Genomic DNA, 115343 nt, shown 5'->3' with positions numbered 1-115343 from the left:
TTCTTGTTCATTGATCAGCATTTTTATTCCAGAACGGATGTGGTTATAAGAAATAACGATTAAGCTAAGGGGCTGGCTTTAGCCAGTCCCAGCGAACGAAGTGAGCTATTTGAGCGCATTGTTATACGCGCCCACTCGATATCTTGTTGCCTATGTGTATGGCGGACTCAAGAATTTTTACCAACTCCTCAAATGTTTCTATGTCTCCGCCTTCTTCTTGAACTGGGCTGCCCGGCACTACGTCTTGAACTACTGCGTCGATTAGTTGATGGAACTCAATTATCTCTGCTGCTAGTTCTGGCTTTACAAGCCCGATACGGTCGATATGCGATTGATAAACCCTAGAGTAGTGCTCGGGCACTTTGATCATTAGAATGTATTTGTCTTCTGGATTTTCTTTTAAGTAATTTACTGCTTCTATGAGGCCGCCAAGATAATCTCGGTGCTCCATCATTTTTAAGAGGGCGGATATTTCAGATGTTAGCGCAGTAGTTATTGCCTGCCGCTCTAATCGATGTTTCTTCGACTCAAGAAAATACGACGGTAAAAAGGTGGATATGCCGCCGATAAATGCACCGCCAATGGCTGCTATTACAGGCAGCCATTCATTTTTTTCGTCATGAAGCAACGATTGGATTACTTGAATTGTTTGCGCTGCTTCTAGTAGTTGCTGAGTTTCCATATGGCGCTCATTTTCTGGTGTGTATAACATTTTTAATACTGCGCATGCGCGTTTTTACTCATGACACATTTAGAAAGCTTCACCATAAACTACTGATTATAAATAACTTTAACTTGCTATGGCATCCTTGCTTAATCATCAAAACACGCATGCTCGATTTGTCCGCGTTTAATGCCTAGTATCAACGCTGCCGATTTTCAATGCATTGATTTATCTAATATTATTTTTAAAATTCCGATTGTAAACGCCCATGTTCACTGTACTTTTTGAGCACAGTTAGTCCTTTTAGTCAGCCTAAGGGCGGCCAAGCAGGCTACTGCTGACGCCTTTTATTAAGTTTTTAACACTGAGAACAGAAACTAAAACTGAATTCAAATGAAGCTGGAGCATTATAAGCTGTGAGTGGATAAATGGAAGGTGATAAACGGTATCCACAGCGATGCTTACAGGTGACTCGATCTTAGGGGAAGGCAGCGCAGAAGACCTACCACGACCATGAAATGACAGGGATGTCATTTCTGAGCTTCCATGGATGGATTTACAGCGTGTCGTGGGAGGCGGCTGCGCTGCCTATATATAGAGTTAATTTCAGGAAAATAAGGGCTGTCTTTATTTTTAGTCTTTGGAGTTATGTGTGGGGCAGCTAGCCCACATTACAAAACCGTAATCTGTTGGCAATCGGTTTGACGGGGTAGGGCAGGCAAGATAGGGGCACTTAGCATTTTGCTTCTTTTCTTCACTTTCATCCCCACGGAGAACTCGATTATGATGATGACCGCACGCCGATCCCTGATTGCCTTGGCCTTATGTGCCGCTCCGGCCTTTGCCGCCACTGCTGCCGATACGGCAGCTCAAGTGACAGCGGGCGTTGCACAAAGAGCCGATGTAACACTGGAATTAGCAAATAAACTGCTGAACGCCACTATGGCCGCATGCCATGCCCAAGGCTTAACTGGCGTGGCCGCCGTGGTTGACCGTGGTGGTAACTTAGTTGCCTTGCAGCGCGACGATAATGTAGGCCCGCATAATACCTTGGCCGCGCAACGTAAGGCGTTTACTTCTCTTTCTACCAAAACTCCTAGCCGTGAGTTGTCTGAGCGCGCGCGTAATAATCCAGAAGCCGAAAATCTAAATACCGTCGGCGAGCTATTACTGCTCGGCGGTGGCGTCCCCCTAAAAGTTGACGGACAAGTGATTGGTGCCATTGGTGTGGCGGGCGCGGGTGGTGCAGCGATTGATGAAGGTTGTGCACTAGAAGCCATCGCAAAAGTGTTGCCTAACGCCAGCTAATTACCGACCTTGGTTGTTAGTGATATAAACGAGCCAGCATTATGCTGGCTCGTTTTTTATATGCGGTTGTCCGATTTCTTGATAACACAACCCATAGCTAGCACCCGATCTTGGTAGTGTTTTATGCTGCTAATAATGAGATCATATTCAAAAAAGTAGGCTTGCGTTGGGCTATGCTAGCGTTTTCGGCTGCTAGTTAACTGTTTATGCATTAAGTTGTTTGTAATACGACCAGATAAGCCCGTGTATGTATTTTTTTGCATAGATAGTTTTTTAATTTAATTAAAAATTCACTTTCATTAAATAGGTAAGGTTATGATATAAATAGAGTATCTAACCAAGGGTATACAACACTCGGTATCTAAAACCCCTATCGGAATATCTACTATTGGAAAATCTTGAACATTTCTTCTTACTGACTGGGATCTTGCTGTGCGTGAGTGTGCTGGCCACCTTATTGTCGGCGCGTTCCGGTATTCCTATCCTGCTTATCTTCCTGTTTGTGGGCATGCTGGCCGGCGAAAGTGGCCCAGGTGGCATTGAATTTGGAAGCTATACCTTGGCCTACAGCATAGGTAACTTGGCGCTGGCCATTATCTTGCTGGATGGCGGTATGCGTACCCGTATGGAAACCTTTAGGGTCGGCTTAAAACCGGCGCTGAGCATGGCTACCTTAGGGGTAGTGGTGACCAGTGGCGTTACCGGCGTGATTGCGGTTTATATTTTGGATCTTAGCTGGTTACACGGCCTGTTGTTGGGTGCCATTGTGGGCTCAACCGATGCGGCGGCGGTGTTTTCTTTGCTTAGCGGCAAAGGCATGCACCTAAACCAAAGGGTTGGCGCATCACTGGAAATTGAGTCCGGCACCAACGATCCCATGGCGATATTTTTAACGCTCACCTTAATTGGCCTGATCACCGGCGAAATGAGTGGCGTCGGCGAAACCTTATTATTTTTACTGACGCAATTTGGCATTGGTAGCGTGGCCGGTATTTTGGGTGGCATGCTGTTAGTGCAAATGATCAAACGTTTTGAGCTCGCACCCGGCTTATATCCGATTTTAGTGATGGGTTTTGGCTTAACGCTATTTGCCTTTACCGCACTCTTAGAGGGCAGTGGTTTCTTGGCGGTGTATCTGGCGGGCTTAGTATTAGGCAACTCACGCTTGCGCGATATGGAGTCCATTTTACCGGTACTGGATGGCTTGGCGTGGTTGAGCCAAATTGGCTTGTTTTTGGTGTTAGGTTTGCTGATTTCGCCGGCAGATATGTGGGCCATGGCGCTACCCGCTATTTTGATCTCTTTGGCGTTAATTTTTATTGCGCGGCCGTTGGCGGTGTTGGTGTCTTTGGTGCCGTTTTTTCGCTTTAACCGCCGCGAGATAGGGTTTATCTCTTGGGTGGGGCTGCGCGGTGCCGTGCCCATAGTGCTGGCCATATTCCCGCTGATGGCCGGTTTGCCTGAGGGCATGATGCTATTTAACGTCGCGTTTTTCGTGGTGTTAGTGTCTTTGCTGGTACAAGGCTCCACCATTCCGCAAATGGCACGGCTATTAAGAGTGGAAGTGCCGCCCGAGTCGGCACCCCATCGCCGCTCTATGTTGGGCATTTTTCAAGAAGATGACTTTGAAATGTTTCTCTATACGGTGAGCAGTGAGTCGATAGACGGCGTTGTGGTACGTAACTTAACCTTCCCGCCCCATTGCCGGGTAGCGGCCGTCTTTAGAGGCGATAATTTATTGCCTGCTTCTGGCAGCACCCGCTTAGCCATGGGCGACATGCTGTGCGTGATTGGTCGCAGCAATCATCTTAAAACCCTAAACAATATGTTTGGTGGCGACTTAGATGCGGCCCGCAGCAAGGCGCGCGCCTTCTTTGGTGACTTTATTCTTGATGCTGATGCCCAAATGCGCGATATCGGGCTTATGTACGGGGTCGACGTGGACGAGAGCGAAGCGAGCCTGAACTTAGGTGACTTTATGCTTATCCACAGCAACGGCCATCCGGTGGTGGGCGATAACTTTTCCCGTTATGACATGATTTGGACCGTGGCCGATGTGGATGGCGATAAGGTGTTAAAGGTGGGCTTGCGCGACGATGAAACGGAAAAACTCTAGCCTTAGCTAACTCGGCCTCTCAGGCGCTGGGCGCCGCTGATCTATTACCGGCATTTTTAATTCGCTGGGCGAGCGCACAGATACGCATAAGGCATAAACTCGCATCAGCGGATTATTTATAGCGTTTGGTTATTCAGCTGTGTGCATGTGAGCCAAGGTTTGTGGCAAAGGGGCAACCACGGCGGAGACCGGCTCTGTGGCGAGCCGTTGTGGCAAAGGCTCAGCATTTACTGATGCAGGCTGAGAGGATGAGGCAAGATCTAAAGCCTTATTTACGCTTATATCACTCCCTGCATGGGAGGGCATAGTAGAAGGAATAGTTGAGGGAATGGTTGAATACATAGTTGAAGACATAGTGGTAGGCATAGTTAACGTCTGATCTGATTGCTCGGCGAGCGCTAACTGCACTGCTTGTTCTGTGGCTAAGCCTTGTGCCTTAAGATCTGCTAACGCTCCATTATTGCTTGCCTTGGCGTAACCCAAGGTCTGCAACGCCTCTTGGGCGAGCCGTGCATTTCGCTGGTTTCGGTCGTAGAGCTTAAGCTGGGTGTTTTTATCCGGAAAATGCCTACTCACCTCACGGGCGATATGAGTGTAGGGAATATGCACCGCATCCACTAAGTGCTCTGCGGCATAGTCTTGCGGGCTGCTCACATCAATCCAGACGGTATTATTAGCCCATGCCGAAGCACCAGTGCCCCATATCCCAGCTAACAATAATGCTAACGTCCCAGCTTTCATGGCGCCTACCTTTACTACATAAGTGAATGCTTATTGTAAAACAGTAGGGCGCTGAGGGATGCACCAAACGGCAGCCAGCCGACAGAAGTCGGCACAACAAAAAAAATCCTCCACTAAGTGAAGGATTTTATGAACAATTTTTCTAAGCTAAATAGGCTGTTTTTTACGACTACCCACTTATGACGGCTTATTTACGAAAGCTTATTTATGACAACAAGTAAGACAAGATCTCAACTACTTGCTCAGGCTGACGGCAGGTCGCTTTAGCGGCTTCATCCACTTCTTTGAGTGGGTGATCCAGCTCGGCATCATGCAAGGTCACCATGGGCTTGCCTAAGGCAACAGCAAAACCGGCATCGAAGGCGGCATTCCACTGTTTGTACTGAGGTCCAAAACGTACCACTACCAAGTCTGCAGCTTTAATTTGGGTAGAGGTGCGAATGCTGTTAATGCCGGATGCCTTGCGGTCACGCCAGAAGTTATCTTCTTCGCTGCCTAAGATATTTACGCCTATCATGTCACTGGCATCGTGATCGGTTACCGCTGAGGTAAAGGTCACGGCCAAGCCTTTGGCTTTTGAACCTTCGATAATACGCTCACGCCAGTCACTGTGAATTTCACCAGACAGATACACGTTCCAGATTTTTTGCGTCATTATGTATTCCTCATTGTTCACAAAAGTAATTAACATTAAATACAGTTGTTAAATGTTAACGCATTATGCACAGAAAATCAGCCCAGAGCTCAGGCTTTGACCTAATCCTTATCAAGCGTCATTCATGGGGCCTGATTATGGGCGGCGGGCACTAACTTAAGCAGCTGGCCATTCGCGGCATCGGTTAACAGGTAAATACCGCCATCTTGCGCTTCGACTAAGGTGCGGATGCGCACCTTTAGATCGCTAAGCAACGGCTGCTCTTCCACAATTTTTTGGCCGTGGAGTGTGAGTCGCACCAGCTTTTGCCCGGCCAATGCGCCCACCAGTAATGAGCCCTGCCATTGGGGAAACAAGTCTGCGCGATAAAAAATCATGCCAGAAGGCGCAATAGAAGGCACCCACACCCAAATTGGGTCTGCCATGCCTTTGAGATGCGTGTGTTTGCTAATAACGCCGCCGCTGTACTCTCGGCCATGAGTGACTAAGGGCCAGCCATAATTGGCACCCGCTTTAATGATGTTCACTTCGTCACCGCCGCGCGGGCCGTGCTCGTGCGTCCACAGCACGCCACTGGCTGGATGAATAGCAGCCCCTTGAATATTACGATGGCCATAGCTCCAAATTTCAGGCTTGGCGCTGGGGGTATTGATAAAGGGGTTATCAGCAGGCACTGTGCCATCATCATGCAGGCGCAAGATTTTGCCCAGATGATTATCCAGCTGTTGTGCTTTATCTCGGGCGTGATAACGCTCGCCGGTGGTAATAAACAAATAACCCTGAGGGTCGAATACTAGACGTGAGCCAAAGTGGGCGCTGCCCGTGGTTTTGGGCTGTTGGACAAAGATGACTTCTAGGTTGCTTAAGTGAGTATCATGCAGCTTGGCCCGTGCGACGGCTGTGCCAGCACCGCCTTTTCCGGGCTGGCTGTAACTGAGATACAGCCAGCGGTTTTCTACAAAATTGGGATGCAGGGCTAAATCCAGTAAGCCGCCTTGGCCGGCGCTCACCATCTTGGGCAGGCCTTCAATCAGGGTACGGCTGCCATCGTTATGTAAGCGTAATAAGCGCCCGCGCCGTTCGCTCACTAATAGCTCGCCACTGGGCAGTTCAATCAGCCCCCAAGGGTGGTGCAGCTGATCCGCCACCCTTCGAATACGATATTCCACAGCCTGCGGTGCGGCAAGTGGGGCGGCCAGCAAGACTAACAACAGCAATAGGTTCGGCATGACAGGCTCTCTTACAGTTAAGTGGGCTTTGCTAACTATAGCTGTGGCATCAGGCTGGCCTAGTTGAGTGACTGAGTGACTGAGTGGCTTAGTCGAAGTAAGAGCAGCAGTAATCCACCAGCGTGGTCACTTTTAAGTTAAAGCTAGCGTTAGCTGGCACTTCAAATGACTCGCCGCCTTTAATGGCCTGCCACTGCTCAGAGCCTGGCAATTGCACACTTAACTCGCCGGCTAAGATTTCCATTAACTCGGCGGCAGCGGTATTGAAGCTATATTCGCCCGGCAGCATAATGCCTAAGGTCTTGCGACTGCCATCAGCAAACAGGATCGCGCGGCTGGTTACTTTGCCGCCGTCGTACACATTGGCCTGCTTAATAACGGTAACATTGCTAAATTGTGTCATGATACTTCCTACTAAAAGATGAAAAGAACAGCGTTATAGCACAAGGTACTGGACTGTAAACCGATTTTTAGCCTCAGCCATCAAAGTACCTTGATAACGAAAGCATTTACCCGAGTCACGGGTCTGATGGGCGGCACGTTTTTATTTAGTACCTTTATTGTGAAACATTTAACAGGCATCAAGGATGAACATGGAAAAACTAACTGAGGTGGTGAGCAAAACGCCGTTATTAACCGGCAGCTCGGTCGCCGCAAAACGTGCTGAAATTCGCAACTATTTTCACCACACCTTTAGCCAATACGAAAGTTTGTTTGACTGCATTAATAACGAACAAGCTTACTATTTACGCGCCGAGCCACTGCGCCATCCCTTGATCTTCTATTTTGGCCACACGGCCGTATTCTTTATCAACAAATTAATGCTCGGTAAATACCATCACCACAGAGTGAATGAGCGCTTAGAGTCCATGTTTGCCATTGGCGTGGATGAAATGTCGTGGGACGATCTTAATAGCGCCCATTACGACTGGCCAAGCCTAGCCGACACCCGCCACTATCGTGATCAAGTGCGTGATATTGTGGATACGCTTATTACCGATATGCCCCTTAGCTTGCCCATCACTCCTGACTCAGCCGCTTGGCTGGTGATTATGGGCATAGAGCATGAGCGTATTCACCTCGAAACCTCGTCGGTTATCATGCGCATGTTGCCGCTCGAATATTTGGATGCTCATCCACAGTGGGCCGCCTGTAGCGAAACGGGCGCCGCACCCCACAATAGCCTAGTAGCCATTGCCGGCGAAACGGTCACTTTGGGTAAGCCAAGTGAGGCCGACACCTATGGCTGGGATAACGAATACGGTCATAAAACCGTAGCCGTGGAGCCGTTTAAGGTGGCCAAGTTTCTGGTGTCTAACGGTGAGTTTTTACAGTTTGTGAGTGCCGGCGGTTATCAAAAACCTAAATGGTGGACGATTGAGGGCCAAGCTTGGCTGGCGTTTAGTGAAGCGCGCATGCCGCGTTTTTGGTCTTATCGCCACGGCGAATATATACAGCGTAACCTGTTACAAGAAATGCCGCTGCCGCTGGATTGGCCAGTAGAGGTGAATTACCTCGAGGCCAAGGCCTTTTGTAACTGGAAAGCCGCCCAAACTGGCACGCATATTCGCCTGCCCACCGAAGCCGAGTGGACGGTACTACGCAATCAGCTCGATACCGATCAACCGCACTGGGCGCAAGCGCCCGGTAATCTTAATCTTGAGCATTATGCTTCCTCTTGCCCAGTCAACCGCTTCGAGCATCAAGGCCTGTGTGATGTGGTGGGCAATGTGTGGCAATGGACCGAATCTGCCATCGATGGCTTTCCCGGCTTTGAGGTGCATCCTTTATACGATGACTTCTCCACGCCTACCTTTGATGGCCAACACAACTTATTTAAAGGCGGCTCTTGGGCATCGACCGGTAACGAAGCGACTCGTTACGCGCGGTATGCCTTTCGCCGTCATTTTTTTCAACATGCAGGCTTTAGATACCTAGAGTCCGACAGCGCCGAGGTGCCAGTGGAACCGGTTAATACTTACGAAACAGACGAACTCGTCGCCCAATACTTAGAATTTCACTACGGTGATACTTATTTTAATGTGCCCAATTACCCCCAAGCGTGTGTGCAAGCCTTGCTTAAACATACCCCTGAATTAAAACAGGCCAGGGCGCTGGATTTAGGTTGCTCAGTAGGTCGCGCCAGTTTTGAGCTGGCACGCCACTTTGATCACGTAGATGGCATCGACTTTTCGGCACGCTTTATTCAACACGGCTTTCAGTTAAAAGAAACCGGCCATACCCGCTTTGCTATTCCGACCGAAGGCGAGTTAGTGGAGTTTAAAGAGGTCAGCTTAACTGATTTAGGCTATAGCGCACTGGCTGATAAAATTGATTTTGTACAGGGCGATGCCTGTAACTTAAAGGCCCGTTTTAGCGATTATGACCTGATATTTTGCGGTAATTTGATCGATCGTTTATACGATCCGAGTTTGTTCTTAAACCATATTCACGAGCGCTTAACCGCCGGCGGCTACTTGGTATTAACCTCACCTTACACTTGGCTTGAGCAGTACACGCCGAAAGAAAAATGGTTGGGCGGTATTAAGGTGAATGGCGAAAATGTGACCACTCTAGACGGCTTAAGCCGTGTATTAAGTGAGCGCTTTACCCTAGTGGCGCAACAAGATGTGCCCTTTGTGATCCGCGAAACCCGCCGCAAATACCAGCACACCTTAGCCGACATGACGGTGTGGCAGTTGAAGTAACGGCAGCAGCAATAGCCGTTAGCGGTCAGCTTTCAGTCGTCAGATAAAATCGCGCCGCAGGTAAAGACTAAGCCGTCTTTACCTGCGGCGCTGTTATTTATGATCTTGTGGTCATTAAACCAACACTGCCTCCAGTTCGGCCAGCCAGTCATCCACCGAAATGGTGAGCTGGCCGGTGATCTCCAGCTGCCGATTTTCAAAGATGTCCTGCTCTGGATATTGCGCCTGCCACTGGTCGATCACTGCATCGCGATGCACCAGCAGCGCTTCTATATGGGGTCGGAATAACACCAGCATGTTGCTCAACCAAATATTTACCGGCCAAGATGGATGGGCATGATCGATAAGAAAGCTGTCCAGCATAGAAATTACCGCCTCTGCCGGATACCAGCTTTCATCGGTTACCCAACGATTACAGGCGAATAAGCTTGAGGGATACCCCCAAGCATCCATAGCAATAGCAACTAAATGCGCAATCGCTTGTTCTTCTTGGGGCCAAGGCTCACTGGCCTGCGGATAATCCAGCATACAGAAATCGGCTGGAATACCGGGCGCACGCAAAAATGTGTGGAAGTGGCCATGCTCCTGCTCACCACCGCGATGAGCATGGTAGTAATATTGGCTGTGGCTGTCTTTATCCAGTACATCGTCTAGGGGATAGTGGGTCATCTCAAAAAAAGTTCCTTGGCCTTTGAGTACTTCCCCGACGATATTAACCCCACCTTTGCTCATCACTCGATAGCATTCCCGAATTCGGTCACCGGCTGCACGCAAGCGAGGTATATCTGCGGTTGGCAGGCTTGCCGCCACCGGTACTAGCGGTTTGGGCAAGGCTTGAAGTGTGCTGCTTGTCATAGGCATCCTTACTGTGACTTAGGTGCGCAAGGGCTCTTTGTCGCGCAGGGATTTTTTACGGCACAGGGATTAGCCTTACACGGGCTTTTTATTGCACAGGGATTTTTTATTGAACAAGGGCTTTTCACCGCACAAGGGTTCTTCATCGCGCAGGGGTTAGTCTTGCAGGGGCTTTTCATCGCACAAGGGTGCTTCATCGCACAGGGATTTTTTGCCGCGCAAGGATTGGCGCCACTGGGTGAATAGCTTGTCTGTTCGGTTTGGACATAGGCAACCAAGGCCGCTAGCTCTTTTGAATCCCACGCTAAGGGCTGCGTCGCCATGGGATAGACCATACAAATTTGGATCATTTCATCCAAATGCACCTGACTCAGACCAAACTGATCCTGCGCCATGGCCACCGGGTGGGGGTAGGGCAGGGCAAAACTGGCCTGATACATCATCTGACCTTGGTGGCAACTGCTACAAGCAAGGCCATTGCTGCTTAGGCTGGTATCGTTAAACAGCGCCTTACCTAGCGTGACTAACTCGGCGTTATCGCCTTGGTAAGGCTGATATTTAGCAGGGCGCTGCACGGCCTTGGCGGCACAAGGGTTTACTGTCGCTGGTTTAGCAGCGCAGGGGTTGGCCGAGCAGGGGCTTTTTATGGCGCAGGGGTTTTTGGTCGCCCAGGGATTTTTATTGGCGCTAGGGTTAGCTGAGCAAGGACTCTTAACGGCGCACGGGTTTTTGGCCGCACCGTTTTTATTAGCCGCACTGCAGGGATTAGCCGCACAAGCGTTTTTGCTCATGGCTAACGGCCGCACGGCATTCTCTGTAGCTATATGCCCACCCGACTCAACGGCGTGCGCTGGGCCTGATAACGTAAGCGCTAACAAGGATGCAGACACCAAGGCGGCAACGGGGGTAATACGAAAGTGAGACGCTAAGTGCAAATGACATACGCGCATATCCATACTCCTTAAGATAAGGTCTTCCATGAAAGGCACCACATAATAAGTGCCTTGCTTACTAATAAGACGCGGTTAACAGCCTAGTTCTTACAAAAGTTCTTACAAAAGCTCTTACAAAAAGGATTACAAAAGTTATTACAACCGCCACTTATTGTTATTGGGCATCTTATGCCCGCGGCCAATCTCGCTGTAAGAAACGTGCGCTCGGTTGCGACTTTGTTCTTAAGCTTAACGCTAATGATAGTCGCCACTCGTTGGCTTCAATGCCATATAGGCCAGCCTCATCGCCATAAAAAGGATTTTCTTATGCGCAAACCCCTACTGCTTATCCTGCTAGTGCTGCTTATGGCGCTGTTTTTTATCTTCGATCTCGGTGACTGGTTTACTCTCAACGCCCTCAAACAACAACAGACGCACATTGCCACGATGCGCACCGAGTCACCTTGGCTGATGGCGGGCGGTTTTTTTGTGCTGTATGTGCTGCTGGCGGCGTTGTCACTGCCGGGGGCGGCCATTATGACCTTGGCCGCGGGCGCCTTTTTTGGTCTCTGGCAAGGCTTGGTGTTGGTGTCATTTGCCTCGAGTATCGGCGCCACATTGGCGTTTTTGGTATCGCGTTTTCTGCTGCGAGGTCAGGTACAACACCGCTTCGGTGATCGACTTAAGGCCATCGATAAGGGCATTAACCGAGACGGCGCCTTTTATCTGTTTACCCTACGCTTGGTGCCGGTGTTTCCGTTTTTCATCATTAATTTGCTGATGGGGCTGACCACGCTGCCCATTCGCACCTTTTACTGGGTAAGCCAGCTCGGTATGTTGCCCGGTACCTTGGTCTACGTGAACGCCGGCACTCAGCTGGCGGCCATTAATAGCGTAAGCGGCATACTGTCGCCGACTTTGTTGGCCTCGTTTGCCTTGCTTGGTGTTTTTCCGCTGCTGGCGCGTGCCGTGCTGCGCTTGGTGCAACGCCGAAAAGTGTATCGAGGTTTTAATAAACCCGCCCATTTTGACTGCAATCTGATAGTGATCGGTGCTGGTGCCGCAGGCTTAGTCAGCGCCTATATAGCCGTTGCGGTGAAGGCCAAAGTCACGCTTATCGAGAGCGGCAACATGGGCGGCGATTGTCTTAATACCGGTTGTGTACCCAGCAAGGCCTTGCTGCGTAGCGCCAAACTGGCCCACCAGATGCGCCATGCCGCGCATTACGGCCTCACTAGCACCACGCCTGAATTTAGCTTCAAATACGTGATGCAACGGGTGCAACAGGTGATCAACAAAATAGCCCCTCACGATAGCGTGGAGCGCTATACCAAACTGGGTGTCAATGTATTGCAAGGCCACGGCAAACTGGTCGACCCTTGGACGGTAGAAGTGACCTTGAGCAACGGTGATGTGCAGCGGCTGACGGCGCGCAGTATTATTATTGCCACGGGGGCCAGTGCCGCAGTACCGCCATTGCCAGGGTTAGATAAAGTGGATTACCTGACCAGTGACACCTTATGGCAGGCCATGGCCGAGCGAGCAGCGCCACCGGCGCGATTATTAATATTGGGAGGGGGCCCGATTGGCTGCGAGCTGGCTCAAGCCTTTGCGCGCTTAGGCTCGAGCGTCACCTTAGTGCAACGCAATGCCCGTCTTATGCCTAAAGAAGATCTCGAGGTGAGTGAATGGGTTAAACAGGCGCTGGTCGCCGATGGAGTACGAGTGCTTACCGATTGTGACACTACGCAATTAGCGCCTACCTCTCAAGGTATACGGCTAGAAGTAAACCAAGTACAGGCAAACCAAGTACAGATAAACCAAGTACAGGTAAATCAAGGCGACACATCGCTTACTATTGAAGCCGACACTCTCTTGCTGGCGCTGGGTCGGCGTGCGCGATTGCAGGGATTTGGGTTAACTGAGCTGGGCATCACCATTGATCGCACCGTGACCACCAATGAGTATCTAGAAACCTTGTACCCTAATATTTATGCCGCCGGTGACGTGGCCGGACCTTATCAATTCACCCACACCGCCGCTCATATGGCGTGGTATGCGAGCGTGAATGCGCTATTTGGTCAGTTTAAACGCTTTAAGGTCGATTACTCCATAGTGCCTTGGTGTACTTTTGTTGATCCCGAGGTAGCGCGAGTGGGCTTAAACGAGCAAGAAGCCGCCGCGCAACATATCGACTATGAAGTCACGCGCTTTAATCTGAGCGAGCTCGACCGAGCCATTACCGACGGCTCAGATCAGGGCTTTATTAAGGTATTAACCCCACCGGGTAAAGACCGCATACTGGGGGTGACCATAGTGGGCGAGCACGCGGGTGATTTGCTGGCAGAATATGTGCTGGCCATCAAGCATGGGCTGGGCTTAAATAAAATATTGGGCACCATGCATGTGTATCCCACGCTGGCAGAAGCCAATAAATACGCAGCCGGAGAGTGGAAACGCGCCCATGCGCCCCTGCGCACCTTGGCATGGTTAAGCCGTTATCATCGCTGGCGACGAGGCTAATTTATAAAGCCAAATACCGAAACCCTCGGGCTAGTGTTGAGTTTTTAGTTATAGGCGTTGAGTTAAGTACTTCACTCAACATTCACAACTCAACACTGTGGTCGGCAGGCTAACGCTATCTTCTCCAGCTGCGCGTCATTGAGTTGGTCGGCGTGCATGATCAGAGTGCGGCCCAGTGCTAATGCGTGCCGTTGGCTGACGATTTTTTGGTCTGCGTCGGCAATATTATCGATATCTGCCACGTGGGCCACGCCTAGGGTGCGGCGTATCATTTCACAACCGGCATAGCCTAAGGCGTCTTGCCACACTTGGCGTAAAAAGGCGGCTATATAGCTAGGCTCGGCTAAGGCAGGATCGGCGGTTTGGCTGGCTAACAGTAAGAACTGGCGGTTAAAGCTCTGCCAAAAAGCTTGTACGTCTTTAATGCGTTGCCGCTGTGCAGATGAAGACGGTTGGCTGCATAAATTAAGCAACAAGTTGGCGATCAGTACGCCCACATCAAAGCCCATAGGCCCATAACCACCAAACTCCGCATCAATCACTTTCAGCTTGCCGGCGGCCACCATCACAGATCCAGTATGTAAGTCGCCATGCAATAATGCTTGGCCCTTGCAGCGAAAGTCATGCTTGAGCTTGGCCACCCGTATTTTTAATGGCTGATCGGCCCAGAGCCGTTCGGCATCGTTACGAATGCCTGGCGCCACATTATTACGTTCATGATCACAAAAGGGATCGACAAAATAAACGGCTTCGCTGATCGACATTAACTTAGGATTGGCAAACTGCGTTTGTGCCGCCCGCTGTGCTTGATAATCTAAGCAAAAGTCACTGCTATGAAAGTGCACCTGTGCTAAATATTTTCCTAGCTGCACAGGGGCATCGGCAAAATGCTGGCCGTTAAGCAAGGCTTGGCGCCACACTTGCAGCTCCGATAAATCTTCTAACAGCATGGCCGACAAAGACGCATCCTGATGTAATACCGCCACCGTAAACTCGGGGCAACTCTGCCCATGTTGCAGCAATATTTCGGCTTCGATACGCGCACGGTCCCGGGTTAGGGGCCAAGACTCACCAATGCAGCGAATATAGGGCAGTGCCTGTTTTACAATCCATCCTGTTGCCTCTCCAAGCTGACACACCCTAAATACCTGATTGAGATTACCATCTCCTATTTCTGCGCCTTGCAAGATCATATCTGGCCCAAGCTGGGCCGCCTCACGGGCATAGGCAATGGCATCTTCAGAATTAAATATTCGATATTGGCTCATAGAAAATCCCTGTAATTAGCCTATATGAGTAGAAAAAAGGAATAAAAACCGCACGCACTGTAATAAAGCCGAGCCTGCTCACGACTTAAATTAAGGCTCAAGTTACGGCTTAAGCATAACAACACAAACAAGACAACCAGCACAACATCGGTAACATTGGAGTCCTAGGTGAGTGCGCAGCCGCTAAGCTGCATATACTGAGTTATGAGCAATCAGTCATTCACTCCTACCTATGCGGGTTACCGAGATTAGGAATCGCGCAGGCGCTCTAATAAGGAAACAAGATGCGAGATACGTTACCTCTCCTCGACTTAACGGGTTTTCCGGCCCTCACGCGTAATGCGCTAGACACCCTGCAGGTGAATTTGGGCTATATGTGCAATATGAAATGTGTGCATTGTCATGTGGCCGCCGGCCCTCATCGTACCGAAATGATGGATGACGAAAACCTCGCCTTAATTCCCCGTGTGTTACAGGCACGCAAGCTGACCACCCTCGATTTAACCGGCGGCGCCCCCGAGATGCACCCGCGCTTTCGCGAGGTAGTGATTGCGGCGCGCAAGCTTGGCGTGCAGGTAATAGACAGGTGTAATCTGACTATTTTATATGAACCAGGCCACGAAACCTTGGCCGATTTTTTAGCCGAGCACCAAGTAGAAGTGGTGGCGTCATTGCCGTGCTACGAGTTGGAGAATGTGGATAAACAGCGGGGTAAAGGCACTTTCAATAAAAGCATTGCCGCATTACAACAACTTAATGGGCTGGGTTATGGTCAGCCCGATTCTGGCTTGATATTAAACTTGGTTTATAACCCACAAGGGCCGACCCTGCCGCCAGAGCAACAAGGCTTGGAGGCGGCGTATCGCCGTGAATTGCTGGCGCATTTTGATATTCGCTTTAATCATCTGTTTGCCTTGGCCAATATGCCCATTAAGCGCTTTGGCGATTATCTGCTCACCAAGGGGCAGTTTCATGATTATCTGCGGTTACTAAAAGACAATTTTTCTGCCGGTAATTTAGCAAATTTGATGTGTCGCAATTTAGTGAGTGTGGATTGGCAAGGCTACTTATATGACTGCGATTTTAACCAGCAATTAGGCTTGCGACTGCCCGATGTGGGCGATAAAGAACACCGACCTCATCTGCGTGATCTGCTGCATCGTGAGCTAAACGGCCAGCCGATACGGGTCGCCGAGCATTGCTATGGCTGCACCGCCGGCCAAGGCAGCAGCTGTGGTGGTGCTTTAAATGGTGCTTTAGATAGTAGCGCGCTGCATGATGATCCTAAGGCGTCATAATGTTGTCCATTATTATGCCCATGCTTAATGAGGCCAAGGCGCTGCCTAGCACCTTGGCAGCTTTAGAGAGCCAGACATCTAATATCGAGTTGATTTTGGTGGATGGTGGCAGTAGTGACCAGTCGGTGGCCATTGCACTGCAAGAGGGCGTGAAAGTGTTAAGTAGCACTGCGGGGCGGGCGCGGCAAATGAACCTAGGCGCCGAGCATACCAAAGGCGAGTACCTGTTGTTTTTGCATGCGGACACGCGGTTACCTGCCCATTTTGAGTCATTTATTAGGGCGGCTTTAACTCAGCATCAGTGGGGGAGATTTGATGTGGCCATTAGCGGCCAGCATCCCATGCTAAAAGTCATCAGTTTTATGATGAACTGGCGGTCTCGTTGGTCGGGTATTGCCACCGGCGATCAAGCGCTGTTTATGCGCCGCACCGCTTTTGCTGCGGTGGGCGGCTTTCCCGAGCAAGACTTAATGGAAGACATTGAGATAAGCCAACGTCTTAAGCGTTTGGGCAAGCCGGCCTGCTTACGGCAAAAAGTGCTGACTTCGGGGCGGCGTTGGCAGCAAAACGGCGTATGGCGCACCATTTGGCTGATGTGGCGCTTGCGCTTTGCCTATTGGCGTGGCGTGAGTCCTACCCACTTGGCAAGGAGGTACCGTTGAGCACCCGCATTATTGTGTTTGCCAAGGCACCCATTGCGGGCTTAGCTAAAACCCGACTCGCGGGTGCGCTGGGTTTTGAGGGCGCGGCGCGGCTGGCCCGTCACATGCTGGTCAGTACGCTAGATACGTGTCTAACCGCAGATATAGGGCCCGTTGAGCTGTGCATGAGCCCAGATCCTAACGCTCCCGAGTGGGCCGGCGTGTTGCTGCCACCGCAACTGATACTCAGCAGCCAAGGCGAGGGGGATTTAGGTCAGCGCATGGCCCGCGCCGCTCGCTGCGCCTTATCTGGCCATGCCTCATCTAATAAAGTACAGCAGGTATTGCTAGTGGGCACCGACTGCCCGCAACTGTCACCCGCGCTATTACGTCGTGCCGCCCAGCGTCTGAACACGCAAGATGCCTTGCTGCATCCTACTTGGGATGGCGGCTATGCGCTGCTGGGTTTGCGCCAGTTTAACGGCTGTTTATTTACTGATATGCCTTGGAGCACTCCTGAAGTGGCGGCCCTCACTCAAGCTCGGCTTACGCAACTGGGCTGGCGCTATACATTGGCCGAGCGGCTGCAAGACATTGACGAACCGCAAGACTTGTTCTGGCTGACTGCCAGCTGGGCAAGTGTGCTGCACATTCCCGTTATGGAGGCTAGCCACCATGCTTGAACATGAACCTTGGATCCGCCTTGGCTGCTTTGCCTGCGTATTACTCGTGATGATGCTGTGGGAATGCTGGGCACCCCGTCGGCCTCAGCAAATTGGTCGCCTGGGGCGCTGGCCCCATAACTTGCTGCTCGTCGTTATTAATACGCTGTTGCTGCGGCTGTTTTTTCCGCTGGCGGCGGTGGGTGCCGCCATACTGGCCAGCGAGCACGGCTGGGGGCTGTTTAATCTGCTCTCTATCCCTTTCTGGTTAACACTGGTGTTGTCGCTGCTGGTGCTGGATTTACTTATTTATCTGCAACATCGGCTGTTTCACGCCCAGCCTTGGCTGTGGCGTTTACACCGTGTACACCATGCCGATCTGGAATTTGATGTGACTACTGGCCTGCGTTTTCATCCCTTCGAGATTGTGCTGTCCATGATGATCAAGCTGGCCGCCGTCTCCTTGTTGGGCGTACCGGCACTGGCTGTTTTAGTGTTTGAAGTCCTGCTCAATGCTTCCTCTATGTTCAATCACGGTAATGTGAAGCTGCCAAAGCGGCTGGACGCCGTGCTGCGATTGATACTGGTTACGCCGGATATGCACCGGGTACATCATTCGGTGATCCCTCATGAGACCGACAGCAATTTTGGCTTTAATCTCCCTTGGTGGGATCGATTATTCGGCACCTATCAGAGTCAGCCTAAAGCGGGCCAGCTGGGTATGACCATTGGCTTAACCCAGTTTCGCACCCCCGCAGAGCAGCGTCTACTGCAACTGTTACTACAGCCTTTTCGGCGTAAATAAAGTGGATAATGGATAACTGCTGAAAGGGAGCCATCTTCTAATACCAATCGGTAAAATTAACGGGTCATATTATCCTGCTCCGCAGGACTGCCGAAGTCCTCTTTACCAAAGAGACGGGCAGCTACCAGAGGCAAACAAGACCGGGGTTAGTTTGACCTGTTTAAGTGAATTACAAAGATAAGTGCCGCCCTTGTAGTCCCACGCTTCAGCTGTGGGTCTTGTAAAGCCAAAGCAAGACCTGATTACGTATGAACTTCAGCCATGATGCGCGTTGTTTTGGTTTGTTCTTTATAGCAGCCAATTTATTCGGCTGGCCAGCTTTGCTGGCTGTTACTGAGGTTTAGATTTAGACCAAAACACCAAACCGGGCCGAATAAATTGGCCCCTACAAGGTCAAAACACCAAACTGAGCCTCATATTCTTTACCGAAGAGGCGGCACATCCCTGTAACCTATTGAATTTATTGATACTGAACTCACTGATATATGGCTGAGCTTTGTGGATAATCAGGAAGCAAGAAGGCTTTAAACATTCCCGCTGAGACGGGACTAGCAGCTGAAGCGCTAGGCTACAAAACACCGTCCAGCCTGACTTTAAATGTTGTATTTACTAAGAGTGATAATACTGATCAGCTAGTTTTACAGATTGGTATTAGATAGGTATAAGCACTAAAGATTTTCCACCAGACATAAACCATGGCGGCCGCTGTATTCGCTTTGGAGCAATTTTAGGCATAAAAAAAGCCGGTCAGATGACCGGCTTTTTTAGTACTGAGTATTAAAGTAAGGCGTTAACCTTAGTTAGCAGCGTCAGTTACTATTTTTTTTTGAACCGGTGCGCTATCCGCTTTGCCGTTCATTTCTTTTTCAATTGCAGCACGCTCGTTCGCTTCGTCTTGCAGTGATTTCTTAGGCAGAATCATGTTCAAGATGAAAGAAGTAAGGGCGGCGATGATCACAGGGTTGGTCAGTGACTTCATCATTTCAGGCAACTGAGCTACTGCGTTAGGAGCAGCGGCTACACCCATGGCCAACGCAACTGAGAGCGCTGCGATAGTCACGTTACGTGAAGATAACTCGTCTTTAACCAGCAACTGGATACCTGTCATGGTGATCATACCGAATACGATGATGGTCGCACCACCGATTACAGGAGCAGGTATGGTCAACATGATGGCTGAGAACTTAGGCAGCAAACCGGCCAATACCATGAACACGGCAGCAACACCCAGCACGTAGCGGCTGATTACTTTGGTCATGGCTACGATACCCACGTTCTGGCTGAACGAAGAAGTAGGCAGTGAACCAAAGAAAGAACCAATCAGTGTAGTTAAGCCGTTACCGACTAAACCACCCGACATTTCTTTGTCTGCTAGCTCACGGTTCATACCGCCAACTGCAGTTGCAGACAAGTCACCAATGGTTTGTACCGAGTTAACGATACAGATAATCACCATAGGGATGATGGCACCGATTGGGAAGCTAATACCAAATGCTAACGGCATTGGGATTGCAGCCCACGGAGCATTAGCTACGCGCTCTAAGCTTACCATGCCAAAGAAAGCACCCAGAGCATAACCGGCAAGAATACCCATTATGATAGCGGCAAGGCGGAAATAACCTTTACCAAACTGAGAGCAAAGCAATACGACTAGCAGCGTTACGCCGGCAACCATCCAGTTTGAACCACTACCGTAGTTGGGTGTGCCGAAGCCACCGGCCATATAGTTAATGGCTACGTGGTACAAAGACAGACCAATAACCAATACCACGGTACCGGCTACTACTGGTGGGAACAAATGACGAATGTGCTTAATGAACAGACCCACGATTATCATGGCAACACCACCAATAATCTGTGCACCCATGATGGCGTCGATTCCATACAGCTTATTACCATCTGCATCTACTGCGTTAGCGATAGCCAACAGGGTAGGCATATAGGCGAAGCCCACACCGAAGATTACCGGCATACGCGCGCCGATACTACCGATTGGGTAAAGCTGTAACAGAGTAGACAGACCAGAGAAGAACAAGGCTACTTGGATCAGTAGTGCTGCATCTGGTGCGCTTAAGCCGACTGCTTTAGCAACGATAATAGGCGGCGTAACGGCACCCATGATCATGGCTAAAATATGTTGCAGTGACAATGGCAGTGCTTTGCCAAAACCTGGCTTGCCGTAAAAATCAAATATTGACTTGCTTTGACTATGTTTCATTGCGTTAAGTCCCTGAGTTTTGCTCAAGAGGAGCTGAAGCTTGTTGTGCATTATTGCGACAACGTAACGACAACCACCAGTAATGACATTGTTCGCCGGAATCCCTAGTGAATCAGTTAACTTTGTATACACAATTTCGGATAAGAAACTGTTTATACAAGGAAAACACACCAAATCCGGCAGAAATTCAGACGCACAACATGTGATGCGACTTGCGTCGTGTTCGACTGCTTGGTTAAACACTAGGTGCAATGTATACATTTCTGTAAACATAAAAGCAACATTTTGTTTGTTTTTGTATGCAATGTTTGGAGGTGGATCGCAAAGTTTGTGAGTTGATCTTCCGCACCTTTTAATAGATGCGGCGGCGGATACCGGTGCGTTCTAAAATTTTTACCGAAATTTCTTCTACCGAATGGTAAGTGGTGTCGATAAAAGGGATGGCTTCCATGCGGAACAGACGCTCTACTTGGTTAAGTTCATAGCGGCATTGGTCGGCGGCTGAATATTGGCTGTCGGCCATGCGGCGCTGGCGAATTTCTTGCAGTCGATGTGGGTCTATAGTGAGGCCGAACAGCTTGTGTCTATTGGCTTTGAGCGAATTGGGTAGCGACATCTGCTCCATATCTTGATCAATAAACGGGTAGTTAGCGACGCGAATTCCAAACTGCAATGCAAGATACAAACTGGTTGGCGTTTTGCCACAGCGTGACACGCCGACCAAAATAATGTCCGCTTCATCGTAGGCTTTGGTGGTGACGCCATCGTCGTTTTCCAGCGCATAGTTCACCGCATCAATACGGGTATCGTAGTGCTTTTTGTTGTCGATACCGTGAGATCTGTGCACCCGCGGATCGGCTTTTACGCCCAGTTGTTGCTCGATCGGAGCGACAAAAGTGTTAAGAAAGTCGTAACATTTGGCCTCGCTGCTGGTGATAATGTTACGTAATTGTGCATCGACTATGGTGTGAAACACCAACGGCTGTTTACCGCTTTGTGCAAAGCAGGTATCAATTCTGGCTTTTACTGCCAGTGCCTTATCCACATCGCCGACAAAAGGCATGGTGATTTGCTCAAAAGGCAGCGGAAACTGACTGAGTACCGCATGACCAAAAACTTCGGCTGTGATCGCCGTCCCATCAGAAACATAAAAAACTGTGTGCATCAGGCCTCCAGATCTCACTTTTGCAGTTTGCCAAGGATTGGGCGTTTACCTGTATTTCGTAGACATTGTAGAATCATTCCAGAGTTAGGCCTACCTTAGTTGTCTTGATAGTAAGTGATACAAACAGTAAACCTGCTTAACGCACATTTAAACATTCATAACCCAAGCACCCCTTTAGTTGGAGACGTAGCCGTGGTGGAATATGTAATTTGGTACGAACAGCTCGGAATGCACGACGTAGACCGAGTGGGAGGCAAGAATGCCTCATTAGGCGAGATGATCAGTCAACTAGCCGGTGCCGGTGTTTCTGTTCCGGGTGGTTTTGCGACCACCGCCTACGCCTTTAACGAGTTCTTAGAGCAAAGTGGCCTTAATGCCCGAATTCATGACCTGCTCGATACCCTAGACGTAGACAACATAGTCGCGCTGGGCCAAGCAGGGCAAAGCATTCGCCAATGGGTGATAGACACGCCGTTTCAGCCAGCGCTTGAGCAAGCCATTGCAAAAGCCTACGCTGAGCTGACCGGTAAGGCGGGCGATGAGGCGTCATTTGCGGTGCGCTCTTCGGCCACCGCCGAAGATATGCCGGATGCCTCCTTTGCTGGCCAACAAGAAACCTTCTTAAACGTACGTGGCTTAGATGCGGTGATGGTGGCCATTAAGCATGTGTTTGCCTCACTGTTTAATGACAGAGCCATCTCGTATCGAGTGCATCAAGGCTATAGCCATCGTGGTGTCGCGCTGTCGGCCGGTATTCAGCGCATGGTGCGCTCAGACATTGCCGCCTCCGGCGTAATGTTCACCATAGACACAGAGTCGGGTTTCGATCAGGTGGTGTTTATTACTTCATCTACCGGTTTGGGCGAAATGGTGGTGCAAGGCGCGGTTAACCCCGATGAATTTTACGTGCATAAGCCGACGCTGAAAGCCGGTCGACCCGCAGTGGTACGCAAGACGTTGGGCTCTAAGTTGCAAAAAATGGTTTATGCCGAGGGGCAAGCCTTGGGCCAGCAGGTGGACATTAAAGAAACCAGCAAAGCCGAGCGCAATCAGTTCTCGTTAACCGATCTTGAGGTGATGGAGCTGGCCAAGCAGGCGGTGATCATCGAGCTGCATTATGGCCGTCCGATGGACATTGAGTGGGCCAAAGACGGGTTAGATGGTCAGCTGTACATAGTACAAGCGCGGCCCGAAACCGTGCGCAGTCGCCAAGACAGCAATGTGCTAGAACGTTTTGCACTGAATGAACAGAGTGAAGTCATCGTCGAAGGGCGCGCCATTGGTCATAAAATTGGTGCGGGTCCTGCTAAGGTAATTTCTTCACTGGCACAGATGGATGAAGTGCAGCCCGGTGACGTGCTGGTCACCGACATGACGGATCCCGACTGGGAGCCCATTATGAAGCGCGCTTCGGCCATCGTTACCAACCGCGGCGGGCGCACTTGCCACGCGGCTATTATTGCCCGCGAGCTGGGTATTCCTGCGGTAGTGGGCTGTGGTGATGCCACTCAGCGCATTGTTGAGGGACAAGAGATCACAGTGTCGTGCGCCGAAGGCGACACCGGTTTCGTGTATCAAGGCAAGCTTGATTTTAATATTAATATTTCAGAAGTCGGTGCCATGCCACCCTCACCGGTGAAGGTGATGATGAACATCGGTAACCCCGACCGCGCCTTTGACTTTGCGCAGCTGCCCAATGCGGGCGTGGGCTTAGCGCGCTTAGAATTTATTATTAACCGCATGATAGGCGTACATCCTAAGGCGCTGCTTAATTACGACCAAGAAAGCCCTAAGCTACAGCAGCAGATTGACGGCATTATTGCCGGTTATGCCAGTCCGCGAGAGTTCTTCGTCGCCAAATTAACGGAAGGCATAGCGACCTTGGCCTCGGCCTTTTGGCCGGAGCGGGTGATAGTGCGCATGTCTGATTTTAAATCGAACGAGTATGCGAACCTGCTAGGTGGCGATGCTTACGAGCCTGATGAAGAAAACCCCATGTTGGGCTTTCGCGGCGCATCGCGTTATATCTCGGCGGATTTTCGCGACTGTTTTGCTATGGAATGCGAGGCCATGAAGCGGGTGCGCAATGACATGGGCTTTAACAACGTGGAGATCATGATCCCGTTTGTGCGCACGGTAAAAGAAGCGGCGTCTGTGATTGATATTTTGGCGGAAAATGGCCTCAAGCGCGGCGAAGCCGGGCTGAAAGTGATCATGATGTGTGAGTTGCCCTCAAACGCGCTGTTAGCCGATAAGTTTTTGGCCTACTTCGATGGCTTCTCGATTGGTTCTAACGACATGACACAGCTCACCTTGGGCCTAGACCGAGACTCAGGTCTGGTGGCAGGTTCCTTTGATGAGCGTGACGACGCCGTAAAAGCACTGTTGTCGATGGCCATTAAAGCGGCGCACAAAGCCGGTAAGTATGTGGGCATTTGTGGTCAAGGGCCGTCGGATCATCAAGACTTTGCCGCTTGGCTGGTGGAGCAGGGCATAGACTCTGTATCACTGAACCCAGATACGGTGATCGATACTTGGCTGTATTTAGCCGAGCATGCAGTGAAGAAAAATGGCTAATAAATAGCTGATTAGTTTGTAAAGGGCGCCGAGGGCGCCCTTTTTATTTGCGCTGTCGCCACTAGGCGCTAGAATAGTGCTGCTTTAAAATTGACGTTATGAATGCCGGTCGCAGCCTACCCGGAAAAAACAAGGACACAATCTGATGAATGCATTACTGATCTGCTCCGGCGGATTTGACTCCGTCACGCTTGCCTATCGCTTAGCCAGTGAAGGTGCCTTAGGCGCCTTACTGACCTTTGACTATGGTCAACGCCACGTTAAAGAAATTGATGCCGCGCGCCTGTGTGCCCAGCAATTAAAGGTGCCGCACTTAGTGTTAGATATCGGCCACATTGGTCGCCAATTATCCTCCGCGCTCACCGACGATATAGATGTTCCGCACGGTCATTACAGCGAAGACAATATGAAGCTGACCGTGGTGCCGAATCGCAATGCCATTATGCTGACTATCGCCTTTGGCGTGGCGGCCAGCCGTGGGCTAAATACGGTGGCGCTGGCGGTGCACGGCGGCGATCACTTTATCTATCCCGATTGTCGACCCGACTTTATTCGTCTGTTCGGTGAAATGCAGGCTCAAGCGCTGGACGGCGTGGCTCAAGTGGGCTTGTTTGCCCCCTATGTGCACAGCGATAAAATTGAGATTGCTCGGGATGCGGCGCGTTTTAACGTGCCCATTATTGATACCTGGTCTTGTTATGAAGGCGGCGAGCACCATTGTGGCCGCTGTGGCACTTGTGTGGAGCGCATTGAGGCCATGAGCTTGGCTGGCATTGTTGATCCCACGCCGTATCTTGACACCCAATTTTGGCAGGCTGCTGTTGCTAACGTTAAAGATAAGGCGGGTGATTAATGTATCGCATCAAAAAAGAGTTTCATTTTTCGGCCTCCCATCAGCTTAAGCAGATGCCTGATGGTCACCCTTGTGCTCGCCTGCACGGTCATAACTATATCGTCGTTATCGAGCTCAGTAGCGAGACACTCGATGAGTTTGGCTTTGTGCGCGATTATCATGAGCTAACAGCCTTTAAAAATTATATTGATGATACGTTTGATCACCGCCATCTAAACGAGGTATTGGGTGACGAGTGCACTACAGCCGAGCGCTTGGCGCGCCATTTGTTTGAGTGGGCGCACAGCCGCTGGTCTGAAGTGAGCGCGGTTTTGGTGTCGGAGACGCCAAAAACGTGGGCGGAATATCGAGCATGAGTACCGTCATTTCCAGTAAAGCGACGGATGCGCTAACCATTGCCACGGCACAGATAAGCGACGAGCCGGTGATCGCCATCAGCGAAATATTCGGGCCCACCATCCAAGGCGAGGGCGCCTTAATCGGCGTGCCTACAGTATTTGTGCGTACCGGCGGCTGTGATTTTCGCTGTAGTTGGTGCGATACCTTGTATGCGGTAGAGCCGCGCTTTAAGGCGGATTGGGCTGTGATGCCCGCCGAGGACGTGATGGCCGAGATCCGTCGCTTGAGTGGCGAACGGCCGTTATTAGTGACGCTGTCGGGCGGTAATCCGGCGCTGCAGCCGTTAACTAAGCTCATCCAATTCGGACAAGAGTTAGGCTACACCTTTGCCATTGAAACCCAAGGCAGCAAGGCGCAACCTTGGTTTGGGCTATTGGATCATTTAACCCTTAGCCCTAAGCCGCCCTCATCTGGCATGGCGTTTAATGCGCCGCGCTTTGCCGAGTGCTTGAATGCCGCAGGCACGCATACTCAAGTAAGCTTGAAGTTGGTGATCAGTGACGAAGCGGATTATCAGTGGGCGCGCACGTTTGCGACGCAGTATCCGCAGTTGCCTCTTACCTTGCAGCCATGCAACCCCGCACCCGCCACGCCGGAACAGCCTGAGCTAGAAACGGATCTTGAGAGTTTGAACGCGCGTTTGCGTTGGCTGGTGGATAAAGTAACAGCCGACCGCTGGTTTAACGCCCGTGTCTTGCCGCAATTGCACGTGTTGATTTGGAACAACGAGCGGGGAGTCTAAAACATAGCTGTCAGCGGTAAGCTTTCAGCCTGTCTCTTAGTCACATCTTTTTATTGTTTGTAATGGCGATATCAGGCAGAACGCATCGCTCCTCCGACACGCCGTAAACCCATCCCTGGGGGCTCAACCGCGCCATCCCTGGCGCAGATGGTCGGTTGAGCTGATGCACTCTGCCTTCTCCTGTGCACCAGAGCCCGCTGTTAATGCTATCAAAGGACTCTGGATTATCGGAAGAGGACGAGGTATTGCCGGAGTCAACCGTCAAATGCCATGGACGGCATTTGCCGAGCGTCGTAGGGATACGGTTTAGCGCGTTGACAGAGGCAAGCCTACGGCTTCTTCGTGCCTTACATACTTGTGACTAAGAGACAGGCTGTAAGCGATCAGCTAAAGCAAGATATTGAAAGCGAGATCCTGACTTTCGTCAGGATGACGGCTAAAAGAAAACTGTCAGCCGTAAGCTATAAGCTGTCAGATAGACCCGCTCGGCGCTTTTCTTGCTCTTTGTTTAACTTACAGCTCCCCGAAGGGCATGAGATCCTGACGTGCGTCAGGAAGACGGCATCGAGATAAGAGCAAAACTAAGCCCTACCCAAAACACCGAACTCACAAGTTCGGTGTTTTTCTTCTAGCTTCTAGCTTCCAGCTTTGTCTTCTACCAATACAAACCATCAATCAGCTCAAGCGTGACGAGCTCGCCTTCGGCTACGTCACCGCGGTCTTGCTCAAGATGTAATAAGCAGTTGGCTTGGGCCATGGCGCTAAACACGCCTGAGCTTTGGGAGCCGGCGGCGATCACACCTAAGCTACCATCGCTTTGCGTGCTGACTAAGCCGCGTTGAAAGTCCATACGCCCAGGGGTTTTCTTAAAGGGCATTAACGCCTTGGCTTGTAGCGTGACCGTGGGTGCCAAGTTTTCGCCGGCAAGCTTAGCGAGAGCAGGGCGCACTAACAAATGAAAGGTGACGGCGGCAGACACAGGATTGCCAGGTAGACCAAAGAAAGGACAGTCGTTGATGTGACCAAAGGCAAAGGGTTTGCCCGGTTTAATGGCCAGTTTCCAAAAACCGATGCGGCCTACTGCTGCTAACACCTGCTTGATGTAATCCGCATCGCCCACAGAAACGCCGCCGGAGCTAATGATGGCGTCTGCCTCACTGGCCGCTTTTACCAAGGCTTGGCGGATCAGTTCAGGATCGTCTTTGATAATGCCGTAATCCAGCACCTTGACCCCTAAGCGCTGCAGCATGGCCCGTAAGCCGATGCGATTGGAATCATAAATGTCCCCAGGGCCCAGCAATTCACCCGGGGTTTTTAGCTCGTCACCGGTGGACAATACCACCACGGTGAGCGGTCGGTTGACATACAATTGCTCAAGACCTAATGATGACAATACCGCCAACACGCGCGCGTTAATGCGCGTACCTGCACCAAACACAGTTTCACCTTGGGCTAAATCTTGGGCTGGAAAACGCACGTTTTGCCCAGCCCTAACACGACCCGCCACCGAGACTGAAGGGCCAGTTACTTCACACTCTTCTTGCATGACCACCGAATCTGCACCCAATGGCAGCGCCGCTCCCGTCATGATGCGTACGCATTCACCCGAGCTCACGCGGCCGGTAAAAGGGTGGCCTGCTAGGCTCTCGCCAATCAAGGTAAGGGCTGTATAGGGGGCATAGTCGCTGGCGCTGAGGGCATAACCGTCCATGGCGGAATTGGCGAAAGAGGGGACGTCAATCGGTGAAAGAATGTCGTCGGCTAAAACGCGATTTAACAGTTGATCAAGGCCCACTAACTCGGTTTGAGTGACATTATCGAGCTGGCTTAGCATCTCTTGTTTGGCATCTTGATAGGGGCGCAAGCCGGCTTGGTTACAGTGATCAATTGTTGTCATATGCAACTTCCCTTTAGTTAAAGACTTGAGTAAAGGTATGTGTAGATACCTGAATAAGACATGGAAAAAACAAGCATTAAGGCCGTGACTCTGCTGTAAATGACCCTTATTTGAGCCTTTGCTGACGCATCATTTAAGCGTTGATGGGGCTATTGTTTCAGTTTAAAACAATTTGTCACCTCTGCCGCTCAAGGGTTGCTAAAATCAAGCATTCACTCTGAGTGGTAAATGCACTACCATTCCGCCAGCCTAATTCTGCATTGATTGCTCCCCGGAGACTGCCATGACTGCTTTGAGCGATGCCGCAATTCGAGTGCGTTCTGCCCTCGAACAACGTGGCTTAGAAACCCCGATGAAAGGTAATAACCTGACATTGGATGATAAACAAGCCCGTATTACGGGATTGATGACCGAAATGATGGACGTGTTAGGGCTGGATTTAGAAGATGACAGCCTAGCCGAGACGCCACAACGCATTGCTAAGATGTATGTGCGCGAAATTTTTTCTGGTTTAGATTATAGCTACTTCCCTAAAATCACCATGATCGACAACAAGATGAAGGTCGATGAAATGGTGCAAGTTCGCGACATCACGTTGACCAGCACCTGTGAGCATCATTTTGTGACCATAGACGGCACGGCGACCGTGGCGTATATACCGCGCAGCAAGGTGATTGGACTGTCGAAAATTAACCGCATAGTGCAGTTTTTTGCCCGCCGGCCTCAAGTACAAGAGCGCCTGACCCAGCAGATATTAGTCGCACTGCAGACGCTTCTTGAGTCCGACGACGTAGCGGTCAGCATTAGCGCCACCCATTATTGCGTGAAGGCCCGCGGCGTGATGGATGCCACCAGTAGCACGACCACAACCTCGCTCGGCGGTATCTTTAAGAGCCGTGCTGAAACGCGCCACGAATTTTTAATGGGTGTACGCTAGTAAATACTGTGAGGGGTGAGGTGTGAAACGTAAACCCATGACATCTATCATAGAGGACACAAGCTTAACCCCTGCAGCAATGTGGCACACCAAGCACTTGATTTTCAAAGGACACCGAATGACATCCCAAAGCACCATTACGCCAATCATTAAGCCCAGAGTGGAAATTCGCTATTGTTCTTTATGCCGTTGGCTATTGCGTTCGGCTTGGCTGGCGCAAGAAATCTTGTCCACCTTTAATGATGAAGTGGGTGAAGTGGCCTTGATCCCGGGGGAAAAAGGTCAGTTTCAAATTTTGGTGAACGGTGAGCTTATTTGGTGTCGCGTGGCTGATGAGGGCTTTCCGGAAGCGAAAGAAGTTAAGCAGCGGTTGCGTGATGTGATAGCGCCTGAGCGGGATTTAGGACACAGTGAAGCTAGCCCTAATCGTTAAGATGCGATAAGCGCTCAGCGAACATACATCCCTTTTGTGAAACCTCTTGATGCCCATTAATAAACGCCGCTTGCTAATCGGCGCCACTGGTCAGCACCCTGAGTGATGTGTAAACTTTACTGCCTCTGTTGATCCTGCTTGTGTTGCCTATGCATGCTATCAAATGGAACGTTTACGCCTGTTGAACGTCACAATCTACTGGTATCGCTATCTATCGTACCGAGTCTTTCAAGGCTCGGACCTATTATGACCCTGACCGAAAAAGGGGACGAAGAATATGGCCGACTGGTCCGCAAATGACGCGTTAAAAGTATACAACCTGCCTTACTGGGGCGATGGTTTTTTTCATCTTGATGACCAAGGTCAGGTGGTGGTGACCCCTGATAGGTCTCGTCCTGAAGCCAAGGTGGTGTTAGCTGATGTTATCGCAGAGCTGAAGGCCGAGGGTTTCGCTACGCCTGTGTTGTTGCGCTTTCCTGATATTATTAAAAGCCGTATCGACGCCTTATTTAATGCCTTTAATAACGCCATTGTTGAATACGGTTATGAGGGCGACTACCTCACAGTGTATCCGATTAAGGTTAACCAACAGCGCGGCGTGCTGGATGCAGTGACTAAAGCCTATGAAGATAAGCCTCGCTTAGGGCTAGAAGCGGGCTCTAAGCCTGAGCTATTGGCGGTGCTGGCGCACAGCCATGAAACTGAGTCGGTCATTGTTTGTAATGGCTACAAAGATAAAGAATATATTCGCCTCGCTTTGCTGGGCACCAAGATGGGCCATCGCGTTTATATCGTTATCGAAAAGCTTTCTGAGCTCGCTATGGTGATGGAAGAGGCCAAGTGCATTGATGTAGAGCCTATGCTGGGTGTGCGGGCGCGTTTGGCCTCGCAAAGTGCCGGCAAATGGCAGTCGAGCGGTGGTGAAAAGTCGAAGTTTGGCTTAAGTGCTGCCCATGTGCTGAGCCTCATCAAGCAACTGCGCGATGCTGATTGTTTACATTGGCTGCAATTGTTGCACTTTCACTTGGGCTCACAAATCGCCAATATTCGCGATATTCAAAAAGGCGTGCGCGAATGTGGCCGCTTCTACGGCGAGCTATGCCGCTTAGGCGTGCCGATTAAGATAGTGGATGTAGGCGGTGGCTTAGGCGTGGATTATGAAGGTACGCGCTCACAAAGCTCATGCTCGGCGAACTACAGCATGCGTGAATATGCCAATAACGTGGTGTGGGGCATAGGCGATGTATGTCGTGAATATGACTTGCCGCATCCGTTGATCATCAGTGAGTCTGGCCGCGCCATTACCGCGCACCATGCAGTGTTAATCTCGGATGTGATCAGTATTGAGTCTGCCAAACCGCAAGCGCCTAAGGCACCCGATGAAGGCGCGGCCATGCTGTTGCATAATATTTGGGAAACTTGGGAAGGCCTGTGTCGCGAAGATCCACCCTTGTTGGAAATTTATCACGATACAGTCGCAGAGCTTGGCGATGTGCATCAGCAATACAATATGGGTCTGATCACGCTCGAAGACAGAGCTTGGGCTGAAGAGATGCACCTGAATATTTGCCTTGGTATTCAAAAAGAGCTGAGCCCAAACAACCGGTCACACAGACCCATTATTGATGAGCTAAATGAGAAGCTAGCCGATAAGTGCTTCGTGAATTTCTCGTTGTTTCAGTCGTTACCGGACGCTTGGGGCATTGACCAAACGTTCCCTGTGCTGCCCTTAGATGGGTTGGACCGAGAGCCGACCCGTCGCGCCGTGGTGCTCGATATCACCTGTGACTCAGACGGTGCTATTGATCACTATGTAGACGGCCAAGGCGTAGAAACCACGCTGCCGATGCCGGCATTTGTGCCGGGTCAACCGCATTATTTGGGCTTCTTCTTGGTTGGCGCCTACCAAGAGATTTTGGGCGACATGCATAACTTATTTGGTGATACCCACAGCGCCGAAGTGTCGGTAGATGCGAATGGTAAAACCATCATCAGTGATGTGAAGGCGGGCAGTACGGTAGCGGAAATGCTGCGTTACGTGGACATAGATCCGTCTGTGATCAGTGCTCGCTACGAGACGCTGTTAAGTCAACCGCACCTAGATGAAGAAACGCGCACTATGATGCTGTCTGAGCTTACCGCCGGCCTCGAGGGTTATACCTACCTTGAAGAAGAGCGCTAGTCTAAGTGCTGTAAAGCGTGAAGGGTAAAGAGTGAGGCGTTAAACACTACTTTATGCGTTAGGTTCTAAATTAAACACCGCTTCTAATGGAGCGGTGTTTTTTTATGCCGTTACCCTGACCAAGGTCAGTAAAGGGTGAAGAGAGAAGGGGAGGAACCAAATCAGTGAGCAAGGCCAAAAAACTTAACGCTGAGTTGAAAGGCTGGAAGCTAAGAGTCGGAAGAAAAGGACTGGATTGCCGCGCTGTGCTCGCAAGACGGCAAAAAATTCGGCGCTGCTGTTAGCTTGTCCCCTTCACCCTTCACCCTTCACCCTTCACCCTTTACTGCTTTCAGCCAACTTGCGCTCAAAATCTGCAGTCACTAAACGCAACGCTTTCAGTGCCAGCTCTGGCGCCACCTGATTCACTTCTAATAATTCAATTAAGTCTACGGCCAGCGTGACTTCCGCCGGTGCTTCGTTCAAGTTCATTATTCATTCCCATTTTAAATAGCGGAGAAGTGTAAGGGTAACGAGTGGCACGGACAAGCGACCTTGGCTGTGGCTTGAGGTGTCTTTTTTGGCTGTTTGGTGTTGGAGTCTCAACTCTTCACTCTTTACTCTTCACTGTTATCTCTTAAATTTTAAGCAAAAAAATGCCCAGCTGGGCTGGGCGAAGACTTAGTGTTTAACAACAGTAGTACTTAAAAAAGTAGTACTTAACAACAGTGGCATTACATTGGAGGGGAGGTTTGGCAAAAGGTTCCTGCCTTCACACAAATTATCTTAATTTTATCTCTAGAGTGCGTTTACCACACACAACCCTGCATTTAGCTTGACAGTTGGCGGGGTTAAAACATAAATTTTAAACATGCGTTTGATACGAGGTGCCTGTGGCCAAATTAGATACCAAGCAAAAGATCCTTAATACCGCCGAGCAGTTATTTGCCGAGCTTGGGTTCAATGATACCTCATTACGCCACATTACCGGTGCGGCGGGGGTGAATCTTGCAGCGGTGAATTATCATTTCGGCTCTAAAAAGGATCTGATAAAAGCCGTGGTAAACCGCTACTTATCGCAGTTTATGCCTCAAGCGGATGCGGCACTCAGCCAGCTATTAACTGAGCCGTCGCTCACCTTACCTCAAGTCTTTGAGTGTTTTGTTAAGCCGCTACTGAGTTTAAGCAGCGTGCGCCGCCAAGGGCCTGAGATATTTTTACAGCTGCTAGGGCGAGGTTATATCGATAACCAAGGGTTCTTGCGTTGGTTTATCGTTAACCACTACGGCCCTGTATTGGGCCACTTCAGCCAAGCGATTCAAAAAGCCGCGCCTCAATTGTCTAAAGCCGAGGTGTTTTGGCGGTTGCATTTCACCCTAGGCACAGTGGTGTTCACTATGGCTTCAAGTGAGGCACTGCGCGACATTGCGAAAAATGATTTTAATGAAGAAATAGATGTAGAAGGTTTGGTGCGTAGATTGATCCCGTACCTGGCCTGTGGCGTTGGTGCCGCCCCTTTGTCGGATAGAAAGGTGTCGGATAGAAAGGAGTCGAACATAAAGCTGTCGAACAGCTAATTTGACCAACAGCCAACATGCATAACTACCTTACCTAATTGCACAGCCCAATTACCGCCAGTGGGCAATAAGGAGTGGAACATGAGTTTACGTAAAAAGTGGATCAGTGGACCGGCCTTTGCCACCTTCAAAAAAATCTTGCCGCCGCTATCTGTGACTGAGCAAGAAGCCATGGAAGCGGGTTCGGTATGGTGGGATGGTCAGTTATTCAGCGGTAAGCCAGACTGGTCTCAGCTGTTGGCTTACGGCCCGTCTAGTTTAACAGCAGAGGAGCAGCATTTTCTCGATAACCAAGTCGAAACCCTGCTGGCTATGCTCGACGACCATAAAATCGTTAATGACGATCGCGAGCTACCAGAGGTAGTGTGGGATTACATTAAGCACCAAGGTTTCTTCTCACTGATCATTCCCAAAGAGTATGGCGGGTTAGACTTTTCGGCCTATGCTAACTCCACCATAGTGGCGCGCATTGCCTCGCGCAGTGTCAGTGCCGCAGTGACGGTTATGGTGCCCAACTCTTTAGGCCCCGGCGAGTTACTGATGCACTACGGTACGCAGGCGCAAAAAGACCGCTGGCTGCCAAGGCTGGCCAAGGGCACAGAAGTGCCCTGTTTTGCGCTAACCGGGCCAGAAGCGGGATCAGATGCGGGTGCCATCCCAGACTCAGGCGTGGTGTGCAAAGGCGAGTTTGATGGTCAAGAAGTGTTGGGTATTCGCCTCAATTGGGATAAGCGCTACATTACGCTGGCGCCCAGAGCTACGGTATTGGGCTTGGCGTTTAAACTGTTTGATCCAGACCGTCTGCTCAGTGATAACCCAGCCCCCGGCATTACCTGTGCCTTAATACCTAGCCGTCATGCGGGCGTAGAAATTGGCGACCGTCATTTCCCCATGGGCTTAGCCTTTTTAAACGGCACTACTCACGGCAAAGATGTGTTTATCCCCTTGGATTGGATCATCGGCGGCCCTGAGTTTGCCGGTCGAGGTTGGCGCATGCTGGTGGAGTGTTTATCGGCGGGGCGCGGCATTTCCTTGCCCGCGCTGGGCACCGCCAGCGGTCATTTATCGGTACTCAGCACCAGTGCTTACGCTTATGTGCGCAAGCAATTTGGCTTGTCGATTGGCAAGTTTGAAGGGGTACAAGAGGCGCTGGGCAGTATCGGCGGCTTAACCTATCAGCTGGAAGCCACCCGTCGTTTAACGGCGAAAGCGCTAGATTTAAAAGAAAGTCCGGCCATTGTGACCGCTATTTCTAAATACCATATGACGGAAATGGCACGCACAGTGCTGGATCACGCCATGGACGTGCACGCGGGCAAGGGCATTCAGATGGGGCCTAAAAATTATTTGGCGCACAACTACATGGGCATACCCGTGGCCATTACCGTGGAAGGGGCCAATATTTTAACCCGCAACTTGATGATTTTTGGTCAAGGCGCCACCCGCTGCCACCCTTATGTGCTGCAAGAGCTACAAGCCGCGGCCAACCCAGATCAGCAAGCGGGCTTGGATGAGTTTGATAAGTTATTGTTTAAGCACATTGGTTTTGCCATGGGTAACGTATTTGGTGCGCTGGGGCAGGGGTTAACAGGCGCGTGCTTTAATCGCTCACCGGTAGTGGGCGAAACCGCCGTTTACTATCGCCAACTGGCGCGCATGAGTAAGGCGCTGGCGCTGTGTGCAGATATGTCGATGCTGATTTTAGGCGGAGATCTCAAGCGTAAAGAGATGATTTCGGCGCGCCTTGGTGATGTGTTAAGTCATTTGTATTTGGGCAGTGCCACCTTGAAGTTTTTTGAAGACAACGGCCGACCTCAGGATGAATTGCCCTTCGTGCATTATGCGCTGCGCCGTAACTTAAACTTAATAGGCGAGGCGCTAGAGGGCTTCTTCGATAATTTCCCCAATCGTGTGGTGGCCGGCACACTGAAAGCCTTGATTTTCCCGTTTGGTAATCATTATAAAAAGCCGCTGGATAAACACGCTCAGGCCATTAGCGAGCTGTTAATGACGCCATCAAGTGTTCGCCAACGCTTAACCACGCTTTGCTATGTGCCCGATGGCACAGTGCCGGGACTGGGTGAGGTAGAAGCGGCGTTCTTGGCCATGGTGGGCGTGCAAGACATAGAGAAGAAGCTGCGCGCCGCCCAAAAAGCCGGCTCCTTAGCTCGCAAGTTACCTTTTGATGAGTTATTGGCTCAAGCGAAAGAGCACAATATTATCAGTGATGCAGACATTGAACGCTTACAGCATGCGGATGAACTGCGCCGCCTTGCCATCGCCGTCGACAGCTTTAAGCCGGGGGAGTTGTAAAACAAGCCGTACGTATTACGCTGTACGCCCTACGTTTAGGGAAAAGCGCAGTTCGGTTTGGTTTTATCTTTAACGGACAGCGTACGGCGTAACGCGTATGGCTGTGTTTGCTTTGGGATCAAAAAAGCCGCTCATATGAGCGGCTTTTTACTAATTGTGATCAGCTTAATGTTTAAGCTTATTCAACAGTCAGAATTTTACAGGTGTTGGTGCTGCCGATAACTTCCATGGCATCGCCATGAGTCAGCAACACTAAGTCACCGCTGTTTACGTAGCCGGCGGCCTTCAAGGTAGCCAAGGCTTCACGGCTCACTTCGGCGTTGCTTAAAGCAGTGTCGTGCTTAAAATACACAGGCGTTACGCCACGGTACATGCTGCTCCATGCCAATGTCTTGTCTTCGCCAGACATTGAGAAAATTGGCAGACCAGAGCTGATGCGTGACAGCAGCAACGGAGTAGTACCTGAATGAGTCAAAGCAACGATAGCCTTAACACCTTGCAAGTGGTTAGCCGCATACATAGTCGACATAGCGATGGTTTCTTCAACCGAGGTAAAGGTGAAGTTCATGCGGTGGTTAGACACGTTGATGCTTGGGTGCTTCTCGGCGCCTAAACATACTTCAGCCATGGCTTTAACGGTTTCAATCGGGAAGTCACCGGCGGCAGTTTCAGCAGACAGCATGACCGCATCTGTACCATCCAGCACGGCGTTAGCCACGTCCATAACTTCGGCACGGGTTGGCAGTGGTGCTGAAATCATGGATTCCATCATTTGGGTGGCGGTAATGACGACGCGGTTTAAACGACGTGAAGCACGGATCAACTTCTTCTGTACGCCGACCAACTCAGAGTCACCAATTTCCACACCCAAGTCACCACGAGCAACCATGACCACGTCTGAGGCCAAGATCACGTCTTCCATGGCAGCATCAGAAGCAACGGCTTCGGCGCGTTCAACTTTGGCAACCAGCTTGGCGTTGCTGCCGGCGGCGCGAGCCAATTCACGGGCAATGCGCATGTCTTCGCCAGTACGAGGGAAAGACACGGCTAAGTAATCAACGCCAATTTTAGCGGCTGTGATGATGTCTTCTTTGTCTTTTTCAGTCAGGGCAGGAGCCGATAAACCGCCGCCTTTCTTGTTGATGCCTTTGTTATTAGACAAGGGACCTGCAACGGTAACGACCGTGAATACCTTGTTGCCTTCAACGCTTTCCACACGCAGTTGTACGCGGCCATCGTCCAGCAATAACACGTCGTCAACTTTAACGTCGCGTGGCAGATCTTTATAGTCAATACCTACTTGGGTCTCATCACCTAAGCCTAAGCCTAAGTCAGCATCCAAGGTAAACTTGTCACCCAGACTTAAGTGGATTTTTTTATCTTTAAAAGTAGAAACGCGGATCTTAGGTCCTTGCAAGTCACCCAGAATCGCCACGTGTACGCCCAGTCTCTTGGCGATTTCACGTACTTGATTGGCGCGGTTCATATGATCTTCGGCGGTGCCGTGAGAAAAGTTCATGCGCACTACGTTTGCGCCCGCTTTGATAATACCTTCGAGGTTATTGTCGCGATCGGTCGCCGGGCCTAGGGTAGTAACTATCTTGGTACGTCTTAACATTAGAGACTCCAGTGTAGAGGTAGTTCACATAAAGAAGAGAAATGGCGGTCGCGTTGGAAACGCGGCTCATTTAAAAAGCCAATGAAAAGCGGTTTTGTTATCGATGAGTAACTCAATACCAGCACGTCGGTCTTGGCTTGAGATAAGTCCTTTGTTTTACTCACGATTAAATGCAGCATCCTTGGTTTATAAATTGTTATCGATAATAGCGTAAGGAAATTGAAAAGTGTAGACCGCGTCACACAAATGCCTGTTTTTGTGCGACTGTTTGATCGAAATCAACACTAAGGGTTATCAAATGGCCTTTTTGTATCCTTTTTGTAACCTTTTAAGGCGTGAGCGTCAAACTCGCGCTCACTAAATCCTTAAAAATCGGACTCAGTACAGCAATAACCCACAACGCCGTCAACCTTGGCGCACGAGTTGACGTGCATTTGGCCGTTTATCGATCTGCTTTACATAGCGTAAGCTATGTTTAACGCGGTTAAGCTGGCGGCGCAGAGCTTGGTTTACAAGATTGCGATAAACAGCAGGCTATTTAGCAGGTATAAAAAAACCCCGGCAAGCCGGGGTTTTTTACACTAAAAATTTACTTGGCGAAGTTTTCTGCCGCAAATTCCCAGTTAACCAGTGACCAGAAGGCTTTTACATAGTCAGGACGCACGTTGCGATAGTCGATGTAGTAGGCATGTTCCCACACATCACAAGTCAGCAAAGGAGTCGCGTCGCCAGTCAGCGGGCAACCGGCGTTAGAAGTGTTAGCGATAGCCACGGTACCGTCGGTATTCTTCACCAACCAAGTCCAGCCTGAACCGAAGTTAGTTACGCAAGACTTAGTGAACTCTTCTTTGAAAGCATCAAAAGAACCGAACGCGGCTTTGATGGCGTCAGCCAAAGCACCGGTAGGCTCGCCGCCACCGTTTGGTGCCAAGCAATGCCAATAGAAAGTGTGGTTCCAGATCTGGGCTGCGTTGTTGAACACGCCGCCAGCAGAAGTTTTGATGATCTCTTCCAGAGACTTACCTTCAAACTCGGTACCTGGGACTAAGTTGTTCAGGTTAACCACGTAAGAGTTGTGGTGCTTACCATAGTGATACTCCAGAGTTTCCTCAGAAATATGTGGCAGCAGGGCGTTTTTTGCGTACGGCAGGGCGGGAAGTTCAAATGCCATTATTATATTCTCCATTTTTGATGGTGCCAGCCTTGAGGCTGGTCTCGACATTGCTACTTGCTTTTATCAGGCGGGTACCACCCACAACACAAGAGTGGCACCAGCTAAATTACTTAAATCATTGTAGCAGCTAGCTAGATGGCTAAACAACACCAGCGTTTGTAAGGGTAAGGTATTGTCATAACAGGAATATTTATCATTTGCAGTTATGCTCGGCCAATCACCTTACTTAAATCACGAGGCCATAGCCTTAAGCGGTATTTTTCTTGCAGTGCACTTGTGACCGGTGAGGGATAACGTAGAATAGGCATTTGAATTGTCATCTTGATGACTTGCCGTTTTTAATTGGTTGCAAATAAGTAGCCGACTTGAGGTGCACATGGAAACTATTGAGAAGATTAAAACCCAGATCGCCGAGAACCCGATCCTGCTTTATATGAAAGGCTCGCCTAAGTTCCCCAGCTGTGGTTTTTCCGCGCAAGCGTCACAAGCCTTGATGAATTGTGGCGAACCCTTTGCCTTCGTGGATATATTGCAAAATCCTGAGATCCGCGCCGAATTGCCAAAATACGCTGATTGGCCGACTTTTCCACAATTGTGGGTTGACGGTGAGCTCGTAGGCGGGTGCGACATCATCATGGAAATGTTCCAACAGGGTGAATTGAAGCCGCTGATCGCTGCTACCGCCGCTAAATACCCAAAGCCTGAACAAGCTTAAAAGCAGCGCCAAGCGCCCGGCGCCGAGCACCAAGCAATACTAAGAGCGGTATATCAAACAAGCTCGGTATTAGGGAGTGTTTGTTTCGCTGGGCGCCCGGCGCTGTAGTTAAAGACACTTTGCCGGCTTTGGTAGGCCCGCTAGTTTAGTGGCTTGCTTAGCTGGGCCCTTAGGGAATAAGCGGAATAAATAACGGCTGTTGCCTTTATCTGCTCCTAGCTCGTTGGCCATGGCTTTTACCAAGGCGCGCATGGCGGGCGACGTGTTGTACTTAAGATAAAAATCCCGCACAAATTGCACCACTTCCCAATGTTCGCTACTTAACACTATGCCTTCTTGCTCTGCCAATAGGGGCACCATCTCGGGTTGCCAGTCTTGATGCTGCTTAAGATAGCCTTGGGTATCTGTGTCTATGGTACGCCCTGCAAATTCAAACATCTTCTTTCCTTTATATCTGCATTTTTGAGCCATATTTCTCTGGCGTAATATTACCTAACTCAGAGAGGTGGCGCATCTGTCGCTGCGTCTGGGTGCGGAAAATTCTCTGCCAGTTGGTACAAGTCGGTAACCACTAACGCTATGTGGCTGATCAACTGCTGACTGACGCATTGCCATTCTTGTTGCTCGGTAACGGGTGTGTCAGCGCAGGGGAAGGCTTGGTTGGACGCTTGTTCGTTTGCCGGTTGCTTATTAGGCTGCTTACTTAACCCCACCCAAGGTAATGTGGTACTCAAAGGCAGAGGGCGATTGCTGCGCAATGCGTGAGCCGCCGTTTGTAGTTGCTGCACCAAATACTGAATTTGCAGTACTTGATTATCCAACAAGCGCACTTCTTGGCTGCGGTGCGCACCCATAGCCGATAAATACGACAAGAGCGCGTGATTACGATAGGCAATATCAAAGCAGACGCTTAGCCAATATTTAGCCACAGGCTCCACGCGAATATGCTGCCAAGCGAGTGCTAACTGATTGTCAGCCAAATGCGCCTGTTTACGCGGCAGTCGATAGTCGAGGTTGTCTATGCGGCTCTCCATGCGGCCTTCGGTAAACTGCTTAGCGATAGCCGCCAGATAATCGGCATTAGCGTCCATGGCATCTGCCAGCAAGCGCGGCAAGTGTCGCTGTTGCCAATCCGGCCAAATACACCATACGGCCACAAAGGCCAGCGCACAGCCCAGTAAGGTATCCGCTAATCTCGGTTGCCAAATCAGCTCGCTGGCGCCGCCTTGTAAGTTAAAGGCAAGCAATACAAACAAGGTGACAAAGCCCACCGCCCAGCTGTAATGCACTTTAATTTGGGTGAAAAATACGAAGGCACAGAGTAATAAAATCATCATTTGCGCGCCCACACTGGGAAATACGGCTAATAACGGCACCGCTACCAGTATGCCGCCTAGGGTACCTAAGGTGCGCTGTATTAATCGCTGGCGAGTAGCACTAAAACTGGGCTGGCATACAAACAATATGGTTAATAATATCCAGTAGCCGCGGGCGAGTTCGAAATAGCAGATCACCCCATAGCCTACGGCAAAGCAGGCGCACAGGCGGATACAGTGGCGAAATAATAGGGCGTCTGGGTGCAACAGTGCCTTGAGTTTGGGCCAAAACGCCTGGCGTGGCACTTGTGCCAGCTCCACGGCTAGCTCGTTTAACAGTCGATCGTTTAGCAAAGGCTGAGTGAGTGCTTCGCCGCGCAGCAAAGCTTGATGCAGATGACCGATATTACGGCCCAAATAACGCATGGCACTCACCAAGGAGGCGGGATAATGCTGTTTTAGATGGCCGTAGTCGATCTGATTTTGTAAAGCGCTTAGCTCCCAATTAATGCGTCTGCTGTGCTGATAGCTGTGATGATTTAAAATAGCGTAGGCCAACTGTTTGCAAGACTCGCCAAGCTCGACCATTAACACTTGATAGCCCTGCAAAACGGGATCTTGATGTAAGTCGTGATTTAATTGTTGATAAGAATAATGGCTGGACGCTGCCCGTTCGTGCATCTCTTGCACTAACAGGTACAAGGCCAACAAACGGTTGAGTTCAGGGTCTGGGGCGCTTCCTTTGCGGCGACGATTAAGCATGCGCTTGGTGTGCTCCAGAGCGCTGACTAAGCCGATGTTTACTTGTGCTAATTGATGACGCAGTGCTTGATGTTGCTCCGGTGGGCTATCGAAGAAACGGGACTTGTCGACTAAATAGCGAGCCAAAGCAAAGTAACACTGAGCCAGTTGTTCGTGCACTTGCTTATAGGGCCAGATAAGTAAAATAAGCCAAGACAATAGGCCGTACCAAGCCGCTCCCAGCGTTAATAACAAGGGTTGATACCAAAAGGACGGGCTGTCTGCATGGCCTTGCATCGCATACAAGGACACCAACAAAATACCAAAGCCCAGATTACCCTTAGTATTTCCCCACGCCGCCATCAGCATCAACACCAAGGTGCCCAGCACTAATAACGGGCCAAAAGCCCAAGGGTGGGGGAGTAATAGCGTGACTAAGGTAATGGCGATAAAAAAACAGCACAGGCTTATCAAGAGATGGCGCAGTCGGCCTTTAGGATTTTGATCCACCTCACTTAAGGCGCCGGCCATCACGCCAAGTGTGAGTGTCACCGCCGCTGGCGTGTGATCTATGCCTAAGCCGGCCAGCAAGATGCTGCCCATGGCCAACAATACTTTAAGCGCAAAAAAAACGTGACTGCTGCTGAGCAGGTTCTTAAAGGCGTGTATCAAGGCTGACGTTGAGGAACCAGTAAGCATAGTGTTGTTTAAAACCCGTCATGAAAAATAAGGAATAATTCAAAAAAACACCAAGGTTCTGATAATACGTGAGTTATCAACAATGAACAGCAACAGCTTTATTTCAACACCATAAAAAAAGCCCCTTGCGGGGCTTGGCGTTAGCTTACTCTTCGCCGAGTGACGGCTTAGTCACGGCTTAAGCCTAACAGGCTCAGCAAGCTTAAGAAGATATTAAAGATAGACACATACAGGGTCACTGTGGCCGAGATATAGTTACGCTCACCGCCATGAATGATGGCGCTGGTCTGCATCAAGATGGCGCCTGATGAGAACAAAATAAACAGCGCACTCAAGGCTTGGCTTAAGGCGGGCAGCTGGAAGAAGAGATTAGCCACTATACCGACCAGCAGCACCACGAAGCCGGCCATCATCATGCCGCCTAAGAACGACATATCTTTCTTGGTGGTCAGCACATAAGCAGACAGCGATAAGAAGGTTAATGCCGTGCCGCCTAACGCTAACATCACGGTATCAGTACCATTAGCCGTGCTCAGGTAGTGATTGATGATGGGCCCTATGGTGTAACCGGTGAAGGCAGTAAAGGCGAAGATAAATAATAAGCCTAAGCCGCTGTCACGATTTTTCTCGGTTAAATACATCAGACCGTAAAAGCCCACCAAGGTAATAATCAGGCCGGGGCGTGGTAGGCCCATCATGGCACTGATCCCAGCTGCTAATGAAGCCACCACTAGTGTGAGACCTAACAGCATATAGGTGTTACGCAGTACTTTATTGGTCGCTAATTCACTCGTTTGAGTGCGAGGTATCGAATTTTGGTAACGCATGTAAAACTCCTTAGGCCCTAATTCGCTTATCGGTTTGGTTTGCTGCTTGGATCTTCTGGTACGCTGCGGCAAGACAAAACCCGTAACTGTAAAAATATCACACCATTTGGACATAAGATGACCGGCTTGTCGAGCCTTGTCTTGCATGCCTTAAGCCGCGTATTGGTTACCTATGCGGCAATTTGCGTGCTTTATACACATTCACCAATAAATTATGATTTAGTGGTTTACAAGCAACCGCTGCTTTGAGTAATATGCACGGCGTCGGAGGGGTGGCAGAGTGGTTGAATGCACCGGTCTTGAAAACCGGCATGGGTTTATAGCCCATCCAGGGTTCAAATCCCTGCTCCTCCGCCATACAACTAAAAAGCCCGCTGCGTTAACACGCAGCGGGCTTTTTGCATTTTCGGGCTGCTGGCAGGTACTCGCGTCAACAGCCGTCATGAGAGATTTAAAGATGGACATACTGCTCAGCACGCCGGATTACTTAGTTATCAATAAGCCCGCCGGTATTGGCATGCATCAGGAGGGTGATGAGCCCGGCATAGTGCGGCTGTTGAGCGAACAATTGGGCGAAACCTTGTATCCGGTCCATCGTCTCGATAAAGTCACTACCGGCGTATTATTGCTGGCACGCCATACTAAAGCTAACCGCGAGCTCAGCTTGCAGTTTGCAGAGCGTAACGTGAGTAAATGTTACTTGGCATTATCAGGTCATAAGCCGAGCAAAAAGCAGGGTTTGATCAAAGGTGACATGGAAAAAGCCCGCGGTGGCAGTTGGAAACTCAGCCGCAGCCAAGTTAATCCCGCCATTACCCGTTTTCATAGCTGTTTACTAGACAGTTTATCTGCGGAGTCTTCGTTGGCTAATCCTCTGCGCGGCTTCTTATTACAGCCGCTCACCGGTAAGACTCACCAGTTGCGTGTGGCACTGAAAAGCCAAGCCAGCCCGATATTAGGCGATGCCCGCTATGGCGGCATGGCGGCGGATCGGGTTTATCTGCATGCTTGGCAGTTAAGCTTTAGTTATCAAGGTCAGGCGGTTTGCGTACGCGCTCCCTTAACAACCGGCGAGCACTTTTTGCGCCATGGTGAGGCATTGACCTCTTGGGCGGTCAGTCTGCTTGATACTCCTAGCCCGCCCCAAGCTGCTTGAGCTATCTTGATCGCATCTATTAACAGGTGAAAGAGTAGGCTTTCAGACTCGGTCTACGCTGATTGATGAGCCATTTGAGGACACTCATCAGAGGATAGTGGTCAAAGGGGATCCATTAAAGGGGGATCCATTAAAGGAGAGTGCCATGCAATATTGGATCATGGGTGCGGGCGGCATTGGCTGTGCCTTAGCCGAAACGCTGGCGGCGCGCGGCGAACAAGTCTTATTGCTTAGCCGCACCCGGCCTGAATTATCAGACTTGGCTTGGTCACAGACGACTTGGCATGCAGTGGACAATACCGATGCCAGTGCCGTCGCAGAGACTTGTAATCAATATCCCTTGCCAGCGACTGTGATCAATACTCTCGGCATGCTGCAGCAAGGAGAGCAACAACCCGAGAAGCGCATCGAGCAGTTAACCGAGTCGGCCTTTTATAACAGCCTACACATTAATACGTGGCCGACGCTGGCCATGGCGCAATACCTTGCTACGCGCTTAACGCGTACCGATCAGTTACATTTTGCGGCATTATCGGCTCGGGTGGGCAGTATCAGCGATAATCGTGCCGGCGGTTGGTATAGCTATCGCATCAGTAAGGCCGCACTCAATATGGCCATTAAAACGGTCAGTATCGAATGGCAACGTCGTTTTCCTGACGCTTTAATCGTGGGCTTGCATCCGGGCACGGTCGCCACCGATTTATCGGCGCCGTTTAGAGCGGGCTTGAGTGAGGGGCAATTACACACACCGATGCAAGCGGCCACACATTTATTGCAGGTATTAGATAATTTAATCCCAGAGCAATCTGGGCGTATATGGGCCTGGGACGGACAGGAAGTACTGCCTTAAACAGTGCGTCATGGCTAATAAAGATTAAAAAATTTTTGCCACGGAAGAACACGGAACGCACGGAAAATAGAGATAAGAGCGAAAAAGTTTTGATAGGTGAGCGCAAGGCAATATCGACCTCAGTCGTGATCCTGGCTAAAACCTAATCGGCACGGTTTGATGTCAACCTTAAATTTTTCGACTCAGGCCACCAAATAACGGGGTGGGCTATAAAATCTAATATATGTCCAAGGCCGAGTTAAGCTTCACTTTCAAAAAAGGCGCAACACCCAAAGCTGTGGGTGTTGCGCCTTTTTTAACTTAAAATCGTTATTGCCTATGACTAACTGAATCAGGCTTAACGTTTAACGGCGAACCATTAGTCTTTAAACATGTGGCCCAGCTTGCCGGCCTTAGTGTCCAAGTAGTGCTCATTGAAGGGATTACGACCTTCTTCCAGCGGCACTCGCTCCACCACTTCAATGCCAAAACTTTCCAGTGCGGTGACTTTGCGCGGATTATTGGTCATCAAATTCATTTTTTTAATGCCTAAATCGTGCAGCATGTCGGCACAAATAGTGTAATCACGCATGTCCGCATCAAAGCCCAGCTCGACGTTGGCTTCTACGGTATCTTTGCCCTGATCTTGCAGGTTATAAGCGCTGATCTTATTCAGTAAACCAATGCCGCGACCTTCTTGGCGTACGTATAACAGAATACCGCGACCTTCTTTGGCAATGCGCTCCATGGCGGCTTGCAGCTGAAAACCACAGTCACAACGTAGGCTAAATAGGGCATCACCGGTTAGGCATTCCGAATGAATACGCCCTAATACGGGTTGATTGTCGTTTAGGTCGCCCATCACGAGGGCGGCATGATCTTTACCTGTGCCTACTTCTTCAAAACCGATCAGGGTAAAGGTGCCCCAGCGGGTCGGCAGTTTTGAGTTTGCCATCCGGGTAACACTGCTCATGGCGTTCCTCTTTAGTTATTAAGTTAGTTGAGACGTAACAAAAAAATGACCTGTATTGTAAAGCGGAAGTGCAGACAGGTATAGGCGCAATGTCGGGCAAGGGGATGAGCGGCTAGAATTTGTGCGCTTAAATAGGGTAATAACTGCTTTTTAATAACCGACTTAGGTATACTGCCGCCCGTGCAGCACCAGACTAACCGCGTGCTCAAGCTAATGATTTTCTGGAGAAAGCCATGACAGAACAAGCTCCCGTCATTACCGTAGATGGCCCAGGTGGGGCCGGTAAAGGCACCCTTTGCCAATTGCTCGCACAAAAATTGCAGTGGCAACTGCTCGACTCGGGCGCCATTTATCGGGTATTGGCATTGGCGGCCTTGCACCATAATGTGGCGCTCGACGATGAAGCAGGTTTAGTGCCGCTTGCAGCCTATTTAGATGTGCAATTTCCGATTGTAGAAGGGCACGTAAAAACGATTCTCGAAGGCGAGGATGTGTCGCAAGCGATCCGTACCGAACAAATGGGCAATGCGGCCAGCAAAGTAGCGGCATTTCCGCGAGTACGTGAGGCATTACTGCGACGCCAGCGTGCGTTTCGCGTGGCGCCGGGCTTGATTGCCGACGGTCGTGACATGGGCACTGTGGTGTTTGTGGATGCGCAGGTGAAAATTTTTCTCGATGCTAGCGCCGAAGAAAGAGCCCAGCGCCGTCTTCTACAGTTGCAAGATAAGGGCTTTGATGTTAGTTTTGACCGTCTTTTAAGCGAAATTCAAGACCGTGATGACCGAGACCGTAATCGGGCCACTGCGCCTTTGAAAGCGGCAGATGATGCCTTAGTAATTGATTCGACACATTTATCTATCACACAAGTGTTGGATATAGTGTTAAACCACGCTAAAGCTAACATCTTAGGTCTGCAGTTAGTTGAATAAACTGCTATGGTTATTTTGTTTGAAATGGTTTAAAAGCCAATACCTTTAGTCAAGATGGTCTTGACTCTGCCCGTGCCAAGGATGGAACGGGTCTATACTAATCACCCCTTAGGTGCCGGATTGCCCTTTGGATGTTCAACTTAAAAAGTGTATTCATTAAATATGATTGAATCTTTTGCTCAACTCTTCGAAGAGTCTCTGAAAGAACTTGAAACCCGTCCAGGTTCCATTGTTAAAGGTACTGTAGTTGCTATTCAGAACGGTATCGTTCTGGTAGATGCAGGCCTGAAGTCTGAATCCGCTATCCCTGTAGAGCAGTTTAAAAACGCTCAGGGCGAGTTGGAAGTTAGCGTTGGTGACGTCGTAGACGTAGCACTGGACGCGGTAGAAGACGGTTTCGGTGAGACTCTGCTTTCCCGCGAAAAGGCAAAACGTCACGAATCTTGGATCCAGCTGGAAAAAGCCTACGAAGATCAGGAAACCGTTATTGGTGTGATCAACGGCAAGGTGAAGGGTGGCTTCACTGTAGAAGTGAACACTATCCGTGCTTTCCTACCAGGTTCATTGGTTGACGTACGTCCAGTACGCGATACCTTGCATTTGGAAGGTAAAGAGCTTGAGTTCAAAGTCATCAAGTTGGACCAAAAGCGCAACAACGTAGTTGTTTCTCGTCGTGCTGTGATCGAAACTGAAAACAGTGTTGAACGTGAGCAGTTGCTTGAGAACCTGCAAGAAGGTCAAGAAGTTAAGGGTATCGTTAAGAACCTGACCGATTACGGTGCTTTCGTTGACTTGGGTGGCGTAGATGGCCTGCTGCACATCACTGATATGGCTTGGAAGCGCGTTAAGCACCCAAGTGAGATCGTGAACGTGGGTGACGAAATCAACGTTAAAGTTCTGAAGTACGATCGTGAGCGCACTCGTGTGTCTCTGGGCCTTAAGCAGTTGGGCGCAGATCCATGGGTTGAAATCGCTAGCCGTTACCCAGAAAGCACGCGTCTGTCTGGCCGCGTAACTAACCTGACTGATTACGGCTGCTTCGTAGAAATCGAAGAAGGCGTTGAAGGCTTAGTACACGTGTCTGAAATGGACTGGACCAACAAGAACATCCACCCATCTAAAGTGGTTTCTGTTGGCGACAGCGTAGACGTAATGGTATTGGATATCGACGAAGAACGTCGTCGTATCTCTCTGGGCCTGAAGCAGTGCAAACTGAACCCATGGCAGCTGTTCGCGGAAACCCACAACAAGGGCGACCGTGTTTCCGGTAAGATCAAGTCAATCACTGACTTCGGTATCTTCATCGGTCTGGACGGCGGCATCGACGGTCTGGTTCACTTGTCAGACATCTCTTGGAGCGCAGGCGAAGAAGCCGTACGTGAATTCAAGAAAGGCGACGAAATTGACGCCGTGGTTCTGCAAGTTGATCCAGAGCGCGAGCGCATCAGCTTGGGCGTTAAACAGATCGACGAAGATCCGTTCAATGCTTACTTAGCTGACCTCAAGAAAGGTGCTATCGTTAAGGGTACTATCACAGCTGTTGACGCTAAAGGCGCAGTAGTTGAGATGGAAGAAGGCGTGGAAGGTTATGTCCGCGTTGCTGATATCTCTCGTGACCGTATCGAAGACGCATCTACTGTATTAACAGTAGGTGAAGAAATCGAAGCACGTTTCATGGGTGTGGATCGTAAGAACCGTACTTTAAGCTTGTCTATCCGTGCGAAAGACGAAGCTGAAGATAAAGTCGTTCTGGATAACATTAACCAACAACAGCCAGAAGATGTTGGTTTAAGTGCAATGGCTGAAGCCTTCAAGGCAGCCAAAGGCGAATAAGCCTATCCGAATGTAAAAGGGGGCCTTCGCGGCCCCTTTTTGTTGTGTGTTGATCAGGAGAGCATCAAATGACTAAGTCAGATCTCATTGAAAGACTGTCAGAACAGTACAGTCATCTTTCTGCTAAAGAAGTAGAAGGCGCTATTAAAGAAATAATTGAGCAAATGTCAGCCAGCCTTGAGGGCGGGGATCGTATTGAGATCCGCGGTTTTGGTAGTTTCTCGCTACATTATCGTGCGCCGCGTCAGGGGCGTAATCCTAAAACCGGCGAAAAAGTAGAGTTGACTGGTAAGCACGTACCGCACTTCAAACCCGGCAAAGAACTGCGCGAGCGTGTTAACCCCAGCTAAGGGCGTTATTGTTAGCCCATTTATTGAGTCTTATTTTCTGTTCAATATCAGGTAAGTTAACTGATTGAACATTAAGCAGCGTGCTACATCACTTTTTACAGTAACGCGACTGGCAGCTATGCGGTTTTTCCGTGATAATGCGAGTTCTCAAATCAGGAAGTTGCGAGGGTTAAGTGAAAATAATTATCGGCCTCATTATTTTAGCGATACTATTTGCCGTGGGCATTACGCTCGGCACGCAAAACGATCAGCTGGTACAGGTAAACTATCTGCTAGCACAAGGCGAGTATCGTCTTTCTTCATTATTGGCAGTTATCTTTATCGCGGGCTTTGTCATTGGCTGGCTGGTATTTAGTGTAGTGTTACTGCGGCTAAAAATGAACAACAAAGGTTTGCATAAAAAAGTTGAGCGTCAACAAAAAGAGTTAACAGAGCTTAGGGCCTTGCCCATTAAGGATTAATAAGCTTTATGCTGGAACTGTTATTTCTGCTGCTACCCGTCGCTGCTGCTTATGGCTGGTACATGGGACGCAGAGGGGTCCGGCAGGACGCTCAAAAAAAATCTAATCACTTTTCTCGGCAATATGTTGCTGGGTTAAATTTCTTGTTGTCTGACGAGCCAGACAAGGCCGTCGACCTTTTTATTCAGTTACTGCAAGTTGATAGCGAAACCATAGAAACGCACCTCGCCCTCGGCAACTTATTTAGGTCCCGAGGCGAAGTCGATCGTGCGATTCGTATTCATCAAAACCTAGTGGCTCGCCCTAATCTGTTGTGGGAGCAACGCCATTTAGCGATGCTGGAACTCGCGCGCGACTTCTTAGCAGCGGGTTTGTTAGACAGAGCCGAGCATATTCTCGTCGAACTGAAAAGCGATCCTGATTATCAAGAAGAAGCGTTAAATTTACTGTTAGTCATTTATCAGCAGCTCAAAGATTGGGTGCAAGCGGTTGCCATTGCCGAGCGTTTAAAAAAACGCCAAGGATTAAAAGCGCTGACGCTAATTGGTCATTTTCATTGTGAGCTGGCCGAGCAGCATTGGCACAAACAAGACGCCAAAGCGGCGATTTTACAGTTAAAGAAAGCGCTAAAGGCGGACCCTAGTTGTGTAAGAGCGAATATCCGCTTAGGTGCACTTTATATGCAGCAACAACTTTGGTCTCAAGCCTTAACACATTTGTTGCAGGTGACTGAGCAAGATGCAGACTTCATCAGTGAAGTCTTGTCTCCCTTGCAGCAGTGTTATCAGCAATTAAACAACGAAGCAGAATTTATGCGCCAGCTGCATTTATGGGTAGCTGAAGATAGCGGTGCCAGTGCGGTATTAATGCTGGCCGATTATGTAGCCGAGCGCCAAGGGTCCCTCGCGGCAGAGCAAATGGTATTATCGCAATTACAACGCCATCCGACGATGAAAGGCTTTCATCGCTTAATGTCTTACCAGACGCACAATGCGGAGCAGGGTCGAGCGCGCGAAAGCTTGAATATGCTCAGTAACTTGGTTGCCGAGCAAATGAAATTAAAACCCAGCCATAAATGTAGCCAGTGTGGTTTTTCAACGCGTTCATTATTTTGGCAATGCCCGTCTTGTAAGCAATGGGGCAGCATAAGACCCATGCGCGGTTTAGATGGGGAGTAAACACATTGAATGTGAGGTGTGAAGCGTAAAGGGTGAAGGGGTAAGTGCTAAAACCAAATAATTAAGCGACCCTTACTCATCTCACCTTACCCCTCACCACTTGTTATATAAATTTTTAAGGTAACTTGGTATGCAAACTTCTATCAAACATGATCCTAAAATTCTGATTGCCCTAGATTATGCGGATCAAGCATCCGCATTAGCGCTAGTTGCACAATTGGACCCTGCTCATTGCCGCTTAAAAGTCGGTAAAGAAATGTTTACCCTGTTTGGCCCAGAGTTTGTGCGCACCCTAGTAAAGTCTGGGTTTGATGTGTTTTTGGATCTTAAATTTCACGATATTCCTAATACGGTGGCCAAGGCGGTGGCTGCGGCGGCTGAGTTAGGTGTGTGGATGGTCAATGTACACGCCAGCGGCGGCATGCGCATGATGACGGCGGCCCGTGAGGCGTTATTACCTTATGGCGATAAGGCTCCCTTGTTAATCGCCGTTACCGTGCTGACTAGCATGACGGACGAGGATTTGGCTCAGGTAGGTATCTTGCGTTCATCTGCTGAGCAGGTGTTAGCGTTAGCGCGGTTAACGCGTGATGCAGGCTTAGATGGCGTAGTATGTTCGGCCCAAGAAGCCAGCTTATTAAAAGCCGAATTGGGCCATGATTTTAAACTCATCACACCCGGTATTCGCCCCGCAGGCAGTGATGCCGGCGATCAGCGTCGCATTATGACCCCTGAGCAAGCTTTGGCCGCAGGCAGTGATTATTTGGTAATAGGGCGGCCTATTACCCAAGCGTCGGATCCTGCTCAGGTACTGGCTGCCATCAATAACAGCTTGTAACTGTGCGATAAAATTGCGGATATGTATTTGTTATAGAGGCGCATATAATATATGCGCCTTTTTTATGAATAAAATGAAATTTAAGGAATAAAAACACGTGAGCCTGAACACGACAGAGCTATTAACGATCATTAATAAACCCATGCCATTTGGTAAGCATAGTGGGCAAGCGCTGCTCACCTTACCGTTAGGGTATTTATGTTGGTTAGAGCGTCAGGGTTGGCCAAGCGGCCCCATAGGGGCAGAATTGGCGCTTATCTATGAGTTAAAGCATAACGGCCTAGCCGAGCCTTTGTATGGGTTATTGAAACCGAGATAAATAAGCCTTTTTTCTATCAATGAGTTACTCAGGTGGCAATAGCTGGGTATGCTAAATTTCAGGCATAAAAAAGGGCCTAACGGCCCTTTTAAAACTTATCAGATAGTCTTTATTAGTTTTTAATAAGGAAATCTTCTAATGTTTTAGTGCCATTATCCATGGCATTTTTAATTGGTGAAGGCTTACGGCCTTGACCAGTCCAAGTTCTGTATTCGCCAGTTTCGTCAGTGTATTCGTACTTAGCTGGGCGCTTGCTACGAGGAGCACTTACTTTTTTAGCTGGTTCTGCCAATTCTAGCAAATCACTTAAATCAATGCCGTCAGCGGCCATTTGTTCCATGTATTCTTTCAGCTTGCGTTCACGTTCTTGGGCGACTGCTTGCTCAGCTGCTTTAGTTTCGCGCTGTTCTTCAATCACGCTAGACAGTTTAGCTAGGGCTTCTTCCATTTGATCCAAAGTTAGATCTCGAGTTGCCGCACGTAAACTACGGATGTTCAGTAGTGTTTTCAAGAATTCAGTCATTGCATCCACCTAATGGTTATAATTTTTTATGAGTTAAATTTACATCTTCATTTAAAATGAAGCAAGTTAATTAGAAAGAAAACTTTTATCTCGTTAATAATAAGCCATTTTTACAGCAGTAGGATTAATATAGCCTTGCATTTTGCGAATGCCATTTGCTAATTAAAACAAATGGGCTACTACTCAGTTTAAGAGCGCCGGTTCGTCATCTTTTTATTGCTAACTTGCAGCTCGTTATGATGCAGACTCAGTTGAGTTAAAATATAGAGCTGTATATATATTCGAGCTAATCATAGTTAAAGATTTACAATATGTCGGAAAATTTTTCAGGTTAAAACGTCTAAAATCAGTCTGATAGCCGATTTTAGGTTAAAAATATTGATTTTTGGTGCTCAGCCAGTAAGATCCTTCGGCTTACCCTCTTTAGTTGCATCACTCGTCCGTTAATCCGCTCTTTGGACTGACGTTTGTGCTGTTGATAAATGTGTTTTCCCAATACGCGGTTAGGTATTCAACCCCAGTATTCGTAGCTATTCTTCATCGGTACAGAGCGGGCATGTGTAGGTAATGCCCGCATGAAAAATCATCATAGTAGGCGATAGAGGGTAAAGTAGGTGCCAGCGTTATAACCTGCTTATGTCGCACACGTAACGCCATAAATTTAACGTTATAGGCTTTACTGCATACGTTAAGTTGTAAGCTCGTTTACCCCGACTATGCTAGCCAGCATGTGATTGCTGGTGATGATATCCGTCGTTATATTAAAACTCAGTGTTAGGTGTTGTCGTGGAATCTTCTTTTATTCAAAGCTACTGGTCGTTGTTGCCGCCGTTACTCGCCATAGTGTTAGCTGTCTTTACCCGTCGAGTGCTGTTATCTCTGGGCTTAGGTATTATTTTAGCGGCGCTATTGCTACAGCATTTTAGTGTCACTGGCGCAGTGCAGTTGGTCTTAAGCAGCGCTTTGGCTCTTTTTTGGTCAGATAATGCGGTTAACGAATGGAATGTTAATATCCTTACTTTCTTGCTGTTATTGGGCTGTATTATCAGCATGTTAAGCCGCATTGGTGCCACGCTGGCTTTTGCTGAATGGGCACAAACCCGTATTAAAAATAGGCGTCAAGCTAAGCTGATGACGGGGTTATTAGTCTTTGTCTTTTTTATTGATGACTATTTCCATAGCTTATCTGTGGGTACTATTTGCCGGCCTGTTACCGACCGCTTTAATATCTCGCGTGCCAAGTTGGCTTATTTATTAGACTCTACCGCCGCCCCCGTGTGTGTGTTAATGCCTGTCTCTTCTTGGGGCGCCTATATTATCGCCTTAGTCGGCGGTATTTTAGTCAGTCACGGCATTACCGAGCATTCCGCATTGGGCGGCTTCTTGATGATGGGTAGCATGAACTATTATGCGATATTCACCCTTATTATGGTGCTACTGGTGATTCGAGGCGGCTGGGATTTAGGTGCCATGGCTCGCCACGAAGAGGCGGCCTTAAAAGGGAGTTTATTTGATAGCAGTAAAGGCGCCCCTCCTGGGGTTGAGGATAGCAGTGAGCAAGTAGGGCGAGTAATAGACTTATTATTGGCCATTGCCACCTTAACCTTAGTGACCGTGGTCGGCTTGCTGCTTACCGGCGCTCATGCGTTGAAGCAAGAGGGGCTTGAGTTTAGTTTGCTAGGCGCATTAGAACACACCAATGTCGGGCGTTCGTTAGTGTTTGGTGGCGTCGCAGGCGCATTGGTGTGTGTGTTTGGTATGGTGCAACAAGGTGTGTCTCTTGCCCATTGGCGCCAGACCCTCACCACGGGTGTGAAGGGTATGCTGCCGGCGATTTATATCTTGTTATTTGCCTGGTTGATCGCGGGCTTGATCAGCCAATTACAAACCGGCCAATATTTGGCATCGTTAGTTCAACACAGCTTGCCATTGTTCTTATTGCCCGCTGTATTGTTCTTGCTAGCGGGAATGATGGCGTTTGCCACAGGCACCAGTTGGGGTACTTTTGGTATTATGCTGCCCATTGCCGCCGACATGACCATGGCCATAGACGCTCAGCTATTATTGCCTGCTATGTCGGCTGTGATGGCGGGTGCGGTATTTGGCGATCATTGCTCACCTATTTCAGATACGACTATTTTGTCTTCTACTGGCGCGGCCTGCCATCATATGGATCATGTGCTTACCCAGCTGCCCTACGCGCTCTCGATTGCTGTGGTCAGCTTAATAGGTTATGTGGCTCTCGGTTACAGTTCATCTGTGCTGCTAGGGTTACTGGCGGCAACACTGGCCTTTATCTTGGTATTGGTATTTTGGCATTGGCAGCAAAGAAGGGCGGCATAAAAGAAGGGCGGCATAACTATCTTGTGTAGTTGAGGTGTTTTTTGCGAGAGATATTGCTTGGCTCAGGCCGCTAGATGATGCCAACTAATTTGAGCTACCGCCTGTTCATTAAGGCGGTTTATTTAATCACAATGCACTAAATTAGCTTAACCCTGAGGCTTAAATGTTTCCTCCCTCAGGGTGATCAAAGAGGATGATGCTGAGTGATGTTTTTACTCCACTTGATGGCTTCTTCATAAAACATGTTACTGTCGTCTGCGCTTAAATTAATAAAGTCTAAGCGCTGTTGTAGCATCGGCCAATTGGCTTGTTCATGATCTTGCATCAGGCCCATTAAAAAGCCTAATTGCCCCTTTTGCTCCAATAATGCTTGGCGTACCGGCTCAGTGACAGATAAATGGGGCAAAATGTCGGCCATTGGCCTTTCTAGCAGTGCATCCAGCAAAGAAAATAGACCACAAAGAAAGGCATCATCTTGCAGGCTAGGGCTGACTTTTGCTGACAATAGCTCGCACCATTTGGCGCGTATCATGGAAAGTCGATACAGCTCTATGTTTTTATTTTTACTGATATAAGCCGCCATCATAAGGGCGGTAAAGCGCTTGAGTTGCTGATGGCCGAGAAACACGATGGCGTTACGCAAGTTATCTATGTTTTGCTGTCGGTAGCCGATGTGTAAACTATTTACATAACGTAATAAGTAATATGACAAAGATAAATCGCGGCTAAACAGTTGGGTGAGGCGATTATAATCGATATCTTCGTCACTGATGGCGGACAGTAATTCAAAGGCGGTCATTTCGTCTGTGGTGAGAATGCGTCGGCTGATGACCTGCGGCTGTTGAAAGTAATAGCCCTGGAAAAAGCTAAAGCCCGCGTCCTGAGATGCCATGAACTCTTGCTGCGTTTCTACTTTTTCGGCAATAAAACGTAACTGAGTATACTTTTGGCTGCGTTTAATCAGGTTCTTACATTCTTGCATTGTGGTTTGGCGCAAGTCCATCTTGATATAATCTACCCATGGCAAAAACTTATCCCACTTTGTGCTGGGAATATGGTCATCAAGGGCGACCTGAAAGCCTAATTCTTTTAGCTGTTTAACGCACGTCAGTAGCTCGTCATCTGGAGTCGCTGTTTCCAGTACTTCAATCACTAATTGCTGTTGGTCAAAAGACTCAGCCATGCCTTCCCGCAATAGTGCGTCGGGAAAGTTGACGAAACACAGCGCGTCACCCACAAGATCTTCGATTTTTTGGCTTAAAAATTGCTCAGCCATTAACCGTCGGGTAGCCAGCTCCGAGTCTATGTTGGGAAAGCGATTTTCGAGGCTGGTACGAAATAGCAATTCATACCCTAGCGGATTGCCACGACTATCCAAGATAGCTTGTCTGGCTACAAAACAGTGCATAAGGATCCCGAAAAATAAAAACAACCGAGTAAATATACAGTATTGCGTTTGGATAAACAAAACCATGAAAAAGCGCCCATTGCTGGGCGCCAATCATGCATTATTATGCCACTTTAACCGTCGGAATAGCTGTAATTATTCACCCAAACTTAACTGCGTATTATTTAAAATGCATAGTTCATCTGTACGCCGAATAAGTAGGCATCGCCACCGGATTTAAAGGTAAAATCATTTTCTTGCACATCGACTTTTTTGCCATCTAAGAAGGCAAAAGAGGCATCCATGTTCAAGTTTTCATTGACAGCATAGGTAGCCCCTAGTGTATACCAAGTGCGATTGACGTCCGGTATAGAGATAGAGCGTGCGCTCTCTGGCACCGGCGACTTATCGTAAGCAATACCGCCGCGTAATGTTAGTTGATCATTGAGCTGATGTGTGGCCCCCGCACTCATGCGCCAGCTGTTTTCAAAACCTTCTGGTTTATCAAAATAAGTGCCACCTTGGGGATCAAGCGCGCGCAGCTCTTTGAAGGTGCTCCACTCAGTCCAGAGCATGCCGTAATGCAATGCCCAATCGGGTTGAACTTGGTGGAAGCCCGATAATTCGGCCATGGCCGGTAAACTTAAGTCTAACTTCCCCGGTTGGCTAATACCGCTGGTGCCTACGGGTAAACCCGGTGCTAACGATTGATTATTAGGAAGTTGTGGGAGTGCACTTGAGTACTGGCCCTCTAAGGTTAAATCTATCTTAGAGCGATAGGCGAGCGCCCAACGATTATGTTCATCCGCCTCAAATAACAGACCAATATTCCAGCCGTAACCCCAATCATCCCCTGTTAGCCGCACGAACTCAGAGCCTGGTGCCAGTGACGTAGCAAAAGGCTGGCCTGCAGTTTGTCTATTTACTTGCAGAGAAGCGATACCTGCATGGCGAATAAGCTCCGCATCCGCATACACGGCATTAATCCCAGCGCCGAGTGATAAATGAGGATTGGCTTTAAACGCGATATTAGGATTTAAGTTCAAGGTTTTCAGCGAGGTTTTACCGGCCACCGAGCCCGCATAATGATTATCTTGGTAGGTGGTTGATAGGCCGTAGTTAGTAAAAGCACCAAAACCCACCGCCCATTGTTCATTCACCGGTTGCACATAATAAAAGAAGGGCACCACAGCATCATCAGCTATGTCTTGAGACGAAGTCGGTGAGCCAGTCAGCGCTGCGCCAGCGGCTTGGCGTTGAGTGGGCTTACCTTCTACATCCACCGCCGGATTAATGTAAGTGGCACCGACCGATAGCGCAGGTCGATCAAACAGTGTCATGGCCGCAGGATTGCGGCCCAGCACGGAGGCGTTATCGCCAATGGCACCTTCACCAGCATAGGCGCGGCCGATACCGGTGGCGTTTTGTTCAGCCAGTTGAAATGCGGCAGAGTGAGCTTGCCCTGTAGCCATGGCGGTGGCTGCAGCAACAAGGGACAACTTGAGTAGGTATTTGCTCATGAAGGACTCTCTCATCAAAGTGGTATTAGTGAATAATGTACGGCGATGTGCACTTATTCTGTTACCTCATTCAGCACACTTACCAGACTTAACAGACCGTACCCTTACGAAAGACGAGCATAGGAATTTGTTAATTAAAAGTAAAACATTTGTTTAAAAAAAGGAGCCCTTGGGCTCCTTTTTTGATGCTGATGTGATGCTGAGCATCAATTAGAGTTTAAACTCAATTTAACATGCGCGTTAAAGCTCTGATTCCATGCGTCTAAAACCGAGCACCACGGTTTTACTCGGTGGTGTGCCTAAGCGGCTGATCAACACACAAGCAAGGCTGGCAAGTACAAAGCCGGGCACGATTTCATACAAGTCAAAAATGCCGAGCGGGCCACCGCTGAGTTGTTTCCAGCCAATCACTGTGATGGCACCCAATACGATGCCACTTAAGGCGCCATTACGGGTGAGACGAGGCCAGTACAATGCCAAGATGATCACGGGTCCAAAGGCGGCGCCAAAGCCGGCCCACGCATAGCTGACTAAGTCCAGTACCGACGATTTTGGATCCAGTGCGATGAACATGGCAAACACGGCTACCGCGACCACGGCGAATCGGCCCACCCACACGAGTTCGTTATCTTGGGCATGGGGGCGAAACCAGCGCTTATAAAAGTCTTCGGTAATGGCGGAGGAGCACACCAGTAACTGTGAGTCTATGGTGCTCATAATGGCCGATAAAATGGCGGCAATCAGTAAGCCGGCGACCCAAGGGTTAAATACCGCTTGCGAGAGGGCTAAAAACACAGTTTCCGAATTTTCCAGCGGTACACCAGCAAAATAGACAGCACCTGCAAGGCCTACAGCTAAGGCGCCGAACAGCGACAATATCATCCAACTCATGGCAATGCGGCGCGACAGTGGCACTGAATTTGGCGAGTCGATAGCCATAAAGCGCGCTAAAATATGCGGCTGACCAAAGTAGCCCAAGCCCCACGCCAATAAGCTTAAGCCGCCCAGTAAGGAAAAATCGTGAAATAAATCCAGCTTAGTGGCATCCATGCCATTAAGGGTGTTTAAGGTTTGATTAACCCCCCCTAGCTCGTTCATCACCGCCCAAGGTAAAACGATAAGCGCCAGCAGCATTAAGCAGCCTTGAAAGAAATCAGTCCAAGATACCGCTAAAAACCCGCCCATAAAGGTATAGGCCATGATGACTCCGCCACCTAACAGCAAGGCTGTTATATAAGGCAGACCAAATACTTTTTCAAATAAAATGGCGCCGCCCACTAGGCCGGAAGCGGTATAAAAAATAAAAAATACCAAGATAGTAATGGCCGAGATAACGCGGATCAGGCCGCTGTGATCCGCCAGTCTATTCTCTAAAAAATCGGGAATAGTCAGTGAGTCATTGGCCTGCTCTGTATAGACTCGCAGCCGCTTCGCCACAAATAGCCAATTAAGCCAAGCACCTATCACTAAGCCAATACCAATCCAAGCCTGATTAATGCCATACAAATATACGGCACCGGGCAGGCCCAATAATAGCCAACCACTCATGTCTGATGCGCCCACACTTAAGGCGGCGACGGCAGGGCCTAAACGGCGGCCACCCAAAATATAATCACTGAGCGAGCTGGTGGCGCGATAGGCAATCACACCAATCAGCATGGTGAGCACCAAATAACTGATAAAGGTAATAAGAATGGGAGTTTCTATGGTCATAGCGGATTCCTGTAGTCCGAGCGGCGTGTGCGTTGCCATGAAAAGGAAAGATAAAGTGACGAGGATGCAGTCATATTGACGTGCGAAACAAGATCTTACCCCATAAAGTCGAATAACTCTCGATTGCCCTAACCTTATGTCGCATTGCGGGAGTTGTCCGTCGGTTTTTAGACACGCAGCTGTTTACTGTGATCTTGGCCACACGCTGAGCTGACATAGAGGAATAACAGACTATTTAAGAGGGGATAGCAGTGTGGTAATAAAAGAGGCTTAAGGTGAAAGTGATGCGTAGTATGCGAAACCTCAAATGCCGCTGACATGCCACATACTTGCAGAAAACGCAGCTTAACAATAACAGGGGACAAGCTTATTAAAGGCATGAATAACAGCAGCGCTAGGCTTACAGCGATGCTGTTATGTATTGATGGCGGCGATTGCTTTGCTTAGATAGAACGTTCTAACGAGGATTGAATTTTTTTAGCCATCTCATCAATGTCTTCGTCTTGCTCGCCGATCACCACCAGATGATTGAGCTCCATGGGTACGATTTCGCCATGGTAGCGTTGATCAGAGAAGCGGCGAATGCTGTTGAGCTCCCGCTTAGGGGGCACGATAAATACGTGCACCCTGTGATGCTCCCCCTGAATAACCAAGTGCGCCGCTGGGCCGTCGCCAAATAAACAATGATTGGCGTAATACACTTGCCCTACCTCAGCTAAGCTTTGCAGCTGAGTACCATAGGGCTGTAATTTGGCATTCACCGCCGTAAGCGTCACTTGTTCATCCACCCCTGACGTAAATGCAGATTCTGCATACACATGCTCCATGGCAATTTGGCTCATGCTGGTCAAGGCGGGGCTGGTATCATTAAAAGAAATAAAGCGGGTCGAAAAGCCCAGTACGAAGGTAAGAGAAGCAGCTATGGCCAAATGACGCCAGCCTAGGGCTCGGCTCGATGCGGCACTGGGCGCTAGGCTGGGCTTAGCGGCGGCGTTATTATCGGGAATGGCCAATAAAGTGGCAGCCAAGTGCTTAGGCACCGGCTCTTGTAAGGCGTGGCTCAGGTGGAGATCAAGCCGTTGTAATTGATCAACCAAGGCTTGATTAGACTCAGAGCTAGCCGCAGCGGCCAGAAAATCTGGATCTGCATCCTGAGGGTTAGCATAAGCGCGCTGCCGAAACGTTAACTCATCCATTATCCTGACCTCCTGCTTGTGGATCTTTATCCAGCGCCGCTCTCAGTTGATTACGAGCGCGAAAGAGGCGGGTCATCACGGTATTTTTGTTCAAATCTAAGATCTCGGCTATTTCTTCACCACTAAAACCACCCAACACTTGCAGCAGTATAGGTTCACGGTATTCTTCGGCAAGCGAGCTTATGTGGCGACGCAGCCATTCGTTTTCCATACCTTGTTCCAAACTGACACTTTGCATATCGGGCACCAATACTGTGTCAACATCCACTAAGTCAAACCGCTTACGCTCAAAGCGACGCGCATTCTCTCGGCGTAGTATGGTGATCAACCAAGCTTTAGCTGCCTGATCGTCCAGTAAGCTGTCGAGTGACTTCCAGGCGCGTAAAAACGTTTCCTGCACTAAGTCTTCGGCAACTTGGCGGTCGTGACACAACCAAAAGGCATAGCGAAACAAATCCCCATGCACGGCATACACCAGATCTTCATAACGCTGATGTTTTAATGCCATAGTGCTAGAGACCGAGTCGGTCTCGTTCTGCTTTCGCCTAAATAAAGAAATCATCTACTCACCGTTGAAATAGGTTGGCTAAGAAGAGTTTACGCATAATTAAAGCCCCATGCGAGTATATAGCAGACGCCACTTATGCCGAGTTTAGACGAGGGCGGGCTAAGTTAGGCTTGAGTGAAGCCTAATTGAAGCCTAAGTGTGGCTTAAGCGGGCAGGGCAAACGTCAGGTATGTCTTGTTAACAATATGTGACGTAAGTAAGTTATGGCCAGTGTTCCCAAGCAGTTTTCTTTGCTAGCATAGTTGAGGTCAGACCTGTAATTAACGCATGTTTAATTGATATTAGGGTTAATTGGTCAATTTTAGCAGCTAGCACTCATTGCCTCAGTTTCATTATTTATGCTCATAAAGGAGCCTGCATGGCGGCGAAAAATCCACTACTTACCCCCAACGGTGATCGCATCGCCATAGTGTCGGGACTGAGAACGCCCTTTGCCCGTCAAGCGAGTGCTTTTCGCGGCATTCCTGCTCTTGAGCTGGGTACCATGGTAGTTAACGAGCTGCTGGCGCGCACGCCTATGGAGGCCTGCGAGGTGCAGCAACTGGTGTTTGGTCAGGTAGTGCAAATGCCCACTGCACCCAATATTGCCCGCGAAATCGTGCTGGCGAGCACCTTGCCAGTCACCACGGATGCATACAGCGTGACACGCGCCTGTGCTACCAGCTTTCAAGCGGTATCAAACTTAGCCGAGTCTATGTTGGCCGGCCAACTGCAGGTGGGCATAGCGGGCGGTGCTGACTCGTCTTCTGTATTACCCATTGGCGTGTCTAAAAGTTTAGCCGAAGCTTTACTGGACTTGAGCAAGGCGAAAACCTTGAGCGCCAAATTTGCCATAGTGCGTCGCTTAAAATTGGCGGACTTGGCCCCAGTGCCGCCGGCGGTGGCCGAATATTCCACTGGACTATCCATGGGCCAAACCGCAGAGCAAATGGCAAAAAGTCATGGTATTAGCCGTGAAGCACAAGACGAATTTGCCCTGCGATCTCATCAATTGGCCACGCAGGCTTGGCAAGATGGCAGACTGAGCGAGCAAGTGATGGCTTGCTACGTGCCGCCTTTTAAGGCCGCCTTTGAGCAAGATAATAATATTCGAGCCGAGTCGACATTGGCCGATTACGCCAAACTCAAGCCCGCCTTCGAACGCCGCCACGGTACTGTAACCGCGGGCACCAGTACGCCGCTCACCGATGGCGCGGCCGCTATTTTGATGATGACGGAAAGCCGAGCCAAGGAGCTTGGGCTCACGCCATTGGGCTATGTGCGCAGTTATGCGTATGCCGCCATCAGTGTGCAACACGACATGTTACTTGGCCCAAGCTATGCCACGCCGTTGGCGCTGGATAAGGCAGGCTGTACCTTGGCGGACATGGACTTAATCGATATGCATGAAGCCTTTGCGGCCCAAACCTTGGCTAACTTAGCGATGTTTGCCAGCCCGCGCTTTGCCCAGCAGCACCTTAATCGCAGCCAAGCCATTGGCGAAGTCGACATGACGAAATTTAACGTCCTGGGTGGATCTTTAGCCTACGGGCATCCGTTTGCCGCCACAGGTGCGCGCATGATCACTCAAACGTTGACCGAACTTAATCGCCGTGGCGGCGGTTTGGCGCTCACCACGGCCTGCGCCGCCGGTGGCCTAGGCGTGGCCATGGTGTTGGAGGCAGCCCAATGACAGAGCAAATTATCGACCCTCAGGTCACCTGCGAAACACCGCACACAGCCGCGTCTGTTTTTAGCCTGCAGCTGCAAGACGAGATTGGCATTATCACCATAGACGTGCCCGGCGAGCGAATGAACACGCTGCGCGAAAATTTCGTGGTGGAAATGAATACCTTGTTGGCTGAGGTAACGGCCAATCCGCACATTAAAGGTTTGGTGCTGCGCTCGGGCAAGCCAGACTCCTTTATTGCTGGGGCCGACGTTAACATGCTGGCCGCTTGCCGCAGCGCAGAGCAAGCAAGGGATTTATCAGTAGCGGGGCAGGGCATATTTAACCAACTGGCGGCACTAAATATTCCCCTTATCGCTGCGATTCATGGCCCTTGCCTAGGCGGTGGTTTAGAGTTGGCGCTGGCCTGTCATGGCCGAGTGTGCAGTGACGTCCCTCACACGCGCCTCGGTTTGCCGGAAGTGCAGTTAGGCCTAATACCCGGCTCAGGCGGCACGCAGCGTTTACCAGCATTGGTGGGCTTAACCACGGCACTGGATATGATGCTCACCGGCAAGCAGCTGCGAGCCAAACAAGCCCTTAAATGCGGCTTAGTGGATGACATGGTCGCGGAGAGCATCTTACTCGACACCGCGATTGCGCTTGCCAAAGACAGGGTAGGCAAAGCTAATTTGGCGCGCAACAGCAAACAGACTTCATCGCTCAGCCAATGGGTGCTGCAAGGTAATCCCATCGGGCGCAAGTTGGTGTTTGAGCAGGCCGAGCGCCGGGTGAAAGCCAAAACCGGAGATCACTATCCGGCGCCGTTTAAACTGCTGCAGGTGGTTAAGGTGGGTCTAGAGCAGGGGATGCAAGCCGGTTTGGCTGCCGAAGCGCAGGCCTTTGGTGAGTTAGTGATGAGCTGCGAGTCGGCGGCCTTGCGTCACTTATTTTTTGCCACCACCGAGCAGAAAAAAGAAACCCAATGGCAGGGCGCTAAGCCCAAGTCGCTCAGCCATATAGGCGTGCTGGGTGGTGGCTTAATGGGCGGCGGTATCGGCTATGTTAGCGCCACTCACGCCGGTTTACCGGTGCGCATTAAAGACATTTCACATCAGGGTATTAATCAGGCCATGAAGAGTGCGCATGGCTTATTAATGGCGAAGGTGCGAAAAGGGCACCTGCGCGAGCCCGAGATGCACAAGCAGCTGGGCCATATCACCGGCACCCTGAATTACAGCGGTTTTGAACGTGTTGAGATGGTGGTCGAAGCTGTCTTTGAAGACCTAGAGGTGAAGCGGAACATGGTGGCAGAAGTAGAAGCGCACTGTGCGCCCAGTACAGTGTTTGCCACTAACACCTCCTCTTTGCCCATTCATCAGATTGCCGCAAACGCTGCCAGACCCGAGCAAATATTGGGCCTGCATTACTTTAGCCCAGTGGATAAAATGCCCTTAGTCGAGGTTATCCCTCATGCAGGCACCTGCGCCACCGCGGTAGCCACGGCGTTGAAGTTGGCCAGAGCCCAAGGTAAGACGCCGATCGTGGTGCAAGACAAGGCCGGTTTTTACGTGAATCGGATATTGGCACCTTATTTAAATGAGGCGGCTCGGCTGTTGCTGGGCGGTGAGCCCATAGATGCCATCGACCGTGCGCTAGTGGCATATGGTTTTCCGGTGGGCCCCATGACGTTGCTGGACGAAGTGGGCATAGATATTGCTACTAAAATTTCGCCTATTTTAGCGACTGAGCTGGGAGAGCGTTTTATCGCACCCGAGGCCTTTAACAAGCTGCTGGAAGATAATCGTAAGGGTAAGAAAAATGGCCGGGGCTTTTATCGTTACGAGGCGAAGAAACGGCCGAAAAAATCCAAACTAGTCGATGAAAGCGTCTATAAATTGCTGCAGATCAAGCCCTTGAGCCAATTGCCCGCCCAAGAGCTGGCAGAGCGCTGTGTTTTACTGATGTTAAACGAGGCCGCGCTGGCGCTAGATGAAGGCGTGATCGCCTCGGCGCGCGACGGTGACATTGGGGCCATCTTTGGCATAGGTTATCCGCCTTTTACTGGCGGCCCCTTCTTTTATATGCACCAGCTGGGCATTCAGGTCGTGGTGGATAAGATGCAAGAATACGTGCGCAAATACGGCGCGCGTTTTGCCCCTTGTGCACCCTTGGTGCGTATGGCGGCCGAAGGCCAGAGCTATTACTGAACCAATGTTGAAGGCCAAGGCGTAAGGAGCACATCCAACTAACCTTACGCCTCACAGATAAGCAACATAGCCCTCGTTAATGTACTTAGCTGCTCTGGGCTAATAATGTAGGGCGGCATGACATACAGCAACTTACCAAAGGGGCGGATCCACACGCCAAGCTCGACCAATTGCGCTTGCACGCGGGCCACATCCAGTGGCTGGTGAAGCTCAATCACGCCTATACCCCCCAACACACGTACGTCCGCCACCTTGGCCAATCCCTCGGCCTTGGCCAGCTCACGTTTCAGCTGCGCTTCAATCGCCTGAATGCGCGCCCGCCAAGGGCTGCTTAACAATAATGTAAGGCTAGCCAGCGCCACGGCACAGGCCAGTGGATTGGCCATAAAAGTGGGGCCGTGCATCAGCACGCCGGCGGGGCCGTTGCAAATGGTGTTTGCCACCTTTTGCGTGGTAATGGTGGCCGCCATCGTCATATAGCCGCCGGTGAGCGCCTTACCGATGCACATTATGTCTGGCGAAATCTCTGCCCATTCACAGGCGAATAACTGACCGGTTCGGCCAAAGCCGGTGGCAATTTCATCGACGATCAACAGCACCTGATATTGGTCGCACAATTTGCGTGCGCCCTTTAAAAATTCAGGGTGATAAAAACACATACCCCCAGCGCCTTGCACTATGGGCTCTAGCACCAAGGCCGCCAACTCCTGATGCCGCGCAAGCAATAATTGTTCTAAAGGCACCAAGTCTTGGGGATCCCAATCGCCGCCAAAACGGCTGTTGGGGCTGTCAATAAACACATGCTCGGGCAAGAAACCTTTGTACAAGCTGTGCATGCCACCCTTAGGGTCACAGACGCTCATGGCGCCAAAGGTATCGCCGTGATAGCCCTTATTGAGGGCGGCGAATAACGTCTTGGGCGTGCCTTTGCCGTGCCAGTATTGAATGGCCATCTTTAGCGCCACTTCCACCGACACCGATCCCGAGTCTGCTAAGAAGAAGCGATCCAAGCCTTTAGGTAAAATCTCACTCAAGGCCCGGCATAAGTTAATGGCGGGTTCATGAGTTAAACCACCAAACATCACATGGGACATCTTGGCTAATTGTGCGGTGGCGGCGGCATTGAGTTCGGGCACATTATAGCCGTGCAAACAGGCCCACCAAGAGGACATGCCATCGATAAGCCTGCGGCCATCACTGAGCTGCAAGTGCACGCCCTCGGCACTGGCTACTTCATAGCAGGGCAGGGGCTGGGTGAGCGACGTATAAGGGTGCCACATATGCTGGCGGTCAAAATCGTTATTGCTCAGGTTGGAGAGGCAGAGGTCAGAGAGGGAGTCAGCAGCAGTTACATTATTAAAAGTAGATGTGTACATAAATCAACCAAACGTCAACATGATCAAGTGTTTATGGTTGACAGGCTAACATTGGTGCTTACACTAGCCAACAAAAAAAGCATCGCTAAACTAATAAGGAAGTAGACCATGAGCCAAGCCACTGTTAGCCCTACACAAGTTAGCCGTAAACACGTTAACTCTAAACAAGTGAGCCCTAAACAAGTGAGCCGAGAGCAAGTGAGTCGTGAACAGGTACTCGCCTTATTTAATCGCCCGCTGTTTGATCTGTTATTTGAAGCCCAACAAGTGCACCGGGCGCATTTTGATGCCAACGAAGTTCAGGTCAGCACACTGTTATCCATTAAAACCGGTGCTTGCCCAGAAGACTGCAAATACTGTCCACAAAGTGCCCGCTATAACACAGGTCTCGAAGTTGAGCGGTTAATGGAAATGGAAAACGTGTTAGAACGTGCCAAAGAAGCCAAAGCCAATGGCTCCAGCCGTTTTTGCATGGGGGCTGCGTGGCGCAATCCCAAAGAGCGTGATATGCCGTACTTGGTCAAAATGGTGCAAGAGGTGAAGTCCTTAGGTCTGGAAACCTGCATGACACTCGGCATGTTGGATAACTCCCAAGCCGGCCGCTTAGCCGATGCGGGCTTGGATTATTACAACCACAACCTCGACACCAGCCCCGAATTTTACGGTGATATTATTACCACCCGCACCTATGCGGATCGCTTAGATACGCTTGAAAACGTGCGTAACTCCGGCATGAAAGTCTGCTCCGGCGGCATAGTGGGCTTAGGTGAAAGTGCCGAAGACAGAGCCGGCCTGCTGCAAGCGCTGGCCAACCTGCCACGCCAGCCCGAAAGTGTGCCCATTAATATGCTAGTAAAAGTCAAAGGCACGCCCATGGAAAACCAAGCTGATCTGGATGACTTTGATTTTATTCGTACTATCGCCGTGGCTCGCATCTTAATGCCGCAAAGCCATGTGCGCTTGTCGGCGGGGCGCGAAAAAATGAACGACCAAATGCAAGCCATGTGTTTTATGGCAGGTGCCAACTCCATCTTCTACGGCTGCAAGCTGCTGACCACGCCCAACCCAGATGAAAACAGCGACATGCAGTTATTCAAGCGTTTAGGCCTGCGCCCTAGCGGTGTGAGCCAAAAGCCTGATGAAATGACTGAAATTGAGCTGCATGAACAAATTGCCGCCCAAGCCGAACCGGTTTTGTATTACGAAGCTTAAGCGCAGCGCCAAACGCCCGGCGGCCAGCTAAAAACAAACACCGATTGGTTTTGGTTTTTGCCGCCATCCTGATGACTATCAGGATCTCGGGTTGGTGTTTTAACGCTTTAACTTGGCGCTTGGTGCTGGGCGCAGGGCGCTATCAATTTATAAGGTTCAAACATGCCCTTTAATTTGTGTCTTGCCGAGCGCGAAGCGGCGGGCCTTAGGCGGCGTTTACCCGCCATCGATAAGGTAATCGGGCGCCAGTTAGTGAGCCAAGGCAAGACGTTTCTCAACTTTGCCGGTAACGATTATTTAGGCTTAAGTCAGGCACCAGAGCTGATAACGGCCGCCGATGCGGCAGCCCGCGAGTTTGGCGTGGGTGCCGTGGCGTCCCCCTTAGTAGTGGGCCATCAGGCGATTCATCGCCAGCTTGAATCTGAGTTGGCTGAATGGCTGGGGCTAGAGGCCGTTATGCTGTTTAGCTCGGGGTTTTCTGCCAATCAAGCATTGATCAAAACCTTGCTCAGTAAAGAGCACATTATTTGGCAAGACCGACTCAATCATGCCTCGCTGCAAGAGGCGGGTGCCTTAAGTCCGGCCAAGATGCAGCGCTTTGGCCATAACGACCTAGCCGCATTGGCCGCGCGGCTTAAAGATAAAGCGGGGCTGATTGTGTCTGAAGGCGTGTTCAGCATGGACGGCGACCAAGGCGACTGGCAAGGCTTAAGTACGCTTGCCGCACAAACCCGTAACTGGCTGATGATAGATGATGCCCATGGCTTAGGCGTGCTGGGTAAACAAGGGCGCGGCACCTTAAGCGAGCAGGGCGTGGCGGCCACTCAAGTGCATATTCACATGGGCACTTTTGGTAAGGCGCTGGGCGTGAGTGGCGCCTTTATTGGTGGCAGTCAGGCGCTGATTGATTATTTGCATAATCACGCCCGCAGTTATGTGTACAGCACCCATCTTCCGCCACCGCAAGTGGCGGCCATCTTGGCGGCGGTGCGCTTGGTGCAAGGCGCGGATGACAAACGTGAGCAATTACAGGCGCGCATTCAGCAATTTCGTGCTGGGGCGGCAAACCTGCCATTACAGCTATTGCCCTCAAACACCGCCATTCAGCCCTTATTACTAGGTAAAGAGTTGGTGAGTGGTGGGGCCATGGGCGATGAGCAAATGACCTTGCAGTTAGCCGCGCGCTTGCGTGAGCAAGGCTTTTGGGTGGGCGCCATCCGTCCACCGACCGTGCCTAAGGGCTCGTCACGGCTGCGCATCACCTTAAGCGCCGCCCACAGCCAAGCGGATATCGCGGCCTTACTAACGGCCTTGGAAAAGGTATGTGAAGAGTGAAGGGGAAAGGGTGAAGAGAACAACATCGGCTTAGTCTTCTGTAGCCGGCGCTTTAGCTGCCGATCCTGCGTTTGCAGGATGATTTTAAAACATTTTTTGCCACAAAATCCACGGAAACCACGGACGAAGAGCAGCAACACAAAGGGAATAGGGATCAGGGAATGGTGACTTGTTGAAGCGTTACTCAGCATCTTGAGTCTTTGATCTTAATCTTGGTTTTTCCGTGGGGTCCGTGGATTCCGTGGCGAGAGAGCCTTTAGAATGTTTAAACCATCCTGCTGCGCAGAACTCGCAGCTAAAGCGCGGGGCTACAAGGTGCCATATGTTGGGGTTGATATTTTGCCGTAGGCGTAAATCTCTTTGTCACTGAGTCCACATTAATTATGCGATATTAACTATGACCACCCATTTGATGTTGAAAAGTGACTCAATCATAAACAAGCAACAAGTGGCCAGCGCCTTTGGCCGCGCCGCCCACAGTTACGAGCTGCATAACGAACTGCAAAGGCGCAGCGGCATGGCGCTGCTGGCGCGATTAACCGCCGCTCAGCCTTATGGTGTTTCGGTAGGATTGGATCTTGGCTGTGGCAGCGGCTGGTTTGTGCCCGCCCTTAAAGCGAAAACCGAGCACTTGCTGGCGCTAGACTTATCACCGGCCATGCTACAGCAGGCGCGTCTCAAAGCCGATATTACAGCGCTGTGTGCCGACATGGACACCCAGCCCTTGGCCGAGCAGAGTCTGGACTTTATTTTTGCCAATCTGTGCCTGCAATGGAGCAGCAATCCTGCAGCTTGGCTGGCGGGCTGGAGTCAGCGACTCAAACCCGGCGGCGTGCTGGTGTTTGCCACCTTAATTGAGGGCAGCTTGGCCGAGCTTGCGCACTGTTGGCATACTCAAGGCCTGCCTAGTCCTATCAATCGCTTTATGACGGCCGCGCAATTAGAGCAAGATTTAGCGGCCACCGGCAAGCGCTGGCATTGTGACTATGCAAGCGAGCAGTTAGCCTTTGGCGATCTAAGATCATTATTGCTGTCGCTAAAAGGCATAGGGGCGAATCGGGTGAATACCGAGCGCCGCGCCGGGCTCATGGGCAAGCACAGTTGGCAGCGGCTTAATCTTACCTATCCTATTAATACCCAAGGCCAAAGCGTGGCCAACTACCAACTGGCTTATGGAGTGATTTATGGTTAAGACCTTTTTTGTGACCGGCACCGATACGGAAGTGGGCAAAACCTTAGTGACTCAAGCTTTGATGCAAGCGGCCGTCGAGTCGGGCCGCAAGGTACTCGGTTATAAGCCGGTGGCCTCAGGCTGTGTGTTGTTGGATGGTGAGCTTAAAAACAGCGATGCGCTCACCTTACAGGCCAGCTCATCCATTTCTTTGCCTTACGCCATGCACAATCCCTATGCTTTTGCGCCTGCCATAGCGCCGCACATAGCGGCGGCTCAAGCCAATGAGTCGATAAGCTTAGGTCGTGTAAGCGACGGTTTAGCACGGCTCAAAGCCACCGCCGTCGATTGGATTTTTGTCGAAGGCGCCGGCGGTTGGCGCTTACCCATTAATGAGCGTCAGTATTTATCGGACTGGGCCAAGGTTGAGCATCTGCCGGTGATCTTGGTGGTGGGCGCGCGCTTAGGTTGTATTAATCATGCGCTGCTCACGCTCGAGGCCATCCGCCACGACGGCTTGGTCGTGGCCGGTTGGGTACTTAACCATATAGATCCGCAGATGAACGAAGTGCAAGCCAACGTTGAGGCACTAAAACTGCGCATTAATGCGCCCTTGTTAGGCGAGATCCCTTGGTTGGGCGGTGAGGTCACTGAGAGCGTGCATAACTTTATTGATGTTTCCCCCTTATTGAAATAACAAAAATAAGCCTTATCTGTCATAATTCTCACCTTGAATTTGGCGAAATTAGCCCCATTATGTCTGTAGACTTTTTAGATCAAGGAAACGTATGAAGCGCATTTTATTGTTTATTGCCACTAACCTGGCCGTGGTGCTGGTGTTGGGTGTGGTGCTGAACATAGTGTTTTCTATGCTGGGTATCGATCGCAGCAGCATAGGAGGTTTGCTGGTGTTCTGTGCCGTATTTGGCTTTGGCGGTGCTTTTATCTCACTGCTAATTTCAAAATGGATGGCCAAGCGCGCCTACAACGTGCAAATCATTGAACAGCCGCGTAATGAAATGGAGCACTGGTTGTTCAGTACAGTGACGCGTCAAGCTCAACAAGCCGGCATTGGCATGCCAGAAGTGGGAATTTACGACTCACGGGACATGAACGCCTTTGCCACGGGTGCCAGCCGCAACAGCTCGCTGGTGGCCGTGTCCTCGGGTTTGATGTACCAAATGACCCGCGATGAAGCCGAAGCCGTATTGGCCCACGAAATCAGCCATATCGCCAACGGCGACATGGTAACCATGACCTTGCTACAAGGGGTGGTGAACACCTTCGTGATGTTCTTTGCACGCATTGTGGCGAACCTTATCAGCGGCGCCATGAACAAAGACAATGAAGAGGGCGGTGGCCTAGGCGGCATTGCTTACTTTGGCGTGGTGATGGTATTGGAACTGGTGTTCGGCATGTTGGCGTCCATTATCGTGATGTGGTTTAGCCGCTACCGCGAATACCGTGCCGACGAAGGCTCGGCACGCTTGGTTGGCAAAGACAAAATGATTGCCGCCCTGCAGCGTTTAGGCCAAGGCTCACAAGCGGAATTAGACGGTTCACTGGCCGCCTTTGGCATTAACGGTCAAGGTAAGAGTGAGCTGTTTATGAGCCACCCGCCATTAGAGAAACGTATTCAGAGTTTACGTAATTTGTAAGAGCGTGAAGAGTGAGGTGTAAAGGTGATGGGGAAGAAAATGTAGCCCAGTGACCAGCCAATACACTTTACGCCGTACGCTTTGCGTTACACAAACAAACACCGCCTCAAGGCGGTGTTTTTATTGGTGTTTATCTTTAACTTAGGGTTTCCAGCTTGCAGCAAGTATTTAAGTCTTTCTGATGAACATCAGGATCTCGTTGTGTTTGTAGGGCCAAGATCTAGAGATACCTTGCAACGGTACATACGAAAAATTTACGGGGGGATAAGCGCAAAAGTTGTCAGACATCTTATTCATACCATTAAAAATTCAGTGCACCGTATAACTTAGTACGGAAGATCATCAGTCGGAGCACTCACCGCATCAAAATTATATTCCAGAGCACCGTACTGCTTACATCGCTTTTCCATAATGATGTCAGCATTTTTATACACACGTAACCCATGCATATCCCAGGTGCCAGTATCACCTTTATATACGACATATGTGTATACACCACTCGTGAACGCTACATAACGAGAGCCACCACCGCTGAACATTTCAGTTCCTTTGTACACTCTGCTGCTTGCTGAACTCGTAGGTAAAGTCAGCTCTGCCTTACCTGCTGTGCCGTAACTGTATGTTGGCTGACTCGCTAAGTTACTCATGGTGAGCACTTTATTGTTTTCCAGAACACAACTGACGCTTTCAGCGTGCGCCTGCCCTACCATCAGAGTTAAAGGTAATGCGATAGCTGCAATCATCAATATATTATTCATTAATATTGTCTCATCATTCATTGGTGCAGTGAAAATAGCAGTAATTACAGGATAGAAATAGGGATAATAAATTATTTGAGAGCTTCCCTAACAACTTTCAGCAGATGAACCTCTATCTGTCGTGCCCAATACTGAACATGCCAATTTTTTAACCACTACGTACATTTTAGTTAATGTTGCTCCGTGCTGAGTAAAAACTTTAATTGTAACCGAGTCTGGAGTAAGCTATGCGCCATTTTGTTTTATAGGTGTTGATTAGACGCAGACAGTTTAAAGACGTTAAGCTAATAGCAATATACTCGACTTGATAAACCTAGACGATGCCAACGACACATCCTCAGATGTGTTGTTCATATTATTCCCCCCACTTTTGATTGAATCATGACACCCGTATGAATTTTCTATCCTTTGAGTTTGTTGCGGTCTTTGTTACTTTCTTATTGATCTACTGGCTGCCACTTAAGGTGCCTCATCTGCGCAATGGTATGCTCATTGTTGCTAGTTATGCCTTGGTTGCCTTATTCAATATGCAGTTTGCTGTTATCTTGTTCGGTTTCAGTTTATTTATTTATGGGCTGGCCAATCATGGGGATCGTTTTTTACATCCTCGGCAGATTTATATACTACTGGCGAGCTGCATCGTCAGCCTGTTTGTGGTGTTTAAATATTACGCATTTTTTCGAGAGACCATACAAGTAACTCTTGCAACGGCAGGCCTGCATCTTGATTTACCCACCTTAAACCTATTGCTGCCGGTAGGCTTGTCTTATTACAGCTTTCATTCGGTGAGCTACGTGGTGTCTGTGCAGCGCAAAGAATTGCCTAAAGCGCGTTTTGACGAGCTCATACTTTATCTGTGCTTTTTTCCGAGCATTATTGCTGGGCCTATTAATCGTGCCAGCCATTTTATGCCGCAAATTCAAGACAGCCAGCGCAGCCTACTTGAACCCCAGCGTGCAATATTGTTAATCGTGCTGGCCATACTTAAGTTGTTTTTATTTAGCGCATGGCTGTCAGAGCACATGGTTGATCCGGTGTTTAGTGATCCTAGCGGCCACAGTGCAGGGCAAAACTTATTAGCGGCTTATGCCTATGCCTGGAATATTTATTTTAACTTCTCCGGTTATACGGATTTGGTGACCGGCATCGCCTTACTGTTGGGTTTTCGGCTGCCGATTAACTTTAATGCGCCTTACCTCGCCAGCAATCTAAAAGAGTTCTGGGCACGCTGGCACATTAGCCTGTCCACATTTATCCGTGACTATGTCTACATCCCTTTAGGCGGCAGCCGCAAACCCTGGGCCAGAGTTCAAATCAACGTGCTGATCGCCATGGTGATTTCAGGCCTGTGGCATGGCGCGGCAACCACCTTTGTTGTTTGGGGCGCCTTACATGGTTTGGGCATTGTGGCGCTGAATATAAAGCAGCAATTGCTACCAGAACGACTGTGGCCTAAACAACTGTGGCCTAAAAAACTGAGCCATCTGCCGGGGATGGCCTTTTTCTCTCGTAATCTGGCGCGAGTGATCTGTTTTCATTTTGTCTGCTTCGCTTGGATATTTTTTCGCAGCGACAGCCTAGATAACGCCATGTTGATGCTACAGCAAATTAGCAGCCTGCAGTTTGCCGCCTTGCTCGAGCATTATTCATTGCAGTTGCTGGCCCTTGTATTGCTGTTTGTGAGTTATCCATTGCTGGTCGCCTTCACCGAGCGGTTAAAGATGGAAATCCAGCGGGTCAGCTGGTGGTATTACCCCATAGTGCTGGCGGCGGTATTGAGCCTTGCCTTCAGCTTATCGCCCGATGGCATGCCCAACTTTATTTATGCGAGTTTTTAAATAATGGACAACCTAAAAAAATTGCTGCTGAGCGGTTACGTTGTTCTGGTCACGGGCGTGTTACTCGTTTGGATGCATCAGGACTCTCTAGAGACTTACTGGCAGCAGAGTTATCACAGCCCGCCGCCTTGGCAATCACTTAAAACCGTGCCCGTTTGGCAAGCGGGCAGTCGCGTGCATACTGCCACCGCCTTGGCTTGGCAGACTTTTCGTGTGGAAATAACGGGTGAGACCATACCAATGTCTACCCAAGCTACCCAAGCTACCCAGGATTTAACCGCACAAGTGCAACCTGAGTGCGCCTGCGCCGGTATGACTAAGCTTGCCGCCAACCAAGTCGACGAGGCTGAAAATCAGTTTGAAACGGCTATCTCGCCGCCGGTGGCTCAATTTAAGCCGCATGCCACCATCAGTGTCGGGCAGCGGGTGTTCTTTGCCGGTGACTCCATGATGCAAGGGGTGGCTCCGCATCTTGCGGTACGCTTGCGGCGCGAATACGGCTTGTCGAGTTTAGATTTAAGTCGGCAAAGCACGGGCTTGGCCTACCCAAAATCTTTTAATTGGCCAGCCACCATCAGCAAAACATTAGCAGATAATCCGGATATTAAATTGTTGGCCATCTTCTTAGGGCCCAACGATCCTTGGGATATGCCATCAGGTCAAGGCGGCAAATATCTCCGCTTCGCCAGCCCAGAATGGGAAGCCCTCTACCGCAGCCGGATCCGTGATATTATTAGCAGCGCCCAACGTCACGATGTCGATGTTATTTGGGTTAGCTCGCCATATATGCGTGGCAAAAAATTGTCCGACCAAGTCAGCTATCTTAATGAGCTGTATGAATCAGAAGTACTGCAAGCGGGTGAGGTTTTTCTTTCCAGTAATCAGGTTTTTCAGTATTCAGAAGCTACCTATTCCGACTATATGGGGGATGGCAGTCTGAAACAAAAAATGCGTGCTGGCGACGGTATACACTTTACGACTTCGGGTCAGCGCACCTTGGCTGATGCGTTGTTTGAACTCATTGTCTTTACTCCAGAGAAACAGGTCGAACATGAGACACAATTTGCCACCAATACTCTCAACTAATGTGGTGCCGCGAATAGGCCGCACAGTGCGCTGTCGCGCCTTGCCCGGTACGGTTTTGCTATTGAGTGCCGTGTTGCTAAGCAGTTGCAGTACGCCGCCGGTACCCCAAAAAATGCCTGTGGTTGCCTCTGCACTCATGCCTAGGCTTAAAACCCAGTCAACAACTCGCGGCCATCTCACCGACTACGGTGAATCGCGCCTAACGCCAATGGCCACCAAACTGCGAGACAAAAATCAGCAGAGCCATATTATTCAGTTGGGTGATTCACATACGGCGGCGGATTTCTTTACCGGCACCTTGCGCACTGCATTGCAGCAGCGCTTTGGTAATGCCGGCCCGGGGTGGGTACCGCCCGCCAATATTCGCGGCCAGCGCAGCGCCGCACTTAAGCTCGGTGCAGCCACAGCGGATCAATGGCGCTTGACTAGTAGCCGCTTAGAAAAGCACGCCAATTTTCCCGCCGGTGGTTTTTTACTCGAGCCGCAGACCAGCGCCAGCCATCTGCAACTGGCTCAGTACACTCCCAGCAATACTGCCTTCAATGTGCGCGCCCTGTACCGTAGCTCGAATAAGGCGGCTGTACGCATGAACGGTCAGTCGGTGAGCTGGGCGGCCAGTAACAGTTGGCAATGGTCGCCAGCAGAGCAAGTGCGCCTGCCGCTCACGCTGCAAGTGCAAGCCGAGACGTTACAGCTGGGCGGCTGGCTGGTTGAAAATGGTAAGCCCGGGGTAATGGTGAGCAGCATCGGCATTAATGGCGCCACCATTCACATGCTTGATAAATGGGGGCCGAACTGGCAAGCATCGGTGCAGGCGCTGCAGCCAGACTTGCTTATTTTAGCCTACGGCACCAACGAGGCGTTTAATGACGATTTAGAAAGTGCCGCTTACTACGCGAGTTTAACTCGCCACATTAAACAGCTGCGTGCGCAATTGCCCGAGACAGCCTTGCTGATGGTAGGCGCGCCAGATGTTATCAAACACGCCGGTGCCAACACTTGCCAAGCGCGCCGCCCAGTACAGCTCAATACAGTGCAGGCCATTCAGCGCCAAGTGGCCCGCGAGCAACACACCTTATTTTGGGATTGGCAGGCGATGATGGGTGGTGCTTGTAGCTTCTCCCAGTGGCAGGCTAAAGGCTTGGCACGAAAAGACGGCGTGCATTTTAGCGCAGAAGGTTACACCGCCAGTGCGATTGGCCTGTACCGTGATCTGGAGCAGTTGCTAAGCACGCGATAGTCACCAAAGCGCACGGCAAAACCGTTTGCCGCAAACGTAAATGAATAACAACGCCCCTTACTCTTGCCTTAGTCTAGCCGCAGGTAAGGGCGTTTTTGTATGCGCGCGCATTCAGTCCCGCGCTCTGCATTTAATGTTTGCCCTGCGCTCACTATTACCTGCTTGCATGATATTAAATCACGATTTTTAAGTCGGTTTTTTATGCCGGTAGCCTTAATAATTAAATAAAGTTGAAGCCAAGTTAAATTCTTGCTTTAAATGGAGCTAATAACCTCCACCAAGAGCCAAATAACATGATCAATACCACGCTCGAACGTCGCTTTTGGCTCATCGAATTATTAGCTAATTGGGAGGGCCGTATTACCTGCAGCCATTTACAATATTATTTTAAATTAGGCCGACAACAGGCCAATAAAATCATTAATCAATATCAGGAAGCTTATCCTAACGGTATTACTTATTGTGCCTCTGCGAAAAGCTTTTTAGTCACCGCTGACTTTAAGCCTGCATTTATCAGCCATGATGTCGCCGAATATTTAAACTGGATCAGCGGCCAAAGCACCCATCAGCCACTCGTAGCAGAGAAATATCAGCTGGCCCACGCCATTCTTAGCCCACCTGCGCGCAACGTTAGCCCGCATATTATGCGGCCCTTAGTGCACGCCATACGTCACCGCGAGCGGCTAGAAGTGGACTACGGCGCCGTGACGCATCCAGATAGAAGTGGCCGCATTATCGTGCCCATTCGCTTCGTTAACACCGGTCGGCGCTGGCACCTGCGCGCCTGGTGCGAAAAAGCCCAAGCTTATCGCGACTTAGTACTCAGCCGCCTACACGGCACCCCTAGCTCAGAGGGTAAATGCGTTAGCAGCTTGCCCACCGATACCGCCTGGGAGACAGAAATCACCCTGCGCATTCAACCCGATCCCCGTTTAAGCGAAGACCAACAAGCGGCACTTATTCACGACTACGGCATGCACAACGGCGAATTAGCGCTCACTACTCGCGCCGCACTCGCCCATTACTTATTACAAGAGCTACAGATAAATACCAAAATGCTCGACGGCAATCCCGTAGCCCAGCAACTGATTTTAGCCAATCAAGACGAAATAAAACCCTGGCTGTTTACTTGACCCACAACAACCTGTCGTCTCAAGCGACATGTTTATATGTACAGTGTTGGCTAACGCAACAGGAAAGGGGAGAGTAGGGTGATGACCAAGGGGCAGGAGCCAAACATGACCGCGAGTTATTTTAAGTATTGGGGTAAGGCACGCCAAAACGACGAGCGACCCGGCGCAGATTATCACCTACTGCCTTATCACGGGCTGGATGTGGCCGCCGTAGGTTGGCTGTTACTGGATGAAGATAAACCTTTAGCCAAAAATTTGGCTGAGTTTCTAGAAATAACTCCTAACCAGCTGAGAACTATCTTCACCTTTACTCTGATGCTGCATGACTTAGGCAAGTTTGCTTCGGCATTCCAGAGACTCGCAGACTTTCCTGATAGTCCCTTAAGCCGTCATCAGCCGAGAAAAGAATACGATAGCCGTGAAGCTCGTCATGATCGTTTAGGTTATTTCTTTTGGCTTCATGCCAGCAGAGGTAAGCGATTGAGCGGCGCAGACCTCGGGCTCGTACAAACGGATATTGGCATACCCGGCCGAGCATTAGACGGCCTAAATAGTCTGCTAGATGTGGTTTTTGGTCACCATGGCTACCCCATAGATTGGGGTAGCCAGCCGAAAATGATGAAAGATTATTGTCATGAACAGGATCAAGTCGCCGCCTATGCGTTTATGACCGATTGTGCCACGTTACTAGAAGTGACATGGCCCGAAGCACAGCTGGCCGATAAAGACTGGGTTTCGCGTTTGCGTCAGGTGAGCTGGCATTTGTCTGGGCTGGCTATTTTGAGTGACTGGATAGGCTCTGATACCGATTACTTTACCTATCACGCAGGAGGTTTAACGCTGGCAGAATATTGGCCGCAGGCTAAAGAAAAAGCTCTGCGGGCGCTTGCGAGTGCAGAGTTAAACAAGCCGATTCAAGTACAACCGTTTTTATCTGTTAAAGAACACTTTGGTTTTTCTCCCACCCCACTCCAAGCGTGGGCCGAATCTGTGCCTCTAGCTCCTGGCCCACAGCTGTTTATTCTGGAAGATGTTACAGGAGCGGGAAAAACCGAAGCCGCCTTAACCTTAACGCACCGCTTATTGCAGCAAGGTGACGCAGACGGTTTCTATTTTGGCTTACCCACCATGGCTACTTCTAATGCCATGTTTTCGCGGGTTGCCGATCATTATCAACAGATGTTAACGGTGGATGGCAGCCGACCAAGCATTGTACTGGCGCACGGTGCTAGAGACATGAATGAGCGATTTCGCGAAGCATTATCACCTAAGTCACAAACCGATAGTGCCTACGCCAGTGGCGATGAGACGGCAAGCTTGTACTGTAATCAGTGGCTAGCTGACTCGCGTAAAAAAGCACTATTAGCTTCCGTGGGCGTAGGCACTATCGATCAGGCGCTGATGGCGGTATTACCGCGCAAGCATCAGCCACTGCGCTTATTTGGGCTGCATCGCAAGATCCTGATTTTTGATGAAGTGCATGCGGCTGACAGTTTTATGTTTGAGTTATTGGATGACTTATTAAAAGTGCATCTTCGCCAAGGTGGCAGCGTTATTTTGCTTACCGCGACCTTGGCGCAAAATCAGCGACGGCGCTTATGCCGTGTATGGCAAGAAGCGGCGGGACTGGAAGAAATACGGTTACCTGAAAAATCGGATTTTCCGTTAGCCACCCAAATCAGTATGGATAATGGGCTAGAAGAAATACCGCTTGAAAGCCGAGCAGCCGTGAGTCGTGAAGTAGAGGTTGCTTTTATTCACGCTGAGCAAGATTGTGTGACACGTATTCTGGCCGCTCATGAGCGGGACGAGTGTGTGGTTTGGATCCGCAACTCGGTTGACGATGCTATTAATGCCTATCAGCTCTTAGCTAAGCAACTAGGTTCTTTGGAAAAACTGACGCTGTTTCATAGCCGTTTTACCCTACAAGACAGAAAATCGATAGAAGATAAAGTGTTAGCCACCTTTGGTAAGTCGAGTGTTCATGCAGAGCGTGCTGGGCAGATTTTAATCTCGACCCAAGTGTTTCAGGAAAGCTTAGATGCGGATGCAGACTTGATGATCTCCGATCTCTGCCCGATTGATGATCTTATTCAACGAGCGGGCCGGTTACATCGCCATACTCGAGATAAAGTGGGTAATCGGATTGAGAGCGAAACAGATCAACGACCGGCACCTTTGTTATTAGTTCATGCGCCGGTTTGGCAGGAAGAACCCAGAGAAAGCTGGTTATCCGACCATCTATTGAATACCGAATATGTGTATCGCTCGCCGGGGCGCTTATGGCTAGGTATGCAAGTGCTCCGACAATTGGGCGCGATTCGCATGCCTACTCAAGCCAGAACGCTGATCGAAGCGGTTTATGGTGAAGACGTATATGAACGGATGCCTGAAACATTAAAGAAAAAAGAAGACGCCCATTATGGTGAATTGCGCAGTCAAGTCGCTAAAGCCAAGAGCCAATTAATTACCTGGCATAAGGGCTATAACCAAACCAGTGCCGAGGCTTGGCACGATGACAACATTGAAATCAGTACTCGTTATGTAGACAGAGAAAGCATTCAAGTACTGGTGCTGAGATGCGACACGCAGGGGCAATTATCTTTGTGGGCAGACGGTGCGGCTCATGCTTTACCCAACAGCGTCGTTAAGCTCGCTAAAAACCGTTTCGCTGACCAGCTTATGCCACTCCCTAGTCGTTTAGAGAACGCTTTTGCCAGTATCTTACGGCGTTACCCGCAGGCTAAGTATCTGCAGCCTTGGTTACCAGAAGAGGATACGCAGTTTAGTTACTGCTCAGAAATTGGGGCGACTCAAAATGAATAAATCCCCGCCAAGGCGGGGAACGTGTTGCTACTTAACACGGTAGTGTTGCTGCATAGCGGTTCATCTCCGAACATCGGAGAACGCTGCATAGAATACGCCAGCGTTTGCGTGAGCTCCACTTTATATTAACTATTAATTTAGTAGTTTTGCTACATAGCTTATTGGTTGGTTGATCTTAGTGCATTGGTGTGTTTTACTTGATCTTGATATCGAAGCTTGGTGGGTGGGCGTAGTTGAAGCAGCGTACTGCCCCAATACACCCGAGTGTCGCAACGAGGATGATATTAGGCTTCGATGTCCGGTGCAATATACTGTTATGAAATTGCTTCGTAAGTTGTGTAGGTAACACTTATGACAGATAAAACTGAGCAGGATGATTACGTCGTTATTTTTCGGCGATACATCAAAGGAAAAGACGGTCGGCTACGAGACGCAAGGCAGTATGGGAAAAAAGCCTGGCCAATAAGAGTGCCGGTTAAAAAGTAAGCTTTGGAGGCAGTGCGCTGCCTCCTATTTACCCTTAATGACAAGGAATCAAGTGAATGAATTTGATAACCGATCCTTGGCTAAGCTATCGCTTTAAAGATGGTAGCGAGCAGCAGCTGCCGTTTTCAGCCATTGTTGACCCGAACATAGTGGACTTTGCTTTACCGAGGGCTGACTTTCATGGTGCCGCTTATCAATTTGCCATCGGCTTGCTACAAACCGTGATGGCACCCGACGATAGTCATGACTGGCACGCGCTTTATCTGAACCCACCAAGTGCAGAGGCGTTAGTCAGCTACACACAGCAGGTTACACACGCCTTTGAACTCACCGGCGATGGTCCGCTATTTATGCAAGATAGTGAGCCTTTAGATGCGATTAGTCCTAGTCCCATCTCAGGTTTGTTGATAGAAGCCCCCGGCGCTAACGGTCTTAAGTTGAATACCGATCACTTTATTAAGCGCGGTATTGCCGAAGCATTATCACCCGGCATGGCCGCATTGGCGTTATTCACCCTACAGATTAATGCGCCCTCTGGCGGGCAAGGGCACAGAACCGGGCTGCGCGGTGGTGGCCCCTTAACCACGCTAGTGCTACCCCACGAAGCTGAGTCCAGTTTGTGGCAAAAGCTATGGCTAAATGTGCAAAGCCTTGAATCTTGGGATTACCCAACGCCGGATTATCACAGTGCTGAGTTATTTCCTTGGTTGGGCCCGACTCGCATTAGTAATACTAAGGGCAGCGAGATTTATGCCTATGATGTGCATCCACTAATGATGTTTTGGGCCGTGCCGCGCCGCATTCGTTTAATAATTGAAGATCAAGTAGGAACTTGCCAGCTTAGCCTGACGACCAGCTCGCAACTTTGTCAGCAATACCGCACCAGTAATTACGGTAATAATTATGATGGCACTTGGTCGCATCCCTTAACTCATTATCGCTTTAACCCTAAAAAGCCCGATGAAGCGTATCTTTCTACCAAGGGGCAGCCTGGAGGAATTCAATATCGACAATGGCATAGCTTGAGCTTCGTCGACATTGAGGAAGGAAGCTTACCGGCCAAAGTAGTACAAGACTTTATGCGGGAAAAATCTCAGTTTTTCGACTTTGAATGGGGAGAAGCTCCGAGATTATGGGCCTTTGGTTTCGATATGGATAATATGAAAGCGAGAGGTTGGTATAACAGCGAGTTTCCATTAATTAACCTTGAATCCGACATAAGAGACACCTTACTCAGTGAAATAAAAGTGCTGCAAAAGTTGGCCCAAGAGGTGCTCTGGCATTGTCGTACGCAAATTAAAGCCGCGTGGTTTGATAAGCCCAAAGACGCCAAAGGTGACACCAGTTTTATTGACTTACAGTTTTGGCAACGCACCCAGGATTTATTTTTTAATTCGATACAACAATTAGTTAGCACCCCAGACGGTCGGTTAACGCCTAAGGTCGCCAAATCTTGGCTTAATGGCTTATCTACCCAAGCGATGGATCTCTTTGATGAGCAAGTATTAACCAGTTTTCATCCAGACCGAGATATGTATAAAAAAATGCAGGCCCGACGATATTTAACGGGCTGGTTATTCGGCGGTAAGCAGACCAAGAAATTTAAAAGTGATTACAAAGTTGATGATTTAACTGTTGATAATCTAGCAGCTAATGGTTTAACCAAGGAGCAAACACTATGACCCACACTGAACAAACGCCGGTGACGGCTAACTTCGTCGGAGAAGCGGTGTTAATGCGTTGGTGGCAGGCCATGATGTTATCTGAACAAGAGCTCGCCAAGTTAAACATACGGCCCGCGCCCACAGTATTTAGGGCGGAGCTAAAGCGCGCGCAAACCCCCGAAGCGGTACTGATGACTCAAGGCTTTAGAGCCCTATGGTTAAGTTTGCCCGAACAAGCTCGTCAACGTCGCGAGTCGATGCTGGCTTGGGCCGCATTAGCGGGTATTTTGAGCCACGTGAAGCAGCAAGATAACAGCCGTAATTTTGCTGCCGGTTTAGGTCAAGTAGATGAAAAGACGGGTAAACCGAAAGTCAGTGAATTGCGCTTTCAACAACTGCAAGGCGCAAGAACGCCCGATGACTTTTATCGACGCCTACACCGACTGATAAAACAAGTGAATGGCCAAAGCCGAGTGTCTTCTTTAGCCAAAGGCGTACTCGATTGGTTTGCTGAACATAACGGGCGCACGCCACTGCGAGCAGATAAAAAAATTGCGGTGCGTTGGGCAATGGATTATTACCAAGCGGCAGCAAGCGGCTTGGCAAAAAACAATAATTAATTTAGGAGACTACCCATGAGTAAATTTATTCAACTGCACTTACTGACCTCTTATGCACCTTCGAACTTAAACCGTGATGATCTGGGCCGCCCCAAAACCGCGCGTATGGGGGGCAGCGAGCGTTTAAGAGTAAGCTCGCAAAGTTTGAAACGTAACTGGCGTGTGTCCGACTTATTTGAGCAGTCATTAGGTGAAAATATTGGTACACGTACTAAAAAATTAGGTACGCAGGTGTTTAATCAATTAACCGAATTAGGCACGGCAGAAAAGCAAGCTAAGGAATGGGCTATAGAAATAGCAGCTGTGTTTGGTAAGGGAAAGAAAGACAGCTTAGATATTGAGCAGCTCGCCCATATCAGCCCAGAAGAAATGCACGCCGTCACGTCTCTGGCAGCAACCCTGGCTACAGAAAACCGTGCACCAGAAAAAGAGGAGTTGGCTTTGTTGCGCCGTAATGCAAGTGCGGTGGATATTGCGCTGTTCGGCCGCATGCTGGCATCCTCACCTGAATTTAACTGCGAAGCGGCTTGCCAAGTGGCCCATGCGATTAGTGTGCATGGTGTCGCCGTAGAAGAAGATTACTTTACCGCTGTTGATGATCTTAATAATACGGATAGTGATTTAGGTGCTGCTCATATCGGCGAAGCCGCCTTTGCCGCCGCCTTATTTTATAGCTATGTCTGCATCGATAAAGAGCTATTAGTGAAGAATTTGGGTGGCGATTTGGAATTAGCTAATAAGGCGATTGCAGCCTTGGTTGAAGCCGCCGTTAAAGTGTCGCCTAAGGGTAAACAAAACAGCTTTGCGTCTCGTGCCTATGCATCCTTTGTACTGGCCGAAAAGGGAGAGCAACAGCCGCGCTCCTTATCCGTTGCCTTTTTAAAGCCCATTAGCGGCGAGAATCAAGCAGAAGATGCTGTACAAGCATTACAACGTCAGGCGGAGAACTTCGATAAAGTCTATGGTGCTTGCGCCGATGGTCGTTACTCGGTGAATGCCACTACCGGTGAAGGCAGCTTCGAACAGCTAAAGACCTTTATTGCTGATTAAGGGGGGCCCTATGGAATATCTGGTATTTCGTTTATATGGTCCACTCGCCAGCTGGGGAGAGGCGGCGGTGGGGGGGGACAGGCCGTCGGGCCTGACTCCCACTCGCTCCGCTGTGCTGGGAATGATCGCCGCCGGGCTTGGTATCAAGCGCGAAGATACCGAGCGTTTAAATACGCTGCGTCTAAGTATCGGCGTCGCCATAAAATCGTACTCAACGGGTAGCTTAGTAAGGGATTATCATACGGCTCAGGTGCCTTCCCAAGATAGAAAACGGCATTTTTATACCCGAAAAGATGAGCTAAGTATCGCAAAAGATAAATTGAATACTGTGTTATCTAGTCGTGACTATCGCAGTGACGGCTACTGGGTGGTTGCCATTTGGCAGCAGCCAGATCAAGCATTCTCTTTAGATGAGATAAAAAAAGGGCTGATTAAACCAGTGTTTACTCCCTATTTAGGAAGAAAGGCCTGCCCGTTGGCAGCGCCGTTATTTCCGCAACTTATTGAGGCTGATCTGAAGTCCGCTCTCGATTGTGAGTTTCCACCGATATTAAAGACCTATGAGCAAGATAAGCGTTGGTTGGGGATCGGTTCTAATGTGACCTATTTATGGCAAGGCCAAGCGGATGCATTAGGTCATTATGACGGAGTGCAAAGCCGTAATGTATGGGATGAGCCGATTAGCCGAATGCCGTGGCAGTTTGGTATGCGTCAAGAGCATCAACTGACCATGGTGGAGGAATAACATGTATTTATCCCGTATCAGGTTGGGTGATAGCCCAGCTGCCAGCAATGAATTAGTGAGCGCCATGAGCAAAGGGGTGTATGGCAATCATCAATTACTGTGGCGATTATTTACAGAAGAAGATCAGCGTAACTTTCTATTTCGCCATGAACAAAGCGATGGTCGGCTCTCTCCTGCTGGTGAGCCTATTTTTTATGTGCTCTCCCGTGAAGCGCCGAATAATAGCGAACAGCTGTTTCAGGTCGAAAGTCGTCCTTTTACTCCGCAGATAGCGGCAGGGCAGCGATTAGCATTTAAAATTCGTGTCAATCCTACCGTGTGTCGGCAAGGAAAACGCCATGATGTGCTGATGGATGCACAGCAACAGTGGTTGCATTATGAGTTAAAGCGCTTATCCGTTGCCGTGTCAGGAGCGAAGAAAGACTTAAAGCATCAACTGCTCGACTTGGCCAATGATACCGATGTTGAACGTTGGCTGACGGTTATCGAAAGCGGCGCTTATCGTGATGAGCTAGCTACACTACTGGGCAGAAAAGCGACGCTAGATCTGGCATTAAAAACCACATCTGAACAGGCATTAATGGAATGGTGGCAAGCGCGTTGTCAAAAAATAGGCGTTAAAACCCCAATGGATGCTGACCCATTACAAATTGATGCCTATCTACAACATCGTATTAAAGGTAAACAAGCGGGTGCGGTATTTAGCTCTATCGATATCAGCGGTACTTTAACGGTTGACGATCCCGAGTTATTTTTAAATAACCTCCGTCAGGGTATAGGCAGAGCGAAGGCCTTTGGCTGCGGCATGATGATGATCCGTCGTATCTAAACTTTGTTCATTACAAAGGAGTGGTCATGGCATTTATTCCTCTAAAGCCGATACCAATGAAAGATCGGGTATCCATGATTTTTCTGCGGTATGGGCAAATAGATGTACTCGATGGCGCTTTTGTTTTAATCGATAAAACGGGGATTCGCACCCATATACCTGTGGGCTCGGTGGCATGCATTATGCTTGAGCCCGGCACGCGAGTCTCCCATGCGGCGGCCAAATTGGCGGCAACGGTTGGAACCTTATTGGTCTGGGTGGGCGAGGCGGGAGTGCGACTGTATGCCTCTGGCCAGCCCGGCGGGGCGCGATCCGATAAACTGCTATATCAAGCTAAGTTGGCACTGGATGACGACTTACGTTTAAAAGTCGTCCGTAAAATGTTTGAGCTGCGCTTTGGTGAACCCGCACCCAGTCGGCGCTCCGTCGATCAGCTTAGGGGAATAGAGGGCAGCCGAGTACGTACGACGTATGGCATATTAGCTAAAGAGTATGGAGTTAAATGGCAAGGACGGCGCTACGATCCAAAAGATTGGAGCAAAGGCGATAAAATTAATCAATGCATCAGCGCCGCGACCTCTTGCCTTTATGGCATTACTGAAGCCGCCATATTAGCGGCAGGGTATGCGCCAGCCATTGGCTTTATTCATACCGGCAAGCCATTGTCTTTCGTCTATGATATTGCCGATATTATTAAATTTGACACTGTGGTGCCTAAGGCATTTGAAATTGCCAGCAAAAACCCTGCTGAACCGGATAAAGCGGTGCGCATTGCCTGCCGAGATGCCTTTCGCAGCGGCAATACATTAGCTAAATTGATCCCCTTAATCGAGGAGGTATTAGCCGCCGGCGAGATAACTCCACCGCCGCCACCCAAAGATGCACAACCTATCGCCATACCTGAGCCTAAATCATTGGGTGAAGCGGGCCACAGGAGCAGTTAACAATGAGCATGTTAGTTGTGGTGACTGAAAATGTTCCGCCGCGATTAAGAGGGCGGTTAGCTATTTGGTTATTAGAAGTACGAGCCGGTGTTTATGTTGGCGATGTATCACGGCGCATTCGTGAAATGATCTGGCTGCAAGTGAGCAAACAAGCAGAGCAGGGTAATGTGGTTATGGCTTGGGCTACCAATACGGAGTCGGGTTTTGATTTTCAAACTTATGGAGAGAATCGGCGTATGCCGGTGGACCTAGATGGTTTACGACTAGTGTCTTTTTATCCCGTTGAAAATCAATAGGTTAACGATCTTTAAAAACATGGAAAAGTTGGTGCCTTTTTTAGTGTTGGAAAATGCTAGTTAAATCAGTAGTATACGCTTGGTGTGTTCCCCGTGCCCACGGGGATGAACCGAGAGGTGAGCATGAATCTATCCCTTACGTTTGGTGTTCCCCGTGCCCACGGGGATGAACCGGCGGTGATATGTTCTAGCGTTATGATGACTGTGTGTTCCCCGTGCCCACGGGGATGAACCGCCTAAGCCCGAGGTTATCGATGGGGCAAGCAAGTGTTCCCCGTGCCCACGGGGATGAACCGCACCTTGGCTCGCAGTTGCGCTGCAGCCTCTAGTGTTCCCCGTGCCCACGGGGATGAACCGTAAAAATGTGAGAGTGACCGACCGCAAGACGCGTGTTCCCCGTGCCCACGGGGATGAACCGTCTTACCCGTATTGCAACAGGTTATTGTTGAAGTGTTCCCCGTGCCCACGGGGATGAACCGCGTGTGGCCATGTTATTACGGCGGCGGGTATTGTGTTCCCCGTGCCCACGGGGATGAACCGTCAGGATCAGGGCCATACATCGCTGGGGTGACCGTGTTCCCCGTGCCCACGGGGATGAACCGTATCACATCAAGGAGCGCGAGCTTATCTTGACGTGTTCCCCGTGCCCACGGGGATGAACCGGAAAGAGATCATGTGCAAGGCTCGGGTTACAAGTGTTCCCCGTGCCCACGGGGATGAACCGAAATATTGTCGATCCTGATTTAACCGCTTTATGTGTTCCCCGTGCCCACGGGGATGAACCGTCCCCTTGCCTGACCTGTATGAGGATATTCGTGTGTTCCCCGTGCCCACGGGGATGAACCGTCATACCGAGGCGCTGAAATTTCGGTAGTTTTGTGTTCCCCGTGCCCACGGGGATGAACCGGTCTTGTTGCGCCGTTACAGCGCCTTTCTTTGGTGTTCCCCGTGCCCACGGGGATGAACCGTAGGCGAACACGTCACGACGTCTCATGTGACGGTGTTCCCCGTGCCCACGGGGATGAACCGTAAACGTCGACGTTTTGCGGATTGATTCCGTGGTGTTCCCCGTGCCCACGGGGATGAACCGCTCGTTTCACGAACTCAGCAAATGAGCGGTTAGTGTTCCCCGTGCCCACGGGGATGAACCGATGTTTCATCTAGGCGGTTTGGTTTCGGTGTAGTGTTCCCCGTGCCCACGGGGATGAACCGTTGTTTAGTAGAGTTATATTGGTCAAGTAAATGTGTTCCCCGTGCCCACGGGGATGAACCGTTAACCGGCTTCAAACGCTTGAACTTCTTCATGTGTTCCCCGTGCCCACGGGGATGAACCGAGGCGAACATTAAGAGTTTAGTAACGGGTCAGGTGTTCCCCGTGCCCACGGGGATGAACCGTCACACGGTCCCGCTACGCCTTGAGTTTCTGAGTGTTCCCCGTGCCCACGGGGATGAACCGCGGCCACGGTAAATGGCATAGCCTGATTCGGTGTGTTCCCCGTGCCCACGGGGATGAACCGTACCAGCGGCGCAATCTTCTTAACACTTAATTGTGTTCCCCGTGCCCACGGGGATGAACCGGCTGGGCGATTGTGCTCAAAGATGCGGATGCGGTGTTCCCCGTGCCCACGGGGATGAACCGTGCGGGTGGCGGAATGGCAGCATGTGCCCATCGTGTTCCCCGTGCCCACGGGGATGAACCGCTGCTCGTGTTCCTCGACCATTTCGCGCCATAGTGTTCCCCGTGCCCACGGGGATGAACCGTAATGAGTCGAGTCTTTTCTTCATCCGTTAAAGTGTTCCCCGTGCCCACGGGGATGAACCGTTTAACGTAAAAGCGTGACCACCATCACATTAGTGTTCCCCGTGCCCACGGGGATGAACCGAGATTGATGACGCTATACAGTCGCAGTTCAAGGTGTTCCCCGTGCCCACGGGGATGAACCGGCGAACCGCATGTCCTGTGTTCGTTCGGCAATGTGTTCCCCGTGCCCACGGGGATGAACCGTCATGTGATGAACTGGCAGCCGCTGCCGCGCTGTGTTCCCCGTGCCCACGGGGATGAACCGATGACGCTCCAGAAATGAAGCTAGTAGAAGAAGTGTTCCCCGTGCCCACGGGGATGAACCGGGTAGGGACTACTCGGGGGTAGAGGTTAATTTGTGTTCCCCGTGCCCACGGGGATGAACCGCCGTCACAATTACGATTTACGCTTGATGATTAGTGTTCCCCGTGCCCACGGGGATGAACCGCCTTGGTTTTTCAGGCAACAGATGCAGCCAACGTGTTCCCCGTGCCCACGGGGATGAACCGCAGTACCATAGGTGCGCCATCACCCATAACGGGTGTTCCCCGTGCCCACGGGGATGAACCGGTTGGTGTTGACCCGCACACCAGTTACGCCAAGTGTTCCCCGTGCCCACGGGGATGAACCGTCGATCAGCTGGATGGCTCCGACCCTTCGCAAGTGTTCCCCGTGCCCACGGGGATGAACCGAGCTACCCACCGGCCGAGTGCGTATCGACTTTGTGTTCCCCGTGCCCACGGGGATGAACCGGTGGCGCGCAGGCTTTCCATTTCGTTACAGTCGTGTTCCCCGTGCCCACGGGGATGAACCGTTTACCCCTGCTGCCGCTGGCGTGATTGACCAGTGTTCCCCGTGCCCACGGGGATGAACCGCGGGCGCCAAGATATTTCAGCTGGGCTATACCGTGTTCCCCGTGCCCACGGGGATGAACCGAATGCGATCAGGATTTTTGCTTTAAGCCACTAGTGTTCCCCGTGCCCACGGGGATGAACCGGTCGAGCAACCGCTAAGGCCAATACCGGAGAAGTGTTCCCCGTGCCCACGGGGATGAACCGCAGGGCGTATGAAAGGTGAAATGATTTGGTTAGTGTTCCCCGTGCCCACGGGGATGAACCGCCTGATCCAAACTACCAGCGCTCTTAAATTCTGTGTTCCCCGTGCCCACGGGGATGAACCGGCTTCGTTGACCTTGGCCGCCAGTTTTAAACCGTGTTCCCCGTGCCCACGGGGATGAACCGACGGCCAATGGTATGACGCTGAAACGGGCATCGTGTTCCCCGTGCCCACGGGGATGAACCGATGTGGCTATATCTACGGCGGCAGTAGCGGCTGTGTTCCCCGTGCCCACGGGGATGAACCGGGTTAGGTTCGTCGGTTCCTCTTCCATGCCCCGTGTTCCCCGTGCCCACGGGGATGAACCGAGGTCGCTATAACTCGCATCGCTTTTTCGACAGTGTTCCCCGTGCCCACGGGGATGAACCGTTTAATCAAAGAATGCTCGGCTGCATCAGAGCGTGTTCCCCGTGCCCACGGGGATGAACCGCAGAAGCTGCCAGCATGCTGGTCGATGGGTTTGTGTTCCCCGTGCCCACGGGGATGAACCGCGACTGAGTTGGGTGGCTCGGCCACGACCACTGTGTTCCCCGTGCCCACGGGGATGAACCGTAGACGCCCTTGCGGGTACGCTTGCGCGGGAAGTGTTCCCCGTGCCCACGGGGATGAACCGAGCAAAGGCTAGATAACCCGCTCGGGCTTAATGTGTTCCCCGTGCCCACGGGGATGAACCGACTATAAGGGTAGATGATGATGGCCTTGAGTTGTGTTCCCCGTGCCCACGGGGATGAACCGATTGAGTCGCCGACGATGTAGCGAATACGCTGGTGTTCCCCGTGCCCACGGGGATGAACCGGGTAAGCGTTATCGCGGCCTGTGCAGCCCTGAGTGTTCCCCGTGCCCACGGGGATGAACCGCAAGAAGCACTGCAGGCTCAAGCTGCGTTCGCGTGTTCCCCGTGCCCACGGGGATGAACCGCGTTGGCGAACATTGTCTATGCTTCCGCGCTGGTGTTCCCCGTGCCCACGGGGATGAACCGTGCTAAATTAGAGCACGTTGGAAGGCAAAAGCGTGTTCCCCGTGCCCACGGGGATGAACCGGTGATGGGCGTAGAGCCAAGCCCTCACGCCGTCGTGTTCCCCGTGCCCACGGGGATGAACCGGAAAGTTAGAAGATGAAAAATTTTACATTTAGGTGTTCCCCGTGCCCACGGGGATGAACCGTTGGCCCATGGCTAAATTAAAGGTTTTTAGTGGTGTTCCCCGTGCCCACGGGGATGAACCGCCAATGGTGATGGTTTTAAGGAAATGATTAAAGTGTTCCCCGTGCCCACGGGGATGAACCGTGATCGTTCAGCACCTTCACACTGGAGTCGTAGTGTTCCCCGTGCCCACGGGGATGAACCGTGAACGTGAGTATGATGCTATGCTTTATAAAAGTGTTCCCCGTGCCCACGGGGATGAACCGCAGATCGGGTATTTCAAGACGGTTTTATTATGGTGTTCCCCGTGCCCACGGGGATGAACCGCTGTAAAGCTGATCGGCATGACTGATGTTAGTGTGTTCCCCGTGCCCACGGGGATGAACCGGGCGCATTGGCTCCCGTGTCATAGCATCTGCAGTGTTCCCCGTGCCCACGGGGATGAACCGTATTGTTGTTAGCGCGGGTGCCACTGCATCAGGTGTTCCCCGTGCCCACGGGGATGAACCGCGCCAGTAGAGGGGCCTCATCGATCGGCATACGTGTTCCCCGTGCCCACGGGGATGAACCGAAACTTCGTGTACTCATAGGCAGATCGGCGCCGTGTTCCCCGTGCCCACGGGGATGAACCGTCTAGGAGTTTCGCCGGACTCAGCGTCAACGCCTGTTCCCCGTGCCCACGGGGATGAACCGCAAACACCAGCGAGAGCCAAGCGCCTGTCTGTGTGTTCCCCGTGCCCACGGGGATGAACCGCCGGTGTCGTTATTCAGGATCACCACTTGGCGGTGTTCCCCGTGCCCACGGGGATGAACCGAGTAACGTTAACGCGATCTTGTTCGTCGATCGGTGTTCCCCGTGCCCACGGGGATGAACCGCCGTCAACCACTTCCTGCCCGATGTTAACTGTGTGTTCCCCGTGCCCACGGGGATGAACCGAAACGGCAACCAACCCCGCGAATGTGACGCCCGTGTTCCCCGTGCCCACGGGGATGAACCGAAACTATGATGCGCTCGATAACCAATCCAGCGGTGTTCCCCGTGCCCACGGGGATGAACCGCCGTAATCGAGGGTCACTACGAGCGGTTAATCGTGTTCCCCGTGCCCACGGGGATGAACCGTATGGCGGCCAGAGTCAGAACTAAATAACCCCGTGTTCCCCGTGCCCACGGGGATGAACCGTCCGCTAAAGCCGCTGGTTTTGCCCATAAGCAGTGTTCCCCGTGCCCACGGGGATGAACCGCCCCTTGAAGCGCTCAACAACCGACCTAGACCGTGTTCCCCGTGCCCACGGGGATGAACCGTTAATTTTACATCAAGCATTTCAGATTTAACTGTGTTCCCCGTGCCCACGGGGATGAACCAGTCGGGAACTTGTACAGTTCTTCGTTTGGCGTGTGTTCCCCGTGCCCACGGGGATGAACCGGCGCTAGGGATTTATCAGGGCAACATTAGCAAGTGTTCCCCGTGCCCACGGGGATGAACCGATCTCAAATGCCATAGCGATAGCAGCACGCTTGTGTTCCCCGTGCCCACGGGGATGAACCGGGTGAGACTCGGGAGTATGAGCACGTTTTATCGTGTTCCCCGTGCCCACGGGGATGAACCGAAAGCCGCCTAGTTAGAGTGGGGCCACTGGCCGTGTTCCCCGTGCCCACGGGGATGAACCGCCTTTGTCTAACCGCTGCAATTCTGCGTGAGTGTGTTCCCCGTGCCCACGGGGATGAACCGTAAAGCAGCACCTGCGGATCCAGCGTGTTGAGGTGTTCCCCGTGCCCACGGGGATGAACCGCCCGCGCAGTGGGTGCGTTAGGTTTATTACACGTGTTCCCCGTGCCCACGGGGATGAACCGGCGCTGGTCAGTTTGATGACTTGCCATTTTAAGTGTTCCCCGTGCCCACGGGGATGAACCGCATTTGAACCTGCCAAATTTTGCGGTTAGAAAGTGTTCCCCGTGCCCACGGGGATGAACCGGGTTTATAATGAGAATTATTGTGATGAACAACGTGTTCCCCGTGCCCACGGGGATGAACCGTATATCTTCGTACACTTGGCGCAACGAGTCGGGTGTTCCCCGTGCCCACGGGGATGAACCGCACTGCTAAACCCATTGCCAAACTCAACCACAGTGTTCCCCGTGCCCACGGGGATGAACCGCATTTGTGACCTGTGCTTCACCTTGGGCACTGGCGTTCCCCGTGCCCACGGGGATGAACCGGAGATTTATGCGGATAATGGTCTTCTTTGATCGCGTTCCCCGTGCCCACGGGGATGAACCGGTATTAAAAGCGACGTGATTTCGGCAGTGTTAGCGTTCCCCGTGCCCACGGGGATGAACCGGGCACGGCACTAAAAAGTCTCTCGATCAACCCGCGTTCCCCGTGCCCACGGGGATGAACCGGTTTGCGCAACTTTATCAGCGTTGAGCTTGAGGCGTTCCCCGTGCCCACGGGGATGAACCGCACACCAGTTACATCAGGATGCTCCATCATGCGCGTTCCCCGTGCCCACGGGGATGAACCGGTTTACGCAACTTTATCAGCGTTGAGCTTGAGGCGTTCCCCGTGCCCACGGGGATGAACCGAGCTTATCTGCGCAAACGGCCACGGGGGTAGAGCGTTCCCCGTGCCCACGGGGATGAACCGAAAGCATGGTCTGATGTTATGATGGGGCTAGGGCGTTCCCCGTGCCCACGGGGATGAACCGAGTGTGGGTGGGCTGTCGTCTTCGGTGCCGAGGTGTTCCCCGTGCCCACGGGGATTATAACTAGGCATGGTTCCAGCGGAATTATAAGTTTAGCCCGATACTTAATCAGGGTGCTTCTCTAAGTCACCGGTTCATGGTGGAACCGGCTGTGTGTTTTTTATACTAAAATAAATTCGTTAACTGTCAAAAAGGCAGCTTAGAAACCTTCACCGCCACACAGACAGTTCAGAAAGTTACTGCCAGTTTTGAGCGGTTTTTGTAAACTTCACCGCCACATAGGCGGCTTATAAATAACATTAGGGCAGGGCGTTAAACCGGTTGGTTTTTGAGGCAGGTGGAACGGTCGGCCTGTAGGGGCTCTGTGGAACAGGAAAGGCGTTAAAGGGCTTCTCTGAATTGATGGGCAACACCAAAACCGTGCCGAAGTCCTCTTCGCTGAAGAGACGGGCACACTACAAAAGCACCAAATCAACAGATTCGGTGTTACATGTACGCACTCCCCATCAGCCATCGCATGTAGTCATCCCCAAGCTCAAGACACACTAAACTGTGCCAAACGGTTACGCCGGTAGCGTAATGTGAGCACAGATTTACGTCTGCTAAAACAGGCTTAGTATTTGCCCTCTTTCATCCGTTAATGCATTTCAACCGGTTCACTAACAGTTAACGTACATACTGAAGGTCAGGCGGTGTTTAAAATAAATGTCACCGATTTTAATCTGCTGCGTCTAATAGAGTAGGCATTCCAAAAACAGTGATGGAGAATCGTGTTATGAGCCGTTCAAAAGCCGAAGCGCCCATGCCGCTGGTTGAGTTAACCGATGCTAATTTGCTGGCGCGAGCTCGCTTGGGGGATGGGGCTGCGTTTGAGCTGATAGTGCGCCGCCATAATCGGGCGTTGTTTCGTGCCGCAAGAGGCGTATTAGACGATGAAAGTCGGGCGCAAGAAGCGGTGCAAGAGGCTTATTTTAGCGCCTTTAAACATATGGATTCTTATCAGGAACGGGCGTCTCTTAAAACTTGGTTGACGCGCATTGTGGTTAACCAAGCTATCAGTATTCAGCGCCGACAACATTCTGAGGTGTCGTTAGATGAGAAGGTCATTTTTCTCGCTTACTCTCAATCAGCGGGAGGCCAAACCATGGCTCCTATGGACGGCCATTGCTCCTACGGCGGGTCAAGTCCACCAGAAATGGCGGCCAGCCAGCAAGAAATGAAGCATCTTTTGGAAGCCGCTATTCGGCGCTTGCCCGAAACCTATCGCAGTGTCTTTATGCTGCGTGCAGTAGAAGGTATGTCGGTGATAGACAGTGCTTTTTGCTTAGGTTTGAGTGAAAACGTCGTTAAAAAGCGCCTGTCGCGGGCGCGAGTCATGCTGCGCAAGGATCTGGAGCAACAGGCAAAGAGCCAAGCGTCCGATACCTTTGAGTTTGCGGGTAAACACTGTGATGCCGTAACCGCACATGTGATGGCAGAGCTTACTCGTTGGGGGATGATCAAGCCAGTTTGAAGCGGCGATGATTTCGCCTTGTTTAACAGTCGAAGGAGAATACCCATGAAAACTACCACTCTATTGTTAGCGGCAACTATGGTGACATTTGCTACCGGCTCTGTGCTGGCGGCGGATGTGGATCACTCAATGGATGCTCAACAACAGCAGTCTGCAATGAATATGTTTGGTGGCCCAATTTACAGCGGCGATCCGGCGTTAGATGTGACGGCGGCGCTAGTAAAAGCAGGTGGCGGCGCTGAAAAATTTAGCTTCGCACAGGCACTGGTGGCCATGCTCGGCCAGAAGACGGTGGATGCCGAAGTAGCCAAACTAACCAAGCAATACGGTGCAGATGAGGTAAACACCTTCCTGAGTGGCATGGATGCGGCCATTGGCTTTGGTCTTAAGCGCGCGACGGAGGCGGGTATTAGTTTGCCTGAACCTGCCGATCTCTCAGGAACTGAGCTTGCCAAAACACTGGTTAATGCTGGTACTGCGCCAGATAGCACCTTTTGGAGTGGTTACCTGTTTGATAAAGCGCTCTCTAATAACATACACAACCAAGTGATGGCGGATATTAATGCCAAAGTGAGTTATGAAGCGGATAAGACCACCCATAAGATCTTGAACCAAGCCATGTATGACGTGGCGCAAGAGTTGGGTATGAAAGACGTAAAGCTGGCCGATTTGCATTAATAAAGCGGCCGTTTTTATTCGTCGCGACCTAGGCCGCCTTGTTGCCAGCGACACGGCGGCCAATTATTTTGCTTCACGCTTCACGCTTCACGCTTCACGCTTCACGCTTCACGCTTCACGCTTCACGCTTCACGCCTCACACTCACTTCACTCATACTGCCGGATTGGGCATGGTTTGATGTAGTGCTTCTATAGAGGCGCGCACGATAGGGCTTAAGTTGATGTTAACGCTGTCGATGTTCTCTTTTAATTGTTTCAGCGTGGTGGCGCCAATTAAGTTACTGGTGACAAAGGGGCGGGTATTTACAAACGCCAGTGCCAGTTGCGTCGGGCTAAAACCATGCTCTTTCGCCAAGCTTGCGTAAGCCTCACTGGCTGCTTGGGCTTGGGGATTTAAGTAGCGCTGAAAACGCGGATACAGGCTTAAACGAGCACCCTCTGGGCGCGCGCCAGCTTGGTACTTACCGGTGAGCAGGCCCATCGCCAGTGGCGAATACGCCAACAAGCCCACTTGCTCGCGCAAGCTAAATTCCGATAAGCCGACCTCGAAGCTGCGATTAAGCAGATTGTAAGGGTTTTGAATACTTTGGATGCGCGGTAAATTTTCTTGTTTGGCCAAACTTAAATATTGGTGCATGCCCCATGGGGTTTCGTTTGATACGCCAATGTGGCGAATTTTGCCACTGGCCACTAATTCTGCCAATGCCTGCAAGGTGTCAAGAATGGGCACGGTTTCTTCTTCTGGTAGCTCGGTTAAGCCCAGTTGACCGAAGTAGTTGGCGCTGCGATCTGGCCAATGCAGCTGATAAAGGTCGATATAATCGGTTTGCAAGCGGCTTAAGCTGGCATCGACTGCGGCGATTAAATTGGCGCGATCCAGTTTAGCTTGGCCGTTTCTAAAGTAAGAAGGGCGCACGGGGTCGCGTGATGGCCCTACGGCTTTGCTGGCAATAATCAGGCGCTCGCGCAGGCCCCGCGCACTGAGCCAGCGTCCGAGCATGCGTTCGGTGTCGCCTTGGGTGTGCTCGCGCGGCGGGATCGGGTACATCTCAGCCGTGTCTATGAAATTGATACCATGCTCCACCGCCATGTCCAGCTGAGCATGGGCGTCGGCCTCAGAGTTTTGTTCTCCCCAGGTCATGGTGCCAAGGCCAATAAGACTGACCTTGAGGCCGGTATTGCCGAGCGCTCTATATTGCATGTTGAGTCCTTATCCATCATTAAGCTAAAACGCATAGTAGATTACCAGTAATAGGGCGTTTACGTTAAGGAGCGAGTTAAAGCATGGGTTAAGAAGCCAGCCTAGCTGCCGATAACCTTGTATGGCAGCTTTAAGGCTGTAAACATTCATTGAGTTGAGTACACCTTACGCAGATAGGAGCGGGATCATGGCAGTCACTCCCCTTATTAATAGTTCGGCGGCGAAAATTAGCCGCGTTGAATCCCAAGTCGCTAAGAGTCAGCAAGCTAAAGGCCAGCAAGTAAAGCCCGAGCAGCAAGTAAAACAAGAAGAGTTAACCGCCTCGCGCACCGAACTTAAAGCCCGTGCTAACCAAGGTATTGTGGAGGCGATGTTTGGTGGCCCCAAGCAGGGCGCTGATAAGGCGATGAATATCCTCTATAGCGAAATTATGGATAAAATCAACGCCGAGCTGGGAGCCGACCATGCGGTAACGGCGGAAAAAATGGCCGGCCAAGCGGACGATCATTGGTCAGCAGAAAATACCGCAGGGCGTATCGTAGACGGTGCCTTAGGCTTTTTTGAGACCTTTCAAAAACAAAACACCAAGATGCCGGAAGCCGAGCAGGTGGAAAAGTTTTTGTCGATCATTACTAAGTCGATCGATAAAGGCTACGGCGAAGCGGTGAAGGTTTTAGACGGTTTAAAGGTGTTTGATGGCAGCATTAAAGACAATGCCGAAGCCACGCGCAGCATTATTGAAGACAAGTTAGCAGCCTTTCGTGAGGCCAAGTTAGGCAATATAGCCGCTGAGTAAGTAAGGCATGTGAAGGGTGAAGGGTAAAGGGTTAAACCTAACTTCATCCCTCACCCTTTATTATTTTTTATTGATTTTTGTCCGTGTATTCCGTGGCAAAAATAGATTTTATTTTAGCGTTATGTTGTTCCCTTCCCCCTTCATCCTTCACCTTTAGTATCAAGTGCCGATGATGCCGCCATCTTCACGGGTGATCACCATCACGCTGGAGCGGGGCGTGTGCGTGCCGCCCAGCGGAAAGTGCGAGCCGGTCAGCTCTTCACCTGGGTGCTGCACGCCCACAAATAAGGTTTTTTGGTCGGGGGTAAAGGCCAAGCCGGTAATTTCACAGGCGGTGGGGCCGGTTAAGAAGCGTTTAATCTCACCGGTGGCGGGATCGGCACACAGCATTTGGTTATTGCCTTGACCCGCAAAGTCCCCTTGGTTGGAATAGTTGCCGTCGGTTTGGATCCACAAGCGACCCGCCTTATCAAAGCCGATGCCATCTGGGCTGTTAAACATGTTGTCGGTATTGATATTGGCGGAGCCCGCATAGGGCGTATTGGGGTGCACGCTAGGGTTGCCGGCCAGCAAGAACAGATCCCAGTTAAAGGTGGCATCTGTGTGCTGGCCAGAGGTGGGCTGCCAGCGCACTATTTGGCCGTAGTGATTTTCGGCTCTGGAATTGGGGCCATTAAGCGGCTGATTGTCGGCCACACCGCGATTTTTATTATTGGTGAGCGTGCAAAATACCATGGGCTCGGTGGGGTGTACTGCCACCCACTCGGGTCTGTCCATGGTGGTGGCGCCCACTTGAGTGGCGGCCAGTCGGGCATGGATCAACACTTCGGCTTGGCTGGCAAAACCGTTTTCTGGCGTTAAGCCATGCTCACCAAAGATCAGTGGCAGCCATTCGCCGCTACCAGACAATTTGTCGTCGTTATCATCGCTGTCTGCATTATTAAAGCGTGCTACATACAAGGTGCCTTCATCGAGCAGATGACGGTTAGCTGCAGCATAATTTGGTTTAAATTTATCTCGGCTGACGAAGCGATAAATATGCTCGCCACGCTCGTCATCGCCTAAATACACCACTACGTGGCCATTGTCGGCGATCACCAGCTCGGCGTTTTCGTGTTTGAAGCGCCCCAGAGCACTGCGCTTGATGGGCGTAGAGGTGGGGTCGTTGGGATCAATTTCCACTACCCAACCAAAGCGATTGCACTCGTTGGGATGTTTGGCCAAGTCAAAGCGTTCATCAAGGTTATGCCACTGCCAGCCTGCGTCTTGGGCACCAATGCCATAGCGTGCCTGAGCAGGCGTTATGTCAACCGCGGCTGTGCTGCCAAAGTAGCCGTTAAAGTTTTCTTCACAGGTTAAATAGGTGCCCCAAGGGGTCATGCCGTTGGCGCAGTTATTAAAGGTGCCCAAGATTTGTGCGCCTGTGGGATCGGCACTGGTTTGTAACAGTGCATTCCCTTTGGCGGGGCCGCGCATCATCATGGGGGTATTGGCGTGAATGCGCCTATTGTAGCGGCCGTCTTTGGTAAACTGCCAGCCCGCATCGGTGTTGTTCAAGGTGATCACCGCCACGCCATGGGCGGCTTGGGCACGTTTTACATCTTCTTGCGTCATCTGCTTGCCCTGATGGCTAAACATCAGTTCGTAATTACAGTATTCGTTATTGACCGCCAAGATTGCGGTGTTGTGATCGACGGGAAACAGGCTCATGCCATCATTATTATCACCAAATTGGCGCAGTTGATCGGCGGCGCTGTTGTTGCCGTGTTCGCTAAATTCCGCTGCATCAGCAAACAAGGCATCGCCCCATGAGATCAAGCGCTCGGCCTTATAGCCGCTTGGCACCACAAAGGTATCGGCAGTGCTGGTTGGCACGGCGCTAAAGCCTAATAAGGGACTGCTGCCGGTGGCGGCGGCGATGGCACGAGACAGCGGCGACACGCTAAAGAAGGCGGCGGCGCTTAAGGCGGCAGTACCGCCTAGAAAGCGACGGCGGCTGATCATTTTCTCAACCATCTGGCTAAATTGCGGCGTGTTAGATCGCGGGTGATTTTGCTCATCTTGGCGCTCAAACTGACTCATCTTTATTTATCCTTATGCACAGTGACAAACGGAATTGATAATGGGATGCAGACTAGTCGGCGTTAATGGCGTTTAAATCACAGTTTGATGACAGTTATTTGAAGGTAACGTCTATATCTACATATTGCAGCAAAGCTATTGCTTTGCGGCAGTTGCGCGCTTTAACCGCGAAAACCTGCAGAGCAGGTTCTGATGCATAAGTTCAACCCGGTGCGATTCTTTTGTTCTCACACTCGTGCTGAGCCACCTATAAAAAAGCCCACCCCAAGGGTGTTGGGGTGGGCTGGTTAACTATAGCTGCGAGGGGATTAATCATCCCAGTCGTGTTTGCGCCAATGTTTATTGCGGTACTTTTTTTTGTAGCCACGGTCATAATTATGTCTGTCATGACCATCACCGGTGCGAGCGCCTACTGCCGCACCTGCACCGCCGCCTACGCCAGCACCAATCAGCTGCCCCGTATGGCCGCCCACTTCTTTACCTAAAGCCGCACCACCTAAGGCACCCACGGCGCCACCGATAGCAGATTCGTTTTTATTACCGCGATTGGCAGTGGCAGCACCACCGGCGGCACCACCTAAGGCGGCACCTACTAGGGCCCCAGTATCTCCGCCCATTTGACGACCAATTAAGGTGCCGGCTGCACCGCCAACACCGCCACCTAAAACGGTGTTTAAATCTTCACCTGCAAATACTGGCGTGGTCGCCAATATGAGTGGTAATAAGCCAAAGCTGATTATTTTTTTATTCAACATAGTACCGTCTCTCTTACGCTGTTTAACTTGGGCTACTTAACTGGATTCACTATACAAAGAGAATGCGCATCAATGAAAGCTAATAGGCTGAACTGGCTTTAATTGAAAATGGCAGGTTTCTTTATAAGGCTCTGGTTTTATTGGTTTTATTTTAAATTCATCTAGTTTGGGCACTGTTTTGCACCGTCAGAACTTGACCGCTGTGTGCAACTTATATCCCCGTTAAAAAATACCTTGGTGACCATATGCATAGCGCCCGTCAGACGCTATGCATTAAGTATGATTTCTAGCTTAATCATCCCAGCGGTTTTCTTGACGTTTCACCCAATTTTTATGGGCCTGTTCACGGCGTTTTTGTTCGTGTTTGCGTAGGCGCTGCTGATGCTTAATTTCTTGCTTACGCATTTTTTGATAGTGCTTGCGCTCGGCTTCTCTGCGTTTTCTATCGTATTTACTGTCGTAGTGGTCGTAGTAGCGACGATCATATTGGTAATTATTGTTACGGTCGTAATAAGGGTCGTCATAGTAAGAGCCTTGATGACTCACCTGTTGCGCGTTATGAGCGTCACCGGTTCTGGCACCTAGGGCTGCACCGCCGCCACCGCCTACGCCTGCACCAATCAACTGGCCAGGCTGACCTCCCACTTCTTTGCCTAATGCAGCTCCGCCTACCGCCCCTACGGCACCCCCTAATGCGGCTTCGTTTTTGTTACCGCGATTTGCCGTAGCGGCACCCCCCGCGGCTCCCCCTAGGGCGGCACCCACTAGTGCACCGGTATCACCGCCCATCTGGCGGCCAATTAAGGCACCTGCGGCACCACCAGCACCTCCCCCTAAAATAGTCTTAAGATCTTCACCTGCCATTACCGGAGTAGTGGCTAACAAGAAAGGCAGCAATGCATAACCAATTACATGTTTTTTCATAATGACAGTCTCTCGGCTGTGTAACTTGAGATAACTATACGAAGTTCGTCAGCCGAAGAAAGACAAACAAGATGACACAGTGTGACAACTTTTCACAAAATTTTTATAAGTGATTGATCCATATAGGGTGCTAGCTCTGTTTTGGCTGTTTTTTAAACTTTTTAATCCGCCAGAAGCTGACCGCTGTGGTGAGTTTTTATGACGATTGATGGTTTAGCTGGTGAATAATGCGCGTGTTAGATGGCAGAAACAGCCCTTTATTTGCTCAATAAAGACGCGATTAACGTAATAACTTCAGCGTTTAGCCTTTAAAAAATTCGTGTTCACGCCTAATGACGGCGGCCTGTTACGCACCCTTGAGTCGTCTTTAAATACTGGCTGCTAGTCTTTAAATACCCACACTAACGCGCGTAATCCTTGACGGCCATAGCGCGCCAAGCGATCAAAACGGCTGCGCTCTATGGGTAAATATTGCTTATCGACCGCGCTTTCACCGCTGGCATCGTCAATGTCTGGGTCGTGAATATAGACAAACTCTTTATCGATGGCGCACACCAAGATCCAATGCGGCGCCTTGCGACCATCTAGATGATAGGTGCTGATCAGTACCAAAGGCAGGCCGCCTTGGTGCAAGCCGTGTTCGAGTTGCGCTAGGGTAAAGTGATCGTAAATCAGCTCTATGTCAGCCTTCGCCATTTGCGCTAAAAACTGCTGATGCACCCGCTCTAAAATCAGTTTTTTCTCAGGCGTGCGCACGCTGTCTACAAACAAGGGGCTGGTTTGGTTGAGGATGAGCCGCACCGTAAAGCCGCGTCTAAATGCGGCCAGCGCTAACCCGTGGGGGCCACAGCCGCCGTGGCCACTGGTCATAAAAATGGTGGTGGCCTCGCGCCATAGCTGCAGCTCTTCGTCTATTTCTGGTTCATAACTGGGATTGAGTGCGCTAATCGCCATCATGAGTGAGGCGGGGCCGCAGCTAAAGTCAGTGGTTTGCCGATAATAAGGCACGCCTTTGGTGCCACTGGCCACATGATACAGGTGCACCCGCTTTTGATAACGCAGTGCCAGTTGCAAGTCTTCGTAATAGTTGTGGTAAACGCCAAACTGACGATAGCCTAAACGCTGATACAAATTTTGCGCCCAAATATTATCGGCTCGCACCTCTAAGCGCATAAATACCGCACCTTGCTCTTGGGCCGCCAACTCTGCGGCTTCAATTAACGCCTGCCCTAAGCCTAATCCTCGGGCTTGGGGCGACACCGCAATAGAATAAATACGCGCTAAGCGCGTGTTACGCCGAAACAGCACCAGTATATAAGCGAGCAATTGTTGGTCTTGCTCGGCCACTAATAGCTTATCTTGGGGGTGCTCAATAAAGCGCTGAAAACTGCGGCGACTAATGCGGTCTTGTGCAAAGCATTGCTCTTCTAGTGCCACTAATGCGGTTAATTCGGTTTTCACTGCGGGGCGGATCTGGGTTGCAAAGTTAAGTACGGGCATAAGTGCTGACATAAGGCACCCAAAGCAGATGGTGAGTACTTTAAAATACGACTATTTAGATAGAGTCGCGAGAATATTTCACGTTAAGCGCTTATATTTGCTGAAGACCTTAATTCACCTATCGCAGCCTTTTTTGCTGCATGACGAGCGAGCAGCATAATGGCGCAACTTATTTTAGTGGTAGATGATCTCAGTGCTTGGGCACCTTACTTTCCAAGTGAAAACTTGGTCGACTTTGCGAGCTATTTACAGCAAGCGTGCGACAAAAACGCCAGCCGTACTAATACCGGCCGCATTAGGGTTATTAATCTGTGTAAAAACAATAAATATCTCTCTAATGGCTACTATTGCTCACTGCTGGCCGAGGCGCGAGACCAGCACGTGATCCCCTCTGTGGCGACCTTAAATAACCTGCACAACCGTGCTTTATTTGCCTTTGGCTTTAGTGGCGTGCATGAGGCGCTAGTGGAGTACGCGGCTGCGAATGACGGTAAGAGCGAGCGTAAACAGTTGAAGTTTAAAAGCTACTTTGGTCGCAGCTCCTTGCCTGAATTAGAAGGTCTGTGCCGCGAGCTGTTTGAGCGTTTACCGTGCCCAGTATTAGAGCTGACCTTTAGAAAGCGCAGTCGTTGGGAGCTAACGGGGCTGGCTACGCTATCTCCCCGCGAGCTAGTAGGCGAAGAAGAAGATCAGTTTGCCGAGGCGCTACAAGCCTATTCGCGCATTATGTGGCGCAAGCCCAAATCCGTGAAACGTTATCGCTACGACTTGGCCATGTTAGTAAACCCAGATGAAGCGCTGCCGCCCTCAGACCCTAAGGCTTTGGCTCGGTTTGTAAAAGCCGGTGAGCGGTTAGACGTGAACGTGGAGCTTATTACCCGCAAAGATGCTCAGCGCCTTGCGGAATACGATGGCCTCTTTATTCGCGAAACCACCGCCATCGATCATCATACCTTTCGCTTTGCCCAAAAAGCCGAGCACGAAGGGTTGGCGGTGATGGACTCACCATCATCAATTTTACGTTGCGCCAACAAGGTGTTTTTAGCCGAAAGCTTTACCAAGCACGGTGTGCCGACCCCTAAAACCTTGATAGTGAACCCTAAGAGTAAAGAAACGCCCGGGCTGTTGGAGCAAGCGCTGGGTTATCCCTTGGTATTAAAAATTCCGGACGGGGCTTTTTCGCGCGGTATATATAAGGTGGCGGATAGGGCGGCGCTGATCGAGACCTTGGCGATTTTGCGTAACGCTTCGGCCTTAGTGCTGGCCCAAGAGTTCTTTTTTACCGAATTTGATTGGCGCATTGGCGTATTGAATCATCAGGCTATTTTCGCCTGTAAGTATTTTATGGTGAAAGGCCATTGGCAGATTTATCGTCATCACGACCAAGGTCAAGCCGCCGACTCGGGCGGCTTTGTGACCTTGCCCACCTACGAAGCCCCCAAGGCGGTGTTAAATGCCGCACTCAAAGCGGTTAAGCCTATCGGCGATGGCTTATATGGCGTGGATATCAAAGAAGGCAATGGCCGAGTGGCGGTGATAGAGGTGAACGATAACCCCAATATTGACCACGGCGTGGAAGACCTATTTCTAAAGGATAAGCTCTATGATTTAGTGATCAGCGATTTTGTGCGCCGTTTTGAAATGCAGCGCTGAAGATACTGTGAGGGGTGAATAGTGAATAGTGAGGCGTGAAGCGAAAAAAAAAATCGCCGTGGCTTTTGAACTTGGTGGCCATGTTGTAGGCACAGAGTATGAGTCACGGTTTGAATTCAAATTCAAACTCATTCTGCTGAGCAGAACCGCCGAATAAATTGGCGGCTACAAAGCCGCCGAAAAAGAGACGGCCGACGACAGGATTTGTTTCGTAGATATTCTGCATATAACAAAGCGTCGGACCATAAGGTCCGGCGCTTTGTTGTCATTACGACTAAGTTTTGTATGATTAAAGAGTTTCGCCTGCGGCAATATGCGAGAGCAAGCGTTAGCCTACAAAGTACAGAGCAGATAGGTTCGTTTAGAGCTGGGCATTCAGTGCTTTTTTATCTCGTCCTCTTCACTCTTCACCGCCTTACAAACATTCCCGCTCGCCTCTTTGCAAAGGGTCGGGCTTGAGAGCACCTAGCTCACAAAAATCCAGAGAGGCAGAGTTTAAGCAATAGCGCAGGCCGGTGGGGGCGGGACCATCGGGGAACACGTGGCCCATGTGGCTGTTACAGCGCGTGCAGCAAATCTCCACGCGGCGCATGCCGTGGCTGATGTCTGTGGTTTCTGTGATGTGATCCGGATGATAAGGCGCATAAAAGCTGGGCCAGCCGGTGCCAGATTCAAACTTGCAGGCGGACGAGAACAGCGGCAGGGCACACAACTTACATAAATAGCTGCCGTCTTTTTCATTGTCGAGCAGGCCGCCACAAAAGGGCGCCTCCGTGCCGTGTTGGCGCAAGATGCGTTGCTCGTCTGGGCTCAATGCCGCGGTTAGACTCGTAACTTGCTCGTCACTGGGTGGGCTTAGGTCATAAGGGCTTGGAGTAATGGCCATGATTAGAGATCCTTTTTCAGCCGATGTTTAAAATAATGTTGTATTTTGGCCACTTTGGGTTGGGCCACGGCGGCAATGTAGGGCTGATTGGGGTTTGCCGCCGCATAGTTTTGATGCACGGCTTCTGCCGGAAAAAATTCGGATAATGGCTCAAGGCGGGTCACGATAGGCGCGCGCATCACGCCGTTGTCTTCGAGCAGGCGTATGTAGTCGGTGACCAGTTGCTGCTCGGCCGCATTTTGGTAAAACACCGCCGAACGATACTGGCGTCCCATATCATTGCCTTGGCGATTGAGCTGAGTCGGGTCGTGGGCGATACCAAAAAACACCTTTAATAGGGTGCCGGGGCCGATTAGATTGCTGTCGTATTGAATGCGAATGGCTTCGGCATGATCTGTGGCACCACTGCATACCGCATTATAATTGGCGGTGTCGGCACTGCCGCCGGCGTAACCAGCACTCACATCTAGCACACCTTTGAGCTGGCGATACACGGCCTCGGTGCACCAAAAGCAACCGCCAGCCAACACTAAGCTTTGTGGGCCAAGGTTTAAAAATTCGCCATCTTCCGCATCCGGAAAATCATGGGGTAATAGGTTCAATACCGGATCCGTCATCTCATTGCTCCTCATTTATATTTAGCTACGTTAACATAGCCGACCTCAGGTCTAAATGCTCATAGATGCACTAAGTCCGCTTTTAATAAAGACCGCCGCTTGAGCAATCAAGTTCATTAATTAGCATAAGCGCGCAACTTAATGGTGATAACTGATGCCTTTCTCTGTGTTTTTGCTGAATGTAGGGCAAACGCGCTGCTGAGTGGCGACTTAACTGTTGTAAACAACTGCTTGCTGATAGGCTGGGCCGCGACGGCAATAAGGACTGCTTACATATGGGGCAAGCTTAATATGAGGACAACTAAGTGGAACTTGAGATAACAACCTTAAGCTTGCTGGCGCTGGCGGCGCTATTGGCGGGTTTTATTGATGCCATTGCCGGCGGCGGCGGCTTAATTACCGTGCCCGCACTCTTGGCCACGGGCATGCCGCCGACCATGGCACTGGCCACCAATAAATTACAAAGCTGTTTTGGCTCATTTTCTGCCACCTTTTATTATTTTCGCCGCGGCTTATTAGATTGGCGCACCATGAAATGGGCCATCGCCTGTACCTTTATCGGCAGCGTGCTGGGCACCATAGGCGTGCAACTGATTGATGCCTCCATTTTGCAAAAAGTGCTGCCCTTTTTATTGGCCGCCTTTGCCCTGTATTTTTTATGCTCACCCAGAGTAGGTGATGAAGACCGTCAACAGCGTTTAAAAGTGATCCCGTTTGCCTTATTAATTGGCACCGGCATTGGTTTTTATGATGGATTTTTTGGCCCAGGCACCGGCTCTTTTTTTGCGCTGGCGTTTGTGGCACTGGCCGGATTTAGTCTTAGCAAGGCCACGGCGCACACCAAGTTATTAAATTTCACTTCGAATATTGCCTCGTTATTGTTTTTTATCTTAGGCGGACAAGTGGTGTGGGTGGCCGGTTTATCCATGGCGCTGGGCCAATTTGTTGGTGCCCGCCTCGGCTCAAAAATGGTGGTCACCCAAGGCACGCGCATTATTAAACCCATGTTGGTTACCGTATCCTTAGTGATGTCGGTGCATTTGTTATGGCAGCAATATCCCGCTTGGTTTAGTTGGGTGAATTTTTAACCCTGCAGTGATGCGCTGAGAAACTGATGAATAAACAATAAGATCATAAGGTAACTGGATGCTGGCCGTATTAATTAAGCAGCAAAAACGCAAATATCAGCTTTGGTTATTGGCACTCACGCTAGCGCTACTGGGCGCGATGTTACTGAGCCTGCAGCTGGGCGCGGTGGGCGTGGGTATCGACGCCTTATGGCGGCCGGTGTCGGCCTTGGAGCAACAAGTATTTTGGCAACTCAGATTGCCGCGCACCTTATTGGCGGTCTTGGTGGGGGCCAGTTTGGCGCTCAGCGGCGCCGTGTTGCAGGTGTTATTGCATAACCCCTTGGCGGAGCCGGGTTTAATTGGCATTTCCAGTGGGGCCAGCTTGGCGGCAGTATTGACCATGTCGTTATCCGCGTCCCTTGGCTTTGCTTTACCCTATTGGAGCTTGTCGCTGGCGGCCTTTGTGGGCGCCTTAATCGTCACTGTGTTACTGCTGGCCTTGGCTCAACGGCGCTTAGGGCCCGGCGCCTTATTATTATTTGGCGTAGCTATTGGTATTTTGGCCAATGCGATTTTGACGTGGCTGCTGTACTTGGCCGATGACGCTTCGCTGCGCAGTTTCTTATTTTGGATGATGGGCAGTCTAGGTCACGGCCAGTCGTTGTCTTGGGTTTGGTGGCTGCCGGCGTTGGCTACGTTAGTGTGGCTAATGCGCCAAGGTCGGCGTTTAGACTTATTGGCGCTCGGTGAGCACAGGGCCCAATTGTTGGGTTTAAATGTGCGGCGTTTGCAGCCGAAGTTGGTGTTGGCGGTGTGCTTACTCACCGCCTTTAGCGTGGCCATGGCCGGGCCCATTGGCTTTGTCGGCTTAGTGGTGCCGCATTTATTGCGCCTCTTGGCTGGCGGAAAACAAGACTTTTTATTGCCTGCCTCCGTGTTGGCGGGGGCAGCCGCGCTGACCTTGGCCGACGTGATAGCGCGCAATCTCTTAAGTGTGGGCGAGGTGCCCATAGGCGCGGTAACCGCAACCTTAGGATCGCCGATTTTTATTTGGTTATTGGTGCGTCGTTATGCTGCTCATTAAAGAATTTTCTCTTCAACATCGCGTCGGGCCCATCAGTGGTACCTTTAAAGCCGGTTGCCTAACCTTGTTGATTGGTCCCAATGGCAGCGGCAAGTCCAGCTTGCTGAGTGGCGCTGCCGGCTTGGCTATGAGTGATAGTGTCGGCTTAAGCGCCAGCGAAGGATCAGGCACAGTTAGTCTAGACGGCGCGTGTTTAAGTACACTGAGCATTGCTGAGCTAGCGCGTTATCGGGCCATGCTGGCTCAAGATACTGTGCTGCCCCATGGTTTGCTTGGCTATGAGTTATTGGCACTCGGTGCCGAGCCGGTTGGCGGCGTAAGTGAGGCGGTATGTTTAACACTGGCTCGCTTAGCTGAGCCCTTGGGCTTAAACAGCTTGTATCAACGCCAAGTGAATACGCTGTCGGGGGGTGAGCAACAGCGGTTATTGATTGCCAGCACCTTATTACAGGTTGACCCCAGCGTTAACCCCGATGGCAAGCTGCTGTTGTTAGACGAACCGTTGGCCGGCCTAGACTGGCAACATCAATTAGCGACCTTAAGGTTATTGCGCGAGTACGCCGCCTTGGGATTGACGGTGGTGGCCTCGATTCACGACCTTAACTTGGCTTGCCAATACGCGGATGAAATTTGGTGTTTGCATCAAGGTAAGTTAGTGGCGCAGGGGGCGCCTGAGGTGGTGACACCTGAGCTTATCGCACAGGTATTTTCGGTGACGGTGCGCTTGATAGAGCAAGAGGGGTATCGATTGCTTTTGGCGGAGTAACGGGCCCCTTCGGGGAACTTTAAGATTCGCCGCAAGATGTTTTAAACCATACAGCTCGGCTGGCCTGCCGAATAAATTGGCAGCTACAAAAGACAATTCTTCTGTAGTGTGGCAATTTATTAGCCACTGTCTTGCTTGTTGTTTAAAGCATTCAGCTACGCTGGCTTGCCGAAAAACCTCGGTATAGTAAAAGTGATGGCACCAATAAAAATACCGAGCCTAAGCTCGGTATTTTTTGTTCAGCGGTCAAGCTTTACGCTTGATGCTGGGCGCTGAATTTTCATGCCACATTCAGCATTGCGCGTAGCGCTTACGGGTTAGTAAAGCGCTGGCCAGAAATGTCGGGATGATAAATTGGCTGGATCACGTTGCCGGCCGGATCCGTAATATGGAAGCTGCGTGCGCCGTCACCGTGATCGTGCGGGCGGTCTAACATAGTCACGCCTTGGCTTTTCAAATACAAAAACCACTGCTCTAAGTCTTCGATGGTATCGATGATAAAGCCAAAGTGGTCCATGCGCTGCACGCCTGTGGCGGCCACGTCGCAGCGGCCTAGAGACAAGTTATCGTTGCCACAGGTTAGGTATACCAAATCTTCGTGAGCGCGGCGCAATAGCTGCATACCCATAATCTCGGTATAAAAACGTTCACACTCTTCGAGATTGGGCATAGTGAAGGCGATATGACGCATGCCGTTAAACGGACGAGGTCTTTCCATGGCGGGGCTCCTTAGCGTCAGCGTCAATTTTGGCTGACTTGTCTATTACGGGAAGGTTTGTGTACTATTTGTCGAATTAAAATAATCAAACGGAGTTTACAATGTATTCAATTATTGTCAAAACCAAGCTGAAGCCGGGTAAAACCGATGAGTTCTTAGCGGCCATGCTACCCAATGCGGCAGCATCGGTACGCGACGAGCCAGGCTGCCACACTTTTGATGTGCTGCAAGACCGAGAAGATCCTGAGCTGTTTTGGCTGTATGAAATTTATCAAGATGAAGCGGCACTGGCCGATCACAAATTAACGCCGCATTATAAAGCCAGTCGCGCCGTGGTCACCGACCTGATTGCCGAGCAATCCGTGATCCGCGCCGATGTGTTGGCGGTAAATCCCGCTCGCTAGTAATGTGCAGCATGATGAGTAAAGGGTGAAGGGTTAAACATAGGGCGTTAAGACCAAGCCTAAAGATTTTTTTGCCACGCTTGTTTGTTACGAGAGCCACTGAAGAACACGGAAAATAGTGATCAGATCTGAAAGGAATTTTAATGGTAAGAGCTAACCGGTCCCGATTCTTAGGTGTTAGATCTTACCAATAATAAGCACTGCTCACTTTTCGCTTGTGAACTGCGTCCGTGCGTTCCGTGTTCTTCCGTGGCAAAAATGGTTTTAGATTAGTCGTTAGGTGTCGTCCTCTTCGCTCTTTACGCTTCACCCTTCACCCTTCACGATAGTTATCCCTTCACCAATTCAGCCAGCAGGCTCAGGCTGTGGTGGCGGGCGGCTTGGTCATAGACATCCGTCACTACCATCAGCTCGTTGGCGCCAGTCTGGGCGAGCAGGGCATTCAATTTAGCGGATACTTGCTCAGGCGCACCGATTGCCGCGGCAGATAAAAATTGCTCAACGCCTTGTTGCTCGTGGGGTAACCAATGGCCGTCCATGCTGGCTACCGGCGGCTTTAAGCTCAAGGACTCGCCTCTAAACAGCGCCAATATTTTTTGCTGACCAGAAGTAGCTAACAACTGGGCTTCTTGCTCGGTGTCGGCCACCACCACAGGCACACCTATCATGACATAAGGCTCGGCCAAGGTGGCAGAAGGGCGGAAGTTGTTTTTATACAGCTCCACGGCTTCCAGCATCATGCGCGGCGCAAAGTGCGAGGCAAAGGCGTACGGCAGGCCCATTTGTGCGGCTAATTGCGCGCTAAATAAGCTAGAGCCCAATAACCAAATTGGCACATTAGTGTCGGCACCCGGAATGGCTTTGAGCTTTTGGCCATATTGCAGCGGGCCCAATAATTGCTGCAGTTGCGCCACTTGTTGCGGAAAGTCGCCCGCATCTTCGGGGCGGCGATGCAGGGCGCGCATAGTAGCTTGATCACTGCCCGGTGCCCGGCCTAGGCCTAAGTCGATGCGCTCTGGATACATAGTGGCCAAGGTGCCAAATTGCTCGGCCACCACCAGCGGTGGATGGTTGGGCAACATAATGCCGCCGGAGCCGACACGAATGCGCTGGGTTTGGCTGGCGATGTGACCAATGAGCACAGCCGTGGCCGAGCTGGCGATACCTTCAATATTATGATGCTCGGCCAGCCAAAAGCGCGCAAAGCCCAATTGCTCTACATGTTGCGCCACGGCCACCGATTCGCGAATGGCGTCTGCCGTGCTGTATCCGGTGCGAGTGGGGACTAAATCCAACATGGATAAAGTGATACCAGAGAGTAAAGAGGGGGCGAGTAAAGACTCGGGTAATGACATGCGTACCTCTTGTTTATGCTTATTGCTGCTAGTTGATATTGAAATAACAACATGTTTGACTGTGTTTAGCTAACATTGATTGTCCAATGCACGGCCTTTCTGATTCTAAAGAGAATAAAAATCATGGATATACTGGTGCAGTTAGCGAGTTGGCAGATAACGCCACCCTTGATTGAACACCCGCCGCTGTTTACCTGCGATGCAGCGGATAATTTGTTACTGGAGCGCCCGGGTACTCGACTTAAAAACCTGTTTTTGCGCGATAACTACGGTCGTCGCCATGCGCTTTTATTAACCACACCGCACAAGCAAGTGGACTTAAAAGCGCTGTCTACTCAGCTGGGTTGGTCGCGTATTGGCTTTGCCTCCGCCGAGCGGCTAGATAAGTATTTAGGCGTGCAGCCGGGCCATGTGTCTGTGCTGGCCTTAGTGAATGACGCTGCAAATCAAGATGTGGAGTTATGGTTAGATAAGGACTTAATTGAGGGCGATGACTTTCACTGTCATCCACTGCGCAACACGGCTACCGTCTTGCTCAGTAAAGCCGATCTCGCGCACTTTACCGCGCAAACCGGCCACACGCCCCAGTGGATTGAGGTGCCAGAAAGAGACGAGCGATAGGGTTAAGTTTAACGAGTTCTCTTTGCTCCCATGCTTTGCGTAGGAGCGCTTTTACCTACCTCACATTTATCTACCAGACACATGCTTCGCGCAACGGTTTAATGGCTTCGTCTAATCCTGAAATATTAAACACAGCAGTAGAGGGCTTTTGATTGAAAGGCGTGATCTGAGCCACCATTTTATCCGTGGTTAGCATGGTTTTTAGGGTGTTGATGGGTGACTTGTTAAACGACTTTTGTCTATCGGAGGAGAGGATCCACTTTGAGGTATTTGCATCATCGTCGCCGATTCTAAGCGTTACCTTGGCTTCGCTGCCTAGGTATATTTGCCAGTCGATGAACATGTCTGTTTTTTCTGAATCGCAGCGTGCCATCAACATGATGGGTTTGCCAAATCGAGAGTTGCCAGAGTCGGCGGTTAAAAATATATTGACCGTTTTTGTGTCGTCAATAGGATCTGTTTTTTTCTCAACCGTCCATTTTCCCGTGTCGGCTATTTGAGTGTTCACTGGGTGCGAGCCGCCAATATTGTGCGTTTTTGCTATCTGGTCATAGCACTGGAGGCGCACGAGATCGCCCTTAATCACAGCACACTGCTCAATGGCGCTTGACGGTATTTGCTCAGCCAATGCTGGCGCGGATATGGTGAGTGCTAGTGCGGCCAATATGAGTTTTTTCACTATTTGACTCCTTCCCGTTAAAATTCAGCAGTTTATAATTTAAGAGTACCACTTCTGTCTAATCGTCACAGCATCACGCCTAACCTTAGTCATTGAGAGGAGCCTAGCGACGTAGCAATCCATGCTTTGGCTCTGAGCAAGCTTGTAGAATGTATTGCTGCGCAGTACTCGCAAAGACCCACACCTCAGCGAGTTTTTCAGATTATTTTTACTTCTTATGTGGTCGCTCGTACGCCGAATGATCGCGCTTTGTGCTGTCTTTTTCCTAGCTTACTAGCGATTAATGCCGATTTGTTCTTTAGCTTGAGTTTTTTTCACTGTAAAATAACTATTCATTAAGTTAAGCCTTAGCTGCTGATTTATTCAGTTCCTTGGTTTTTCTATGCGGCTTGCAGTTCAGAGCCAGAGCTCAGCTTTTTTCTTTCTATTCATAAACGTCATGCTTTGACCTCAGCATGCCCTAGTTATGTTTTCACTATGGTCTCATTGTGGCCTAACCGTGCCCTAACTTAAGTACCGCTTATCAGGAGCCCCTATGGAAAAGTCTTTAGCCACTCAGGCTAACGCCCATCTGCGCAATTTTTTGATGTTTGTGCTGCCCTCCCTGATAGGAGTGCTGTTGTTTATGACGCCTATTAGCTATCAGGGTGACTTCACCATCATGATTGCGGTGTTGGCTAAAAGCCTGCAAGCGGCTTTAGCCGATGCATTACCCTTGATAGTGACTGTGTTAATCAGCTTGTCTGCGCTGCTTACCTTGTTGGCGACACTTTTCAAGCCAAAAATGGTTACCCAAAGTGTGTTTTTAAACACCTTATTGAATGTCAGCCCTGTCTGGTTATGCAGTCGGCTGCTTGGCGCCGGCTTTGTGCTACTGGTGTATACCCAAACCGGACCAGAAATCTTGTACAGCGCCGACACGGGCGGCTTAGTACTCAATGATCTACTACCGGTATTATTTTCGGTGTTTATTTTCGCCGGCTTACTGTTGCCTTTATTGCTGGATTTTGGCTTGCTGGAATTTGTCGGCACCTTGCTGACCGGCATAATGCGCCCCATTTTTCGCCTGCCAGGCCGCTCAGCCGTAGACTGCATGGCCTCTTGGTTGGGAGATGGTAGTGTGGGTATCTTGCTCACCAGCAAGCAATATGAAGGACACCATTACACTCAGCGCGAAGCGGCCATTATTGGTACTACCTTTTCGGCAGTGTCCATTACCTTTAGCTTGGTGGTGTTGGCCCAAGTCAAACTTGAGCACATGTTCTTACCTTTTTACGGCGCCGTGTGTTTAGCCGGTGTAGTGGCGGCCATCATAGTGCCGCGCTTGCCACCCTTGTGCTGGAAAAAAGACACCTTTATTAATGGCCAAGCCAGACCTGCCGACCATGAAGCCACCCCTAAGGGATATTCAAGACTGAGCCACGGCTATCAGTTGGCGCTGCAGCGTGCCAGCCAAGTGACCAGCTTAAAATTAGTGGCGCGCACCGGCGTACACAATGCGCTGGATATGCTGCTTGGCGTATTACCGGTAGTGATGGCGTTTGGCACCTTGGCGTTGATTATTGCCGAAACCACACCGCTGTTTAGTTGGTTAGGCTTGCCCTTCGTGCCCTTGCTGGAATGGCTACAAATACCGGAAGCTGCCGCCGCTTCACAAACTGTGATGGTGGGTTTTGCCGACATGTTTATTCCGGCAATTTTAGCCAGCTCCATTGAAAGCGATCTCACGCGTTTTGTGATTGCCGCCTTGTCTGTCACCCAGCTTATTTATATGTCTGAAGTGGGTGCCTTGTTGCTGGGTAGCAAGATACCGGTCAACCTATTAGAATTATTTGTGATCTTTATTCTGCGCACCTTGGTTACTCTGCCTGTGATTGCCCTAGTGGCGCACTGGGTGTTTTAAAGCAGCGGTACGCCTTACGTTAAGAGAAAAAGATCTGCTTTTTATTGACGTATGGCGTACAGCGTTAGACGTACCGCCTTCTTTTAGCGGTCATTGCGAGGAGTGTAGCGACGCGGCAATCCATGGTATTAGTGTTGAGTGAAGTTCAAGAGATTCAAGACTTTTGCAACGAAATCCACCCTCTTTACCTACGATAAGCACGAAAAAATAGGGATAAGATCGAAAAAGGGACTTTGATGGTAAGAGCCAACCACTAGGTCAGCAGCAGGCGAGCTCTTACCATAAAGGCATTCCTGATTACGTATGAACTTCAGCCATGATGCGCGTTGTTTTGGTTTGTCTTTTGTAGCAGCCCGTCTCTTTAATAAA

The 115343-nt window shown here is 50.4% G+C and carries 93 protein-coding genes, 1 tRNA gene, 1 pseudogene and 1 CRISPR repeat array (1 of these 96 running past the window's edge); of the genes and pseudogenes, 58 read left to right on the top strand and 37 right to left on the bottom strand.

All coding sequences use genetic code 11. The annotated features are described in order from the left end of the window. Together bluB and ACEN2G_RS06615 are read right to left on the bottom strand one after the other, a co-directional pair. On the bottom strand, window positions 1-21 hold the beginning of the coding sequence (gene bluB, locus ACEN2G_RS06620) for a 5,6-dimethylbenzimidazole synthase (protein ID WP_442020689.1). The gene continues 630 nt to the left of window position 1, outside the view; the window shows 21 of its 651 coding nt (coding positions 1-21); its start codon is at window positions 19-21; the stop codon falls past the left edge of the window. 100 nt (window positions 22-121) lie between these two features. Next, window positions 122-682, bottom strand: a complete 561-nt coding sequence (locus tag ACEN2G_RS06615; RefSeq protein ID WP_442020688.1) for a hypothetical protein — start codon at window positions 680-682, stop codon at window positions 122-124. Between the two features lie 765 nt (window positions 683-1447). Between ACEN2G_RS06615 and ACEN2G_RS06610 the strand changes: the two genes are divergently transcribed. Further along, a complete protein-coding gene (locus ACEN2G_RS06610; RefSeq protein ID WP_442020687.1) occupies window positions 1448-1972 on the top strand; it encodes a GlcG/HbpS family heme-binding protein in 525 nt (174 codons plus the stop codon). A 388-nt stretch (window positions 1973-2360) separates the two neighbouring features. Next, the gene (locus tag ACEN2G_RS06605; protein WP_442020686.1) at window positions 2361-4088 is read left to right on the top strand and encodes a potassium/proton antiporter; all 1728 of its coding nucleotides are present in this window, start codon (window positions 2361-2363) and stop codon (window positions 4086-4088) included. A gap of 129 nt (window positions 4089-4217) precedes the next feature. Here the strand turns inward: ACEN2G_RS06605 and ACEN2G_RS06600 are convergent, their stop codons facing one another. The 4 genes from ACEN2G_RS06600 to ppnP all read right to left on the bottom strand — a co-directional run bounded on the left by ACEN2G_RS06600 (window position 4218) and on the right by ppnP (window position 7116). Further along, window positions 4218-4829 carry a rhodanese-like domain-containing protein gene (locus tag ACEN2G_RS06600; protein ID WP_442020685.1) on the bottom strand — a complete coding sequence of 204 codons (612 nt, stop codon included), beginning with the start codon at window positions 4827-4829 and terminating at the stop codon, window positions 4218-4220. Window positions 4830-5034: 205 nt separating this feature from the next. Further along, a complete protein-coding gene (locus ACEN2G_RS06595) occupies window positions 5035-5484 on the bottom strand; it encodes a YtoQ family protein (RefSeq protein ID WP_442020684.1) in 450 nt (149 codons plus the stop codon). Between the two features lie 122 nt (window positions 5485-5606). After that, window positions 5607-6713, bottom strand: coding sequence for a PQQ-dependent sugar dehydrogenase (locus ACEN2G_RS06590; RefSeq protein WP_442020683.1), 1107 nt, complete (start codon window positions 6711-6713; stop codon window positions 5607-5609). 88 nt (window positions 6714-6801) lie between these two features. Continuing rightward, complete coding sequence (ppnP, locus tag ACEN2G_RS06585; protein WP_442020682.1) at window positions 6802-7116, bottom strand: pyrimidine/purine nucleoside phosphorylase; 315 nt, start codon at window positions 7114-7116, stop codon at window positions 6802-6804. Window positions 7117-7306: 190 nt separating this feature from the next. Between ppnP and ovoA the strand changes: the two genes are divergently transcribed. Continuing rightward, window positions 7307-9421, top strand: a complete 2115-nt coding sequence (gene ovoA, locus ACEN2G_RS06580) for a 5-histidylcysteine sulfoxide synthase (RefSeq protein ID WP_442020681.1) — start codon at window positions 7307-7309, stop codon at window positions 9419-9421. 114 nt (window positions 9422-9535) lie between these two features. On the opposite strand, the gene ACEN2G_RS06575 is transcribed toward ovoA, so the two are convergent. Together ACEN2G_RS06575 and ACEN2G_RS06570 are read right to left on the bottom strand one after the other, a co-directional pair. Continuing rightward, window positions 9536-10276, bottom strand: a complete 741-nt coding sequence (locus ACEN2G_RS06575; RefSeq protein WP_442020680.1) for a DUF6969 family protein — start codon at window positions 10274-10276, stop codon at window positions 9536-9538. Between the two features lie 8 nt (window positions 10277-10284). Then, a complete protein-coding gene (locus tag ACEN2G_RS06570) occupies window positions 10285-11226 on the bottom strand; it encodes a c-type cytochrome (protein WP_442020679.1) in 942 nt (313 codons plus the stop codon). A 309-nt stretch (window positions 11227-11535) separates the two neighbouring features. On the opposite strand from ACEN2G_RS06570, the gene ACEN2G_RS06565 reads away from it, so the two are divergent. Continuing rightward, window positions 11536-13731, top strand: a complete 2196-nt coding sequence (locus tag ACEN2G_RS06565) for an FAD-dependent oxidoreductase (protein WP_442020678.1) — start codon at window positions 11536-11538, stop codon at window positions 13729-13731. Window positions 13732-13820: 89 nt separating this feature from the next. Here the strand turns inward: ACEN2G_RS06565 and mtnK are convergent, their stop codons facing one another. Beyond that, window positions 13821-14999, bottom strand: a complete 1179-nt coding sequence (gene mtnK, locus ACEN2G_RS06560; protein WP_442020677.1) for an S-methyl-5-thioribose kinase — start codon at window positions 14997-14999, stop codon at window positions 13821-13823. Window positions 15000-15283: 284 nt separating this feature from the next. On the opposite strand from mtnK, the gene arsS reads away from it, so the two are divergent. Genes arsS through ACEN2G_RS06540 form a run of 4 tightly spaced genes read left to right on the top strand, consistent with a single transcriptional unit; the run spans window position 15284 to window position 18405 of the window. Continuing rightward, on the top strand, window positions 15284-16297 hold the full coding sequence (gene arsS, locus ACEN2G_RS06555; RefSeq protein WP_442020676.1) for an arsenosugar biosynthesis radical SAM (seleno)protein ArsS: 1014 nt from the start codon (window positions 15284-15286) through the stop codon (window positions 16295-16297). Beyond that, entirely contained in the window at window positions 16297-16959 is a 663-nt protein-coding gene (locus ACEN2G_RS06550; RefSeq protein ID WP_442020675.1) for a TIGR04283 family arsenosugar biosynthesis glycosyltransferase, read from the top strand. The genes arsS and ACEN2G_RS06550 overlap by 1 nt, the downstream gene beginning before the upstream one ends. Continuing rightward, window positions 16956-17621, top strand: coding sequence for a TIGR04282 family arsenosugar biosynthesis glycosyltransferase (locus ACEN2G_RS06545; protein ID WP_442020674.1), 666 nt, complete (start codon window positions 16956-16958; stop codon window positions 17619-17621). The genes ACEN2G_RS06550 and ACEN2G_RS06545 overlap by 4 nt, the downstream gene beginning before the upstream one ends. After that, entirely contained in the window at window positions 17614-18405 is a 792-nt protein-coding gene (locus ACEN2G_RS06540; RefSeq protein ID WP_442020673.1) for a sterol desaturase family protein, read from the top strand. Before ACEN2G_RS06545 ends, ACEN2G_RS06540 begins: the two co-directional genes overlap by 8 nt. Window positions 18406-19201: 796 nt before the next feature. Here the strand turns inward: ACEN2G_RS06540 and ACEN2G_RS06535 are convergent. Both ACEN2G_RS06535 and ppsR read right to left on the bottom strand, forming a co-directional pair. Beyond that, window positions 19202-20623, bottom strand: a complete 1422-nt coding sequence (locus tag ACEN2G_RS06535; protein ID WP_442020672.1) for a uracil-xanthine permease family protein — start codon at window positions 20621-20623, stop codon at window positions 19202-19204. A 352-nt stretch (window positions 20624-20975) separates the two neighbouring features. Continuing rightward, the gene (ppsR, locus tag ACEN2G_RS06530; protein ID WP_442020671.1) at window positions 20976-21788 is read right to left on the bottom strand and encodes a posphoenolpyruvate synthetase regulatory kinase/phosphorylase PpsR; all 813 of its coding nucleotides are present in this window, start codon (window positions 21786-21788) and stop codon (window positions 20976-20978) included. A gap of 192 nt (window positions 21789-21980) precedes the next feature. Between ppsR and ppsA the strand changes: the two genes are divergently transcribed. The 4 genes from ppsA (at window position 21981) to queE (ending at window position 26359) form a co-directional block, all read left to right on the top strand. Continuing rightward, a complete protein-coding gene (gene ppsA / locus ACEN2G_RS06525; protein WP_442020703.1) occupies window positions 21981-24365 on the top strand; it encodes a phosphoenolpyruvate synthase in 2385 nt (794 codons plus the stop codon). A 145-nt stretch (window positions 24366-24510) separates the two neighbouring features. Then, on the top strand, window positions 24511-25218 hold the full coding sequence (gene queC / locus ACEN2G_RS06520; protein WP_442020670.1) for a 7-cyano-7-deazaguanine synthase QueC: 708 nt from the start codon (window positions 24511-24513) through the stop codon (window positions 25216-25218). Next, window positions 25218-25574 (top strand): 6-carboxytetrahydropterin synthase QueD, encoded by a 357-nt coding sequence (gene queD, locus ACEN2G_RS06515; RefSeq protein WP_442020669.1) that lies wholly within the window; start codon window positions 25218-25220, stop codon window positions 25572-25574. The genes queC and queD overlap by 1 nt, the downstream gene beginning before the upstream one ends. Beyond that, the gene (gene queE / locus ACEN2G_RS06510; protein ID WP_442020668.1) at window positions 25571-26359 is read left to right on the top strand and encodes a 7-carboxy-7-deazaguanine synthase QueE; all 789 of its coding nucleotides are present in this window, start codon (window positions 25571-25573) and stop codon (window positions 26357-26359) included. The genes queD and queE overlap by 4 nt, the downstream gene beginning before the upstream one ends. A gap of 655 nt (window positions 26360-27014) precedes the next feature. On the opposite strand, the gene moeA is transcribed toward queE, so the two are convergent. Beyond that, on the bottom strand, window positions 27015-28256 hold the full coding sequence (gene moeA / locus ACEN2G_RS06505) for a molybdopterin molybdotransferase MoeA (RefSeq protein ID WP_442020667.1): 1242 nt from the start codon (window positions 28254-28256) through the stop codon (window positions 27015-27017). Window positions 28257-28539: 283 nt separating this feature from the next. On the opposite strand from moeA, the gene folE reads away from it, so the two are divergent. From folE to speA, 3 genes are all read left to right on the top strand, one after another. After that, window positions 28540-29193 carry a GTP cyclohydrolase I FolE gene (gene folE, locus ACEN2G_RS06500; RefSeq protein ID WP_442020666.1) on the top strand — a complete coding sequence of 218 codons (654 nt, stop codon included), beginning with the start codon at window positions 28540-28542 and terminating at the stop codon, window positions 29191-29193. A 118-nt stretch (window positions 29194-29311) separates the two neighbouring features. Further along, the gene (locus ACEN2G_RS06495; RefSeq protein ID WP_442020665.1) at window positions 29312-29626 is read left to right on the top strand and encodes a SelT/SelW/SelH family protein; all 315 of its coding nucleotides are present in this window, start codon (window positions 29312-29314) and stop codon (window positions 29624-29626) included. Window positions 29627-29903: 277 nt separating this feature from the next. Next, window positions 29904-31808 carry a biosynthetic arginine decarboxylase gene (gene speA / locus ACEN2G_RS06490; RefSeq protein ID WP_442020664.1) on the top strand — a complete coding sequence of 635 codons (1905 nt, stop codon included), beginning with the start codon at window positions 29904-29906 and terminating at the stop codon, window positions 31806-31808. 315 nt (window positions 31809-32123) lie between these two features. Here the strand turns inward: speA and ACEN2G_RS06485 are convergent, their stop codons facing one another. After that, on the bottom strand, window positions 32124-32279 hold the full coding sequence (locus ACEN2G_RS06485) for a DUF2496 domain-containing protein (protein ID WP_442020663.1): 156 nt from the start codon (window positions 32277-32279) through the stop codon (window positions 32124-32126). A 401-nt stretch (window positions 32280-32680) separates the two neighbouring features. Between ACEN2G_RS06485 and ACEN2G_RS06480 the strand changes: the two genes are divergently transcribed. Both ACEN2G_RS06480 and ACEN2G_RS06475 read left to right on the top strand, forming a co-directional pair. Further along, entirely contained in the window at window positions 32681-33364 is a 684-nt protein-coding gene (locus ACEN2G_RS06480; RefSeq protein WP_442020662.1) for a TetR/AcrR family transcriptional regulator, read from the top strand. Window positions 33365-33445: 81 nt separating this feature from the next. Next, window positions 33446-35677, top strand: a complete 2232-nt coding sequence (locus ACEN2G_RS06475) for an acyl-CoA dehydrogenase (protein ID WP_442020661.1) — start codon at window positions 33446-33448, stop codon at window positions 35675-35677. A gap of 178 nt (window positions 35678-35855) precedes the next feature. Here the strand turns inward: ACEN2G_RS06475 and pyk are convergent, their stop codons facing one another. Together pyk and sodB are read right to left on the bottom strand one after the other, a co-directional pair. Continuing rightward, window positions 35856-37295 (bottom strand): pyruvate kinase, encoded by a 1440-nt coding sequence (gene pyk / locus ACEN2G_RS06470; RefSeq protein WP_442020660.1) that lies wholly within the window; start codon window positions 37293-37295, stop codon window positions 35856-35858. 589 nt (window positions 37296-37884) lie between these two features. After that, complete coding sequence (gene sodB, locus ACEN2G_RS06465) at window positions 37885-38466, bottom strand: superoxide dismutase [Fe] (RefSeq protein ID WP_442020659.1); 582 nt, start codon at window positions 38464-38466, stop codon at window positions 37885-37887. A 379-nt stretch (window positions 38467-38845) separates the two neighbouring features. On the opposite strand from sodB, the gene ACEN2G_RS06460 reads away from it, so the two are divergent. Continuing rightward, on the top strand, window positions 38846-39184 hold the full coding sequence (locus ACEN2G_RS06460; RefSeq protein ID WP_442020658.1) for a Grx4 family monothiol glutaredoxin: 339 nt from the start codon (window positions 38846-38848) through the stop codon (window positions 39182-39184). Window positions 39185-39292: 108 nt separating this feature from the next. Here ACEN2G_RS06460 and ACEN2G_RS06455 read toward each other — a convergent pair whose 3' ends face one another. The 3 genes from ACEN2G_RS06455 to ACEN2G_RS06445 all read right to left on the bottom strand — a co-directional run bounded on the left by ACEN2G_RS06455 (window position 39293) and on the right by ACEN2G_RS06445 (window position 42767). After that, complete coding sequence (locus ACEN2G_RS06455; RefSeq protein WP_442020657.1) at window positions 39293-39622, bottom strand: TusE/DsrC/DsvC family sulfur relay protein; 330 nt, start codon at window positions 39620-39622, stop codon at window positions 39293-39295. A 59-nt stretch (window positions 39623-39681) separates the two neighbouring features. Continuing rightward, window positions 39682-41940 carry a YccS family putative transporter gene (yccS, locus tag ACEN2G_RS06450; RefSeq protein ID WP_442020656.1) on the bottom strand — a complete coding sequence of 753 codons (2259 nt, stop codon included), beginning with the start codon at window positions 41938-41940 and terminating at the stop codon, window positions 39682-39684. 167 nt (window positions 41941-42107) lie between these two features. Further along, window positions 42108-42767, bottom strand: a complete 660-nt coding sequence (locus ACEN2G_RS06445; protein WP_442020655.1) for a Bax inhibitor-1/YccA family protein — start codon at window positions 42765-42767, stop codon at window positions 42108-42110. A gap of 266 nt (window positions 42768-43033) precedes the next feature. Between ACEN2G_RS06445 and ACEN2G_RS06440 the strand changes: the two genes are divergently transcribed. The 3 genes from ACEN2G_RS06440 (at window position 43034) to ACEN2G_RS06430 (ending at window position 44773) form a co-directional block, all read left to right on the top strand. Continuing rightward, window positions 43034-43124, top strand: a tRNA-Ser gene (locus tag ACEN2G_RS06440). Between the two features lie 100 nt (window positions 43125-43224). Further along, a complete protein-coding gene (locus ACEN2G_RS06435) occupies window positions 43225-43923 on the top strand; it encodes a TIGR01621 family pseudouridine synthase (protein ID WP_442020654.1) in 699 nt (232 codons plus the stop codon). Window positions 43924-44068: 145 nt separating this feature from the next. Beyond that, window positions 44069-44773, top strand: a complete 705-nt coding sequence (locus ACEN2G_RS06430; protein WP_442020653.1) for an SDR family NAD(P)-dependent oxidoreductase — start codon at window positions 44069-44071, stop codon at window positions 44771-44773. A gap of 358 nt (window positions 44774-45131) precedes the next feature. On the opposite strand, the gene ribA is transcribed toward ACEN2G_RS06430, so the two are convergent. Next, window positions 45132-45725 (bottom strand): GTP cyclohydrolase II, encoded by a 594-nt coding sequence (ribA, locus tag ACEN2G_RS06425; protein WP_442020652.1) that lies wholly within the window; start codon window positions 45723-45725, stop codon window positions 45132-45134. 233 nt (window positions 45726-45958) lie between these two features. Between ribA and cmk the strand changes: the two genes are divergently transcribed. From cmk to ACEN2G_RS06390, 7 genes are all read left to right on the top strand, one after another. Continuing rightward, a complete protein-coding gene (gene cmk, locus ACEN2G_RS06420) occupies window positions 45959-46654 on the top strand; it encodes a (d)CMP kinase (protein WP_442020651.1) in 696 nt (231 codons plus the stop codon). A 162-nt stretch (window positions 46655-46816) separates the two neighbouring features. Continuing rightward, window positions 46817-48487, top strand: coding sequence for a 30S ribosomal protein S1 (gene rpsA, locus ACEN2G_RS06415; protein ID WP_442020650.1), 1671 nt, complete (start codon window positions 46817-46819; stop codon window positions 48485-48487). Window positions 48488-48555: 68 nt separating this feature from the next. Continuing rightward, window positions 48556-48837, top strand: a complete 282-nt coding sequence (gene ihfB, locus ACEN2G_RS06410) for an integration host factor subunit beta (RefSeq protein WP_442020649.1) — start codon at window positions 48556-48558, stop codon at window positions 48835-48837. A 173-nt stretch (window positions 48838-49010) separates the two neighbouring features. Then, window positions 49011-49298, top strand: a complete 288-nt coding sequence (locus tag ACEN2G_RS06405; RefSeq protein ID WP_442020648.1) for a LapA family protein — start codon at window positions 49011-49013, stop codon at window positions 49296-49298. Between the two features lie 8 nt (window positions 49299-49306). Further along, on the top strand, window positions 49307-50476 hold the full coding sequence (gene lapB, locus ACEN2G_RS06400) for a lipopolysaccharide assembly protein LapB (RefSeq protein ID WP_442020647.1): 1170 nt from the start codon (window positions 49307-49309) through the stop codon (window positions 50474-50476). 130 nt (window positions 50477-50606) lie between these two features. Next, window positions 50607-51314, top strand: coding sequence for an orotidine-5'-phosphate decarboxylase (gene pyrF / locus ACEN2G_RS06395; RefSeq protein ID WP_442020646.1), 708 nt, complete (start codon window positions 50607-50609; stop codon window positions 51312-51314). Between the two features lie 97 nt (window positions 51315-51411). After that, entirely contained in the window at window positions 51412-51633 is a 222-nt protein-coding gene (locus ACEN2G_RS06390) for a DUF3820 family protein (protein WP_442020645.1), read from the top strand. 112 nt (window positions 51634-51745) lie between these two features. On the opposite strand, the gene ACEN2G_RS06385 is transcribed toward ACEN2G_RS06390, so the two are convergent. Beyond that, on the bottom strand, window positions 51746-52156 hold the full coding sequence (locus tag ACEN2G_RS06385; protein WP_442020644.1) for an H-NS family histone-like protein: 411 nt from the start codon (window positions 52154-52156) through the stop codon (window positions 51746-51748). A 786-nt stretch (window positions 52157-52942) separates the two neighbouring features. Here ACEN2G_RS06385 and ACEN2G_RS06380 point away from each other — a divergent pair. Then, window positions 52943-54499, top strand: coding sequence for a Na+/H+ antiporter NhaC family protein (locus tag ACEN2G_RS06380; RefSeq protein WP_442020643.1), 1557 nt, complete (start codon window positions 52943-52945; stop codon window positions 54497-54499). A 184-nt stretch (window positions 54500-54683) separates the two neighbouring features. On the opposite strand, the gene ACEN2G_RS06375 is transcribed toward ACEN2G_RS06380, so the two are convergent. From ACEN2G_RS06375 to ACEN2G_RS06355, 5 genes are all read right to left on the bottom strand, one after another. Next, the gene (locus ACEN2G_RS06375; protein WP_442020642.1) at window positions 54684-55907 is read right to left on the bottom strand and encodes an EAL and HDOD domain-containing protein; all 1224 of its coding nucleotides are present in this window, start codon (window positions 55905-55907) and stop codon (window positions 54684-54686) included. A gap of 164 nt (window positions 55908-56071) precedes the next feature. Continuing rightward, window positions 56072-57406, bottom strand: coding sequence for an outer membrane protein transport protein (locus ACEN2G_RS06370; RefSeq protein ID WP_442020641.1), 1335 nt, complete (start codon window positions 57404-57406; stop codon window positions 56072-56074). Window positions 57407-57646: 240 nt separating this feature from the next. Beyond that, a complete protein-coding gene (gene putP / locus ACEN2G_RS06365; protein ID WP_442020640.1) occupies window positions 57647-59119 on the bottom strand; it encodes a sodium/proline symporter PutP in 1473 nt (490 codons plus the stop codon). 443 nt (window positions 59120-59562) lie between these two features. Then, a complete protein-coding gene (locus ACEN2G_RS06360; RefSeq protein WP_442020639.1) occupies window positions 59563-60315 on the bottom strand; it encodes a DUF3379 family protein in 753 nt (250 codons plus the stop codon). Further along, window positions 60308-60823 carry a sigma-70 family RNA polymerase sigma factor gene (locus ACEN2G_RS06355; RefSeq protein ID WP_442020638.1) on the bottom strand — a complete coding sequence of 172 codons (516 nt, stop codon included), beginning with the start codon at window positions 60821-60823 and terminating at the stop codon, window positions 60308-60310. Before ACEN2G_RS06355 ends, ACEN2G_RS06360 begins: the two co-directional genes overlap by 8 nt. A 418-nt stretch (window positions 60824-61241) precedes the next feature. Between ACEN2G_RS06355 and fadI the strand changes: the two genes are divergently transcribed. Both fadI and fadJ read left to right on the top strand, forming a co-directional pair. After that, window positions 61242-62555 carry an acetyl-CoA C-acyltransferase FadI gene (fadI, locus tag ACEN2G_RS06350; protein WP_442020637.1) on the top strand — a complete coding sequence of 438 codons (1314 nt, stop codon included), beginning with the start codon at window positions 61242-61244 and terminating at the stop codon, window positions 62553-62555. Next, entirely contained in the window at window positions 62552-64741 is a 2190-nt protein-coding gene (gene fadJ / locus ACEN2G_RS06345) for a fatty acid oxidation complex subunit alpha FadJ (RefSeq protein WP_442020636.1), read from the top strand. Before fadI ends, fadJ begins: the two co-directional genes overlap by 4 nt. Before the next feature lie 44 nt (window positions 64742-64785). On the opposite strand, the gene bioA is transcribed toward fadJ, so the two are convergent. Further along, a complete protein-coding gene (gene bioA, locus ACEN2G_RS06340) occupies window positions 64786-66051 on the bottom strand; it encodes an adenosylmethionine--8-amino-7-oxononanoate transaminase (RefSeq protein ID WP_442020702.1) in 1266 nt (421 codons plus the stop codon). A 174-nt stretch (window positions 66052-66225) separates the two neighbouring features. Here bioA and bioB point away from each other — a divergent pair, with 174 nt between their 5' ends. The 5 genes from bioB to htpX all read left to right on the top strand — a co-directional run bounded on the left by bioB (window position 66226) and on the right by htpX (window position 71493). Beyond that, on the top strand, window positions 66226-67329 hold the full coding sequence (bioB, locus tag ACEN2G_RS06335; protein WP_442020635.1) for a biotin synthase BioB: 1104 nt from the start codon (window positions 66226-66228) through the stop codon (window positions 67327-67329). 162 nt (window positions 67330-67491) lie between these two features. Continuing rightward, window positions 67492-68664, top strand: coding sequence for an 8-amino-7-oxononanoate synthase (bioF, locus tag ACEN2G_RS06330; RefSeq protein ID WP_442020634.1), 1173 nt, complete (start codon window positions 67492-67494; stop codon window positions 68662-68664). Window positions 68665-69061: 397 nt separating this feature from the next. Then, window positions 69062-69856, top strand: coding sequence for a methyltransferase domain-containing protein (locus ACEN2G_RS06325; protein ID WP_442020633.1), 795 nt, complete (start codon window positions 69062-69064; stop codon window positions 69854-69856). Beyond that, window positions 69849-70532: a dethiobiotin synthase gene (gene bioD, locus ACEN2G_RS06320; protein WP_442020632.1), complete on the top strand. Its 684-nt coding sequence runs from the start codon at window positions 69849-69851 to the stop codon at window positions 70530-70532. Before ACEN2G_RS06325 ends, bioD begins: the two co-directional genes overlap by 8 nt. A 91-nt stretch (window positions 70533-70623) precedes the next feature. Further along, a complete protein-coding gene (gene htpX / locus ACEN2G_RS06315; RefSeq protein WP_442020631.1) occupies window positions 70624-71493 on the top strand; it encodes a protease HtpX in 870 nt (289 codons plus the stop codon). A 326-nt stretch (window positions 71494-71819) separates the two neighbouring features. Here the strand turns inward: htpX and ACEN2G_RS06310 are convergent, their stop codons facing one another. Further along, window positions 71820-72251, bottom strand: a complete 432-nt coding sequence (locus ACEN2G_RS06310) for a hypothetical protein (RefSeq protein WP_442020630.1) — start codon at window positions 72249-72251, stop codon at window positions 71820-71822. A gap of 392 nt (window positions 72252-72643) precedes the next feature. Here ACEN2G_RS06310 and ACEN2G_RS06305 point away from each other — a divergent pair, with 392 nt between their 5' ends. From ACEN2G_RS06305 to ACEN2G_RS06240, 14 genes are all read left to right on the top strand, one after another. Continuing rightward, window positions 72644-74089, top strand: coding sequence for an MBOAT family O-acyltransferase (locus ACEN2G_RS06305; RefSeq protein ID WP_442020629.1), 1446 nt, complete (start codon window positions 72644-72646; stop codon window positions 74087-74089). 3 nt (window positions 74090-74092) lie between these two features. After that, entirely contained in the window at window positions 74093-75175 is a 1083-nt protein-coding gene (locus ACEN2G_RS06300; RefSeq protein WP_442020628.1) for an SGNH/GDSL hydrolase family protein, read from the top strand. Beyond that, the gene (locus ACEN2G_RS06295; RefSeq protein ID WP_442020627.1) at window positions 75141-76415 is read left to right on the top strand and encodes an SGNH/GDSL hydrolase family protein; all 1275 of its coding nucleotides are present in this window, start codon (window positions 75141-75143) and stop codon (window positions 76413-76415) included. Before ACEN2G_RS06300 ends, ACEN2G_RS06295 begins: the two co-directional genes overlap by 35 nt. Window positions 76416-76708: 293 nt before the next feature. After that, the gene (locus ACEN2G_RS06290) at window positions 76709-77548 is read left to right on the top strand and encodes a WYL domain-containing protein (protein WP_442020626.1); all 840 of its coding nucleotides are present in this window, start codon (window positions 76709-76711) and stop codon (window positions 77546-77548) included. 105 nt (window positions 77549-77653) lie between these two features. After that, window positions 77654-80374 (top strand): CRISPR-associated helicase Cas3', encoded by a 2721-nt coding sequence (cas3, locus tag ACEN2G_RS06285; RefSeq protein ID WP_442020625.1) that lies wholly within the window; start codon window positions 77654-77656, stop codon window positions 80372-80374. Between the two features lie 542 nt (window positions 80375-80916). Continuing rightward, entirely contained in the window at window positions 80917-82542 is a 1626-nt protein-coding gene (gene casA / locus ACEN2G_RS06280; protein ID WP_442020624.1) for a type I-E CRISPR-associated protein Cse1/CasA, read from the top strand. After that, window positions 82539-83144: a type I-E CRISPR-associated protein Cse2/CasB gene (gene casB, locus ACEN2G_RS06275; protein WP_442020623.1), complete on the top strand. Its 606-nt coding sequence runs from the start codon at window positions 82539-82541 to the stop codon at window positions 83142-83144. Before casA ends, casB begins: the two co-directional genes overlap by 4 nt. 15 nt (window positions 83145-83159) lie before the next feature. Beyond that, window positions 83160-84194 carry a type I-E CRISPR-associated protein Cas7/Cse4/CasC gene (gene cas7e, locus ACEN2G_RS06270; RefSeq protein WP_442020622.1) on the top strand — a complete coding sequence of 345 codons (1035 nt, stop codon included), beginning with the start codon at window positions 83160-83162 and terminating at the stop codon, window positions 84192-84194. Between the two features lie 10 nt (window positions 84195-84204). Next, window positions 84205-84939, top strand: a complete 735-nt coding sequence (gene cas5e, locus ACEN2G_RS06265) for a type I-E CRISPR-associated protein Cas5/CasD (protein ID WP_442020621.1) — start codon at window positions 84205-84207, stop codon at window positions 84937-84939. 1 nt (window position 84940) lies between these two features. Next, complete coding sequence (gene cas6e / locus ACEN2G_RS06260) at window positions 84941-85768, top strand: type I-E CRISPR-associated protein Cas6/Cse3/CasE (RefSeq protein WP_442020620.1); 828 nt, start codon at window positions 84941-84943, stop codon at window positions 85766-85768. Between the two features lie 26 nt (window positions 85769-85794). Then, window positions 85795-86712: a type I-E CRISPR-associated endonuclease Cas1e gene (gene cas1e, locus ACEN2G_RS06255; protein WP_442020619.1), complete on the top strand. Its 918-nt coding sequence runs from the start codon at window positions 85795-85797 to the stop codon at window positions 86710-86712. Window positions 86713-86714: 2 nt separating this feature from the next. Next, entirely contained in the window at window positions 86715-87008 is a 294-nt protein-coding gene (gene cas2e / locus ACEN2G_RS06250) for a type I-E CRISPR-associated endoribonuclease Cas2e (RefSeq protein ID WP_442020618.1), read from the top strand. A gap of 84 nt (window positions 87009-87092) precedes the next feature. Beyond that, window positions 87093-93833: direct repeats of the CRISPR family, unit length 29 nt; unit sequence GTGTTCCCCGTGCCCACGGGGATGAACCG. Window positions 93834-94544: 711 nt separating this feature from the next. After that, window positions 94545-95282, top strand: a complete 738-nt coding sequence (locus tag ACEN2G_RS06245; RefSeq protein ID WP_442020617.1) for an RNA polymerase sigma factor — start codon at window positions 94545-94547, stop codon at window positions 95280-95282. Window positions 95283-95327: 45 nt separating this feature from the next. Further along, complete coding sequence (locus tag ACEN2G_RS06240; protein WP_442020616.1) at window positions 95328-95960, top strand: hypothetical protein; 633 nt, start codon at window positions 95328-95330, stop codon at window positions 95958-95960. Window positions 95961-96111: 151 nt separating this feature from the next. Here ACEN2G_RS06240 and ACEN2G_RS06235 read toward each other — a convergent pair whose 3' ends face one another. Next, entirely contained in the window at window positions 96112-97161 is a 1050-nt protein-coding gene (locus tag ACEN2G_RS06235; RefSeq protein ID WP_442020615.1) for an NADP(H)-dependent aldo-keto reductase, read from the bottom strand. 187 nt (window positions 97162-97348) lie between these two features. On the opposite strand from ACEN2G_RS06235, the gene ACEN2G_RS06230 reads away from it, so the two are divergent. Continuing rightward, window positions 97349-97957 (top strand): DUF5610 domain-containing protein, encoded by a 609-nt coding sequence (locus tag ACEN2G_RS06230; RefSeq protein WP_442020614.1) that lies wholly within the window; start codon window positions 97349-97351, stop codon window positions 97955-97957. Window positions 97958-98116: 159 nt separating this feature from the next. Here ACEN2G_RS06230 and ACEN2G_RS06225 read toward each other — a convergent pair whose 3' ends face one another. The 4 genes and pseudogenes from ACEN2G_RS06225 to rimI all read right to left on the bottom strand — a co-directional run bounded on the left by ACEN2G_RS06225 (window position 98117) and on the right by rimI (window position 103230). Next, on the bottom strand, window positions 98117-100039 hold the full coding sequence (locus tag ACEN2G_RS06225) for a PhoX family protein (protein ID WP_442020613.1): 1923 nt from the start codon (window positions 100037-100039) through the stop codon (window positions 98117-98119). Between the two features lie 308 nt (window positions 100040-100347). Next, entirely contained in the window at window positions 100348-100794 is a 447-nt protein-coding gene (locus ACEN2G_RS06220; protein WP_442020612.1) for a hypothetical protein, read from the bottom strand. 462 nt (window positions 100795-101256) lie between these two features. After that, window positions 101257-101718: pseudogene (locus ACEN2G_RS06215) on the bottom strand (hypothetical protein); the annotation flags it as partial. A gap of 381 nt (window positions 101719-102099) precedes the next feature. Then, on the bottom strand, window positions 102100-103230 hold the full coding sequence (gene rimI / locus ACEN2G_RS06210) for a ribosomal protein S18-alanine N-acetyltransferase (protein ID WP_442020611.1): 1131 nt from the start codon (window positions 103228-103230) through the stop codon (window positions 102100-102102). A 147-nt stretch (window positions 103231-103377) separates the two neighbouring features. On the opposite strand from rimI, the gene ACEN2G_RS06205 reads away from it, so the two are divergent. Further along, window positions 103378-104871, top strand: a complete 1494-nt coding sequence (locus ACEN2G_RS06205) for a RimK family protein (protein ID WP_442020610.1) — start codon at window positions 103378-103380, stop codon at window positions 104869-104871. Window positions 104872-105286: 415 nt separating this feature from the next. On the opposite strand, the gene msrB is transcribed toward ACEN2G_RS06205, so the two are convergent. Both msrB and msrA read right to left on the bottom strand, forming a co-directional pair. Next, window positions 105287-105757: a peptide-methionine (R)-S-oxide reductase MsrB gene (msrB, locus tag ACEN2G_RS06200; protein WP_442020609.1), complete on the bottom strand. Its 471-nt coding sequence runs from the start codon at window positions 105755-105757 to the stop codon at window positions 105287-105289. Between the two features lie 2 nt (window positions 105758-105759). Beyond that, window positions 105760-106374 (bottom strand): peptide-methionine (S)-S-oxide reductase MsrA, encoded by a 615-nt coding sequence (gene msrA / locus ACEN2G_RS06195; protein WP_442020608.1) that lies wholly within the window; start codon window positions 106372-106374, stop codon window positions 105760-105762. A gap of 305 nt (window positions 106375-106679) precedes the next feature. Between msrA and ACEN2G_RS06190 the strand changes: the two genes are divergently transcribed. The 3 genes from ACEN2G_RS06190 to ACEN2G_RS06180 are packed head-to-tail and all read left to right on the top strand — an operon-like array spanning window position 106680 to window position 109294. Beyond that, window positions 106680-107462: a TSUP family transporter gene (locus tag ACEN2G_RS06190; protein WP_442020607.1), complete on the top strand. Its 783-nt coding sequence runs from the start codon at window positions 106680-106682 to the stop codon at window positions 107460-107462. A gap of 58 nt (window positions 107463-107520) precedes the next feature. After that, window positions 107521-108528, top strand: a complete 1008-nt coding sequence (gene btuC, locus ACEN2G_RS06185; protein WP_442020606.1) for a vitamin B12 ABC transporter permease BtuC — start codon at window positions 107521-107523, stop codon at window positions 108526-108528. Then, a complete protein-coding gene (locus ACEN2G_RS06180) occupies window positions 108515-109294 on the top strand; it encodes a vitamin B12 ABC transporter ATP-binding protein BtuD (RefSeq protein ID WP_442020605.1) in 780 nt (259 codons plus the stop codon). Before btuC ends, ACEN2G_RS06180 begins: the two co-directional genes overlap by 14 nt. Window positions 109295-109604: 310 nt before the next feature. On the opposite strand, the gene ACEN2G_RS06175 is transcribed toward ACEN2G_RS06180, so the two are convergent. Continuing rightward, a complete protein-coding gene (locus ACEN2G_RS06175; protein ID WP_442020604.1) occupies window positions 109605-110012 on the bottom strand; it encodes a VOC family protein in 408 nt (135 codons plus the stop codon). A 101-nt stretch (window positions 110013-110113) separates the two neighbouring features. Here ACEN2G_RS06175 and ACEN2G_RS06170 point away from each other — a divergent pair, with 101 nt between their 5' ends. After that, a complete protein-coding gene (locus ACEN2G_RS06170; RefSeq protein ID WP_442020603.1) occupies window positions 110114-110416 on the top strand; it encodes a putative quinol monooxygenase in 303 nt (100 codons plus the stop codon). A gap of 329 nt (window positions 110417-110745) precedes the next feature. Here ACEN2G_RS06170 and ACEN2G_RS06165 read toward each other — a convergent pair whose 3' ends face one another. Beyond that, window positions 110746-111771, bottom strand: a complete 1026-nt coding sequence (locus tag ACEN2G_RS06165; protein ID WP_442020602.1) for an LLM class flavin-dependent oxidoreductase — start codon at window positions 111769-111771, stop codon at window positions 110746-110748. A gap of 123 nt (window positions 111772-111894) precedes the next feature. On the opposite strand from ACEN2G_RS06165, the gene ACEN2G_RS06160 reads away from it, so the two are divergent. Next, window positions 111895-112392, top strand: coding sequence for a prolyl-tRNA synthetase associated domain-containing protein (locus tag ACEN2G_RS06160; protein ID WP_442020601.1), 498 nt, complete (start codon window positions 111895-111897; stop codon window positions 112390-112392). Window positions 112393-112462: 70 nt separating this feature from the next. On the opposite strand, the gene ACEN2G_RS06155 is transcribed toward ACEN2G_RS06160, so the two are convergent. Further along, entirely contained in the window at window positions 112463-113071 is a 609-nt protein-coding gene (locus tag ACEN2G_RS06155) for a type VI secretion system-associated protein TagO (protein WP_442020600.1), read from the bottom strand. A gap of 535 nt (window positions 113072-113606) precedes the next feature. Here ACEN2G_RS06155 and ACEN2G_RS06150 point away from each other — a divergent pair. After that, window positions 113607-114974, top strand: a complete 1368-nt coding sequence (locus tag ACEN2G_RS06150) for a YjiH family protein (RefSeq protein ID WP_442020599.1) — start codon at window positions 113607-113609, stop codon at window positions 114972-114974. The last annotated feature ends 369 nt before the right edge of the window (window positions 114975-115343 follow it).

Source organism: Oceanisphaera sp. W20_SRM_FM3, from assembly GCF_052119705.1.
Taxonomy (GTDB): Bacteria; Pseudomonadota; Gammaproteobacteria; order Enterobacterales; family Aeromonadaceae; genus Oceanimonas.
Note: the sequence above shows the minus strand (reverse complement) of the source record. Positions and strands in the feature narration are given on the sequence as shown.

Bases quoted from the DNA above. Each gene is read 5' to 3' on its own strand.
- queE (WP_442020668.1), top strand. From the start codon at position 25,571: ATGAGTACCGTCATTTCCAGTAAAGCGACGGATGCGCTAACCATTGCC.
- arsS (WP_442020676.1), top strand. From the start codon at position 15,284: ATGCGAGATACGTTACCTCTCCTCGACTTAACGGGTTTTCCGGCCCTC.
- htpX (WP_442020631.1), top strand. From the start codon at position 70,624: ATGAAGCGCATTTTATTGTTTATTGCCACTAACCTGGCCGTGGTGCTG.
- pyk (WP_442020660.1), bottom strand. From the start codon at position 37,295: ATGTTAAGACGTACCAAGATAGTTACTACCCTAGGCCCGGCGACCGAT.
- ACEN2G_RS06475 (WP_442020661.1), top strand. From the start codon at position 33,446: ATGAGTTTACGTAAAAAGTGGATCAGTGGACCGGCCTTTGCCACCTTC.
- pyrF (WP_442020646.1), top strand. From the start codon at position 50,607: ATGCAAACTTCTATCAAACATGATCCTAAAATTCTGATTGCCCTAGAT.
- ppsR (WP_442020671.1), bottom strand. From the start codon at position 21,788: ATGCACACAGTTTTTTATGTTTCTGATGGGACGGCGATCACAGCCGAA.
- ACEN2G_RS06430 (WP_442020653.1), top strand. From the start codon at position 44,069: ATGCAATATTGGATCATGGGTGCGGGCGGCATTGGCTGTGCCTTAGCC.
- folE (WP_442020666.1), top strand. From the start codon at position 28,540: ATGACTGCTTTGAGCGATGCCGCAATTCGAGTGCGTTCTGCCCTCGAA.
- btuC (WP_442020606.1), top strand. From the start codon at position 107,521: ATGCTGGCCGTATTAATTAAGCAGCAAAAACGCAAATATCAGCTTTGG.
- ACEN2G_RS06460 (WP_442020658.1), top strand. From the start codon at position 38,846: ATGGAAACTATTGAGAAGATTAAAACCCAGATCGCCGAGAACCCGATC.
- cmk (WP_442020651.1), top strand. From the start codon at position 45,959: ATGACAGAACAAGCTCCCGTCATTACCGTAGATGGCCCAGGTGGGGCC.
- queC (WP_442020670.1), top strand. From the start codon at position 24,511: ATGAATGCATTACTGATCTGCTCCGGCGGATTTGACTCCGTCACGCTT.
- bioF (WP_442020634.1), top strand. From the start codon at position 67,492: ATGCCCTTTAATTTGTGTCTTGCCGAGCGCGAAGCGGCGGGCCTTAGG.
- ACEN2G_RS06300 (WP_442020628.1), top strand. From the start codon at position 74,093: ATGGACAACCTAAAAAAATTGCTGCTGAGCGGTTACGTTGTTCTGGTC.
- cas3 (WP_442020625.1), top strand. From the start codon at position 77,654: ATGACCGCGAGTTATTTTAAGTATTGGGGTAAGGCACGCCAAAACGAC.
- ACEN2G_RS06225 (WP_442020613.1), bottom strand. From the start codon at position 100,039: ATGAGTCAGTTTGAGCGCCAAGATGAGCAAAATCACCCGCGATCTAAC.
- ihfB (WP_442020649.1), top strand. From the start codon at position 48,556: ATGACTAAGTCAGATCTCATTGAAAGACTGTCAGAACAGTACAGTCAT.
- fadI (WP_442020637.1), top strand. From the start codon at position 61,242: ATGGCGGCGAAAAATCCACTACTTACCCCCAACGGTGATCGCATCGCC.
- ACEN2G_RS06290 (WP_442020626.1), top strand. From the start codon at position 76,709: ATGATCAATACCACGCTCGAACGTCGCTTTTGGCTCATCGAATTATTA.
- ACEN2G_RS06445 (WP_442020655.1), bottom strand. From the start codon at position 42,767: ATGCGTTACCAAAATTCGATACCTCGCACTCAAACGAGTGAATTAGCG.
- ACEN2G_RS06170 (WP_442020603.1), top strand. From the start codon at position 110,114: ATGTATTCAATTATTGTCAAAACCAAGCTGAAGCCGGGTAAAACCGAT.
- cas5e (WP_442020621.1), top strand. From the start codon at position 84,205: ATGGAATATCTGGTATTTCGTTTATATGGTCCACTCGCCAGCTGGGGA.
- ACEN2G_RS06245 (WP_442020617.1), top strand. From the start codon at position 94,545: ATGAGCCGTTCAAAAGCCGAAGCGCCCATGCCGCTGGTTGAGTTAACC.
- ACEN2G_RS06495 (WP_442020665.1), top strand. From the start codon at position 29,312: ATGACATCCCAAAGCACCATTACGCCAATCATTAAGCCCAGAGTGGAA.
- ovoA (WP_442020681.1), top strand. From the start codon at position 7,307: ATGGAAAAACTAACTGAGGTGGTGAGCAAAACGCCGTTATTAACCGGC.
- ACEN2G_RS06305 (WP_442020629.1), top strand. From the start codon at position 72,644: ATGAATTTTCTATCCTTTGAGTTTGTTGCGGTCTTTGTTACTTTCTTA.
- casA (WP_442020624.1), top strand. From the start codon at position 80,917: ATGAATTTGATAACCGATCCTTGGCTAAGCTATCGCTTTAAAGATGGT.
- ACEN2G_RS06375 (WP_442020642.1), bottom strand. From the start codon at position 55,907: ATGCACTGTTTTGTAGCCAGACAAGCTATCTTGGATAGTCGTGGCAAT.
- ACEN2G_RS06565 (WP_442020678.1), top strand. From the start codon at position 11,536: ATGCGCAAACCCCTACTGCTTATCCTGCTAGTGCTGCTTATGGCGCTG.
- ACEN2G_RS06595 (WP_442020684.1), bottom strand. From the start codon at position 5,484: ATGACGCAAAAAATCTGGAACGTGTATCTGTCTGGTGAAATTCACAGT.
- sodB (WP_442020659.1), bottom strand. From the start codon at position 38,466: ATGGCATTTGAACTTCCCGCCCTGCCGTACGCAAAAAACGCCCTGCTG.
- ACEN2G_RS06370 (WP_442020641.1), bottom strand. From the start codon at position 57,406: ATGAGCAAATACCTACTCAAGTTGTCCCTTGTTGCTGCAGCCACCGCC.
- bioB (WP_442020635.1), top strand. From the start codon at position 66,226: ATGAGCCAAGCCACTGTTAGCCCTACACAAGTTAGCCGTAAACACGTT.
- ACEN2G_RS06230 (WP_442020614.1), top strand. From the start codon at position 97,349: ATGGCAGTCACTCCCCTTATTAATAGTTCGGCGGCGAAAATTAGCCGC.
- ACEN2G_RS06550 (WP_442020675.1), top strand. From the start codon at position 16,297: ATGTTGTCCATTATTATGCCCATGCTTAATGAGGCCAAGGCGCTGCCT.
- rpsA (WP_442020650.1), top strand. From the start codon at position 46,817: ATGATTGAATCTTTTGCTCAACTCTTCGAAGAGTCTCTGAAAGAACTT.
- ppnP (WP_442020682.1), bottom strand. From the start codon at position 7,116: ATGACACAATTTAGCAATGTTACCGTTATTAAGCAGGCCAATGTGTAC.
- putP (WP_442020640.1), bottom strand. From the start codon at position 59,119: ATGACCATAGAAACTCCCATTCTTATTACCTTTATCAGTTATTTGGTG.
- ACEN2G_RS06165 (WP_442020602.1), bottom strand. From the start codon at position 111,771: ATGTCATTACCCGAGTCTTTACTCGCCCCCTCTTTACTCTCTGGTATC.
- ACEN2G_RS06205 (WP_442020610.1), top strand. From the start codon at position 103,378: ATGGCGCAACTTATTTTAGTGGTAGATGATCTCAGTGCTTGGGCACCT.
- ACEN2G_RS06615 (WP_442020688.1), bottom strand. From the start codon at position 682: ATGGAAACTCAGCAACTACTAGAAGCAGCGCAAACAATTCAAGTAATC.
- ACEN2G_RS06160 (WP_442020601.1), top strand. From the start codon at position 111,895: ATGGATATACTGGTGCAGTTAGCGAGTTGGCAGATAACGCCACCCTTG.
- queD (WP_442020669.1), top strand. From the start codon at position 25,218: ATGTATCGCATCAAAAAAGAGTTTCATTTTTCGGCCTCCCATCAGCTT.
- ACEN2G_RS06610 (WP_442020687.1), top strand. From the start codon at position 1,448: ATGATGATGACCGCACGCCGATCCCTGATTGCCTTGGCCTTATGTGCC.
- ribA (WP_442020652.1), bottom strand. From the start codon at position 45,725: ATGAGCAGTGTTACCCGGATGGCAAACTCAAAACTGCCGACCCGCTGG.
- cas6e (WP_442020620.1), top strand. From the start codon at position 84,941: ATGTATTTATCCCGTATCAGGTTGGGTGATAGCCCAGCTGCCAGCAAT.
- ACEN2G_RS06150 (WP_442020599.1), top strand. From the start codon at position 113,607: ATGGAAAAGTCTTTAGCCACTCAGGCTAACGCCCATCTGCGCAATTTT.
- ACEN2G_RS06220 (WP_442020612.1), bottom strand. From the start codon at position 100,794: ATGTTGAATAAAAAAATAATCAGCTTTGGCTTATTACCACTCATATTG.
- ACEN2G_RS06570 (WP_442020679.1), bottom strand. From the start codon at position 11,226: ATGCGCGTATGTCATTTGCACTTAGCGTCTCACTTTCGTATTACCCCC.
- ACEN2G_RS06485 (WP_442020663.1), bottom strand. From the start codon at position 32,279: ATGAACTTGAACGAAGCACCGGCGGAAGTCACGCTGGCCGTAGACTTA.
- msrB (WP_442020609.1), bottom strand. From the start codon at position 105,757: ATGGCCATTACTCCAAGCCCTTATGACCTAAGCCCACCCAGTGACGAG.
- fadJ (WP_442020636.1), top strand. From the start codon at position 62,552: ATGACAGAGCAAATTATCGACCCTCAGGTCACCTGCGAAACACCGCAC.
- msrA (WP_442020608.1), bottom strand. From the start codon at position 106,374: ATGACGGATCCGGTATTGAACCTATTACCCCATGATTTTCCGGATGCG.
- mtnK (WP_442020677.1), bottom strand. From the start codon at position 14,999: ATGAGCCAATATCGAATATTTAATTCTGAAGATGCCATTGCCTATGCC.
- ACEN2G_RS06455 (WP_442020657.1), bottom strand. From the start codon at position 39,622: ATGTTTGAATTTGCAGGGCGTACCATAGACACAGATACCCAAGGCTAT.
- ACEN2G_RS06600 (WP_442020685.1), bottom strand. From the start codon at position 4,829: ATGAAAGCTGGGACGTTAGCATTATTGTTAGCTGGGATATGGGGCACT.
- ACEN2G_RS06235 (WP_442020615.1), bottom strand. From the start codon at position 97,161: ATGCAATATAGAGCGCTCGGCAATACCGGCCTCAAGGTCAGTCTTATT.
- cas1e (WP_442020619.1), top strand. From the start codon at position 85,795: ATGGCATTTATTCCTCTAAAGCCGATACCAATGAAAGATCGGGTATCC.
- bioD (WP_442020632.1), top strand. From the start codon at position 69,849: ATGGTTAAGACCTTTTTTGTGACCGGCACCGATACGGAAGTGGGCAAA.
- lapB (WP_442020647.1), top strand. From the start codon at position 49,307: ATGCTGGAACTGTTATTTCTGCTGCTACCCGTCGCTGCTGCTTATGGC.
- ACEN2G_RS06175 (WP_442020604.1), bottom strand. From the start codon at position 110,012: ATGGAAAGACCTCGTCCGTTTAACGGCATGCGTCATATCGCCTTCACT.
- ACEN2G_RS06180 (WP_442020605.1), top strand. From the start codon at position 108,515: ATGCTGCTCATTAAAGAATTTTCTCTTCAACATCGCGTCGGGCCCATC.
- cas2e (WP_442020618.1), top strand. From the start codon at position 86,715: ATGAGCATGTTAGTTGTGGTGACTGAAAATGTTCCGCCGCGATTAAGA.
- ACEN2G_RS06240 (WP_442020616.1), top strand. From the start codon at position 95,328: ATGAAAACTACCACTCTATTGTTAGCGGCAACTATGGTGACATTTGCT.
- ACEN2G_RS06325 (WP_442020633.1), top strand. From the start codon at position 69,062: ATGACCACCCATTTGATGTTGAAAAGTGACTCAATCATAAACAAGCAA.
- ACEN2G_RS06540 (WP_442020673.1), top strand. From the start codon at position 17,614: ATGCTTGAACATGAACCTTGGATCCGCCTTGGCTGCTTTGCCTGCGTA.
- rimI (WP_442020611.1), bottom strand. From the start codon at position 103,230: ATGTCAGCACTTATGCCCGTACTTAACTTTGCAACCCAGATCCGCCCC.
- ACEN2G_RS06590 (WP_442020683.1), bottom strand. From the start codon at position 6,713: ATGCCGAACCTATTGCTGTTGTTAGTCTTGCTGGCCGCCCCACTTGCC.
- ACEN2G_RS06435 (WP_442020654.1), top strand. From the start codon at position 43,225: ATGGACATACTGCTCAGCACGCCGGATTACTTAGTTATCAATAAGCCC.
- casB (WP_442020623.1), top strand. From the start codon at position 82,539: ATGACCCACACTGAACAAACGCCGGTGACGGCTAACTTCGTCGGAGAA.
- ACEN2G_RS06295 (WP_442020627.1), top strand. From the start codon at position 75,141: ATGAGACACAATTTGCCACCAATACTCTCAACTAATGTGGTGCCGCGA.
- yccS (WP_442020656.1), bottom strand. From the start codon at position 41,940: ATGCTTACTGGTTCCTCAACGTCAGCCTTGATACACGCCTTTAAGAAC.
- ACEN2G_RS06535 (WP_442020672.1), bottom strand. From the start codon at position 20,623: ATGAAACATAGTCAAAGCAAGTCAATATTTGATTTTTACGGCAAGCCA.
- speA (WP_442020664.1), top strand. From the start codon at position 29,904: ATGGCCGACTGGTCCGCAAATGACGCGTTAAAAGTATACAACCTGCCT.
- ACEN2G_RS06360 (WP_442020639.1), bottom strand. From the start codon at position 60,315: ATGGATGAGTTAACGTTTCGGCAGCGCGCTTATGCTAACCCTCAGGAT.
- ACEN2G_RS06575 (WP_442020680.1), bottom strand. From the start codon at position 10,276: ATGACAAGCAGCACACTTCAAGCCTTGCCCAAACCGCTAGTACCGGTG.
- ACEN2G_RS06355 (WP_442020638.1), bottom strand. From the start codon at position 60,823: ATGGCATTAAAACATCAGCGTTATGAAGATCTGGTGTATGCCGTGCAT.
- moeA (WP_442020667.1), bottom strand. From the start codon at position 28,256: ATGACAACAATTGATCACTGTAACCAAGCCGGCTTGCGCCCCTATCAA.
- ACEN2G_RS06310 (WP_442020630.1), bottom strand. From the start codon at position 72,251: ATGAATAATATATTGATGATTGCAGCTATCGCATTACCTTTAACTCTG.
- cas7e (WP_442020622.1), top strand. From the start codon at position 83,160: ATGAGTAAATTTATTCAACTGCACTTACTGACCTCTTATGCACCTTCG.
- ACEN2G_RS06385 (WP_442020644.1), bottom strand. From the start codon at position 52,156: ATGACTGAATTCTTGAAAACACTACTGAACATCCGTAGTTTACGTGCG.